We start from the raw sequence: 113,050 nt of genomic DNA, 5'->3' as shown, positions 1-113,050 counted from the left end.
GGCCGGTTCCGTGCAGGTGCCGCCTCGGCCGACCCGGAACTGGCAGCCTGCCACCTCAGTACTCCGCTTCCGCGCCGGTCACAGCGCCCGCAGGCCGTTGATCACGTCGCGCAGAATACTCTCGTCCGGCAGCTCGGCCGGGGGCACCGGCCGGGTGACATGGACGAGTTCCGCGTGCACGAGATCGCCGACGAGGACCCGGACGACACCGATGGGCAGGTCGAGTTCCGCGGCCAGTTCGGCGACCGACTGCGGGGTGCCGCGGCACAGGTCCACGATGTCCACGTGCTCGGGCGAGAGCGTCGGGTCCGTCTCCGGGTCCCCGGCGGCGGGCTCCGTGACGACCACCGCGATCAGATCGAGGCGGTGCTGGGCCGTACTGGTGGTACGGCCGCGCGTCATGGCGTAGGGGCGGACGACCGGTCCGGCGTCGTCGTCGAACCAGTGGCTGCTCACCTGACCGTCTTCGCTCATGTCATCCCACTACCCGCCCGTGGGCAGGCCCGTGCGCGGGGCGGTGCCCAGGTGCACACCGACCCGCTTGACCAGGAGCGTCATCTCGTAGGCGACCTGGCCGACGTCGGAGTCGGCGTCGGACAGGACGGCCAGGCAACTGCCGTCGCCCGCGGCGGTGACGAACAGGAAGGCGTCGTCCAGCTCGACGACGGTCTGGCGGACGCCGCCCGCGTCGAAGTGGCGGCCCACACCCTTGGCGAGGCTGTGGAAACCGGATGCCACGGCGGCCAGGTGCTCGCCGTCCTCCCTGGTCAGGTCCTTGGACACGCCGGTGGGCAGCCCGTCGCCGGAGAGAATGACGGCCTTGCGGATGCTGGCGACGCGGTCGACGAGGTCGTTCAGGAGCCAGTCGAGCTCCCCGTTGCCCGTCGCCGTGTGGTCGGTCGCCTTCGGTGCGGTCATCGACCGTCCCCCTTAGTGGTTCCTTGTGCTGTGCCGGTGTGGGCGGTCTCGCCCGTGGCATTCTCCTCCCGGCCGCGCTGCCAGCCGCGCTGGAGCGAGGCCATCCGGCTGCGGACCTCGTCGGCGTCCCGGTCGGCGGGCGCTTCGGTGCGCCCGGAACCGCGTTCGGGGTCCTGCCTGAGCTGGGGGGCGAGGCTGGCCTGCCGCACGCGGCGGGGCAGGGCTCCATCGCCGGGTCCGGCGGCGGGGTCGCCGTCGCGGGGGGTGCGGGTGGGGCCGCCGTCGCGAGGGATGTCGGCGGAGCCACCGGGGGCGTCCGGGCCGTCGGGGGCGCTCGCGGCGGGACGGGTGCGCCGGGGAAGTGCGGGGATGCCCGGCCGGTTGGGGCCGGTGGCCGGAGTCGGGCCGGGCGTGGCGGAGTTGGTGGGCGGAGGCGCCGCCTCGCCCGCACCGGCCCGGTCGGCCGGTTCCGCCGGGCGCGGGGCGGCCGTCGTGCGGCGCGGCAGGGGGGCCGGCGCATCCCGGCGCGGCTCGCGGTCGGCGCGCTGCGGCTCGCGGTCGGAGCCGTACGCGTCCCGGTCGGGGCCGTACGCGTCGCCGTCGTGCCCGTTCCCGCCGGGGCCGTGCCCCTCTCCGGCGGCGGGGTCCGAGTCCGCCGGGTCGCGGCGGTGGGGGCGCTGGTCGGTGACCGGCCGGCCGTGCGAGCTGACCAGCTTGGGCGGCTGGCGGCGCGGCAGCGGTACGAGCCCGTGCTCGCCGGTCCCCTTCCCCGCCGGGCGCTCGGTCCCCGGTTCCCGCGCGGGGCCGTCGCCCCGGTTCAGGGCGCGGCGGTGGCGGAAGATCCCGCCGCGCTCGCTGTCCTCGTCCGGCAGGGCGCCGGGGAAGTCGGCCAGGGCGTCGAGGTCGACGGGTGCCTCCAGTTCCACCGGGCCGTCCAGGACGGTGGTGGGCAGGCCGGGCAGCGCCGCGCGGGAACGGCCCGAGGCACGCCCGGAGTTCCTCGCCGAGCGCTCTCGGTCGAGGCGGAAGCCGATGCCGTTGGTGTCCGGGACCTCGTCGCTGAGCAGCGCGTCCGGGATGAAGACGATCGCGGTGGTGCCGCCGTAGGGCGAGGGCTGGAGGGAGACGCGGACGTTCTGGCGCTGGGCGAGGCGGCTGACCACGAACAGGCCGAGCCGGTCGGTGTCGGAGAGCTCGAACTCCGGGGTCTCGGCGAGGCGCAGGTTGTTGTCCAGCAGCGCCTCGGGGGTCATGCCGAGTCCCCGGTCGTGTATCTCCAGGGTGAAGCCGTTGGCGACCCGCTCGCCGATGACCTGGACGGCGGTGTGCGGGGGCGAGAACACCGTGGCGTTCTCCAGGAGTTCGGCCACGAGGTGGGTGAGGTCGGCGACGGCCGGGCCGGTCACGGCGACCCTGGGCAGGCGCCGTACCTCGACCCGCTCGTAGTCCTCGACCTCGGCAACGGCGGCGCGGACCACGTCCATCAGCTGCACCGGGCGGCGCCACTGCCGGGAGGGCGCCGCGCCGGAGAGGATCACCAGGCCCTCGGCGTGCCGGCGCATCCGGGTGGTGAGGTGGTCCAGGCGGAAGAGGTCGGCGAGTTCGTCGGTGTCCTCGGTGCGGCGTTCCATGGTGTCGAGCAGGGTGAGCTGCTTGTGCAGCAGCACCTGGCTGCGGCGGGCGAGGTTGACGAAGACCTCGGAGACGCCGGCGCGCAGTTCGGACTGCTTGACGGCGGCCTCGACGGCGGCGCGCTGAAGGGTGTTGAGGGCCTGCCCGACCTCGCCTATCTCATTCTTGTCGTACTCCAGGCGCGGCACCTCGGTCTCCACGTCGACCTGCTCGCCGGCCGACAGGCGGCGCATCACGCCGGGCAGCCGGACGCCGGCGGCCTCGTGCGCCTCCAGGCGCAGCCGGCGCAGGTCGCGGATGAGGCCGCGGCCGATCCGGACGGACAGCACGAGGGAGAAGACCACGGCGATCAGCCCGAGCAGGCCCGCGACGACGGCCTGCGCGATGACCCGCATGGCGACGGGATGCATACGGTGCTGGAACCGGTCGCCCGCCTGGTCGTCCAGGGTGCCGAGGTCGGCCAGGGCGCTTCCCGCGGCGGAGTCCCAGCTCTCGGCGGTGACCCCGCCGGGGGTGCCGGAGCCGTGCTCGATGACGGACGCCTCGGCCGAACGCAGCGGGGCGGTAGCGGCGTTGTCCCAGAACCGTTCGTAGCGCTCGCGTTCGGCCGCGGGCAGCAGCGGCAGGCTGATGTCGTACAGCAGGGTGCGCTGGGCGACGAGGTCGGAGATCTGCCGGATCTCCTCGCGGGTGAGCCGGCCCACCAGGAGGGAGGAGCCGAGCAGGGCGTCCTCACGGGAGAGCAGTTCACGGGCTCGGGTGAGGTTGACCAGGGCGTGCGCCTGCTGGTCCATCCCGACGTCGTCGATGCCGTCGAGCCCGGCGAGCAGCGCGTAACAGGGGTCGATCAGGCGGTCGTAGAGGTCGAGGGCACGGGCGCGGCTGATGGTGCCGTCCTCGACGCTGTGGCGCAGCGAGTCCAGGCCGCCGAAGGCGTCCAGGACGGCCGTGAGGTGTTCGCCGCCCTGGCTGCCGAGGGCGTGGCGCAGATGGCGCCGCTGCGCGTTCTCGCGGACCTTCGCGATCGCACGGTCGCTGGCGGTGCGGGTGCGCTGCAGCGCCGACAGGGAGTCGGAGGCGCGTGGGTCGGCGAGGTAGACGAGGGTCTGGCGGCGCTCCTGTTCGAGGACGCGGACGGTGTCCTCGGTGGGATAGCCGATGTTCCGCATGACATCGGACACCCGAAAGAGCTGGGCCACGTCACGGCCGGTGACCACCGTGGCGAAACCCCAGATGGCGGTCAGCGACAGCAGCGGCACGAGAAGCAGCGCCACGATCTTCCGGCGGATCGACTTCCCGCGAAAGCGCATGGCCTCCCCCAGCTCGACCCCCGCGGGCCGGGGGTGCGCATGTGCGTCAACAAACAAACGGCGCGAGCCTACTACCGCCTTACAGGTAACTCGAAGGCGTGTCCGGAAGGTGAACTCCCTTAGCGGCGGCGGCACGGGGCGAGTTGTCCGGGCATTGCGGGAGATTGCCACCGTGATCCGGCGGGTACTCCGTAGCCGGACGGCAGGGCGGGGGTCGGCGGTTGGCTGGAATCTTTCCCAGGACGGGAATCTTCGCGGGGTGTTGTTCGTCCTTCTCCACGGGAGTTGGGGGCGGATTGGGCCAGGGGAGCCCCGCCTCGCACCCCGGCCGCGTAAATCCGCGCAAGCCGGGCAGCTACTGGGGAGTCGGGGCTCCGGATACCGGGGCGAGGGGTCCTCGGGCGGTGGGGAGTGAGTGACACGGTGAAGGGCACTGCGCAGCGGTACGGGATACAGCAGGACCGCCGGCCGTTGTGGGTCGAGGAGCCCGCGCGGCGGCATCCGCTGCCCGATCCGGTGCGGACGGCGGCGGTGCGTGCACTGATCATCATCTCGGTCACGCTGATAGAGGCGATGGTGGCGTTCCTGTGCACCATGGCCGAGTCCTGGCCGGCGTTCCCCATGGTGATCAGCAGTGTGCTGAGCACCGTGGTGGCCACCTGGGCCGTGGTCGACGTCTGGGTCACCCGCCAGGTGTGGAACCAGCGGTACGGCGTGGTCTCCGAGCCCAGCAGCACGGCCCGCGCGCTGCGCCGCGAACGCCGGGCGCGCCGGCGCGCGGAGCGGCGGGCGCTGCGGGAGCAGGAGCGGATAAGGCGGCGGGGCGGCGCGGGGCAGCTCTCGCACCCCTGAGCCGAACCGCGGGCCGCACCGTCCGGTGGGCCTGCCGGGCGCACCGTCCGGTGGGCCGGCCCACCAGCTTGATTCGGCCACTTCGGTACGATGACGTCGCGTAGGGCGCGGGCACGGGCGCTGTGCGCGACAGATTCCGGACCGGCCGACAGGTGGTGGGAGCCGAGCCATGGCCCACGCGCGCAAGCAGCAGACGGCCGGGGCGGTGCAGTCGGTGGACCGCGCCGTGAGCGTGCTGGAGATCCTCGCCCGCGACGGCGAGGCGGGCGTCACCGAGATCGCCACCGAGCTGGAGGTGCACAAGTCCACGGCGTTCCGGCTGCTCGGTGTCCTGGAGAACCGGGGCCTGGTCGCGCAGGAGAAGGAGCGCGGCAAGTACTACCTCGGGGCCGGTGTACTGCGCCTGGCCGGGGCGGCGGCGGTGCGGCTGGACATCTCCCGGGAGGGCGTCCCGGTCTGCCGGGACGTCGCCGACGAGCTGGGCGAGACGGTGAACATCGCGGTGCCGGACGAAGACGCCGCCGTCAACATCATGCAGGCCCGTGGCACGGCCTCGGTGGCCGCGCAGAACTGGCTGGGCCGGCGCACCCCGCTGCACGCCACCTCCAGCGGCAAGGTGCTGCTCGCGCATCTGCCGCCCGCCGCGCGCGAGAGCCTGCTCGCACGGCCCCTGCACCGGTTCACCGAACACACCGTCACCGACGCCGCGAGGCTGCGGGACGAGCTGGCCACCGTGGTGGAGCGGGGCTACGGCGTGACGGTCGAGGAGCTGGAGCCGGGCCTCGCCGCGGTGGCCGCGCCGGTGCGGGCGCACGACGGCGAGGTGATCGCGGCGATCAGCGTCTCCGGACCGGTGTACCGGCTGAACTCCGGCCGGCTGGCGGAGACGGCCCGGCGCACGGTCGCGGCGGCCACGGAGCTGTCCCGCCGCATGGGCTACGGCTTCTGAACCGCGACCCCCGGAAAACGGCGCGCGTGCGGCAGGACCGTACGCCGACGGCGGGACCGCGCGGCGCCGGTGCGGCCGTACCCGCCGGTGAGGCCGCAGGCCATCGGTAGGACCGCGCGCCGCCGCTGGGATCGGCGAGCGGCCCCCGCGCCCCCTAGGCGTTCACCGTCGGCTTCTTGAACATCCGTGTCGCGGTGATCTCGCTGTGCACCGCCTCCTCCGTCCCCGTCTGCTGGGGGAGGCCGGGGCGCAGGTGTTCCTCGACGCTGATGTACTTCAGTCCCGCCCTGAGGTCCGCGTCGTTGCGCAGCCGGATGACCAGCGGGAACTCGGCCAGGGCCGTGGTGTCGAACAGACCCGTGGTGTAGAGGAGCTGGACGCCGAGGGCGTCGGAGACGGCGCGCTGGAGTTCCAGGAGGTACGTCGCGTTGGCGCGGCCGATGGGGTTGTCCAGGAACAGTGTGCCCGCGTGCCGGTGCTTGTCGCGGCCCCGGTCGTTCGAACGGAGCGCGGCCATCGTGCAGTACAGCGCGATGGCGGCGGTGAGCAGCTGGCCGCCGGAGAAGACGTCGCCCATCTGCCCGACCGGGACCCGCTCGGCGCGCAGCACGGCGTCGGGCTTGAGGATCTCCACGGCCACGCCCTTGGGCTCCAGGGCCGCGGCGACACCGCGCAGCAGCAGGGACATGCCGTCGCGCCGCAGGTCGGAGTTCTTCCTGACGGCGGCGCGGGTGGCGTCGTCGATGACCTCGCCGAGCCGTTCGGTGAGCGTGGCCTGGTCGGGCTCCTCGAAGCGGATGCGCAGGAACTCCTGGCCGGACCACTCGCCGAGCCCCTCGGGCAGCCGGGACAGGCGCTGGGCGGAGCGCAGGGTGGCGAGGGCCGACTCCACGAGGCCGCGCAGCCGGTCCACGATCGAGTCGCGGTTGCGCTCCAGCTGGGCCAGCTCGTCGGTGAGGACCCGCAGCCGGGGTGCGAAGGCGTCCGCCCACTTCTGCGCGTGCTCGGGCAGCGCGGCGGCGGGCAGCTCGCGGATCTGCTGCCGGGCGGGGGTGCGGACCTGTTCGTAGCGCGTGGAGTTGGCGTGCCGGACCAGTACGTCGCTCGCCTCGCGCACCCCGGCCTCGGCGGCGGACAGATCGGCGGCGCAGCCGCGCAGCGAGCGGCGGGCCTCGGCGGCGGACTGCCGCGCCTCCTCCAGGCCGCCCGGATAGGGCTCGGTCTCCTCCTGCTCCTCCTCGCCCGCCTGTTCGCGCAGCAGGTCGCGGAGCATCGCGGCGATCTCGTCGAAGCCGCCGGCCGCGTCCTCGGCGGCGCGGTGGGCGGCCAGCAGCTCGCCGTGCGCATCACGAGCCCGGGCCAGTGCCTCGGTGCGGGCGGCGAGTTCGGTGGTCGCGGTGCGCAGCAGCGCCTGGGCGTGCTCGGCGTCGCGCGGCAGCAGTTCCTCGGGCAGCTCGGTGTGCGCCTCGCCGTCCTCGGGGGCGTGCCGCTCGGCCTCGCCGCGCAGCCGGCCGAGCTGCTCGCTCGCAGTGGACATGCGGGTCTCCAGCAGCTGCACCAGCTCCTCGGCGCGGGCGGCGGCCGCCTGCCGGGACGGCCCGTCGGAGCCGTCGGGCGACTGGAGGAGCTGCTCGGCGCGGGTGCGGACCTTGTTGCTGAGCCGGTCCAGTTCGGCGCGGGCGGCACTCTCGTCGCTCTCGGCGCGGGCCTGCTCGGCGCGCAGGTCGGCACCGACGCCGACCTTCTCGTACACCTGGGACGCGGCCCGGTACGCCTCGCGCAGGGCGGGCAGTGACGCCTCGGGCGCACCGGTCTCCTCGACCGGTACGTCGTCGGGGGCGCCGGCGATCTCGGCGCGCTCGGCGCGCAGGGCGCGGGCGGTGCGGCGGGCGTCGTCGGCGGCGCGCTGGGCGGCGCGGCGGTCCTCGTCGGCGGCGCGGGCCCGCTCCAGGCAGGTCTGGGCGCGGGCCTCGGACTCGGCGGCCTCGTCGGCGAGTTCGCGCAGCCGGGCCTGCCAGCCGGCGCGTTCGCGCAGCCGGAAGGCGAGTCCGGCGAGGGCGTCGGCGGCGCGCCGGGCCTTCTGGGCGGCCTCCTGGCGTTCGTCGCGGATCCGGACGGCCTCGGCGGCGCTCTCCTCGGCCTCCGCGCGCAGGGCGCGGGCCTCGGCGAGTTCGGCCTCGGCCTCCTCGGCGAAGGCGCGGGCCTCCTCGGCGGCGCGGGCGAGTTCGGCCAGCCGGCCGGCGGGGCAGCCGGTGCGCCAGGAGGCGAGGCGGGCGGCGAGTTCGCGGTCCTTGCCGAGCCGGGCGGCCAGCGCCCGGATCTCCTCGTCGCGCTCGGTGGCGCGGGCGCGCAGGGCCTGGCGCTCCTCGTCGGCGGCGTGCTCGTCGTGCATGGCCGGGTTCGGCGGCACGAGGAACACGCCGTCCGTGGCGGTGCCTTCGGCGGGGGTCGGGGCAAGCAGGGCGGCGGCGGTGCCGACGGCGACGGCGGAGCGGGGCAGCAGGGCGGCGTCGGCCAGCGCCTCGCGGGCCCGTGCGTGGGTGTCGGGGTCGGTGATGATGACACCGTCGACCAGCTCGGGCCGGGCGGCGAGCACCCGTGCGTGGTCGGCGGGGTCGACGGCCTGGGCGAGATAGCGCCAGCCGGGCAGGGCGGGGATGCCGTGCTCGCCGAGGAATTCGACGGCGGCGAGGACATCGGGGCCGGGCGGCAGCAGGCCGCCGTCGCCGAGCGCGCCGAGGATGCGGGCGTCGTCGGCGGCGGCCGTGCGCAGGTCGAAAAGCTGGCGTTCGGCGGTGGCGACCGCGTCGTCGAGGAGTTCGCGCAGTTCGTCGGCGCACCGGTCGAGTTCGGCGGCGGTGAGCGGGCCGGCGGGCAGGCCGTCCTGGCCGGTGCGCGGGGCGCCGGTGCTCTCCTCGGTGCGCTGGGCGGGCAGGCCGGCGCGGGGTGCCGTGCCGGGCAGGCCGAGGAGTTCGGCGAGGCGTTCCTCGGCGGCCAGCGCGTCCGCGAGGCGGCGTTCGGCGTCGTGGGCGCGTTCGGCGGCGGTCGCGGCGTCGGCGGCGCGGGCCGCGGTCAGCTCGGCGCGGGACTCGGCGGCGGCCGCCTCGCGGGCGTGCTCGGTGGCCGCGCGGGCGGCCTCGCGGGCGGTGTCCCAGGCGGCGACGGTGGTCTTCTCGGCGTCGGCTGCGGCGAGCGCGGCGCGGGCCGGGTCGGCGTCGGGGGCGCTGTCGTCGAGCCAGCCGGCGCGGACCGCCTCGGCGGTCTCCTGCTCGACCTCGGTGAGCCGCTGGCGCAGGTGTCCGGCCTCGCTGCGGGCGCGCTGGGCCTCGGTGGCGGCGGTGGTGGAGTCGCGGTAGGCGGCGTCGCCGGTCTCCTGGAGGGCGGCGGAGCGCTCCTCCTCCTCGTTGGCCAGGTCCTCGGCGCTCCCGGCGGCCGCGTGCAGGGCCCGTACGAGGTCCACGGCGGCCTTGGCGCGGGCGGCGAGGGCGGGGGCCGCGTCCCGTTCGGCCTCCTGGATGGCCGCGGAGACACGGGCGACGCGGTCGGCGGCGGCGCGGTGGCGCAGCACGGCCTCGGCGGCCTGCCAGGCGGAGTGCAGGGTGCGGGCGTCGGCCAGCTCGCGCTTCTGCGCGGCGGCCGCCTTCTCGGCGGCAGCGAGGGCCAGCGAGGCGTGCCGGTAGGCGAGTTCGGCGGCGATCAGGGAGCTGCGCTCGCGGGCGCCCTCGGAGTGGGTGACGGCGTACGCGGCGGCGGTGACCCGCTGGGCGAGGTCGGCGGCCCGGACCCGCTCCCGCACGGCGCGCGCGGACAGCCGCCGGGCGAGGGTACGGGTGCGGCGCTCGGCGCCGGCGTGGATGTCGCGGGCGCGGGCGCGGGCGTCGGCGGCCTCCACGATCCGGCCGAGCAGGTCGACCGAGCCGGCCGTGAAGTCGCGTTCGGCGATCAGCTCGGCGCGCCGGCCGAGCTTGTTGCCGAAGCCGCTGACCAGGTCGGCGAGGCCGTCGGTGTCGCGGGTGTCGGTGACCGCGCGCAGCAGCAGGTCGGTGAAGTCGGAGTCCTTCTTGACCGCGAACAGGCCGGCCGCCTCGCCCTCGTCGGCGTTCATCTCCCGCTGGTAGCGGAAGAGTTCGGGGTCGAGACCGAGTTCGCCGAGGTGTTCGGTCCAGCGTTCGTGGATCTCCTCCCAGTGCACCTCCAGGTGCGGGTACGCCTTGCCGGCTTCCATGAGGGCGTCGCGGAAGCCCTTCATGGTGCGGCGGCGGCCCCGGGCGCCGGACACGCCCTCGGCGGCGGCCCGCACCGCGGTGGACTCGGCCACCGGGAGGTTGTCCAGGCTGAGTCCGGGGCCGGGCCGGAAGGAGTACCAGGCCTCGGCGAACTTGCGCGGGTCGTTGGAGACCTGGCGGCCGCGCCATTCGCTGGCCTTGCCGACGACCACGCACTCGCCGGTCAGCACGTGCTGCCACTCCAGGGCGACGTGGCCGCAGTCGTCGGCGAGCAGGAACTTGCGCAGCACGCCGGAGCTGGCGCCACCGAGGGTGTTGCGGTGGCCGGGGAGCATCACCGAGAAGATCAGCTTGAGCAGTACGGACTTGCCGCCGCCGTTCTCCAGGAACAGCACGCCCGCGGGCGCGGGACGGCGCGGCGGACCGGACGGCTCCTCCGCGAAGAACTCCGCCTGCGTGGGCACCGGGTCGGGCACGGGCTCGCCGACGCCCCGCAGGTCGAGCACGGTGTCGGCATAGCGCGCACCGGCGGGCCCGATGGAGTAGAGGCGGACGCGGGACAGCTCGTACATGGCGGACTCTCGTAAGTCTGGTGACAGGTGCGGTCGTTCGGGGGCGCGGGGCCGGTCAGGAGTGGAAGGGCAGGCCCGCGTCGGCCACCAGGTCCAGGTCGTCGGTGTCCTCGGCGGGCAGCAGGCTGGCAGTGCCGTCGGTCACCGGGACCACGCCCAGCTCGATCAGTTCGGCCATGGCGGCGGTGCCGGCCAGGTCGCGGACCTGGAGCTGGTAGCGGGCGGTGGTGCGATAGGTGCCGCCGCCCTCGTCGCCGGTGCGCTGGAGAAAGCCGGAGTCGGTGAGGAAGGCGAGGGCCTTGGCGACGATGCCGGTGGTGGAGGAGGCGGGCCGGCGGGCGTCCTTGGTGGCGCCGGTGGCGCTGCGTCTGGCCCAGATCCGCCAGGCGGCCTCCAGGCCGGGCGCGTCGGTGGCCGGGTCGGTGTTCTCGCCCTGTTCCTCGGCGCGCTCCTCCAGTCGGCGGCAGGCCTGGCGGACGAACGCGTCGACGCCGTTGACCGTGACCCGGCCGATGTAGCCGTCGTCGGCGAGGTCCTCGGGACGCGGGAAGGCGAGGGCGGCGACGGCGAGATGGGCCAGGCCGTGCAGGAAGCGGTCGCCGGAGTCGGCGGTGGTGCGGCGCGCGTAGTCGCCCATGCGGACGGCGAACACCGAGTCCTCGGCGGCGGTCACGGCCATGCCGGCGCGCGGGGACACCTCCAGGACGACGAGCCCCAGGCCGGTGGCGACGGCGTCCGCGAGCCGGGCGAACGCCGGGTCCTCGCGATAGCGGCGCAGCAGCTCGGTGTAGTCCTGGTCGCGGGCGGCCTGGAGCTTGGGCTGGAGCCCGTAGGCGACGAGCCGCGCCGCGTCGGCGGCGTCGGCGGGGGTGACGGCGGCGGTGGCCGGCGGGGCCGGGGCCTCGGTGTCACTCCACTCGACGTGCTCGCTCACGGCTTTGACTCCTTGTCGCTCTCTGTCTTGTTCATGCTGTGCGCGGACCTCTCACGCCGGTCTCGGGACGCTCATGCGGCCCGGTCCGCCGCCATGCCGGCCGCGTCCAGCAGCGCCATGCCGACGATCAGGTCGGCGCCGCCGAACTCGGGGTCGTCCAGCTCGGTGCCGTCGTCCACCGCGAACAGCAGCTTCTCCTCGCCCTGCCGGTAGGCGGTGCCGACGGCGGGGCTGGCCGCGTGCACCGCCAGCAGGGCGACGAGGTACGCCAGATCGGGGTCGCCGGTGCGCCGGGCCTCGGCGAGCAGCCCGGAGAGCCGGCGCGGGGCGTCGGCTGGCAGGTCGAGCAGCTCCATGGCGGCGGCCAGCTGCTCCTCGCTGAACCGGCTGTCGTCCGGCGTCGCGATCAGGTCCGGCTCGGGCATCTCCGCGCCCAGGTGCTCGCGCTCCACGGGCGGGGTCAGCAGGATGTCCACGAGGTCGGCGATCCGCACCGAGACGGGGGTGCGGAGACCGGTGCCGCGGGCGAAGAAGGCGTCGGTGACCCGGCTCGCCCGCTCGACGGGGAGGGTCAGCACCGGGGCGACCAGATGGCCGTACAGGTCTATCCCGGCAGTGCTCGCGGGCGTGGCGAAGGCCTGCCGGTCCTGTTCGGCGCGGAAGAGCGGGCCCGCCTCCAGCAGCCGGGACTGGAGCTGGGTGTGCCGGCGGATGCAGTCCTTGACGATGTCGACCAGCTCGGCGGCGCGCCGCTTGTGCTCGGGCTCCTCGGTCTCGTCGCGGGCCTTGCGGATGTTGGTGAGGATCGCGTTCTCGTGGCGGTACCGGTCGGCCACGTGGTCCAGGGCCTCGGCGATCATGTCGGGTACGGCGTTGAGCCAGTCGACCGCGCGGACGTTGCGCCGGGTGGCGTCCAGGGCGCGGCGCAGGGTCTCGGAGTACTGCACCGTGCGGTAGCGGGCCTGCTCGGCGGCGAGCTGGGCGTCGGCGAGCCGGCCCCGGTTGATCAGCACCTCCAGCTTGACCTCGGCGGCGATCTGGGCGCTGGTGACGTCGGTGTCGAGGGCGCCGACCAGGACGTTGACCGCTTCGTCGGTGGTGCGCAGGTACACGGTGCCGCCGGGGCCCGGAACCTCTTCGATCAGCTTGAAGTCGTAGTCGCGGCGGACATACGTGCCGTCCGCCGTGAAGGTGCCGTAGACGGCGCGGAAGCCGCGGTCCACGCTGCCGACGTTGATCAAGTTCTCCAGGACCCAGCGGGCCACCCGTTCGTGCTCGGCCGTGGGGCGGTGCGGGGCCTGGGCGGCGATGCGGGGGATCAGGCGGGCGACGATCTGCTCGTGGTCGGCGCCGGTGTCGAAGTCCATGTTCAGTGTGACGAGGTCGATGGCGGCGAGGGCCACCTCGGCCATTCCGTAGACCGAGTACTCGCCCGCGAGGCTGCCCTTGCGGGCGTCCAGGTCGTGCAGCGGCGCGGTGCACGCGAGTGCGCGCAGCCGGCGGGCGAGGCCCTCGTCGGCGGCGGGTCCCGGCGCGGGACGCTGCGCCGTGCTGAGCTGCGGCTTGGCGGGGTCGGAAGTCACGGTGCACAGAGTAGGTCCTTGGTCTGACATCTACCCAAACGGCCGGCGCCGCCGAATCGACCGGCAGCGGGGCAGGTCGCTTCTCGGGTGCGGTGCCGTTGTGCCTGGTCACGCCCCGCGGCGCGGCCGGGGACCGGTGCCGCCCCTTCGGGGGTGCGTCTCAGGGGGCGGTGTGGTCGCCCACCCGGCTCCGGTACGCCTCCACCACCCGCTCCAGCGAATCCGCCAGGTAGGTCTTCAGCAACTCCTCCGCCGTACCCCGCTCCCCCGCCTCCAGCGCGTCCAGGATCTCCCTGTTGCGCGTCAGGTACGGCTCGTGCAGCCGACGCGGGTCGTCCACGAGGTGGAAGGCCAGGCGGAGTTCGGCGAAGACGCTGCGCATCAGCTCGTCCGTGCGGGCGCTGCGGGCGAGGGCGACCAGTTCCTGGTGGAAGTGGATGTTGGCCGTACCCACCGTTTTCCAGTCATCCTCGGCGGCCGCCGTCTCGCCCTCGGTGACCGCGTCGGACAGTCCGCGCAGGGGGTACGGCGGCTCGCCGAGGCCGCGGACGACGGCGCACTCGACGAGGGTGCGGGTGCGGTAGATGTCCTCGACGTCCTCGGCGGTCAGGACCCGCACGAACACGCCCCGGTTGAGCTCGTGGACCAGCAGGCGTTCGTGCGTGAGCAGCCGGAACGCCTCGCGCAGGGTGTTGCGGGAGACGCCGAGCGCCCCGCCGACGCTGTCTTCGGACAGCCGGGTGCCGGGCGGGAAGTACCCGTCCGCGACACGGCTCCTGAGGATGTCCGAAACCCGCTCCGCCGTGCTCGTACGGCCCAGGAGGGCACGGTCTTCGGCCAGTCCCGCCAACTGCTCTGCCATGCCCGGAATTCAACCGCAGCCGGCGGAACGAAACAACATGGGTATTGAGGGATCGTTGAACGATCCTCTACGGTGCTCGCCACGGCTCACTCCACGCACCCTCCGTCCCCTTCTGCGAGGTGCCCATGAGCACGACCCCTCCTCCCTCCGCGACCGCCTCCGCGCCCGAACAGACCGCCCAGGACGGCGCGTTCGGCTGGCTGCGCGACCTCGGCCTGCACGGGCGACGTGCGTTCGCCGGGGCTTTCGGTGGATACGCCCTGGATTCCTACGACTACTTCACGCTGCCGCTGAGCATGGTGGCGCTCTCCGCGTACTTCGGCCTGGACAGCGGCCAGACCGGTCTGTTCACCACCGTCACGCTGGTGGTCTCGGCGGTCGGCGGTGCCCTGGCGGGCGTGTTCGCCGACCGGGTGGGCCGGGTCCGGGCGCTGGTGATCACGGTGCTCACCTACGCGGTCTTCACCGTGGCCTGCGGTTTCGCGCCGAACTTCGAGACGCTGCTGGTCCTCCGGGCGCTCCAGGGCCTCGGCTTCGGCGGCGAGTGGGCGGTCGGCGCGATCCTGGTCGCCGAGTACGCCTCCGCCCGCCACCGGGGCCGTACCCTCGGCGCGGTCCAGAGCTCCTGGGCGGTCGGCTGGGCGCTGGCCGCCGTCGTCTACACGCTGGTCTTCTCCCTCGCGGGCGGCGACCTGGCCTGGCGGGTGATGTTCTGGACCGGCGCGCTGCCCGCGCTGCTGGTGCTCTGGCTGCGCCGCCGGGTGCACGACGCGCCGGCGGCCCTCGCCGCCCGTGAGCAGGACCCGCGCCGGGGCTCGTTCACCGCGATCTTCCGGCCGGGCCGGGCCGGCGCCCCCGGACTGCTGCGCACCACGCTGCTGGCGAGCCTGCTGTCCACGGGCGTGCAGGGCGGCTACTACACGCTGGCCACCTGGGTGCCGACGTACCTGAAGTCCGACCGGGGCCTGTCGGTCGTCGGCACCGGCGGCTACCTCGCCTTTCTCGTCTCGGGCGCGTTCCTCGGCTATCTGACCGGCGGCCACCTCACCGACCGGCTCGGCCGGCGCGCCACCATCTGGCTGTTCGCGCTGCTGTCGGCGGTGTGCGTGCTGGCGTACGCGCACATCCCGCACGGGGCGAACACGGTGCTCCTGGTCCTCGGCTTCCCGCTCGGGTTCTGCATGTCGGCCATCTTCAGCGGCTTCGGCTCCTACCTCAGCGAGCTGTATCCGACGGCGGTGCGCGGTACCGGACAGGGCTTCACCTACAACACGGGCCGCGCGGTGGGCGCGGTCTTCCCCACCCTGGTCGGCTTCCTGGCCGACGGCTGGGGCGTCGGCGGCGCGCTGGTCTTCGGCACGGTCGGCTACGGCATCGCGGCACTGGCGCTGCTCGGACTGCCCGAGACGCGCGGAAAGGAACTGGCATGACAAGGATGTGGCGCACCGGGGACCGTCCCGTCACCACGGTCGACGAGCGGGCGCCCGGCTGGAGTCCGCGGACCGCGCGGGCCCGGTTCCGCGCGGGTCTGGCCGGTCCCACGGCCGGGGTCGCGGCCGGGCACACCCAGGCCAACCTGATCGCGGTGCCCGCCGACTGGGCCTACGACATGCTGCTGTTCTGCCAGCGCAACCCGTTGCCCTGCCCGGTGCTCGACGTCACCGACGCCGGTTCCCCGACGACCGTGCTCGCCGAGGGCGCCGATCTGCGCACCGATCTGCCCCGCTACCGGGTGTGGCGGGACGGCGAGCTGGTCGCGGAACCGACCGACGCGCGGCCGTACTGGCACGGGGATCTGGTGGCGTTCCTGCTCGGCTGCAGTTTCACCTTCGAATGGGCGCTGAGCCGGGCGGGCGTGCCGATCCGCCATGTCGAACAGGGCCGCAATGTGCCGATGTACGTCACCGGGCGCCCGTGCCGCCCGGCGGGCCGGCTGAGCGGGCCGATGGTGGTGTCCATGCGCCCGGTGCCGCCCGAGCGGCTCGGGGCGGCGATCCGGGAGAGCAGTCTGCTGCCGGCCGTGCACGGCGGGCCCGTGCACTGCGGGGACCCGGCGGCGCTCGGCATCGCGGACCTCGACCGGCCGGACTTCGGCGACCCGGTGGTCCTCCAGGACGGCGACATCCCGGTGTTCTGGGCCTGCGGGGTGACCCCGCAGGCGGCGGTGATGGCCTCCCGGCCGCCGTTCGCCATCACCCACGCGCCGGGCCAGATGTTCCTGACGGACGCCCGCGACGAGCAGTACCGGCTGGCCGGCGTGGACTGACAGACAGAAGGACCGACGAGCCGAGGGGCTGAAGAACCGAGGATCTGACGGAAGGACTGACCGACCAGCCCACCAATCGACAGACCGATGAACGGGGGGCGGGCCCCGGCCCCCACGCCTCCCGGCTGCCGGGGCCGGGGCCGGGGTCAGCCGATACCGACCTCCAGGTCGAGCGGGTCGGACGCGGGCGGCGCGGAGCGCGGCGGGAGGCCCGTCAGAGCGGGTGCCGCGGCCGGGGCCGGGCGCCGCTCGGCAAGCGCGGCCAGGGCGGCGGCGACCGCGGCCGACGCGGCCGCGTCGAGTTCGGCGCCGGTGCCACGGGCGCGGTGGCGCAGTTCCCGGACGGCGAGGGCCAGGAGCTGGGGCAGCAGGTCCCGGCAGCGGCGGGCGACCCACGCGGTGCCCGCGGTGGCCAGCCACAGCAGGCTCGCCGCACGCGTGGGTGCCGGGAACTCCGGTTCGGGGCAGGGGGGCCGGCCGTCGGCATGACCGGCTTCGGCGAGCAGGGCGTGGAAGCGGGCGGCCAGCCGGCGGTGGCCGCGTTCGCCGGGGTGCAGCCGGTCCGCGCTCCACAGGGCCCGGTCGGCGATCCAGCCGCCGTCGGACGCGTGCAGATGGACCGCCCCGTACCGGTCGGACAGCGCGTGCACCACCGCGTTGACCGCCCGCTGGCGGCGGGCCAGCGGAGCGGCCAGCGCGCCCGGCAGGCCGAGCATCGCGCCGGGGTCGGGCAGGCAGGCGGTGAGCAGGGTGGCGCCCACGCCGGTGCAGGCCGCGTAGACCTGGTCGAGGCGGGCGGCCACCGCGTGGATGTCGAAGGTGTGGCGCAGGGTGTCGTTGACGCCGACGACCACTGCCACCAGATCGGGGCGCAGCGCGAGGGCGGCCGGGGTCTGCCGCTCCAGCACGTCACGGGTCCCGGCGCCGCTGACCGCGAGGTTGGTGAACCGCGTGCCCGCGCCGAGCGAAGGCGCGAGCAGCGCGGCCCAGCCCCGCGGACCGTCCCCGGTGAAGTCGCCCACGCCCGCGGTCAGCGAGTCCCCGAGGGCGACGAAGCGGACGGGCCTCATGCCACGCCCTCCGGGACACCCCGCCTGGTGCCGCCCCGGCCGTCCGGGCTCTCGGGGGCGCGGGCCGGCACCTGCGCGTCGTGGGCGGCGAGGAACGCCTCCACCGCCGCGCCCCAGCCGAAGCACTCGGCCCGCGCGCGTGCCGCCTCCCGGCGCCCGGCCTCGGGCCGGTCCAGGAGCAGTTCGACGGCGTCGGCGAACGCCTCCCCGTGGTCGGCCGCGCTCACCCCGGCGGACCCGATGACCTCGGGCAGCGCGGAGGAGGCGCTGGCCACCACGGGCGTGCCGCAGGCCATCGCCTCCAGTGCGGCGAGCCCGAAGGTCTCGGCGGGTCCGGGGGCGAGCGCCAGATCGGCACCCGCCTGGAGCGCGCCGAGCGCGGCCCGGTCGCAGACGTGCCCGAGGAAGGTCACCGGCACGTCCCGTTCGCGGGCGCGCTGCTCCAGGCGGCCCCGCAGCGGGCCGTCCCCCGCGACCACCAGCACCGCGCGCCGCCCGCGCCGCAGCAGCGCCTCCAGGGCGTCGAGTGCGGTGCCGGGACGCTTCTCCACGGACAGCCGGGAGCACATCAGCAGCAGCGCCTCTCCCCCGCGCGCGTGCCGGGCGCGCACGCCGGGGTCGCGCAGCGAGGGATGCCGCTCCAGCAGGTCGACGCCCAGGGGGGCGCGCACGACATTGCGTGCGCCGAGGCGGACGAACTCGCGCTCGGCGTACTCGGTGGTGCACACGACACGCGAATAGACGTGTGCGGTACGGGTGTTGAGGGCGTCCGCGGCCCGTCGGGACAGCTGCTCGGGCAGGCCCCAGGTGCGCAGCACGCCGTCGGTGGTCTCGTGGGAGACCATCACGGCGGGCACCCGCGCCCGGCGCGCCCAGCGGCCGGTCCAGCGCAGGGTGGTCCGGTCGGAGACCTCCAGCCGGTCGGGGGCGAGATGCTCCAGGAGGGCGGTGAGGCGGCGCTTGTCGCTCAGCACGCGGTAGCCGCCGGTGCCGGGGAGCAGCGGTCCGGGCAGGGTGATGACGCGGCCCTGCTCGGTGTCGGTGTCGGTGTGCCGGGCTCCGGGCACGATCAGCACCGGCTCGTGGCCCGCCGCCAGGTAGCCCTTGCCCAGCTCGCGCAGGGCGGTGCGCAGACCACCGGAGGCGGGCGCGACGAAATTGGCGAGCCGGACGATGCGCAGCGGCCGGACGGTGGCACCAGCCGCACCGTTCGCCCCCGTCACCCCACTTGCCCCGGTCATGCCACTCGCCTCGGTCGTCCCGGTCACGCCGGTCGTGCCGCTCATGCCGCGACCGCCATCCGGCGCCCGGCGAGCACGTCCTCGTAGTGTCCGATCAGCCGGTCGCCGACCGAGGCCCAGGTGCGGTCCCGGACCAGGGCGCGGGCGGCGGCGCCGAACGCGGCGCGGCGCGCGGGGTCCCCGGCCAGGGCGCACACGGCGTCCCGGACCGCCTCGGCGTCGCCCGGCGGCACCAGCAGGCCGGTACGGCCGTGGTCGACCAGGTCAAGCGGCCCGCCGGCGGCGGGCGCGACGACGGGAACGCCGCTGGCCATGGCCTCCTGCACGGTCTGGCAGAAGGTCTCGAACGGGCCGGTGTGCGCGAACACGTCCAGCGAGGCGAAGATCCGCGCCAGGTCGTCACCGGTACGGCGGCCCAGGAAGGCGGCGCCGGGCAGCGCCTCGGCCAGGTGGGCGCGGCTGGGCCCGTCGCCGGTGACGACGAGCCTGACACCGTCCAGCGCGCAGACACCGGCGAGCAGTTCGACGTGCTTCTCGGGGGCGAGCCGGCCGACGTAGCCGACGATCAGCTCCCCGTCCGGGGCGAGTTCCCGGCGCAGCTCCTCGTCCCGGCGGTCCGGCCGGAAACGTACGGTGTCCACGCCCCGCGGCCACAGCCGCACCCGAGGCACGCCATGCGTCTCCAGATCGCCCAGGGCGGCGCTGGAGGGGGCAAGGGTGCGATCGGCGGCGCCGTGCACGGAGCGGATACGGCGCCAGGCGGCGGCCTCTCCGGCGCCCATGTACGTGCGGGCGTACCCGGCGAGGTCGGTCTGGTAGACGGCCACGGCGGGCAGGCCGAGCCGGGCGGCCGCCGCCATCCCGCGGGCGCCGAGGACGAAGGGACTGGCGAGGTGCACCACATCGGGGCGGTGCGTGACGAGGGCCGCGGCCAGGCGCCGGCTGGGGAGGGCGACGCGGACCTGGGGATAGCCGGGGAGCGGGAGGGAGGGGATCCGGACGACCGGACAGGGGGCGTCCGTGTCCGGCCCGGTGTCGGCGCCGGCGGGGGCACCGCCCTGTCCGAGCGGAGCCGAGGACAGGGGGGCGGGGGCGACGACGAGCGGCTGGTGACCGCGGTCTGCGAGGTGCCGGGCGGTCTGGTGCGCGCAGTGGGCCACGCCGTTCACATCGGGGGGAAAGGACTCGGTCACGATGACGACACGCATACGGGTGTTGTCGCCACGCCGGACGTGCCCGCGTCAACGTCGATCTTTCCGCACGGGGAACGTCCCATGAGCGTTGCGCTCCGCGGCTGCGCGGGCCCCTCCCGGCACCCTTCCTCGGCCCGATTCGACAGGCGGGCGCGGCAGGCGGGCGCGACAGCCAGGCTCGTCGGCCCGCCTCTCGTGTCAGCCCGCCGTCATGTCCGGTCCGAAGCGGCTGCGGACCGCGGTCTGGACCTCGTCCTCCTCGGCCGGGTCGGCGGCGAGGCGGCGGAGGCGTTCGACGACCCGGTTGTCGCCGGTCTCGGCGTGCCGGGCGGCGAGTTCGCGGGTGGTCTCCTCGCAGTCCCAGAGGCATTCGACGGCGAAGCCGGTGGCGAAGGAGGGGTCGGTGGCGGCGAGGGCGCGGGCGGCGCGGCCGCGGAGGTGGGAGGAGGCGGTCTCCCGGTAGACGTGGCGCAGCACGGGGGCCGCGCAGGCGATGCCGAGGCGGCCGGCGCCGTCGACCAGGGTCCACAGCGTGGGCGCGTCGGGGCCCTCCCCGCGCACGGCCTCGCGCAGGGCGCCGAGCACGAGCGGGCCGTCCTGGGCCCCGCCGCGGCAGGCGAGGACACGGCCGGCGGCGGCGCCGAGCACGTCGGGGCGCTGCGCCCAGCGGCGCGCGCGGTCCACGGCCGCGATACTGCGCATCCGTTCGAAGGCGTCGACGGCGGCCTCCACGACGACCGCGGTGCCGTCGGCGACCGCGGCCTCCAGGAGATCGAGCGCCTCGGGATCGTTGCCGTCGGCGAGATAGCGCAGGGCGGTGCAGCGGGCGCCGTCGGTGCCGGCGCGGGCGGCCAGGAGGATCTCCGGCCGGTCCTCGGGCCCGGCCACGGCGACCAGGCAGCGGGCGGCGGGCACATGGCGGGCGGCACCCCGGTCGAGGCCCTGCTGCGCCCAGTCGAAGACGGCGCCCACGCTCCAGCCGGGACGGGGCCCGGCCGGCCGCATCTGCCGTTGCCAGCGGTCGAAGCTCCCGGTCTCGTGGGCGGCGCGCACCCGGCCGCCGATGCCGTCGCGCGGGTCCTCGGCCCACAGCCGCCAGGGCCGGGGCTCGAAGGCGTCGCGCACGGTGGCGGCCAGCTCGGCCTCGCCCTCGGAGTCGGCGGGGAAACGGGCGAGCACCGGGGCGGCGAGGGCGCGCAGTCCCGCGTCGTCGTCGCGCAGGGCCAGTTCGTCCAGGGCCCAGGCCCAGTTGGCGCCCCGGGCGGCGTACCGGCGCAGCAGAACGAGGGCGTCCCGGCGGCCGTAGGAGGCGAGGTGGCCGAGGACCGCGAGGGCCAGGCCGGTGCGGGACTCGTCCGTGTCGAGGTGGTCCTCGGGGTCGAAGAGGTGCGCCTCGACGGCGTCCAGTTCGCCGTTGAGGTCGAGAAAGAGCCGGGCGTAATAGAGGGAGCGGTTCTCCACCTGCCAGTCGTGGCGGGGATCGCGCAGCACACAGTGGTTCAGGGCCGCGAGCGCTTCCGCGCGGGGGGCGGTGAGCGCGTGCAGCGTGCCGTCGCCGCGGCCCCGCTGGAGCAGGCCGAGCAGCGTACCGCTGGGCGCTATGACCGGATCGAACATGGGAAACAGCCTCACATCAAGCGTCGACGCAACCGGGGAACACGCACTACCTGGCCGCGTGACACAACGTCGGAGCGCCCGCCGTCTCTTGCTTGCTGCAACCCATTTCTCTCTGCCTCTCGTCGGTGGCCCATGCGGACCGCATCACGGCCCGCGCGGTGCGGCAACACTTGCCCAGCCATCGCGACCGTGAATCACGTCGTCATGATGACCCGCGGTGTGTGCTGCCGCGACCGTATTTCCGGCGGCCCTGTACCGCCTCCCCCGTTTTCCGTGTCTTAGCTGGTCAGAAGCCCTGCGTCAGCTGGTGCCGAACAGTTCGAGGACCTCGGTCCGATCGAACATGCGAGCGGTGTCGACGGCCGACGGCGTGCCCTCGGCGGGGTCGGCGCCGCCCTCCAGGAGAGCCTTGACGACCTCGGTCTCCCCCTTGAAGACCGCACCCGCGAGCGGGGTCTGACCCCGGTCGTTGACGCGGTTCGCCTCGGCGCCGCGGGCGAGCAGCGCGCGCACCGCGTCCGCGTGGCCGTGGTACGCGGCGAGCATCACCAGGGAGTCCCCGCGGTCGTTGGTGAGGTTGGCCGGAACGCCCGCGTCGACGTACGCCACGAGTGCCTCGGTCTGCCCCTGCCGGGCCAGATCGAAGATCTTGGTCGCCAGCTCCACGACCTCGGGGTCGGGGGCTTCGCTCATCGGCCGGACCGCCTCTCATTACAACCGTTCAGGTGAACCGCAAGGGTACTGGCTCGCGCCTCACATGACCCGTTGTGCCCGACGTAAAGATCGCTACGGGCGGCCTCGGACGCAAGTGCCCTGCTCGCGGGCACCGTACCGGCTCCACCGCTCGGGCGAATAGTCACGGTATTCACCCGGTTGCGCTCTTTGTCGTATAGGCACATTCTGTGATCCTGGAAGCACTGATGGTGACTGTCCCCCTCGACACCAGGAGGCACCCCAATGATCCTCTCCATGTCAGGCGTCGTCCTGCTCGGCACCGTCATGTTCCTCTACTTCCGCAAGGACGGCCTCAAGGGCTCGCACGCCTGCGTGTCCACGCTGTTCGGGTTCTACCTGTCGAGCACGGCCATCGCGCCGAGCATCAAGGCGGGCGGGGAGAGCCTGGCCAGCCTCCTGGGCGGCATCAAGTTCTGACGCCGGACCCGCACGACGCCCCGCCCGTACGCACCACCAGGAGACAGCAGTGGCCCGGCGCCCCCTCCCCCGCATTCTGAGCAAGGACGGCGCGCAGCTCGCCCGGACGCAGCTGGCCAGGAGCCGGGAGCTGGCCCGGACGGCGGCCGACAGCGCCACCGACGTCCTGCATCCGCTGATCACCCTCTCCCGCGGGCTGCGCCTGCTCGCCGTGGCGGGGCGGCAGAGATGGGCCGCCACCCCCAAGGACCGGCGCGGGCCCCTGCTGTTCCTGGTGGCCTGCGTGGTCCTCGCCGTGGCGCTGGCGCCGTACGGGCCGCTGCTCGCCGTCGTCACCGTGATGGCGGCGGCGGCCTGGCTGGGCCGCGACCGCACCCCGCCCGCGCCCGAGGGCCCCGACGAGTCCCAGGCCGAGCGGCTCCAGGCGCTGTACGAGGCGCTGGTGCCGTACTTCTCCGTCCCCGAGGACCCCGCGCCGCTGTACGCGCCGGGCGGCGACTGGGACAAGGCCTTCCCCGCGCACGAGTTCGACGGCGCGGGGCGCGTCGGGCAGCTGGTGCTGCGCTACCCCGCCTACTTCCCGGACGGCGAGCCCGAGGCCCGCGCCCGGATCGAGCGGGTGCTCAGCGCGAAGGCGGGGCGCGGGCGGGAGTACCGCTTCGGATGGGACGAGGAGGGCAACCAGCTCACCGTGACCGCCCTGCCACCGCTGCCCGCCGACATCGTGGCCCAGCGGTTCGTGACCGCGCCCGGCGAGAGCGTGCTCGGCTTCACCGATCCCGGCGAGGTGCAGCGCACCCTCCCCCTCTCCTTCGGGGACTACGGGGACTCGTACGAGGAACCCCGCGACGTCCCGCCGGTCGTCTGGCGCACCGGCACCCGCTCCACGGAGCCGCATCTGCTGGCGGTCGGCCAGCCCGGCAGCGGCACGTCCACGCTGCTGCGCTCCCTCGCCCTCCAGGCGCTCCCGTACGGCGACGTCCTCATCGTGGACGGCGGGGGCACCGGCGAGTACGCGTGTCTGACCGGCCGGGACGGGGTGCTGGCCGTGGAGTGCGCGCTGCCGGGGGCGCTGACCAGCCTGGAGTGGGCCGCGCGGGAGACCGAGCGGCGGCTCGTCGCTATCAACCTCGCCCGGCAGGCGGGCGACCCGCCGCCCGGCGACACCCGGCGCCCCCTGTGGCTGCTCCTCGACCGGCCGAGCGTCTTCGCGCACCTCGCCGAGGTGGACGGCCGCGAGGATCCGCAGGCCCTGCTCCAGGTGCCGCTGCGGCACGGCCGGGCGGCGAACGTGACCGTCGTCGTCGCCGAGCAGTACGACGGCCTCGACGCGCTGAGCGACGCGGTACGGCAGCACACGCGGGCCCGCGTCGCCCTCGGGCCCGCGACGGTGGGACAGCTGGAGGCGGTGCTGGGGGCCGCGCCGCGCACGACGCCGCCGGCGCAGGTGCCGCCGGGGCGGGGGTACGCCCGGCTGGGCCACGGCCCGGTGCACCGGCTCCAGGTGCCGCGGACGCCGGATCCGTACGACGACGCGACGAGCGAGGGTGACCGGCGGGCGGTGCTCGATCTCCTGCCCCCTCGCCAGGAACCGGCCCGCCCCGACCTGATCGACCTGACCAAACCGGAGCCGGTACCGGCCGAGTAAGGGACCGGCGGGTTCACCCGAGAGCGGGCAGGTCCGATGCGCCGACCGCACCACCCGCGGCGTGAGCGAAGCCGGGCGCGGGGTCGCACGCTCGGGGATCACTCCTCACCCGGCGTTCACGCCACGAACGTCCGCGGTGATTCCGCCGCCGCGCCCGTCCCCCCGGTCTCCACCAGTCGCGCCGCCGCGGCCAGTCGTACCGCCGCCTCCTCCGCGACCGCTCCCCCCACGGTGAACGGCAGCCGGACGTACCCCTCGAACGCGCCGTCCACGCCGAAACGCGGGCCGGAGGGGACCCGGACGCCCGTGCGTTCGCCCATCTCCGCGAGGCGGGAGCCGGAGAGGCCGCCCGCACGGACCCAGAGAGTCAGACCGCCCCGCGGGACGGAGAACTCCCAGTCCGGCAGCTCGCGGCGGAGCGCGGCGACGAGCGCGTCCCGGTTCTCCCGCGCCTGCGCCCGCCGCAGCGCCACCGCCTGCTCCCAACCTCCGGTGCTGAACAGCCAGTTGACGGCGAGCTGCTCCAGCACCGGCGTCCCCAGATCCGCGTACGCCCGCGCCGCGACCAGACTGCGCACGATGTCCGGCGCCGCCCGCACCCACCCGATCCGCATCCCGGCCCAGAACGCCTTGCTGGCCGAGCCCACCGTGATCACCGTGGAGCCCGCGGGGTCGAACGCGCACACCCGGCGCGGCATCCGCCCCTGCGCCAGCTCGTCCTCCAGCCACAGCTCGCTCATGGTCTCGTCGGCGACGAGCACCGTGCCGGCCGCGCGCGCCGCGTCCACCAGGCGGCGCCGCTGGTCCTCGTCGGCCAGCGCTCCGGTGGGATTGTGGAAGTCGGCGACCACATAGGCGAGTCGCGGCGCCGCCTCCCGCAGGACCTGGCGCCAGCGGTCCATGTCCCAGCCCGCGAGCCCCTCGGCCATGGAGACCGGCACCAGCCGCGCGCCCGCCTCCCGCATCAGCTGGAGGATGTTGGCGTAGGAGGGGGACTCCACGGCGATGCGCTCGCCGCGGGGCGCGAAGAGATGGCAGATCGCGTCGATGGCCCCCATCGCGCCGGTCGTCACCATGATCTGCTCCGGCATGGTGGGGATCCCGCGCGCGGTGTAGCGCTCGGCGATCATCGCGCGCAGGGCGGGCAGCCCGGCCGGGTAGTCGCCGTGCGTGTGCGCGTACGGCGGCAGTTCCTCCAGCGCGCCCTGCACCGCGCGGGTCAGCCAGGGCTCGGGCGCCGGCAGGGAGGCGCAGCCCAGGTCGATCATCGAGCCGAGGGCCTCCGGGGGCAGCGGTTCCAGACCGCGCGCGGGCACCGGGTTCCCGGCGGGTACCGCGGTCCAGCTGCCCGCGCCCCGCCGGGACTCCAGGAAGCCCTCGCCGCGCAGCGCCTCGTAGGCGGCCGCGACGGTGGTGCGGCTGACCGAGAGGGAGAGGGCGAGTTCGCGTTCGGCGGGCAGCCGGGCGGCGACCGGGACGCGCCCCTCCAGCACCAGCAGCCGGATGCCGTCGGCCAGCGCCCGGTAGGCGGGCGGGCGGCGGCTGCCGGGTCCGGCGGGGCGATCCTGCTGAGAGGTGAGCAGCCGGGCGAGCTGCGCGGCCCCCACCGCCGAGGTCCACTGCGCCATAAGATCAGTCCACCTTCCCCGGATTGGCCATGGATGGAGCTTCCCTCCACGCCACAGAGTGTCATGCGTCAGGCCACTATCACTACCCAGGGGGGTATGTTGTGTCCACTTCCGGACATATAGGACGCCGATTGGTCCAGCTCTACGCCGGACTCACGCTGTACGGCGTCAGTTCCGCGCTGCTCGTCGCCTCCGGCCTGGGTCTGGAGCCCTGGGGGGTGCTGCACCAGGGGCTCGCGCGGCGGACCGGGCTGAGCATCGGGGAGGTGTCGATCATCGTCGGGGCGGCGGTGCTGCTGCTGTGGATCCCGCTGCGGCTGCGCCCCGGCCTCGGCACCGTCTCCAATGTCTTTCTCATCGGCCTGGCCCTGGACGGGACGCTCGCGCTGCTGCCGCCGGCGCACTCGCTCGCCGTCCGCGTCCCGCTGATGCTCGCCGGGGTCCTGCTCAACGGCGCGGCGACCGGCCTGTACATCGCGGCGCGCTTCGGGCCGGGCCCGCGCGACGGGCTGATGACCGGCCTGCACCAGCGCACCGGACGCTCGATCCGGCTGATGCGCACGGTGATCGAGGTGACGGTGGTGGCCACCGGGTTCGCGCTGGGCGGCACCATCGGCGTGGGCACCGTGCTGTACGCCCTGTCCATCGGCCCGCTGGCCCAGTTCTTCCTGCGGGTGTTCGCCCTGCCGGCGCCATCGGGCGGCAGCACGGTCGTTGCCGGAAGGGCGCCCCGCGGGGCGATACTGCGTCGGTGACCACCGCGATACGCCACCCCTACCTCGACCATCCGGGCCCCCTCGCCTTCGCCCACCGCGGCGGAGCCGCCGACGGGGTGGAGAACACCGTGGCGCAGTTCCGCCGCGCCGTGGAACTGGGCTACCGCTACATCGAGACCGATGTGCACGCCACGGCGGACGGGCGGCTCGTGGCCTTCCACGACTCGACCCTGGACCGGGTGACCGACGGCGCCGGCCGCATCGCCGAGCTGCCCTGGTCCGAGGTCCGGCGGGCGCGGGTGGGCGGCCGCGAACCGGTGCCGCTGTTCGAGGAGTTGCTGGAGACCTTCCCCGAGGTGCGCTGGAACGTCGACGTCAAGGCGGAGCCGGCGCTGCGGCCCCTGCTGGAACTGCTGGAGCGCGCGGACGCCTGGGACCGGGTCTGCGTGGGCTCCTTCTCCGAGGCACGGGTGCTGCGCGCCCAGCGGCTGGCCGGGCCACGCCTGGCCACCTCCTTCGGCACCCGCGGGGTGCTGGGCCTGCGGCTGCGCTCCTGGGGGCTGCCGGCGGCGCTGCGCCGCTCGGCGGTGGCGGCGCAGGTGCCACAGGCCCAGTCGGGCGTCCCGGTGGTCGACCGCCGTTTCGTCCACGCCGCCCACGCGCGCGGGCTGCACGTCCACGTCTGGACGATCAACGAACCGGAGCACATGCACCGGCTGCTGGACCTGGGTGTGGATGGCATCATGACCGATCACATCGACACGTTGCGCAAGGTCATGGAGGAGCGCGGGGTCTGGGTCTGAGCCGACCGGTCACCGCCCGCTCTTGCCTTCGCAGGGGAGCGGAAGCGAGGGCACGATGGGGACCGACACCGTGCGCGCGGGGGCGGCGGACGAGACCGCCGGCCTCCGGCGCCAGCAAAGAGGCTGGTACTTCTACGACTGGGCGTACTCCGTCTATTCGGCGAGCGTCCTGACCGTTTTCATCGGCCCCTATCTCACCTCGGTCGCCGAGCACGCGGCGGACTCCGGCGGCTATGTGCACCCGCTGGGCATACCGGTGCGGGCGGGGTCGTACTTCGCGTACGCAGTGTCCCTGTCGGTGGTCCTGGCCGTGGTGGCGATGCCGCTGGTGGGCAGCGCGGCCGACCGTACGGGCCGTAAGAAGCCGCTGCTCGCGGCGGCGGCGTACACCGGTGCGGCGGCGACCACGGGCATGTTCTTCCTGGACGGCGACCGGTATCTCCTGGGCGGGGCGCTGCTCGTCGTGGCCAACGCCTCGGCGGCCGTCGGCGGGATGCTCTACAACTCCTATCTGCCGCAGATCGCCCCGCCCGAGGAGCGCGACGCGGTCTCCTCCCGCGGCTGGGCGTTCGGCTACGGCGCGGGCGCCATGGTCCTCGTCGCCGACCTGGTGCTGTACTCGGCCCACGACTCCTTCGGCCTGAGCCAGGGTCAGGCGGTGCGCATCTGCCTGGCCTCGGCGGGGCTGTGGTGGGGCGCCTTCACCGTCGTACCGCTGCGGCTGCTGCGTGACCGGCGGGCGCGGGCGGCGGGGGTGCCGGACGCCGCGCCGGAGGGGGTCCCGTCGACGGGGCTGCGGCAGCTCGCGGCCACGGTGCGGGACATGCGCCGGCATCCGCTGACGCTGTCCTTCCTGCTGGCGTACCTGATCTACAACGACGGCATCCAGACCGTCATCTCGCAGGCGTCCGTCTACGGCTCCCAGGAGCTGGGGCTCGGGCAGTCCACGCTGATCGTGGCGGTGCTGCTGGTGCAGGTGCTGGCCGTGGGGGGAGCCTTGGCGATGGGGCGCCTCGCGCGCACGTACGGCGCCCAGCGCACCATCCTCGGCTCGCTGGTGGCCTGGACGGTCACGCTCGCCGCCGGGTACTTCCTGCCCGCGAAGGCACCGGTGTTCTTCTTCCTGCTGGCCGCCGGCATCGGCATGGTCCTCGGCGGCAGCCAGGCACTGTCCCGGTCGCTGTTCTCGCATCTGGTGCCGCCGGGCAAGGAGGCCGAGTACTTCTCGGCGTACGAGCTCAGCGACCGCGGGATGAGCTGGCTCGGTCCGATGCTGTTCGGCGTGACGTACCAGCTGACCGGCAGCTACCGCTCGGCGATCATCTCCCTGGTGGCCTTCTTCGTCATCGGGTTCGCGCTGCTCGCACGGGTTCCGGTGCGGCGTGCGATCGCCGCGGCGGGGAACCCGGTACCGGAGAAGATCTAGCGCCGATTTAGCGCTCGGCACGAAAGGGCGGTAGTGTACGCGTTTGGCCTGCCAGGCGTACCGTTACTGCGCGTCAAAGATGCCGAAACGCTGGGTGACATCTGCTAGCAGATGTGACAAACCGGGCGCCTGTGGGTAGAACAAGGGGCGGCTACGACGGCGACGCATGACCCGGAACGGGACTCGGAACGGGAATCTTTACCGCCGACCGGACGTTGACCGGATGACGACGACAGCGACACCTGTCCTGTGGGCGACAAGCCCGGGAGGCACGATTCATGAGTGAGCGAGCTCTTCGCGGTACGCGCCTCGTGGTGACCAGCTACGAGACGGACCGCGGCATCGACCTGGCCCCGCGCCAGGCCGTGGAGTACGCATGTGAGAAGGGTCATCGCTTCGAGATGCCCTTCTCGGTCGAGGCGGAGATCCCGCCGGAGTGGGAGTGCAAGGTCTGCGGGGCCCAGGCACTCCTGGTGGACGGCGACGGCCCGGAGGAGAAGAAGGCCAAGCCCGCGCGCACCCATTGGGACATGCTGATGGAGCGGCGCACCCGCGAGGAACTCGAAGAGGTCCTCGAGGAGCGCCTGGCGGTGCTGCGTTCGGGGGCGATGAACATCGCCGTTCACCCCCGTGACAGCCGCAAGTCGGCATAGCGGGCACGCCGCACAGCGCACAGACACGAGACCGCGGGCGCCGTACGTTCTTCAGGGACGTACGGCGCCCGCGGTCTCGTGTGTTCCGGGGTCCCGCGGGGGTCTCGGCGGCGGGGCGTCTCAGCGGGTCAGCGGCGGGCGCCGCTCGTCCGGGTCCGGGCGGTCGGCGCGCTCCTCGCGGATGACCTCGCCCTGCACCACCTTGCCGTCGGGCCGGTGCATCCGAGCCTGCTGGAAGGCGTCGCCCAGGCTGCCCGGCGCGGCGGCCCGCAGCCGCTTCCCGAGGGTGTTCTCCGCGCGCCGGCTCACCGCCTTCTGCACCGGCGGCAGCAGCAGGAGCAGGCCGAGGGCGTCGGAGATCATGCCCGGAATGATCAGCAGCAGGCCGCCGAGCATCGTCAGTCCGTTGCCCCCGCCGCGCTTGGGGGAACCGCCCTGCTGGAGCGCCTCGTTCAGGTTCTGGAAGGCGCGTCGGCCCGCCCGCTTGATCACCACCGAACCGGCGACCACTCCGGCCACGAGCAGCAGGAAGACGGTCTCGCCGCCCGCCGCGCCCGCGACCAGGGTCAGCAGCCAGATCTCCAGCACCAGCCACGCGGCGACACCCAGCGGCAGATACCTGCGCAGCCGGGAGCGCCGGGGCCGGGCGGTGTACGGGGAGGTCGGAGCGCCAGTCGTCATACACCCAGTGTGCCTGGCGCCGGCTCAGCGCCGGATAAGGGGCTAGGAGGTGCGCTTGTCCTTGCCGGTGAGCTTGGCGATGCGGTCCCCCGCGCCCCAGGCGGTGACCCGCCACAGCGCCTCGACCAGGATGTTCTTGCTCATCTTGGAGTCGCCCAGCTCGCGCTCCACGAAGGTGATCGGCACCTCGATCACGTGGTAGCCGGCCCTGACCGCGCGGCGGGCGAGGTCGACCTGGAAGCAGTAGCCCTGCGAGGCGACCTCGTCCAGGCCCAGGCCCTTGAGGGTCTCGGCGCGGAAGGCGCGGTAGCCGCCGGTGATGTCGCGCAGCGGCAGATCGAGGGCGAGCCGGGAGTAGAGGCTGCCGCCGCGGGAGATGAACTCGCGGGACTTGGGCCAGTTGACCACCCGGCCGCCGGGCACCCAGCGGGAGCCGAGCACCAGGTCGGCGCTCTTGAGGGCGGTGAGCAGCCGTGGCAGCTCCTCGGGCTGGTGGGAGCCGTCGGCGTCCATCTCGACCAGCACGCCGTAGTCGCGCTCCAGGCCCCAGCGGAAGCCCGCGAGGTAGGCGGCGCCCAGGCCCTCCTTGCCCTTGCGGTGCATGACCTGGACGTGGTCGTCCGCGGCGGCCAGCTCGTCGGCGAGCTTGCCGGTGCCGTCGGGGCTGTTGTCGTCCGCGATCAGCACGTGGGCCTCGGGGACGGCCTTGCGCACCCGGCCGACGATGGTCTTGATGTTCTCCGCCTCGTTGTAGGTCGGGATGATCACCAAGGCCGTGCCAAGCGGACCGAACTGCCTCCCCTGGGCCTTGGCCGCGAGGGTCCCGTCGCCGTCGTTCACTGCTGCCCCTTCTGGTCGTACGCAGGCGTCCACCATAGTGGCCGCCGCCTGGGTAGACGTGACAGCTCGTCCCTATGGTGGTGTCGATTGCACAAGAGTGGGGTAAGAACGCGTGTTTCGGGATGTTCCCGGCCCGTTCGCGCCACGTTCTTTTCCTCTTCCGACTGTTCGGATGCTTCCGAACCCGGATGGGTTGCCTCCACCGTGCTGCGGATGGGGGCCCGGCGCCCTTCGGGCCGACCTGGGACCCGCTGGCTGCGGATCGACCGAGAGCCGTTGTCTACTGAGGCCGGGCCCCATCCGGGGTCACACCTGGCCGACCGGCTGGAACGCTCTCCCGCCGGCGCGGGCGCTGAGCCTGGCTGCCAGTGGCGGCACCCCGGTGCGGGGCGCCGTCCCCTGACCCAGCGGCGCGGCGGAAAGATGCGCGAACGCTTCCCGGTCGGGCGTCCGGTGGTGGACTCGGACGAACCTACCGGCCTTCCGCGTCCGACTGTCAACAGCGCTCTGACCTGTGTGTTCTCAGCGCCGCTCGGGAAGCGGTACGGAGGATGCGCAGGTCGCGCGCCAAGGCACGGTCACGGGGCGGCCCTCGCGCCGCCCCCGGAGATCACTCGCCCGGCCGTACGAAGACCGTCCGGCCGCCCACCACGGTGCGCAGGCAGCGGGGCAGCGCGGCACCCGGAGTGAGGTCGGGCAGTCCGGGGGTGCCGGAGCGGGGGTCGGTCGACCAGCGGGCCACCCGGTCGTCGGGGGCCTGCACGACCAGCTCGCCGGTGCGCCACACGGCGAAGTCGGCGGGGGCGCCGGGCACCAGGATGCCCGCGTCGTCCCGGCCGATCGCCCGCCACCCGCCGCGGGTGTGCGCGGTGAAGGCGGCACGCACGGAGACACGGTGCTCGGGGGTGTGGTGGAAGGCGGCGGCGCGGACCGTGCCCCAGGGGTCGAGCGGGGTGACGGGGCTGTCGGAGCCGAAGGCCAGCGGGACGCCGGAGCGCAGCAGGGCGGCGTACGGGTTGAGGGTGCGGGCCCGCTCGGCGCCGAGACGGCGGGCGTACATGCCGTCCTCGCCGCCCCACAGCGCGTCGAAGGCGGGCTGCACGGAGGCGATCAGACCCAGCTCGGCGAAGCCGGCCACGGTCTCGGGGGTGAGCATCTCGGCGTGCTCGACGCGGTGCCGGGCGGCCCGGACGCGGGCGAGGCCGACCTTCTCGGCGGCGGCGCGCACCCCGTCGACCACGGAGGTCACGGCGGCGTCCCCGATCGCGTGGAAGCCCGCCTGGAGGCCCGCCTCGGTGCAGGCGATCACATGGGCGGCGATGGCGTCGGCGTCCAGGTAGGCGGTGCCGCTGTGGTCGGCGTCGGCGTACGGCGCGTGCAGGCAGGCGGTGTGCGAGCCGAGGGCGCCGTCGGCGAAGAGGTCGCCCGCGGCGCCGATCGCGCCCAGCTCGCGGGCCTTGTCGACGTCCTGCTCGGCCCAGTAGCCGAGGACGCGGGGGCCGGGCAGGGTGGCGGCGAGCGCCAGCAGGCCGGTGAAGTCGTCCTCGGAGGAGATCTGCGGTCCGCCGCACTCGTGCACCGAGCCGATGCCGAGGGAGGCGGCGTGGGCCAACGCGGCGCGCTGGGCCTCCTCGCGCTGGGCGGGGGTGATGGCGGCGAAGGCGGCCGCGCGGACGGCGTGGTGGGCGTCCCTGGTCAGGGGGGCGTCGGCACGGGGCAGGTCGCCGCCGACCATGTCCAGCAGGGCGGTGGTGACGACGGCCGAGTGCGCGTCGATGCGGGAGAGGTACAGCGGGCGTCCGCCGGTGGCCTCGTCCAGCTCCGCGCGCGCCGGCGGCCGGCCACCGGGCCAGCGGGCGGCGTCCCAGCCGTGGCCCAGCAGCACGCGGTCCGCCGGGCGGGCGGCGGCGAACTCCCGGACCAGGGCGAGGGCGGCGTCCAGGGAGGGGGCGGCGGACAGATCCAGGCCGGTCAGGGCGAGGCCGGTGGCCGTGGTGTGCACATGGGAGTCGGTGAAGGCCGGCGTGACCAGGGCCCCGTCGAGATCGATCACCTCGCCCACCCCGTCGGCGAAGGCATCCGCCGCGCCCTCGGACCCGACCCAGGCGATATGGCCGGCCTCCACGACCATCGCGGTGGCGAAGGGATCGGCGGGGCTGTGTACATCGCCGTTGCGCAGGAGGAGGGTGCGGTCGCTCATAGGCGACAGTTTCCCCCGGATGGCGGGAGGCGCTGCATCGGGGGCGTGCGGCGGTGCCGTCAGACCTGTGGGGGTCGGGCCTCGTACGGGGTGGAGAGGACGACCGTCGTACGGGTCGAGACCCCGGCCAGGCTGCGCAGCCTGGCCAGGAGTTCCTCCAGTTCGTGGGGGGTGGCCACGCGGACCTTGAGGATGTAGTTCTCGTCGCCCGCGACGCTGTGGCAGGCCTCGATCTCGGGGACGCCGGCGAGGCGGTCGGCGATGTCGTCGGGGGCGCTGGGGTCGAACGGCTTCACCGAGATGAACGCGGTGAGGGGCAGCCCGACGGCCTCCGGGTCGACCACCGCGGCGTAGCCGCGGATGACGCCACGCTGTTCGAGCCGGCGCACCCGCTGGTGCACGGCCGACGTGGACAGGCCCGTGGCCTTGCCCAGGTCTGTGTAGCTCATCCGCCCGTCCTTGACGAGCAGCTGCACGATCTGACGGTCCAGCTCCTCCATGGCGCCAAAACCTACAGGGCGTTCGATCTTCTCGGACAGCCGACGGCCCTCCATGGACGGCAGTATGGTCATCTGCACGCGGCATGTGACGAACGCCACACCGTTCGAACAGGCTCCGTGATGTTCTCGTGATTACCGCCGAGAGCGGGCGGGAAGTGCTTGCTGTGGTCGTGGCCGCCGAGCCTTTCACGGCCCAGCCTTAGGGGGAGAATCCCATGCAGAGTGTCAAGCGCCCTGGTCGATCCGCGTCCAAGCGCCAGCAGCCGGTCGTCGAGCCCGAGCCGGAGGGCGTCGAACCCGACGCCTTCGAGGAGGAGCTGGACGCCTACGACACCTTGGAGATATACCGGGTGATCTGCCCGGACTGCGCCCAGCCGATCGCGCTGCTGGCGGACGAGGAAGTGCTGCCGGAGCACGCGCTGTGCGCCTCGCCGTGGAACCCGTTCGGGCTCACGGTGTGCGCGGGCACGGGCCGTTCGGCCGCCGACGCCCGCCCCGCGGACGAAACCGTCACCCCGCAGGAGCAGGACACCGCGCTGCTGCTGACGCTCCCCCAGGGTCTCGACTGGCGGACGCAGCCCTTCTCGCACGTCGGCGGGCCGGGTTCGCGCCCGATGCGGGTGCCGGAGATGCGTCGCCGGGCCGCCTGAGCCCCGCGCCCCGGACCCGGCGCCCGGCCGGACGTCGCTGGACTGACGCTCGATTCGGGCGGGCGGTGACCTGCCCGCCCGGTGCCGCGTTCTCACGGGTATGACACCCCTGCACTCGGCCACCGGGCGCCAGCTGCGCATCCTCGTCCCGCACCCCGCGGTGCCGGACCGGTCCGCCGCCGTGCAGGACCCACCCATCTACCGCGAGCTGCTGCGCGCCTGGGCCGACCGCGGCCGCACCCTGCCGGGCCACCAGGACCCGGAGTGGGTGCGGCTGGCGGCGCCGACGGTGCGTACGGGCCAATTCAGCGCGGGCCAGTTCGGTCCGGGCCAGTTAGGTCCGGGCCTGCTCAGCGGGCTTCGGGTCCCGCCACATGACGGGCGATGACCATCCGCTGGATCTGGTTGGTGCCCTCCACGATCTGGAGCACCTTGGCCTCGCGCATATAGCGCTCGGCCGGGAAGTCCGCGGTGTAGCCGTACCCGCCGAGGATCTGCACGGCGTCCGTGGTGACCTTCATGGCGGTGTCGGTGCAGTGCAGCTTGGCCATGGCCGCCTGCTTGGCGAACGGCTTGCCCGCGTCGCGCAGCCGCGCCGCGGCGAGGTACAGGGCGCGGCCCGCCTCGATCTGCGTGGCCATGTCGGCGATCATGAAGCGCAGGCCCTGGAAGTCGGCGATGGGCCGGCCGAACTGCTGTCGCCCGGTGGCGTAGCCGACCGCCTCGTCCAGTGCGGCCTGGGCGACGCCGATGGCGCAGGCGGCGATGCCGAGCCGGCCGGAGTCGAGGGCGGACAGGGCGATGGCGAAGCCCTGGCCCTCCTCCCCGATGCGGCGGTCGTCGCCGACCCGGACGCCGTCGAAGTGGACCTGGGCGGTGGGCGAGCCCTTCATGCCCATCTTCTTCTCGGGCGCGGCGGCGCCGAGGCCCGGCGCGTCGCCGGGCACGAGGAAGGCGGTGATGCCGTGCGGGCCGTCCTCGCCGGTGCGGGCCATCACGGTGTAGAAGTCGGCGATGCCGCCGTGGGTGATCCAGGCCTTGGTACCGGTGATCAGCCAGTCGTCGCCGTCCCGCACGGCCCTGGTGCGCAGGGACGCCGCATCGGAACCGGAGGAGGGCTCGGACAGGCAGTAGGCGCCGAGGAGCCCGCCGCCGAGCATCGCGGGCAGATGCTCGACCCGCTGCTGCTTGGTGCCGTAGGCGGCGAGCGCGTAGGAGGCGAGGGTGTGCACGCTGAGGCCGAGACCGACGGTGAGACGGGCCGCGGCGAGTTCCTCCAGTACCTGGAGGTAGACCTCGTACGGCTGATCGCCGCCGCCGTGCTCCGCGTCGTACGGCAGGCCGAGCAGGCCCGACTCCGAGAGCAGGGTGAAGACCTCGCGCGGGAAGCGGCCCGCGTCCTCCTCCTCGGCGGCCTTCGGGGCGATCTCACGCCGGGCTATCTCCCGGACGAGGGTGAGCAGGTCCCTCGCCTCGTCCGTCGGCAGTTGACGCTCCACCGGCTGCGGGTCGCGGTCGGACATGGCGTCGGTCTCCTCCCTGGTGGGGAACCGGCGGCACGGCCCGCGGGTCAGGGCGGCTCCGCCTGATCGTTCCGTTGCGGCCACGGTGCGCGCCCCCGGATCACGGAAGCCCGCTGACCAGCGGCTGCGCTGAGTATGCCCGAACATCGGACTCCCGTCACCAGTTAACGACCGCTCACTCCAACATTCCAGCCGGGCGCTCGCCGGGGGTGTCGTGGAGGGGTCCGCGGGGCGGGTGGGAACGCGGCCGGCACACCGTCCGCGCGGCCGGAAACCGTTCCCCCGCCGTTGACCTACTGGTCTAGTCCTCCTACGGTCCATGACCGACGCGTCAGCGCGTGCGGGTGATTCGCTCACGGATGCGAGGAGGCACGATGCGGCATTCTCAGCGGTTTCGGGTGCGGACGCTGGTCTCGGCGGTGTGTGCGGCCGTGATCGGTGCCGGGTTGCTGGTGGGGGCGGGGGCCGTCAGCGGTGGGGACGGGAGCGTCCAGCACGGCAATGCACCGGGATTGATCAAGTCCCTGGAGTAGGAGCCCGGTTCAGAGCAGGCCGAGCTGGGTGACCAGCATCGCGGTGACCACGACGAGCACCCAGCCCACCAGGTGTTCGAGGATCTTGGGCCCGTCGTCGCGGGGGCCGCCCGTGCGGACGCGGGCGGCGGTGGCGGAGTGTGCGGTCATGCGGGTACTCACAGAGGTCGGACGTGCAGAGCGGTCTCCCCCACCCGTCCGTCCACCTTGCCACCCGCGCCGGCCCGCGCGGCGATGAGCTTGCTCACATGGTCAGCGCACACCCACCGCGGCCAGGGCCTTCATCTGGTGGGCGCTCGGATGCGCCGGGAAGTAGAGGTAGCAGACCCCGCCGCTGCCGGAGACGACCGCGCCGGAGGCGTTGTGGCGCTTCGTCCGCAGCCAGATGTTCTCGAACTCCCGGCGCCGGTACACCCGTCGTACCGCGTCGTCGTCGGGCGAGGCCGGGTCGTTGGCGATCACATCGCCGTCCGCGGTGAAGCCGATCACGGTCATGAGATGCCCGGAGGTGCCGTAGCCCGCCCCGGTCAGCTCGGTGCTCAGGAACGACTGGGACGTTATGGCGGGGATGCCGGCCGCGATCAGCGTCTCCAGGTCCGTCAGCGAGGCGAGCCGGGTGACGACGCCCTGGAGGCCGTCGAAGGTCGCCGCGTAGGCCGCGTTGAACGGCCAGTTGCCGCAGCCCTGGTACTGGTAGTCGTACGTGAAGCGGGCGGCCGCGTCGACCTGCGGGTCGGCGTAGGACGGGTCGATCCAGGACAGTTGCCCGGCCGTGAGCCGGCCGCCCCAGTACTCGACGATCATCTGCGAGGAGGTCGGGCTGCACCACGCCTCGCCGCCGTTGTCGTACTGCGGGTACTGGCCCTTGTGGATCTCCTGCGAGTAGCGCGGCACCACCAGTTCCTGCGCGAGGCCGGGCGTGGAGGCCGGGACGGTGAAGCGGTCGGGGATGTCGGAGCCCATCGCGCCGAGCCGCCACACGGTCGGGGTGAGCCGCGTGCCCGGCTTGCGGTAGAGGGTGAGGCGCAGCCGGTACGAGACGAGGCGCAGCCCGGTGGAGGCGTCGTCGATGGCGAAGGTGTCGGTCCAGACGCTGCTCTTGCCGTCGCTCTGGCCGTCCACCGAGGTCCGCTTGATGTCCTGGTCCCCGGCCGCCCAGCGGCCCATCACGTACCAGGGCGTGTCGCCGCCGTCCGAGTACGTGCCGCTCAACTCCACCTGGATCCACGTGCCGTCGGGGGTGTGTGCGTTCCAGGAGGCGACGACCTCGGTGGCCGGGACGGTGAGCCGGTGGCGCGGGGCGGTCCAGGTGGCGTATTCCCAGGTCGAGGTGGTGCCGGTGTGCGGGTCGGTGTAGTCGACGGAGCCCGCGGGGGCGCCGATGACCACGCCGGGGCGGGCGCCGGAGACCGGGCGGGCGCCCCGGACGGTGCCGGTGCGCCACTCGCTGTACGTGGTCCAGGCGTGGTAGTCGATGGGGCGGGCCCCCGCCAGGCCGGTCTCCCCGGTGGCGAGGGGTGCCCGCGCGGTGGCGGTGCCCCGCCGGGCGGCGGCCGCGGCGGGCGTGGCGGTGGCGGCCACGGCGGCGGCGACCGCGACGGTCAGGACGGTTCTGCGGGACGGCTGTTGGGCTCTGCTCATGGGCGCGACTACCCCCAGGTGTCCGGTGTCGTGGCTGGATCATGTGCACGTCGTGCGCCAACTATGGGGCAGCCGCGGGGCCCCTGCCAGCACTTGGGGCGATGCCGCGCCATGAATATTGGTCTGATCCGGTGACGGCGCCGGCACAGGGCGGACAAAGGCCCCGGCCCCGGTACCGCGGAGGCGGTGCCGGGGCCGGGGCCTTTCGTGCGAGGTTCAGACGAGGTCCATGGCCGCGATCTCGTCGGGGCGGCCGTAGCTGATCGGACCCTGGAAGCGGCGGCGGGCGGTGGCGAACCACCAGACGGTGGCCACCAGCAGCACGACCACGAGGGCGATCGGCGCGTAGTTGAAGGAGTCCACGGTGATCGGGGACGCCTGCGGCAGCATGAACAGGATGCTGCTGAGCACGATCCAGACCACGGCGAGCCAGCCGACCGGCTTGCTCCAGCGGCCCAGGTTCCACGGACCGGACTCGAAGGCGTCACCGAGCCGCAGCCGCAGGAAGATCGGGACGGCATAGGCGAGGAACAGGCCGACCACGTTGACGCTGACGATCGCGGTGAAGGCCGTGTGCGACCACCAGCCGGGCACGATGAGGGCGAGCGAGCAGGCCACCGCGAGCCAGACCGCCTTGACGGGGGTACGGGTGCGCGGCGAGACCGAGTGCCACAGGCGGGAGCCGGGCATGGCGCCGTCGCGGGAGAAGGCGAAGATCTGCCGGGTGTTGCTGGTGAGGTTGGCGAGACCGCAGAAAAGCATCGCGCCGATGACGATGAGGAGCATGACCTTGGCGGTGGTCAGGCCGAGGCCGTCGATCAGGATCTGCACAGGCGGCGCGCCGTTGGCGGCCTCCTTGGCGTAGTCCTTAATGCTGTAGACCAGTGCAAGCATGAGGATGAGCCCGGTGATCGCCGAATAGCCGATGGCGCGGGTGATCCCCTTGGGCGCGTTGACCGTGGCTTGCACCGTTTCCTCGGACATGTGGAAGCTGCCGTCGAAGCCGGTGAACGTCCAGCTGGTGACCAGCAGCCCGAGCATGCCGCCGTAAAGCCCGTTCGTGAAGCCGGTGTTGTTCTCGAAATGCGTGACGAAGGACACCGACTGGTGGTGATCCGGTATCACTATGAGTGCGCCCACGATCACCACGAGTCCGATCAGCAGCCACCACACGGAAATGCGGTTGAGGACGGCGACAAGCTGGACCGTGTAGGTGTTGGCGAGCCCCTGGAGCACGATGATCAGGGCCGTGATCAGCACCGTCTGGTGGACGGTCGGCTGGTAGGAGGGCCACTGGAGCTGCACGAAGGCCTGGATGAAGGTGGCCGCCGCATAGCCGGTCGCGGCGGTGCCACCGATCTGTCCGACGAAATTCAACCAGCCCGTGTACCAGGACCAGGCGCCCTTGTGGCGCTTGGCGAGTTTACCGGCGGAGAAATAGAGGGCACCGCTCGTCGGATAGGCGGAGGCGACCTCGCCCATGGCCGCGCCGATGAGCAGCACCATGAGCGAGACACCGATCCAGCCGAACACGAGAATGCGCGGACCACCCGCGTTCATACCGAATCCGAAGGACGAGAAGATGCCCGACAGGATATTGATGATGGTGAAGGAGATCGCGAAATTGTCGAACGCCTGGAAACGGCGGGTGAGTTTCCGCGGATAACCCATCGCGTGCAGGGTCGCGTCGTCGTCGAGCACGACCGCGTCTTCTCCGCCGCGGGACTTGGCGCGGGGAGCGGACATCCGTTCTGACACAGATCGGCCTTTCTCTCGTGCCTCTCGAACGCTCGGGGGCGCTCGACGAGGGGGGACGGTTGACGAGCAAAGGGTGCTCACGCGGGTCCGGGGACGGGCAGCCCGCAGGCCCGGCGTGCTCGGGAGAGCTGTTCGGCGGGGTCGCCGAAGGCGCTCCAGGGCATGCGCGAGGCATACGGGCCCATCGCCGCGAAGACCGCGCGGGCCTCGAACTCGCGCTGGCCCATGACCAGCGCGTGCGCGAGGTAGGCCAGGTCGAGCACCGGTGTGAAGCGGTAATCGGGCACCGTGGGAAGCCAGTTGTGGTAGATCGCGAGCGCGGTGGCGCGCCACTGGGGCTGCTCCCAGACGCGGTCGGCGAGCAGTTGGGTCGGGTTGTAGCTCTCCACCAAAGCGACCAGCGGCAGCAGGCGCAGCGCCGAGTCGGCGGGCGCGCGCTGGCTGAGGAAGGCGGCCACGTCCCAGGCGGCGTTGACCGAGCCGCCGTGCCGGGCGAAGAAGGCGGAGAGGAAGCGGTGGTGGGCCTCCCGGTGCCAGGGGTCCAGGGTGAGGATGTGCGCGAACAGCCGCCAGGGGCCGGGCGGCGAGGTGAGCAGCCCCTGCGGGGCGGGGTCGCGCAGCCGGTGCAGCCGGGCCATGGCGAGCTTGGCCACCCACGGGGTGGGGTCCCGCGGGGCCAGCGCGGCGGCCCGCTCGCAGGCGGTGAGCGCTATGCGCTCCAGGGCCTCGGCGCGGTCGTCGTGCCCGTCGGCGGCGCGCAGGGCGCGCTGGACGGCGACACGGGCCCACATGAGGGCCGCCTCGGGCGAGGGCTCCTCGGCCAGCCAGCGTTCGACCAGGTCGGTGCCGGCCGCCTCGGAGGCGAGGACCAGGGAGCGGTGGGCGCGCAGGGCGAAGTCGTCGCGCGTCTCGGCCAGCGCCTCGCACGCGTGCCGATATCGCCCGGCGCGGACATCGACGCAAACGCCGGCCAGGACTCGGTCGTCGGCCGCCGGGTGCCACACATACTGCCCTTCGAATAACTCCGCGGCCATGTCCCCTGCCTTGTTCCGCACCGTGTCCCCGGCCACCGCTTCCCGCGGTAGCACAGGAGGCACCTTACTCAGCGCGGAGGAGACCCGGAACGCCGAATTCGACATATCGGTCAGGGATTCGAGAATGTTTATCGAAGGTGCGCGAAGGGACCCGGCCTGCGGTAGTCCAAGGGGTGACTTCCTTTCGTGGGGGGCCTCGGCGGGCCGCCCGCTATGCGCCGCTACTAGACTCTTTCCGGAAAACCCCCCACACCGCATCACACCTTCGGGAATCACCATTCAGCACCTCGCCGCCCGGCTGCGCGCCCTGCCGCCCTCCCTCGGACCGGTCCGGCTGATCGCCGTCGACGGGCATGCCGGCTCCGGGAAGTCCACCTTCGCCGGGCGGCTGGCAGCCGCGCTGGGCGGGGCGCCGGTGCTCCATCTCGACGACATCGCCAGCCATGACCGGCTGTTCGCCTGGACCGACCGGTTGCGGGCGCAGGTGATCGAGCCGCTGTCCCGCGGCGAGACCGCCGCCTACCTCCCCTACGACTGGGAGGCGCGCGCGTTCGGCCCCGCGCGCCCGCTGCCGCCCGCGCCGGTGGTCCTGCTGGAGGGCGTGGGCGCGGGCCGGCGTGCGCTGCGGCCGTTTCTGGCCGAACTGCTGTGGATGGAACTGCCCCGCGAGGAGGCGTGGGCGCGCGGCCGGCGGCGGGACGGGGCGGCGCAGCGGGAGTTCTGGGACGGCTGGGTCGAGGCCGAGCGCGCGCACTTCGCGGAGGACCCCACCCGCCCCCATGCCGGGCTGCTGGTGCGCCAGAGGGATCAGGGGTACGAGGTGCTGCCGGGGCCCGTGCGACCCCAGGGATCGGGCCAAGGAGTGACCCTGAGTGACGACTCCACCCCCATGTGGTGAAATGGTGAAGACTCTTGTCGGCCAACTTCCCGAAGTGCCCCAACTTCGCTTGACCGGGGGGCCGTACAGGTCTTACGTTCTCAATGTGCGGCGATGTGAAGCCGCCCGAAGACGCGAAGCCCCCGGTTGTTCCCCCGTGATCGGGGGCTTCGTTCTGCCCGCGTACCACTTTCCGGGCCGTTTGCACACCCTTGCGATCACCCTCGGTCACTGAAGCGACCGGATTCCGTCCGCTCCCACCTCGCCGAACGGCCTGTGCCGCACCCTTCGGCACGCGGTACCCGCGCGGGTACGATGCCCTTGGTGCGACCTTCGGCATCAGCCTCGCGCACCTGCAACTCCGGTCCGCGGCACGGCGGTTCGGCCGCGGCGGCCGCCGGGCGACCGTCCGGCGGTGAACCACGGGGCACGGTCTGTGGGGGACGGGATGGACTTCGGCACGCAGGGCCCCGAGGCCCCGGCCGACCTCGCCTGGCTGCGCGGGGTCGACGCCTACACCATGGGCGCGTATCCGCAGGCGGAGGAGGAGTTCCGGGCCGCGGTACGGATGGATCCGGGCATGGCCGACGGCTGGCTCGGGCTGCACGCGCTCCGGGTCGACACCACCACCGCGCTGCTGCGGATGTTCCGGCACCGCGAGCGCTTCGGCGAACAGCGCGCCCGGCACCGCCGTACGATCAACTCCTGGTACTGGCTGGGCTGGTGGGTGCAGCCGGTGCTGGAGAGCCCGCGCGATCTGCTGCTCGCGCACGCTTCGCACTGGCTGGACGGCCGGCACGTGCCCGAGCTGGACCGGGCGCTCGCCGGGCTGCCCCCCGTCGACACCGATCCCCAGGTCCGCTTCCTGCACGCCTGCCGCTCCTACCTGGTCAAGGACTGGGACCAGTTGGTACGGCACACCGACCCGCTGCTGGACGACCCCCTGCTCGGCATAGAGGCGGGGCTGTTCGGCGGCATGGCCCGTGTGCGCCTGGAGATGTACGGGCAGGCCGAGCCGCTGCTGTCGGCGGCGCTGATGCGGTGCCGCAGCGAGCAGCCGCAGCGCAAGGAGCTGCGCTACTGGCTGGCGCGGGCGCACGAGGGCACCGGCCGCTCCGCCGCCGCGCTCCCCCTGTACCGGGCCGTGCACCGGGTGGACCCCGCCTTCATGGACACCTCGGCACGGCTCGCGGCGATCGCCGAGGGGGACGGCTACGACGACGCGGCCGGCCTCGCCGCGATCACACTGACCGGCGCCGGGCAGGACACGGTGGACGGTCCGGACGGCTTCGATCCGTTCTTCGGCACCGAGGGGCGCGATCTGCGGCTGCCGGAGCCGGAGCTGCCGGCCGGGCCGCCGCCGGGCGTCGCCGAGCCAGGGGTCCGCGACCGGGGCGGGGCGCCCGGCTCGCCCCTGCCCACCGGGCCGACCGATCCCGCGCTGCTCGAACAGGCGCTCGCCGAGCTAGAGCGGATGGTCGGGCTCGAACCGGTCAAGCGCCAGGTGAAGGCGCTGTCCGCGCAGTTGAACATGGCGCGCTTGCGGGCCGGGCAGGGGCTGCCCGTGCAGCCGCCGAAGCGGCACTTCGTCTTCTCCGGGCCCTCCGGGACCGGCAAGACGACGGTGGCGCGCATCCTCGGGCGGGTGTTCTACGCCCTCGGGCTGCTCGGCGGGGACCATCTCGTCGAGGCGCAGCGGGCCGATCTGGTCGGCGAGTACCTCGGGCAGACCGCGGTGAAGGCCAACGAGCTGATCGACTCCGCGATCGGCGGGGTGCTGTTCGTGGACGAGGCGTACTCCCTCTCCAACTCCGGGTACGGCAAGGGGGACGCGTACGGGGACGAGGCGCTCCAGGTGCTGCTGAAGCGGGCCGAGGACAACCGGGACCACCTCGTGGTGATCCTCGCGGGGTATCCCGAGGGGATGGACCGGCTGCTCGCGGCGAACCCCGGTCTGTCGTCCCGCTTCACCAGCCGGGTCGACTTCCCCTCGTACCGGCCCGGTGAACTCACCGAGATCGGGAAGGTGCTGGCCGCCGAGAACGGGGACCAGTGGGACGAGGAGGCGCTGGAGGAGCTGCGGTCGATCGCCGGGCACGTGGTCGACCAGGGGTGGATCGACGAGCTGGGCAACGGGCGGTTCCTGCGCACGCTGTACGAGAAAAGCTGCGCGTACCGGGACCTGCGGCTGTCGGCATACGCGGGGTCGCTGTCCCGCGAGGACCTGGCGACACTGCGGCTGGCCGACCTGATGCAGGCGTACGGGGAGGTCCTGTCGGGCCGGGGACCGCAGGACCCGTCCCCCGCGTAGGCGCCCGGAGGGGCGCGGGGAACCGCGCGGGCGACCCGCCACCGGGCCGCGGCCGCACAGCTCCCCGCACCACTCTGGCGCGGCGAGCGCCCGTCCTACGTGGCGAGCGCCTGTTCCGACTCGCCGCTCGCCCTCGGCTCCGTCAGGCGCATGTCGGCGATCTCCCGGTGCGCCGGGTCGCGTACCTCGCCCACCAGCATCTCCAGGACGTCCTCCAGCGCCACCAGCCCCAGCACCTTCCCGGACGCGTCCGCCACCTGGGCCAGGTGCGTCGCGGCGCGGCGCATGACCGTGAGGGCGTCGTCCAGCGGCAGCTCGGCCCGCAGGGTCGTCATCGGCCGCCAGATGTTCTGCGGCACCGCCCGCTCGGAGTCCTCCAGGTCGAGTACGTCCTTGACGTGCACGTACCCCATGAAGGCGCCCTGCTCGGTGGCCGCGACCGGGAAGCGGGAGTACCCCGTGCGCGCGGTGAGCCGGACGATCTCGCCCGCAGTGACCGCGGGCGTCACCGTGACCAGCGACTCACGGCGCAGCAGGACGTCGGTGACCGGGCGGGAGCCCAGTTCCAGGGCGTCCTCCAGGCGCTCCCTCTCCTCCGGGTCGAGCAGACCCGCCTGCCCGGAGTCCTCCAGGAGCCGGTTGAGCTGCTCGCTGGTGACGACGGCCTCCACCTCGTCCTTGGGCTCGACGCGGAACAGCCGCAGCACGGCCTGGGCGACGGCGCCGAGGGACACGGTGATCGGCTTGCACACGCGGGCGAACCAGACCAGGCCCGGACTGAGCCACAGCGCCGCCTTCTCGGGCGCCGCCATCGCGAGGTTCTTCGGCACCATCTCGCCGATGACCAGGTGGAAGAAGACCACCGCGGCCAGCGCGATGACATAGCCGAGCGGATGGATCACGCCGTCCGGGAGGTGCAGCGCCCCGAACACCGGCTCCAGCAGGTGCGCCACGGTCGGTTCGGCGACCGCACCGAGCGTCAGGGAGCACACGGTGATCCCGAACTGCGCGGCGGCCATCATCTGCGGCAGCCGCTCCAGGCCGTACAGCACCTGCCGGGCGCGGGAGGTGCCGAGCGGTTCGATCTGGCTGCGGCGCACGGAGACGAGCGCGAACTCGGCGCCCACGAAGAAGCCGTTGGCCAGCACCAGCAGCGCGGCGAGGACCAGTTGGAGCACGCTCATCGCGCGGCCTCCGCGAGGTTCGCCGCCGGGGCCGTCCGGACCAGGCGGACCCGTTCGGCGCGGTAGTGGCCGACCTGGCGGACCGCGAGCCGCCAGCCGGGCAGCTCGGCCCGGTCGCCGGGGGCCGGGATCCGGCCGAGCAGGTCGGCGACGAGTCCGGCGACCGTCTCGTACGGCCCCTCGGGCACCTCCAGGCCTATGCGCTGGAGGATGTCGACCCGGCAGCTGCCGGCCACGTCCCAGGCGGGCCTGCCGTCCTCGGGCGGGGCGGCGACCAGCTCGGGCACGTCCTTGGCGTCGTGCTCGTCGCGGACCTCGCCGACCAGTTCCTCGACGATGTCCTCCAGGGTGACCACGCCGGCCGTGCCGCCGTACTCGTCCACCACGACCGCGATGGGCTGTTCGCTGCGCAGCCGGGCCAGCAGGGGCTGGACGGGCAGGGTCTCGGGGACCAGCAGCGCGCGGCGGGCGATGCGGCCGACCGGGGTACGCAGCCGGTCGTGCGCCGGGACGGCGAGAGCGTCCTTGAGGTGGACCATGCCGACGATCTCGTCGATCTTCTCCCGGTAGACGGGGAAGCGGGACAGACCGGTGGCGCGGGTGAGGTTGACCACGTCCTCGGCCGTGGCCGAGTCCTGGAGCGCGCTGACCTTCACGCGCGGGGTCATGACGTGCTGGGCGGTCAGCTCGCCCAGCGACAGGGTGCGTACGAACAGGTCGGCGGTGTCCTGCTCCAGGGCGCCGGCCAGTGCGGAGTGCCGGGCCAGGGAGACCAGTTCGCCGGGGGTGCGGGCGGAGGCCAGTTCGTCGGCGGGTTCGACGCCGAGGGCGCGGACCAGCCGGTTGGCGACCGTGTTGAGCGCGGCGATCACCGGCCGGAACAGCCGGGAGAAGTGGTGCTGGGGGCCCGCGACGAAGCGTGCGACCTGGAGCGGCCGGGAGACCGCCCAGTTCTTGGGCACCAGTTCGCCGATCACCATCTGGATCGCGGAGGCCAGCAGCATGCCGACGAGCACGGCGGCGCCGGAGGCGACACCGGACGGCAGGCCCAGCGCGGCGAACGGGGCGCCGAGCAGCCGGCCCAGGGCGGGTTCGGCGAGCATGCCGACGACCAGGGAGGTGATGGTGATGCCGAGCTGGGTGCCGGAGAGCTGGAAGGAGAGCTCCTTCAGCGACTCCACGACCGTACGGGCGCGCCTGTCGCCGTCGGCGGCGGCCTTCTCGGCCTCGGGGCGCTCGACCGTCACCAGGCCGAACTCGGCGGCCACGAAGAATCCGTTGGCCAGGATCAGCAGGAACGCGGCTGCGAGGAGCAGCAGGGGGGTGGTCACGATGCCGCCGCCTCCCCGGTATGTCGGGTGGGGGCGGCGCAGGTACTACAGGACGATCCGTCCATCGCCGGAGGGATTCACTCCTCGGGTCGCAGGAACCCCTGGCGCCGGGGCGGCACACAGGGGCGGAGGTGCGATCGGCGCGACCTCCGCCCACCCAGATTAATCAAGACGGGGCCGGACGGGCAGGGTGGGCGACCCGCAGTCGGCCCCGAGTCAGCCCTGATCTTCCCCCAGGCGGACGGCCGAGTGGGCCTCGGCGAGCGCCCGCAGCGCCCTGGCGTCGGCGATCGCGCGCTGCTTGGCCATGCCCGGCTGGATGCCGAGCGCGGGCAGGCTGGTGCCGTCGCTGAGGTTGAGGAACACCCAGGGATCGCCCGGACGGAGGTTCACCTGAAGGATCTCCGCCCAGTCCAGGCGCCGCTTGCTGGCGATGTTCACCACGGTGACGCCGCTCTCGTCGGCGACGACCTTGATCCGGGCCAGCTGGGCGAGCACCCAGAAGATCAGCGCCCCGGTGAGCACGAAGCTCAGCCGCTCCCCCGGACCGAGGCCGTCGAGGAACAGGGCGACCCCGGAGATGGTGAGGAAGATCGCCACGGCGGCGGTGAGCAGGATCACGCGGGTGTGGCCCGGCCGGAAAGTGACCGGCAGGGTGGGCAGGTCGGACATCACGTACCCCTCAGAGGCGGCAGGCGTGGATGGCCGTGGTCAGGATGGCGCGGGCGCCGATGGCGTAGAGGTCGTCCATGATCCGCTGCGCGTCCTTGGCGGGGACCATGGCGCGGACGGCGACCCAGCCCTCGTTGTGCAGCGGGGAGACGGTCGGGGACTCCAGGCCGGGGGTGAGGGCGACGGCCTTCTCCAGCTGCTCGACCCGGCAGTCGTAGTCCATCATCACGTACGTCCGGGCGACCAGGACGCCCTGGAGGCGGCGCAGGAACTGCTGCACCTTGGGTTCCCCGGCGTCCGCGCCGGTGCGGCGGATCACGATCGCCTCGGACTTCATGATGGGCTCGCCGAAGACCTCCAGGCCCGCGTTGCGCAGGCTGGTGCCGGTCTCCACGACGTCGGCGATGACCTCGGCGACACCCAGTTCGATCGCGGTCTCCACGGCGCCGTCCAGGTGCACGACGGAGGCGTCGACGCCGCTGTCGGCGAGGTGCCGGCCGACGATGCCCTCGTACGAGGTGGCGACCGTACGGCCCTTCAGGTCCTCGACGCCGTTCGCGGTGCCCGGCCTTCCGGCGAAGCGGAAGGTGGAGCGGGCGAAGCCCAGCGGGAGGATCTCCTCGGCGTCCGCGCCGGAGTCGACCAGCAGGTCGCGGCCCGTGATGCCGATGTCGAGGCGGCCGGAGGAGACGTAGATCGCGATGTCGCGGGGGCGGAGGTAGAAGAACTCGACCTCGTTGCCCGGATCGACGATCCGCAGCTCCTTGGACTCGCGGCGCTGGCGGTAGCCGGCCTCATGCAGCATGTCCGCCGCAGGGCCGGACAGGGAACCCTTGTTGGGGACGGCGATGCGCAGCATGAGGACGGCTTCCTTTGCGGTGAAGGGGGTTGGTGCGGTGTGCCGCGGCAGGGCGCGGCGGTGCGGCGGGTCGGTCAGAGGTGGGCGTAGACGTCGTCCAGGGAGATCCCGCGGGCGACCATCATCACCTGGACGTGGTACAGCAGCTGGGAGATCTCCTCGGCTGCCGCCTCCTTGCCCTCGTACTCGGCGGCCATCCAGACCTCGGCGGCCTCTTCGACGACCTTCTTGCCGATGGCATGGACCCCCTTCCCGACCAGTTCGGCGGTGCGGGAGGTGGCGGGATCGCCGTGGGCGGCCTTGTGCTGGAGCTCGGTGAAAAGCTCCTCGAACGTCTTCTTGGACATGGTGGTCCTCACCCTACGCGCTCCGGCCGGTGCCTCAGTGCCAGGGTTCGGATACCGAACGCAGCGTCGCGGCCGTGGCGACCGCCGCGATCACCGCCTCGTGGCCCTTGTCCTCGCTGGAGCCCTCGATGCCGGCCCGGTCCAGGGCCTGCTCCTCGGTGTCGCAGGTGAGCACGCCGAAGCCGACCGGCACGCCGGTCTCCACCGAGACCTGGGTGAGGCCCTGGGTGACGCCCTGGCACACGTAGTCGAAGTGGGGGGTGCCGCCGCGGATGACGACGCCGAGGGCGACCACCGCGTCGTAACCGCGCGCGGCCAGCACCTTGGCGGCGACCGGCAGCTCGAAGCTGCCCGGCACCCGGATCAGGGTCGGCTCGTCGATCCCCAGGTCGCCGAGGGCGCGCAGGGCGCCGTTCACCAGACCGTCCATCACCTTCTCGTGCCACTGCGCCGCGATGACGGCGACCCTGAGGTCGCCCGCGTTGCGTACGGACAGTTCCGGTGCACCCTTGCCGCTCACGTCTCTCCTAAGTGCCTTCTGATTCGACTGGTGTTGCTTGCCCGCTGGTTTTGGCGCTACTGGTTCGGGCAGGTGGCCGGGGTGTCCAGCCAGGGCAGGTCGTGGCCCATGCGGTCCCGCTTGGTGCGCAGGTAGCGCAGGTTGTGCTCGCCCGCCCGGACCGGCATCGGTTCGCGCGCGGCGACCTCGACCCCGTGCCGCTCCAGCGCGTCGGCCTTGTCGGGGTTGTTGGTCATCAGGCGGACGCTGTGCACGCCGAGGTCGGCGAGGATCTGGGCGCCGGCCCCGTAGTCGCGGGCGTCGGCGGGCAGACCGAGCTCCAGGTTGGCGTCGAGCGTGTCGCGGCCCTGCTCCTGGAGCTCGTAGGCGCGCAGCTTGGACAGCAGGCCGATGCCGCGGCCCTCGTGTCCGCGCAGGTAGACCACGACGCCGCGGCCCTCCTCCTGGATGCGGGCCAGCGAGTCGTCCAGCTGGGGGCCGCAGTCGCAGCGCAGCGAGCCGAAGACGTCGCCGGTGAGGCATTCGGAGTGCACCCGGACCAGGACGTCCGCGCCGGTGCCGAGGTCGCCGTGGACGAGGGCGACGTGTTCGACGCCGTCGACGGTGGAGCGGTAGCCGTACGCCGTGAAGGTGCCGTGCCGGGTGGGCAGCAGGGTCTCGGCCTCGCGGCGGACGGTGGGCTCGGTGCCGCGGCGGTAGGCGATCAGGTCCTCGATGGAGATGATCGTCAGGCCGTGCTTGCGGGCGAACGGGATCAGCTCGGGCAGCCGCAGCATCCGGCCGTCCTCGCCGGCGATCTCCACGATGGCGCCGGCCGGGCGCAGGCCCGCGAGCCGGGCGAGGTCGACGGCGGCCTCGGTGTGCCCGTTGCGCTCCAGGACGCCGCCGGGCCGGGCGCGCAGCGGGAAGACATGGCCGGGGCGCACGAAGTCGGCGGGCCCGGCGGTGCCGCTGGCGAGCAGCTGGAGCGTGGTGGCGCGGTCGGCGGCGGAGATGCCGGTGGTCACGCCGTGCGCGCCGGAGGCGTCCACGGAGACGGTGAAGGCGGTCTTCATCGACTCGGTGTTGTCCTCGACCATCTGCGGCAGCCGCAGCCGGTCGAGTTCCGCGGCCTCCATCGGGGCGCAGACCAGGCCCCGGCATTCGCTCATCATGAAGGCGACGATCTCGGGGGTCACCTTCTCGGCGGCGATGACGAGGTCGCCCTCGTTCTCCCGGTCCTCGTCGTCGACGACGATCACGGGACGCCCGGCGGCGATGTCGGCGACGGCCTGCTCGACGGGGTCGAGAGTGAACTCCTCGATGCCGTCACCGTCGTAGGAGTAGGAGTAGGGGTCGTAGAGCGGGGTGGCCGAGGTCATGCCGGTGCTCCTTCCAGAACGGGCCGCGGGCTCTTGCGGGAGCGCAGCCACCAGTCGCGCATGCCCCACAGGACGAGTGCGCCGTAGATGACGTAGACGAAGCCGGAGAAGGCGTAGCCGTTGGCGAAGTTGAGGGGGACGCCGACGAGGTCGACCAGCAGCCAGGCGAACCAGAACTCGACCATGCCCTTGGCCTGGGCGTACATCGCGACGACGGTGCCGACGAATATGTAGGCGTCCGGCCAGGGGTCCCAGGACAGCTCCGGGAACGCGGTGAACAGCAGGGCCACGGCGACGGTGCCAATCGCGGCGGCGCCGAGCAGCGCGGCGCGCTCGCGCCAGGTGGCGAAGCGGGGGGAGATGTGGCCGTCGCCGGCCTGGCCCCGGCCGCGGTTCCACTGCCAGAAGCCGTAGAGGGCGACCACCATGACGACGGCCTGCTTGCCGGCGCTGCCGGTGAGATGGCCGTAGAAGGCGGCGAAGAGGACCAGACCGGAGACGAACTGCACCGGCCAGCTCCACAGGGAGCGGCGCCAGCCGAGGACGAGGCCGATCAGGCCGAGGATGTTGCCCGTCATGTCGGACCACAGGATGTGCTGCCCGAAGAGGGTGAACGCCACGGTGTTGAGGGAGTTCACCGGCCGGCCCCCTGACCGGCCGCGAGCAGCCGCTCGACGTACTTGGCGATGACGTCCACCTCGAGGTTGACCGGGTCGCCGGGCTGTTTCACGCCGAGCGTGGTCAGGGCGAGGGTGGTGGGGATGAGGCTGACGGTGAAGGAGTCGGGGCCCGCGTCCACGACGGTGAGGCTGATGCCGTCGACGGTGATGGACCCCTTCTCGACCACGTAGCGGGCGAGGTGGGCGGGCAGGGAGATCTTCACGATCTCCCAGTGCTCGGAGGGCTTGCGCTCCAGGATCTCGCCGGTGCCGTCGACATGGCCCTGCACGATGTGGCCGCCGAGGCGGGCGCCGACGGCGGTGGGGCGTTCGAGGTTGACGCGGGAGCCGGTGGTGAGCGCGCCCAGGCTGGAGCGGTTCAGGGTCTCGGCCATGACGTCGGCGGTGAACTCGTCGCCCTCGTGGTCGACGACGGTGAGACAGACCCCGTTCACGGCGATGGAGTCGCCGTGCCGGGCGCCGTCGGTGACGACGGGGCCGCGGAGCCGGAAGCGGGAGGCATCGCCGAGGTTCTCGACGGCGGTGACTTCACCCAGTTCTTCGACGATTCCGGTGAACACTTCCCGGGTCCTCCTGCCTCATGGGGCACGGACTCCGGGGCCTGTCGATGACGACAGAGTCTACGGATGAGCACACGAGCCGGGACGTCGCCGAAGAGGCCCGTCCGGATGCGGACGAGACCGGAAACGGCGGCGCGCACACGGAACGCATGCCCGCCCGCCGCGCACTGCCTCCCATCCGGACTTTAACCGTCGGTCCAGGAATTTCACCTGGTCAACCGGTCGCTGGAGGCGACCGGGTCGCGGACTGTAACCGCCGGTTCGGACTTTCACCGACCCCGGAGTGCGCTGCTTCTGGTACAGGGCCAGTGTGCCACGCCGGGTGGCCGCGCCGACAGGGGGTCCGTGTGGGCTCGCTCACAGCGCGTGTCCCCGCGCCCGGACCCCAGGACAGCCGCGGCCAACTCCCCCTACCCACCGCGCACGTTGCCCCCTCCACTCCCATTGACCTTATTGGTCTAGTCCTTTTAGGGTGCCGATCGGGCCCGGCGGCGGTGACGACGGCCCTTGCCCGCCGCCGGGTCGCCAGCGGTCCAGACCGGGGCGGTGTCCCGGGGTCCGGACGGCCGGCCGGTCCTCTCGGGTGAGGGCGTCCCGGCCCGGAGGCACGGAAACGCCTGGCCACGATCCTGGTCACCGGCGGCGCGGGGGCCTGATCGGGGCGCGCGCGGCGTGCGCCGGGTGCCGGTCCTCGGAGTCCTCGCCGGGTCGCCCGTGATGCCGCTGCCGGCGCGGATGTACGACCAGCCGGCGGAGGTGGCCGAAGTCGCCCGCCGCCTGGCCGGGTTGGACGACGGGCGGGAACACCGGCGGCTACGACGGGACGGGCGTCCGGAGCGGGGCGGACCACAGCTCGTCCTGGGCCCGGTCGCGGGCCGTCAGCAGGGCGCCCCGCAGCACGGCGGAGCCGCCGAGGCCGCTGGCGCGCACCTCGGTGGGCAGCGGCGACATCCGGCGCAGCCGCTCCGCCACCAGCCCGGCGAGGACGTCGCCCCCGGCCCGGCCGACCTCTCCGCCGAGGACCACGCAGCCGGGGTCCAGCACGGCGACGACGGAGGCGGCACCGATGGCGAGACGGTCGGCGAGGGCGGAGAGGAAGCGGCCTTCGGCACCGGCTCCCGCCGTCTCCGACTCGAACTCCGGCCCGGCCGTCTCCGACTCGAACTCCGGCCCCGCGGTCTCCGACTCGGACCCCGGCCCCGCCATCTCCGGCTCGACCCCCCGACCCGGCTCCCCCGGCTCGACCCTCCGCCCCGACCCCTCCGGCCCGAACCCCCGACCCCGTACCTCCGACCCGAATTCCCGCGCCACCGCCCCCGGCTCAGCCCCACGGACCAGTTCCCCCGGCTCAACCCCCCGCCCCCGCACCTCCACACCAACCTCCCGCGCCAGCACCCCCGGCTCGGCCCCACGGACCAGACCCTCCGCCTCAACCCCTCGCCCCGGCCCCTCCGGCCCGAACCCCCGACCCCGTACCTCCGGCCCGAGTTCCCGCGCCGGCACCCCCGGCTCGGCCGCACGGACCAGCTCCCCCGGCTCAACCCCCCGCCCCCGCACCTCCACACCAACCTCCCTCGCCAGCGCCCCCGGCTCGGCCCCACGGACCAGACCCTCCGCCTCAACCCCCGGCCCCGGCTCCTCCGGCCTGAACTCCCGATCCCGCGCCTCCGGCCCAACCTCCCGCGCCAGCACCCCCGGCTCGGCCCCACGACCCAGCTCCCCCGAGTCAATCCCCCGCTCCCGCGCCTCCGGCCCGAACTCCCCGCCCCGTACCCCTGCCTCGTACTCCCCGCCCCGCGCCTCCTGACCGAACCCCCGCCCCCGCGTCTCCCGCCCGGATTCCCGCCCCGGCACTTCCACCCGGAGCTCCCGCCCCGGCTGCTCCACCCCGAACACCCGCCCCCGCGCCTCCGGCCCCGGTCCCCGGCCCGGCGCCTGCCGTCCACCGACCTCCGCCCGTACCCGTTCCACCGCTGCCCGCACCACCCCCGCCGCCCCCGGTCCGTCCGCCGCCGGGGGTACCGGCAGGCCGTGCTCCGCCGCCAGGGACACGATCGCCGCCGCGCCCGCCAGGGCGTGGAAGCCGCCCGCGCAGTCCGTGGCCGAGGGCAGGGTGCCCGTGCCCGGCACCGGGAGGAAACCGATCTCGCCGGTGCCGCCGGAGGCACCGCGGCGCAGGGTGCCGTCGAGGACGACCGCCGCACCGGTGCCGTGGCCGAGCCAGAGGAGGACGAAGGTGTCGCGGTCGCGGGCGGCACCCTCCCGCTGTTCGGCGAGGGCGGCGAGGTTGGTCTCGTTCTCCACGGTGACGCGGGCACCGGGCAGCCGTGTCTGGAGGGCGGCGGCCAGGCTGCGGTGCCAGGCGGGCAGGCCCGCGCTGTCGCGCAGGTCACCGGTGGCCGGGTCGATGAGGCCCGGCGCGCCGATGCCGACCGTGTGCGGACCGGCCACGCCGGCCCTCCCCATGGCGTCGGCCACCGCCGCCACCACCCGCTGCACCGCGGGCCCGGTCCCGGTGCCCCCCTCGATCGGCACGGACGCCTCGGCGAGCACCCGCCCCAGCAGGTCGGCGACGAGCACGGCGACCCCCTCGGTGCGCACATCCAGCGCCGCCAGATGGGCCCGGTCGGCGGCGATGCCGTAGAGCCGGGCGTTCGGTCCCCGGCGGGCCGCGCCGGACTCCCCCACGACGGTGATCAGTCCGGCGGCGCCGAGCCGCTCGACGAGGTCGGCGACCGTCGGCCGGGACAGCCCGGTCAACTGCTTCAACTGCCCCGCCGTCAGCGGCCCTTGGTCCTGGAGGAGCCCCAGCGCCAGGCGGTCGTTGATGGCCCGGGCGGTGCTCGGTGATGCGGGCATGGCGGGGATCCTTCCACATCGGCCACCCAGCCCACGCAGTCGGCCACCCGACCCCGCAGCCGGCGGACCAGCCCCCGCAGTCGGCGGGCCAGGCCCCGCGCTCGGCGGGTCGGCCCCCGGCAGTCGGCGGACCGGCACCAGAAGCCGACGCGAGCCAGCCGCCACGGCTGACGGGCGGCCAGCGCGTAGGCGGCGGCCGTCGCGGCTTCGCGGCTCATTTCGGCGCTGTCTATCAGGCAGGGTCCCTGATAGTTTACGGCGCACCAACGGGCGGGGAGGAGCGCGGACATGGAGGACCTGAGCGAGGTGCGGCGCGCGCGGAGCGCCGTCGCGGCCGTGTTCGCCGTCCACGGCGCCGTGACCGGATCCTTCGCGACCCGCGTGCCCTGGATCCAGGACCACGCCTCGCTCGGCGCGGGACGGCTGGGCTTCGCGCTCGCCTTCACCGCGCTCGGCGCCTCCTGCGCGATGCCGCTCGCGGGGCGGATCAGCCACCGCTTCGGCAGCCGCAACGCCCTGCGCGGGCTGATCGCGCTGTGGACCCTCTCCCTCGTACTGCCCTCCCTCGCGCCGAACCTGCCGGCCCTGTGCCTGGCGATGTTCACCTACGGCGCCTGCGCGGGCATGGCGGACGTGGCGATGAACGCGCTCGGCGTCGAGGTCGAGCGGCGGCTCGGCAGGTCGGTGATGTCCGGGCTGCACGGGATGTGGAGCGCGGGTGCCCTGGCCGGCTCGGCCGTCGGCACGCTCGCCGCCCATCTCGGCGCCGACGCGCGCACCCACTTCCTGCTGGCCTCGGCCGTCCTGACCGTGCTCGGTGTGCTCTCTTGCACTCGGGTGCCGGACATACAGCCCGCCGAGGACGAGGAGCCGCCGCCCCGGTTCGCGCTGCCGCCCCGCTCCGCGCTGCTGATCGGCATGGTCGGCTTCTGCGCGGTGTTCGCGGAGGGCGCGAGTCTCGACTGGTCGGCGGTGTTCCTGCGGGACCGGCTGGACAGCTCGGCCGGCCTCGCGGCGGCGTCGACCACCGCCTTCATGCTGACGATGGCCGTGGCCCGGATCGCCGGGGACGCGGTGGTGAACCGGTTCGGCGCGGTGCGCACGGTCCGGGCCGGCGGTGTCCTGGCCGTCGTCGGCGGTCTGCTGGTCGTCCTCGCCGGGCAGCCGCTGGTGGCGATGGGCGGCTTCGCCCTGATGGGGCTCGGCATCGCGGTCGTCGTACCGCTGTGCTTCGCCGCCGCCGGGCACGCCGGGCCCAACCCCAGTCAGGCCATCGCGGGCGTGGCGACCATCACCTACACCTCGGGGCTGATCGCGCCGAGCCTGATCGGCGGGGTGGCGCAGGCGACCAGCCTGGTGGTCTCCTTCGGCGTGGTGACGGCGCTGGCGTGCGGGCTCGCGGGGTGCGCGGGCGTGCTGCGCTCCGCCGAGCGCGGGGCCGGCCGGGAGGTCAGTCCGCGGGCCGCAGCAGTTCCCGGGCCGCGGCCCTGAAGCCGTCGCTCCAGGGGGCCGGGCGCAGGGTGGTCGCGTCGAGGCGCACCAGCACCCGCGCGCCCCGCGCGTAGGTCGTGGAGCCGTCGGCCGAGCAGAAGCGGAAACCGTAGGTCAGCCCGGTGGTGCCGAGCCGGTCCAGCCACAGGTGGACGGCGTAGGGGCCGGGGCTCGTGACGGGCGCCTCGTAGCCGATGCGCAGTTCGCGCACCGCGTTGCAGGCGTCCCCGGCCGCCGCCCAGTCGCCGTCGAAGCGGATGCCGTGCTCGTGCCACAGCTCGGTCCAGGCGCGCTCGACCAGCAGCGGATAGCGGGCGTTGTGCAGCAGGCCGAGCGCGTCGAGGTCGTCGAAGTGGACGGTGACGGGGATCAGCCGGCCGTGGGCGAGGGCGGGCGCGGAGGGGGCTTCGGCGGTCACGGCGGGGCTCCTGGGCAGGGGGCCGGGGACGGTCCCCGGCAGGTACGGCACTCCATACTAAGCGACCGCTCAGCACGCCCTCGGGGACACCCCCCGCGCGGGCGGTGTGCGCGGACCGCGCCGACGACCAGCGACAATGGTGCGGATACCCCCCTGTCCCCCGGCTCCCTCGGCTGCCCGGACGCAACACAGAAAGCGAAACCCCACCATGGACCTCGGCGTGCGCTGGAAACTGCACGGTGACGGGAAGACCCCCGCGCCCGGAGCAGTGGTACGGCCCGACGAACGGCTGACCTGGCCCCGGACGGTGGGCCTCGGCGCCCAGCACGTGGTCGCGATGTTCGGCGCCTCCTTCGTGGCGCCGGTACTGATGGGCCTCGACCCCAACCTGGCGATCATGATGTCCGGCGTCGCCACGGTCATCTTCCTGCTCGCCACCCGCGGCCGGGTGCCCAGCTATCTCGGCTGCTCGCTGTCCTTCGTGGGCGTCGCCGCGGTCATCCGGGCGCAGGGCGGTACGAGTGCCACGGTGACCGGCGCCACCCTGTGCGTCGGTGTCGTGCTGTTCCTGGTGGGCCTCGCGGTGCAGCGGTTCGGGGCGCGGATCATCCACGCGGCCATGCCGCCCATCGTGACCGGCGCGGTCGTGATGCTGATCGGCTTCAACCTGGCCCCGGTGACCGCCTCCACCTACTGGCCGCAGGACCAGTGGACGGCGCTGCTCGTCATGCTGTTCACCGGGCTCGCGGTGGTGTGTCTGCGCGGCTTCTGGTCCCGGATCGCGATCTTCCTCGGGCTGGTCTTCGGCTACGGCATCTCCTGGGTCTTCGACCGGATCTTCGGCAAGATCCACTCCGTGGGCGGCGACGGCAAGCTGACCGACCACTGGCGCCTGGACCTCTCGGGCGTGGCCAAGGCCGACTGGATCGGTCTGCCGCACTTCCACGGCCCGTCCTTCCAGTGGTCGGCGATCCTGGTCGCGCTGCCGGTCGTCATCGCGCTGGTCGCGGAGAACGCGGGCCACGTCAAGGCGGTCGGCGAGATGACCGGCGACCCGCTGGACGACAGGCTGGGCACGGCGATCTCGGCCGACGGCGTCGCCTCCGTGCTGTCCACCGCGGTGGGCGGTCCGCCGAACACCACCTACTCCGAGAACATCGGCGTGATGGCCGCGACCCGCGTCTACTCCACCGCCGCGTACTGGGCGGCGGCCGGCTTCGCGCTGCTGTTCGGCCTGTGCCCGAAGTTCGGCGCGATCGTGGCCGCCATTCCGGGCGGAGTCCTCGGCGGCATCACGGTCATCCTCTACGGCATGATCGGCCTGCTCGGCGCGCAGATCTGGCTCAACGCCAAGGTGGACCTGCGCAATCCGCTCAACCTGGTGCCGGCCGCCGCGGGCATCATCATCGGCGTGGGCAACGTCAGCATGAAGTTCACCAGCAACTTCTCGCTCAGCGGTATCGCGCTGGGCACCCTGGTCGTCATCACTGGCTACCACGCGCTGCGCGCCTTCGCCCCGGCCCACCTCAAGAAGCAGCAGCCGCTGCTGGACGAGGGCACCTCCAGCTACGACCCGGACTCCCCGCCCGCGCAGCCGTAACCCCCCCTTGCCGACCGGGTCGTGCGGACCCGTTCCCCCGTTCCGGCGACGCACCGGGCCGGTCGGCACCCCGGCCGGTTCCGGGCTGCGACCCTTCCCCCATGTCGCAGTCGTCCTCCGTCGTCGGCCCCGCCGGCACCACCGGCCCCGTCGACACCGTGGTCGCCCGGATGCGGGCCCTGGACGCCGTCCTGCCCGCGCGGGACGGCGTCGCCGTGTTCAACCGCGTGTACCTCACCGTCACCGAGGAGATCGACCGCCGCCTGAGCGCCGGGGTGTTCCCCGATCCGCGGGCGGCCGGGGCGCTCGACGTTCGCTTCGCCGAGCGGTACCTCTCCGCGGTCGACGCCGCCGCGGCGGAGCTGAGACCGCCCGCCTGCTGGCGGCCGCTGTTCCAGCTGCGCCGCCATCCCCATGTACGGCCGCTCCAGTTCGCGCTGGCCGGGGTCAACGCCCATATCGGGCACGACCTCGCGCTCGCCGTGGTGGACGCCTGCCGCACCGTCGGCTGCGAACCCGCCGACCTGGCCGACGAGTTCGACCAGGTCGGCGAGATCCTCACGGCCCTGGAGGAACGGGTCCGCGAGGATCTGATGCCGGGCCCCGACCTGCTCCAGCTCGCCGACCCGCTCACCCATCTGCTGAGCGCCTGGAGCCTGGAGCGCGCCCGCGACGCGGCCTGGGCGGCGGCGCGGGCCCTGTGGGCGCTGCGGCACAGCCCGGACATCGCCGGGGAATTCGCCGTACGGCTGGACGCGGCGGTGGGATTCGCGGGCAGGATGCTGCTGACGCCGCTCACGCGCTGAAAGAACCCGGCTACGAAGGAGCTACGGCATGGCGACCCGCCTCGGACTCGGTCTTCCCCAGATGCGGCAGTTCTCGATCGGCAAGGACGTCCCGGCGGTGGCCCGCGCCGCCGAGCGGATCGGCTACGACAGCCTGTGGGTCTTCGAACGGGCCCTGTTCCCGGAGCCCGCCACCCAGGGCCTGTACGGCATCGACGGCCTGCCCTGGCCCGACCAGTACCGGTCGGTGGCGGAGCCGCTGGTCACCCTCACCCTGGCCGCGGCGGCCACCGAGCGCGCGGAGCTGGGCACCAGCGTGCTGGTGGCGCCGCTGCATCTGCCGTTCCAGCTGGCCAGGGCGCTGGCCTCGCTCGACGCGGCGAGCGGCGGCCGGGTGCTGGCGGGCCTCGGCACCGGCTGGTCGCTGGACGAGTACGCGGCCTCGGGCGTGCGTCCCTTCGCTGAGCGCGGGGCGGTGCTGGACGAGATCATCGACGTGTGCCGGGCGGTGTGGGGCCCGGACCCGGTCGTCCACGACGGCCCCCTGGCCAGGATCGCCCCGGCCGTGGTCGGGCCCAAGCCGGCCCGCCCGATCCCGATCCTGCTGGCCGCGGGCAACCGGCGCTCCTGGGAGCGTCTGATCGACAAGGCCGACGGCTGGCTGCCGGTGGCCATGGGCGGCGCTCGGGTGGCCGAGCAGTGGCAGCGGCTGCGCGAGCTGGCCGAGGAGCGGGGCCGTACGGCGCCGATCCGCACGGTGCTGCGGGTGAACGCCGAGCTGTGCCGCACGCCGTACGAGGGCGGCGACCGCCGCCCCTTCCAGGGCAGCACCGACCAGATCGTGCGGGACCTGGTGGAGTACGCGGAGATCGGCCTGCCGGAGATCCTGCTCGACCTCCAGGGCACCGCGCGGGACGCGGCGGAGCTGACGGACGTCGCCGCCGAGGTGTTCGAGAAGGCGCGGGCGGCCCGCGTCTGACCGGCCGCCCGCGCCCCGCCGCCTCGGGCTCCTGCCCGGTCAGTCCTCCGGCAGCTCCACCGGGGCGATCTCGTCGTAGACGTCGCCCGGACCGGGATTGGTCGGGTCGGTCTCGCCGCCGAAGTGACGCATGACGCCCCAGACCGCGTTCAGCGCGGTCTGGACGGCGCCCTCGGCCCAGCCGGCCGTCCAGGAGATGTCGTCGCCGGCGAGGAAGATGCCCCGCTTGTCGGCGGGCAGCCGGTCCTGCATGAAGTGCGTGAACAGGCGCCGCTGGTAGCGGTAGTGGCCGGGCAGGTTGGCCTTGAACGCGCCCATGAAGTAGGGCTCGTTCTCCCAGGAGACGGTCACCGGGTTGCCGATGATGTGCTTGCGGATGTCGACGTTCGGGTAGATCTCGCCGAGCGAGTTCAGCATGACCTCCATCCGCTCGTGCGCGGACAGCGGCAGCCACTTCAGGCTGTCGTCGCACCAGGTGTACGACAGGCAGATCACGGCGGGCTTGTCCGGACCGTCGTCGAGCAGGTAGGTCCCGCGTGTCATCCGGTCGGTGAGGGTCATCGACATGACGTCCCGGCCGGTCCGCTCGTCCTTGTCCAGCCAGAACGGCCGGTCCACGGGGACGAACAGCTTGCTGGACTCCATGTAGTGGGTGCGCTCGATCGCGGTCCAGTGGTCGATCGGGAACAGCGAGTCATCGCAGGCGATCTTGGACAGCAGCATCCAGGACTGGGCGGTGAAGATCGCCGCCTTGTAGGTGCGGATGTCGCCGTCCGCATCCGTCACGGTGATCTGGTTGCCGGCGGTGCGGTGCAGCCGGGTCACGGCCGGGCGCGGCTCGCCGTTCGCGTGCAGGGAGCCGAGCGAGGTGCCGTAGGGCCAGTGGACGATCTTCTCCGGCTCGCGCTCCCACAGGCGCAGCGGCAGCTGCTGGGAGCCGCCGACGATGCCGCGGTGGTGGTCGTCGGCCTCGGTGTAGACGACGCGCAGGATCTCCAGGATGGAGTTCGGGAAGTCGGTGTCCCAGCCGCCGGTGCCGAAGCCGACCTGGCCGAAGATCTCGCGGTGCCGGAAGGACTTGAATGCCTCGGAGTCGCAGAGGAAGCCGTAGAAGGTCTGGTTGTCGAGCTTCTCGACCAGCTTCGCCCAGATCTCGCGGATGCGCGGCACGTCCCGCTCGCGCATGGCGCGGTTCATGTCGGAGAAGTCGGCGCCCTCTTCGAGGCACCTGTTCCAGGCGTCGGCGACGTCCCGGTACACCTGGGGCAGGTCGTCGACGGTGACGGCGTAGTGCGACTCGCCCTTGAGGTCCACGACGGTCGACGGGGTCGCCTCGGCCAGCGGGTTGGGGAACGGCCGGGTGGTGAGGCCGACCAGGTCGATGTAGTGCTGGAGGGCGGTGGAGGAGGGCGGGAAGCGCATCGCGCCCAGCTCGCAGTTCAGTTCCTCGTCGCAGCCCTCGAAGCCGACGGTGCGCAGCCGGCCGCCGAGCTGGTCGGCCTCGTAGACGACGGGCTTGAGGCCCATCTTCATCAGTTCGTAGGCGGCGACGACACCGGAGAGACCGCCGCCGATGACGGCGACCTCGGTGCCGTGCTCGGTCGCCGGGATCTGGCCGAGGCCCGCCGGGTGGGCGAGGTAGTCGTCGTAGGCGTAGGGGAAGTCCGGGCCGAACATGGTGATCGGCGGCTGCTGCCCGTCGGTGTGCTCGACGGCGGTGGGCACCGTGGACGTCATGGGGTACGGACTCCTTGCACGGAAGAACTGAAGGTGAAGTCAGGCAAGTTGACGGAGCGTCAGGTCAACGGGCCGTACAGGCCCGGACGGCGGTCCGCCAGGTAGGGGTTGGCCGCGCGGGAGGCCGCCAGGAAGGCCGGGTCGGCGTCGGCGAACACCAGCTGCTCGGCGCGGCCCGCACGGGTCCGGGCGACGCCGTCGGGGCCGGCGAGGACGGAGAGGCCGACGAACTCGAACTCACCTTCCTGTCCGACCCGGTTGACGTACGCGACGTACATCTGGTTCTCGAAGGCGCGCACCGGGATCATCGACTCGGCGACGAACTGGTACGGGTGCATCTGCGCGGTCGGGACCAGCAGCAGGTCGGTGCCGGCCAGCGCGTGGGCCCGGACGTTCTCCGGGAACTCGACGTCGTAGCAGATCAGCAGGCCGATGGTGAGGCCGTTCAGCTCGGCCTGGACGACCTGGTGCTCGCCCGGCGTGAAGTGGTCGCGCTCGAAGCAGCCGAAGAGATGGGTCTTGCGGTAGTTCGCGAGCCGGGTGCCGTCGGCGGAGATCAGCTGAGCGGAGTTGTAGACGGTGCCGCCGTCGCGCTCGGGGTAGCCGTAGGCGATGGCGAGGCCGTGCCGGACGGCGGTCTCGGCGATCGCGGCGGCGCAGGCGCCGTCGGCGGGCTCGGCGAGGCGGCCGATGTCGTCGCCGACCGCGTAGCCGGTGAGGAACATCTCGGGCGCGGTCAGCAGCGCGGCGCCCGCGGCCGCGGCCCGGCCCGCGGCCTCGTCCAGAACCCGGAGGTTCTCGGCGACGGAGCCGGGGCGGCCGGAGCTCTGGAGCAGGGCGGTGCGCATGCGTCTACCTCACCGGTCACGGAAGGGGTTCGGGGTCAGATAGACGGTACGGTCGGCGCGCGCGGCGGGACAAGGAGCAGCCGTTGCGCGCCGGTGCGCGGTTCGTTGCGTGCGCGGGGCGTTCGGCGGCGATTCGTTGCGTGCCCGCGGCGGGGTGCGGTCCGGGGGCGCTGTGCGGGCGCCCCCCGGTGCGTGTCGGGGCCCGCGCTACTTGCCGGTGCCGACCGGGTCGACGGTGATGCCGGGGCCGCCGCTCTCGGTGACGGGGACGTTGATGCCGGCGTTCAGGGTCGTGGAGTGGGTCTCGTTCGGCGGGGTGACGACGAGCTGGGTGAAGGTCTCGCCGGAGCCGCCGGAGTTGTTCGGCGGATAGTGCAGGGTGAAGCGGGTCTCGGCACCCGGCTGGAGGGTGACGGTGGGGGCGGCGAGCTTGCTGCGGGAGGCGCTGACCGTGCCGTCCTTGCCCTTCAGGTCGACACCTGGAAAGCCGTGCAGGGTGCAGTCGGCCGATCCGGTGTTCTTCATGTTGACGATCAGCTCGCCCTCGCCCATGCCGCCGGAGGTGCTGAAGGAGAGGTGGGCGGTGGTGCAGCCGGCGCCGGACGCGCGGCCGGAGCCGGTGGGGCCGTGCGGGGAGCCGGACTGGCCGCCGTTGCGGCCGGTGGAGCCGGAGCCCGTGGAGCCCGTCGCGCCGGTGGAGCCCGTCGAGCCGCCGCTGCCGCCGGAGCCCTGGGTGCCCGAGGTGTCCGAGGCGGTGCTGCCCGGCGAGGAGGAGCCGCTGCCGCCGGAGTTGCCGCCGCTGCTCCCGCACGCGGTGAGCGAGAGGCCCGCGGCGACTGCGACGGCGAGCAGCGAGATCTTCTGGACGCGCATGTTTCCCCTTAGGAGGTACGGCTGACGTGCTGTTCTCTGAGACAGGCGGGGTGGAGCGGGGGTTCCGGCCCGCACCGGTCCCCTACATGGCTGTGACAAAGACCCTAGAGGTCGCGCAGCCGGTCGACGATCTCCCGCAGTAGTCCGGGATCGGCGGTGGGCCCGCCGTCCGGGTCGCGGCGGGGCGCGGTGATGCGGACGAGGCCCGCCTCGGCCAGGTCGCCGAGCAGCACCCGCACCACGGTCAGGGGCAGGTCTGCGTCGGCGGCCAGCTCGGCGACCGGGCGCGGGCCGCGCCGTACCAGGTCCAGCAGGGCGGCGCTCGCGTGATCGACGCCGGCCGCCGCGGCGTCCGCCGCCTCCAGGGCGCCGACCCGCGACATCAGGTCGATGGAATACCGGTCCGAGGGCCGGGTACGGCCTCGGGTCACGGTGTACGGCCGCACCATCGACCCGGTCTCGTCCTCGTACCAGTGCTCGTCGCTCACGGCGGGATCATGGGGTGGCACGGGCTGCCGCGTCCAGGTGGCTGCCGAGGCGGCGGACCAGCAGGGCCATCTCGTGGGCGAGTTGGCCGACGTCGGTGCCGGCCTCGCTGAGCACGGCGAGCCGGCTGCCGTGCCCGGCCGGGGTGATGAACAGGTAGGCGTCGTCCAGCATCACCATGGTCTGGCGCACCCGGCCGGCGGCGAACCGCTCCCCCGCGGAGCGGGCGAGGCCGTGGAAGGCGGAGCAGACGGCGGCCAGGTGCTCGATGTCCTGCCGGGGCATGCCCTCGGAGCTGCTCAGCGCGAGGCCGTCGGCGGTGAGCAGCACGGCCTGGCGGACGTGGTCGGTGCGCGCCACGAGGTCGTCCAGCAGCCAGCCGAGGTCCGTGCCGGGGGTTCCGGGGGGTGCGGCGGGCCGGTCACGCATCTGGTCGTCACCGCGCATCGTCGGTGTCCGTCCCTTCGTCGACATGGGTGTTCACGGTGTTCACGGTGTCGTCGGCGCCGGCGCCGGGCCGCGCGGGCATCCCCTTGCGCCCCTGCTCCAGCCCCCGCTGGAAGGCCCCGAAGATCGCCCGCATCTCCTCGGCGTCCACCTCCCGCCGCCCGCTCTCCGCCTGCTCCGGCGGCTCCGCCCGCAACTGCCGGGCGAGGGAGGCCTGACGGACGCGGGTGGGGAGGGCGGGGACGGGGACGTCGTGCGGGGCGCCGCTCTCGTCCGGGGCGTCGGCCTCGTGCGGCGCGTCGGCCTCGTGGGTGGTGGGGCGCCTCGCGGGCAGGGGTGGGAGCTGGGCGGGTGCGGGGGCGTCGGCGGGCGGGGGTCCGGATGCCGCCGCGACGCTCCTTGCAGGATCGTTCCTGCGCCGGGTCGGCAGCGGTCGTATCCCGCCGTGCTCTCCGGGCGGCAGCGGTCGTACCTGGCCGTGCTCCCTGGGCGGCAGCGGGACGCGGACTCCGCCGGGCCCGGACAGTGCCCCCGTCGGCTCGGGCGCCGGTGGCGTGTCCGTCCCCCCGGTCGCCGCCAGGATCGTGTCCGGCAGCAGCACCACCGCCGTCATACCCCCGTACGGGGAATCCCGGAGGCTGACGTCGATGCCGTGGCGGGCGGCGAGGCGGCCGACGACGTAGAGGCCGAGGCGGTCGTGGCGGGTGGGGTCGAAGGCGTCCGGGTCGGTGAGGGTGCGCTCGGCGTGGGCACGGGCCTCGGCGTCCAGGCCGAGCCCGCGGTCGTCGATCTCCAGGACGAAGCCGCCGCCGGCCCGCCCGGTGCGCAGCGTCACCTCGGTGTGCGGCGGCGAGAACACCGTCGCGTTCTCCAGGAGTTCGGCGACGAGGTGGACGACGTCGGCGACCGCGTCCGCCGCGATCCCGGTGTCCGGCATCGGCGGCACCACCACCCGCGCGTAGTCCTCGATCTCGCCGACCGCCGAGGCGACGACCTGCGCGATGGGCACCGGCCGGCGCCAACGGCGGCCGGGCGCCGAGCCGGAGAGGATGATCAGGCTCTCCGCGTGCCGCCGCATCCGGGTGGTGAGATGGTCGATGCGGAACAGCTCGCGCAGGATGTCGGGGTCCTCGGTGCGCCGCTCCAGCGTGTCCACGAGCTTCAACTGCCGGTGCACCAGCGCCTGGTTGCGGCGCGCGATGTTGAGCAGCACCGCGAACAGCCCCCGGCGCAGCGTCGCCTGCCGCACCGCGGCCTCCACCGCGGCCAGCCGCGCGGTGTTGAAGGACCGCCCCACCTGCCCGATCTCGTCGTCGCGGCCCCCGGCGGCGGCGAGCGGCGGCGCCTCGGCCGCCGCGTCCACCTCCTCACCGGCGCTCAGGCGGCGCATCACGTCCGGGAGCTGGCGGGCGGCCAGCACATCGGCGGCGTCCCGCAGGGCCTCCAGGCGGCGCGAGATGCGCCGGGCGCCGCGCACCGCGAACCACAGCGACAGCCCCGCGACGACCAGTCCCGCGCCACCGGCGACCGCCGCGCGGGTCAGCTCCCGGTAGGCGAACGCCCGGCCGCGCGCGGCGGAGTCGCCGGCCGCCGCGGCGCACAGGTCGCGGTACTGCCGGACGATCCGGTCCACGGTCGAGCGCCAGCTGTCCGCCGCGACCGCCTGCGCCGCCCCGCCCGCCCCGGCCCGCAGCAGCGCTTCCTCGCTCTGGTTCAGGGAGCGGTACAGGGCGCCCTTCTGGAACGTCTCGAACAGGGCCCGCGAGTCGGCCGGCAGGTCGGGCACATAGGTCCGCTGGAAGACGCGCCGGTCCTCGATGGTCTGGGCGAGCGCGGTGTACTGGCCGGGAGTCAGCGCGGTGCCCGCCGCCCGCGCCCCGGCGACCAGCGCGTCCTCGCGGGAGACGAACTCGCGCACCCGGACCAGCTCGACGACGGTCCCGGACTCGCGGGCGAGCTGGCCGGCCTGGAGCGCGGTCAGTGTGCTCTGCACATCGAAGGCGGGCTCCACCAGCGCGCTGTACTGCTCGACCGCCTGGTCCCAGCCGATCCGCCGGGTGAGCACGCGCTGGCGCAGCCCGTCCAGCTTGCCGGTGGCCGTGACCATGGCGTCCAGCGCCTGCCGCTGGCGCGCCGTGAGCCGGCTCCGGTCGCCGCCGCGGATCGCCCGCCGCATGGCGTCGACCACCTGGTCGGTACGGCGCTGCTGGCCGAGCAGCCGGCCCGCCCCCGCGGCGTCCCGGCCGCCGGCACCCAGGTAGGCGGCGGACAGCCGGCGTTCGATCTGGATCTGCCCGACCGCGGTGTCCACGGGGCTGCCGAAGTCGTGGTACACCCCCTGGACCCGGATCAGCGCGCGCAGCTCCGCGGTGTCGGACACCATGGCGAAGCCCCACAGGGCCATCAGGGCGACGGCCGGTGCGAGCGCGAGCGCCACGATCCGGGTGCGGACGGTGGTGGGACGGCCAAGGGGCCAGCGCATGGGAGGACCTACCGGTATTACCAGTCAGTAGAGAGCCCGCACAACCTACGGGACGGTCACCTCGAACCGCAACGGCGACCACCGGTAACCCCAGGTCAGCTCAGAGGAAACGCACAGCGGACGAGGACCGCCGCATGGTCGGAGGGCCACTCGTTTCCGGCCACGTCCGGCCAGGGGCGAGGGTTCCCGGTGACGAGGGTGCGCGCGTCCCGGACGGTCAGTCCCCGGTGCAGCACATAGTCGATCCGGTCCTGCGGCTCGGCCCGGCCGCTGCCGTCCTCGTGCACCGGGTGGATCGGCGACCAGGTGTGTCCGGGGGCCGCGACCGGGTCGGGATGGGCCTGCCGGTAGGCGTCGGCGAGCCCCGCCTCCTCGGCGGCCCTGGTCACCGGCCAGGCCACGTCGGGCCAGTCCAGGTGGGAGGGGCAGTTGAAGTCGCCGGTGAGGACGACCGGGACGCCCGCCTCGGACGCCTGTTCGATCCGCTCCAGCGTGTCCCGCAGCTGGGCGAGCCGCAGTTCCTCGTGCGCGATCAGCCCGGCCGCCGGCAGCCCGTCGAAGGCGGACTCGTAGGGCCCGTACGGCGTGTAGTGCAGATGCGCGGTCCATACGTCGACCGCGCGGCCGGGGGCGACCTGGACGCGGACGCCCGCGGCGCCGTAGAAGCCGACGTCCGGGTCGCCGAAGCGGGCGGTGATGGGGTGGCGGCTGATGATGCCGAGATTCTCGCCGGCCCGGTGGTGGTGCCAGCCGAGTGCGTCGGCCAGTTCGCGGGCGGCGGTGCCCGCGGTCTCCTGGAGCCCGACGACGTCGGCGCCGCTGTCCCGGATCACCCTGATCTGCTTGGCCCGGTGATCGTCGACCTTCGCGCCGCCGAGCCACAGGTTCCAGCTCAGGACGGTCAGCGCGGGCGCGGTCATGGCGGTCAGCTCCCCGACGGTGACCCCGGCGAGGCTGTCCCGCACGGTGCGGCCCGGCGCGGCGCCGATCGGGGCGAGGGAGGGCACGGCGAGCACGGCGCACCCGGCGGCCTCGGCGGAGGCCACGCCGGTCGCGGTGTCCTCGACGGCCACGCAGGCGGCCGGCTCGACGCCGAGGGCGCGGCAGGCGGCGAGGTAGGGCTCGGGGTCGGGCTTGGTGCGGGCGGTGTCGTCGGCCGTGACGGAGAGGGCGAACCGGTGTGCGCCGAGGGCCTCGATGACGAGGTCGGCGACCGCGCGCGGGGACGCGGTGACCAGCGCGGCCGGGACGCCCTCGGCGGCGAGCGCGTCCAGCAGGGCGAGGGCGCCGGGGCGGGGCACGATCTCGGTGCGGACCCGGTCGGCGAACGCGCGGTGGAGTCCGGCGGCGAGGTCCGCGGCGGGCCGCCCGGTGGTGCGGGCGAGCCAGTCGGCGGTGTGTTCCACCGGACGGCCGAGGACGTCCGGCTGGTCGGCCTCGGTCAGCGGCCGGCCGGCGACCGCCGCGACCGCCTCCCACCACAGGTGCTCGGTGTCCACGAGCGTGCCGTCCATGTCGAACAGGACCGCCTGGAGCGGGAGTCGGGAGTTGTGGGGGGTGGTCACGGGGATGTCTGTCCTCGGTTCTCGGTGCGGGGGGCCACGAGCACGGGGCGTTCCGGCAGCGAGGCGCTGACGGCGGCTCCGGCGCCCAGGCCCGCGGCCTCGTGCGCGGGCAGGTCTGCCTTGGCCTCGGTGCCGTCGGCGAGCCGGACGGTGAGCCGGACGACCGCGCCGAGGAAGGCGGTGGCGACGACCCGGCCGCCGCCCTGCCCGTCGGCGCGTACCCGCAGGTTCTCGGGCCGCACCAGGACGTCCACCGGGCCGTGCGGCGCGTCGCCGTCGGCGGGCAGGCGCTGCCCGAGCACCTCGACGGTGCCGTCCTTCAGCTCGCCGGGGATCCGGCTCATGGTGCCGACGAACTCGGCGACGAAGGCGGTGGCGGGGCGGCCGTACAACTCGGCGGGCTCCGCGCACTGTTCGAGCCGCCCGGCGCGCATCACGGCGACCCGGTCGGCGATCGACAGGGCCTCCTCCTGGTCGTGGGTGACGAAGAGGGTGGTGATGCCGAGTTCCTGCTGGAGCCGGCGGATCTCCTCGCGCAGGCTCAGCCGGACCTTGGCGTCCAGCGCGGACAGCGGCTCGTCGAGCAGCAGTACGCGGGGGCGCAGGGCGAGGGCGCGGGCGAGCGCGATGCGCTGCTGCTGGCCGCCGGAGAGCTGGTGCGGAAAGCGTTCCCCCTTGTCGCCGAGGCCGACCAGTTCCAGCAACTCGGCGGCCCTCGCCCGGCGTTCTGCCGCCCGGACGCCCCGCATCCGCAGTCCGAAGGCCACGTTGTCCACGGCGTTCAGATGCGGGAAGAGGCTGTACGACTGGAAGACCATCCCGGCGTCGCGGCGGTGGGCCGGCATCCCGGTGATGTCCCGGCCGTCGACCAGTACCGCGCCGGAGTCGGGGTGTTCGAACCCGGCGAGCATGCGCAGGGCGGTGGTCTTGCCGCAGCCGGAGGGGCCGAGCAGGGCCAGGAATTCGCCGGGGCGGACGGCGAGGTCGAGCCCGTCGAGGGCGACGGTGGCTCCGAACTCGCGGCGCAGGCCCCGGAATTCGACGGTCGCGGCCTGCTCGGTGGCGGGCTTCTCAAGTGTGGTGACGGTCATGGTGTGTTGGTCATCCCCGTGAAGGAGCGGTTCGGTCGCGTCCGCCGCCGACGCCGGCGAGCGCGAGGAGCAGGGCCCAGGTGACGAGCAGGCTGAGCACGGACACGGCCACGGACATCTGGGCCTGGTCGCCGCCGACGTTGTAGATCCACACGGCGAAGGGCTGGTAGCCGAGCAGCTGGGCGACGGTGAACTCGCCGAGGACCAGCGCCAGCGTGAGGAAGGCCGCGTTCAGCAGCGCCCCGCGCAGATTGGGCAGTACGGCCCGCACCAGCGCCTTGGGCCAGGAGGCGCCGCAGCTGCGGGCGGCCTCCACCAGGGTGCGTACGTCGATGGCGCGCAGGCCCGCGTCCAGCGCCCGGTACACGAAGGGCAGTGCCATCACGACGTAGGCGAGGACCAGGACGACCGGGAAACCGGGGTTCTGGATCGCCACGAAGGTCTGGAACAGGGGGGTCCGGGACAAATGGTCCGGGCCCCACTTGAGCACGGTGACGATGCCGGCGACGAACGCGATGGGCGGCACCACCAGCGGCAGCGAGCAGACCACCTCCACCACCGGTCGCAGCCGGGGGGCGCCGAGCCGCAGGGCGACCACGGCGGGCACCATCAGCAGCAGCACGACCACGATGGTGGCCCCGGCCAGCTCCAGCGACAGCAGCAGGCTGGAGGCGAAGCCGCCGGTGGACAGGATCCTGGTGTAGGCGTCGAAGCCGATGCCGTCGGGCTCGTCCACCGTGAAGACCACGGAGGCGGCGAGCGGGACCAGGAAGTACAGGGCGGCGAGGCCGAGGACGGCCCACCGCCAGGGGGTCAGGCGTCGAGCCATCGGGCGCTCCGGCGTTGCAGGGGGAGGTACACGGCCATCACCAGGCCGGCCACCAGGACCATGTCGAGGCTGAGGGCGAGGGCGACGTTCTCCTGCCCGACCAGGACGTTGCCGGACAGGGCGTCGGCGATCTGGAGGGTGACCAGCGGGACCGCGCTGCCGACCATCGCGGCGGCGGTGGCGTAGGCGGCGAAGGCGCTGCCGAACAGCAGCACGAATCCGCCGAGCAGGGAGGGCGCGAGCACGGGCAGGGCCACGTGCCGCCAGTACTGCACACCGGTGGCGCCGTTGTTCAGCGCGGCCTCCCGCCACTGGGCGCGCAGCCCGTCGAGGGCGGGGGTGATGGTGAGGACCATCAGCGGGATGAGGAAGTACAGGTACACGAGGACCAGGCCCCAGAAGCTGTACAGGTCCCAGCCGCTGTCCTTGAGACCGAGGTGCAGGGTGAGCACGCCCGCGTTGCCGAGGGTGGCGACGAAGGCGAAGGCGAGCGGGACGCCGCCGAAGTTGGCGAGCACCCCGGAGGCGGTCAGCACGGCCTCGCGCAGCGCGCGGGAGCGGGAGCTCGCCACGGCCTGGGCGAGGGGCAGCCCGAACAGGGCGCCGAGCACGGCGGAAACCGCGGACAGCTTGACGCTGCCGAGCAGCGCGGTGAGGTACGCGCCGTGCAGCGAGGCCGTCAGGTTGGCGACGGTGTAGGAAGTGGCGCCGGTGGCGGGGTCCTTCGCGGTGAAGGCGCCGTCGAGGATCGCGAGGGCGGGCAGGCCGAAGGCGATGGCGGTGAAGACCAGCAGCGGCAGCACGGCCGCCCAGCCGGGGGCGCGGCGCCGCCGCTTCGCCGAAGCGGCGGGCACCACGTCCGTACGGGTGAGGGTGGTGGTCATCCGGAGACGGCCTTGCCCCAGCCCTGGGCGATGGCCGTCTTGGCCTTGCCCTGCTCGGCCTCGGTCGGGAAGGACGCCGTCCCTGTGACCTTGGGCAGCTTGGCGGCGGCCGCCTTGTCGAGGGTGCCGGCCGACTCCATGGAGGTCATCAGGGCCGGGCGGGCGTATCCCCTGAGCCACAGGTTCTGGCCTTCGGCGCTGTACAGGAACTCCTGCCACAGGCGGGCGGCCGCGGGGTGCGGGGCGTCCTTGGTGATGGCCTGGGAGTAGTACTGGGCGTACTGGCCGTCGCTCGGGACGGCGACCTTCCAGTCGAGGCCCTTGGACCTGAACTCGTCGGCGTACCCGGCGTTCAGGTAGTCCCAGTCGATGGAGATCGGGGTCTCGCCCTTCTCCACGGTGGCCGGGGTGGACTCGACCGGCGTGTAGTTGCCGTTCTTCCTCAGCTCGGCGAAGAAATCCAGGCCGGGCTGGATGTCGTCGAAGGAGCCGCCGTTCGCGAGCGCCGCCGCGTAGACGCCGCCGAAGGCCGAGCCGGACTTGGTGGGGTTGCCGTTCAGCGCGACCTGGCCCTTGTACCGGGGCTTGAGCAGGTCCTTGAAGGTGGTCGGGCACTCCTTGACGCGCCGCGCGTCGCAGCCGATGGAGATGTAGCCGCCGTAGTCGTTGTACCAGCGGGCCTGCGGGTCCTTCTGGCCGGCCGGGATGTCGCCGAAGGCGGTCACCTTGTAGGGGGCGAGCAGGCCCTGCTGGGCGGCGCTGAGCGCGAAGGAGCTGCCGAGGTCGAGGACGTCGGGGGCGCGGTCCTGGCCCTTGCGGGAGGTGACGGCGTTGATCTCGTCCTGGCTGGAGCCGTCGGGGCTCTCGTCCTGGATCTTGATGCCGTACTTCTTCTGGAAGGCGTCGATGATCGCGCCGTAGTCGGCCCAGTCGCGGGGCACCGCGATGATGTGCAGCGACCCTTCCTTCCTGGCCGCCTTGACCAGGGCGTCCATGCCACCGAAGTCGGCCGCGGAGGTGGCGGTGGCGGCGCTCTTGCCGTCCTTGGTGGTCGACGCGTTGTCGGGGGCGGCGCTGCAGGCGCTCAGCGCGAGCGCGGCGACGACGGCGAGGGAGCCGCCGGACACGGCGTTTCTCGGCAGGGACAACTTCACGGTCTCTCCAGGGGAAGCACAGGGGCGGGGTGCTACGGGGGTTTGTGGACCCGCTCGACAAACTTGTCTGAACAAGTCGGCCTCAGTACGCCCGTCTCCGGTGTCCCGTCCATGAACGCGGAGGGAACGGAAGCCGCCGTTTCCCTGCACAGTTGCGGCTCGTCCGGAAGACTGTGAAACGTCGATTAGGCTGGTCACGCTGTGCACAGCCGCCTACGCAGAGGGGAAGCATGACGGCGCGACACGAGGAGATCGCCGACGAGCTGCGCCGCGCGATCGACCGCGAGCAGTACACGGTCGGCAGCCGGCTGCCCTCGGAGTCGGAACTGGCCGCCCACTACGGCGTCTCGCGCGGCACGGTCCGCCAGGCCGTCGCCGCGCTCACCGCCGAGGGGCTGATCGGCTCCCGCCAGGGCGCCCGCCGCGTCGTCCTCGCGAGCCGCCGCAGCCAGAGCTTCGAGGAGCTGCGCAGCTTCGCCCAGTGGGCCCGCGCGATGGGCCGCGAGGCGACCGGGCACGTGGTCGAGCAGACCTACCGACCGGCCACCCACGAGGACGCCGTCCGCCTGCAACTCCCCTTGCACACACCGGTGTTGCACGTGCTGCGGCTGCGCGGCCTGGACGGTGACCCGGTGCTGCTCGAACGCACCGTCTACGCCGACTGGATCTCCCCCGCCGTCGAGTCCATCGAGCCCGACTGCCCCTCCGTCACCCAGCGCCTGTACGACGACACCGGCCTGGTCTTCGCCTACGGCGAGCACCTCATCGACGCGGTCGCCTGCGGTGCGCGCGACGCCGGACTGCTGCGCGTGCGCCGGACCAGCCCGCTGCTGCGGGTGCGCCGCGTGACGACGACGCGGGAGGGGCGGCCGGTGGAGTGGTCGGACGACCGGTACCGGCCGGACGCGGTGACGTTCAGCGTGCACAACTCGATCGGCAACAACGCTCTGGCGCGGAAGGCCGCGGGGTAGGTCCGGGACGCGGTCCGGGTGCCGCGCGCGGGTTCGCCGTGGTTTCCCGCGCAGCCGGACCGGGCCCCGAGCCGGGATCCGCCTCTATCCCGGCGCGCCCGAGGAAAACCTCCGCAGCAGCGGCGACAGCACCAGCACGGACTTCGTCCGTTCCACGAACGGCTCCCCCGCGATCCGTTCCAGCACCCGCTCGAAGTGCCGCATGTCCGACGCGAAGACCTGCACGATGGCGTCCGCGTCCCCGGTGACCGTAGAGGCCGACACGACCTCCTGGTACCGCTCCAGACCCCGCAGGATCGTCTCCGGTGACGTGTTGCTGCGGCAGTAGATCTCGATGTACCCCTCGGTCTCCCAGCCGAGGGCCGCGGGATCCACCCGCACGGTGAAGCCGGTGATCGCCCCGGTGGCCCGCAACCGGTCGACGCGGCGTTTCACCGCGGGCGCGGACAGTCCGACCAGTTGCCCGATGTCCGCGAAGGAGCGGCGGGCGTCCTCGGCGAGGGCGTGCACGATGCGTTCGTCGAGATCGTTCAGCACAGCAGGTGGTTCACTTACTTCTTTGCGAGTACTTCTTCAGCGAGACGGGACCGGCGAAAGCCGTATACGAAGTAGAACACGAGCCCGACCGCCAGCCAGACACCGAACACCGTCCAGGTCACGGCGGACAGGCTGCCCATGAGCCACACGCAGAAGAAGAAGCCGAGCGCGGGCAGCAGCGGCGACAGCGGCACCCGGAACGTGCGCCGCATCCCCGGCCGTGTCCGGCGCAGCACCACCACCGCCACATTGACGAGCGCGAAGGCGAACAGCGTGCCGATGCTGGTGGCGTCGGCCAGCTGCCCCAGCGGCACCGCCGCCGCGAGGACGCCGCAGAACAGGGACACGATCACGGTGTTGGCCCGCGGGGTTCCGCTCCTCGGGTGCACCCGCTCGAAGATCCTCGGCATCAGACCGTCGCGGGACATGGCGAACAGGATGCGCGTCTGGCCGTAGAGCACGGTCAGCACCACGCTCGCGATGGCGACGACCGCGCAGAAGGCCAGCAGGGTCGCCCAGAAGCGCTGCCCGGTGACGTCCCGCATGATCTGGGAGAGCGCGGCCTCGGAGCCGCTGAAGGAGCGCCACGGCCGGGCCCCGACCGCGACGGCCGCGACCAGGACGTACAGGGCGGTCACGATGGCCAGCGACAGCATGATCGCGCGCGGCAGGTCGCGCGGCGCGTCCTTCGCCTCCTCCCCCGCGGTGGAGGCGGCGTCGAAGCCGATGTAGGAGAAGAACAGCGTGCCGCCCGCCGCGCTGACCCCGGCCATGCCGAGCGGCATGAAGGGCGTGTAGTCACCGGCCCTGACGCCCATGAGGCCGACCGCGCAGAACAGGATCAGCGCGGCGATCTTCACGCACACCATCACGGTGTTGACCCGCGCGGACTCCCTGGCCCCGCCGAGCAGGAACACCATGGCGAGAAGTACGACGATCAGGGCGGGCAGGTTGAAGGCGCCGCCGTGGCCCGGCGGGGCGGACAGGGCGGCCGGAAAGGCGAAGCCGACGGTGCCGTCCAGCAGCTCGTTCAGGTACTGGCCCCAGCCGACCGCCACGGCGGCGACCGAGACGCCGTACTCCAGCAGCAGGCACCAGCCGCAGACCCAGGCGATCAGCTCGCCCATCGTGGCGTAGGCGTACGAGTAGGAGGAGCCGGCGACCGGGATGGTGCCCGCGAGTTCCGCGTAGGACAGGGCCGAGAACAGCGCGGTGACTCCGGCCAGCACGAAGGACAGGATGACGGCGGGGCCCGCCTTGGGGACGGCCTCGCCGAGGACCACGAAGATGCCGGTGCCGAGCGTGGCCCCGATGCTGATCATGGTCAGCTGCCACAGCCCGAGGGAGCGCCGCAGCGTGCCACCCTCGCCCTGGCCGCCCTCGGCGACCAGCAGTTCCACGGGCTTGCGGCGCATCAGGCGGGCACCGAGGCCCGCGGGCGGCTGCCGACGCGTGATCATCGCCCTCCACGGTACGACACCTGGCGGAAGGCCGCGCTCCGGTCATCGGACGCCTTCGGCCCCCGCCGTCGCGGCGGGGGCCGAAGGGCGCGCGGGATCAGCTCCAGCTGGCGTGCAGCGGCTTGCCCTCGGCGTATCCGGCCGCGCTCTGGACGCCGACGATGGCACGCTCGGCGAACTCCTCCAGCGAACCGGCGCCGGCGTAGGTGCAGGAGGAGCGGACGCCCGCGATGATCGAGTCGATCAGGTCCTCGACGCCCGGACGGGCCGGGTCGAGGAACATCCGCGAGGTGGAGATGCCCTCCTCGAACAGCGCCTTGCGGGCGCGGTCGTAGGCCGACTCCTCCGACGTGCGGTTGCGCACGGCGCGGGCGGAGGCCATGCCGAACGACTCCTTGTACGGGCGGCCGTTCGCGTCGTTCTGGAGGTCGCCCGGAGACTCGTACGTACCGGCGAACCAGGAGCCCACCATGACGTTCGAGGCGCCGGCGGCGAGCGCCATGGCGACGTCGCGCGGGTGGCGGACACCGCCGTCGGCCCACACGTGCTTGCCGTACTTCTTCGCCTCGGCGGCGCACTCCAGCACGGCGGAGAACTGCGGGCGGCCCACGCCGGTCATCATGCGGGTGGTGCACATGGCGCCGGGACCGACCCCGACCTTGATGATGTCCGCGCCCGCGTCGATCAGGTCCTTGACGCCCTCGGCGGAGACGATGTTGCCCGCGACGATGGGCACCTGCGGGTCGAGCGCGCGCACCACCTTGATCGCGCTGATCATCGACTCCTGGTGGCCGTGCGCGGTGTCGATGACGAGGGTGTCCACGCCCGCGTCGAGCAGTTCCTTGGCCTTGCCCGCCACATCGCCGTTGATGCCGACGGCGGCGGCGATGCGCAGCCTGCCCTTCGCGTCCACGGCCGGGGTGTACAGCGTGGCGCGCAGGGCGCCCTTGCGGGTGAGGATGCCGGCCAGCCTGCCGTCCTTGTCGACGGCGGGGGCGTAACGGCGGTTGTGCGCGTCGAGGGTGTTGAAGGCCTCGCGCGGGTCGATGTCCGCGTCCAGCAGGAGCAGGTCCTTGGACATGACCACTTCGAGCTGCGTGAAGCGGTCGACGCCGGTGAGGTCCGTGTCGGTGACGACACCGATGGGCCGCTGGTTCTCGTCCACGACCACACCCGCGTTGTGCGCCCGCTTGGGCAGCAGCGCGAGGGCGTCGGCGACGGTCTGGTGCGGAGCCAGCACGATGGGGGTGTCCAGCACCAGGTGGCGGCTCTTGACCCAGGAGACCACGTCGATGATCACATCGTTCGGGATGTCCTGCGGGATGACCACGAGGCCGCCGCGGCGGGCCACGGTCTCGGCCATGCGGCGCCCGGCGATGGCGGTCATGTTGGCGACGACGAGCGGGATGGTCGTTCCCGTGCCGTCCGGCGAGCTGAGGTCCACACCCTGCCGCGAGCCCACGGCGGAGCGGCTCGGCACCATGAACACGTCGTCGTACGTCAGGTCGTACGTGGGCCGGATGTCATTGAGGAAACGCACGTGCCGCACATCCCAGTCGTTCAGAGGTGACCCCCCGACGGGTGCGCCAGGGGGAAAAGAGCACGTACTTCATTCTCCCATGCCCCGCCCCCGGCCGTCTCCGGGCGGAACCTCCAGCGCGGCCGTCCCGCCTTCGGACGATCCACCGAAAGCGCTGGTCACCAGGGGGCGGGCGAGGGACGTCAGGCCAGGGCGAGGGCCACCGTGAGCGGGTCGGTGCGCTCGCTCGCCTCGGTGAAGACCTCGCGGGCCACCCGCCACTCGTCGGGGCGTGCCTGCCCGTACGGCTCCCACCCCGTGACGACGAGCAGCAGCCCCCGCCCGGCCGCCTCGGCCGGCCAGACCGAGGGGTCGCAGAGGCTGTCGAGGAGCGCGTCCCAGTTCCGGCCGAACCAGTCGGGCAGGGCGAGCGCCCGCGCCACGGCGTCCATCAGGCCGGACTTGTCCGCCACCCCGGTGAGGTCCAGGGTGACGATCCGGCGGTCCGCGAGGTTTCCGGTCATCTCAGCACCGCCCGGAACGAGTTGTAGTGATCATCGGTGTAGTAGAACTCCCCGCCCTGTCCGGTGATGATGCGCCGGGCCCCGCGGTCGCGTGCACCCGGTGTCGGCACGGTGTACTCGTGGTAGTAGCCGCGCTGGTGCCCCGGCAGATGCCGCTCGAAGTTCCCGAAGACGATCCCGTCCCGTGCGTAGGGGTAGGGGCCGCCCCGGTCGATGAGCGCCAGCGTCCGCCGCGCCTCGGCCGGCAACCGCGACGCGGGTACGGTCGCCATGCCCCTGGCCCAGCCGGGCGTGGCGGCAGGGCTGGTCGCCGAGCCGGTACGCGTCCCCGTCGTGCCGCCGCCCGTCGTCGCCTTCGGTGCGCACCCGGCGAGCAGCACGGCGAGGACGACGAGCAGCCCCGCGAGCAGCCGGGACAGGGGGCGGGACAGCGGCCGGCCGGGCGGCCCGGCAGGGGGCCGTTCGGACGCCGGGGGCGAGGGGCGGAACAAGGACGGCATGCGGACGATGCTGCCACGGCGGTCGCGGGTACGTCGCGGGTATGTCGGTAGGAGGACGCCGCGAACCGCCGGGAGGGCCGGCGCGCGGAGCCCGAGCGGCGGCGGGCCCCGGACGGGGGCTCCGGACCCGGACTCCGCTCCGCGCCGCGTGGCCGGCGGCCGGCGGACGATCCGTGGACTCCGGTCCGGCAGCCCTTCAGCCGCCCGGCCGGCGGACCGTCGTCGTCACCCCGGCGGCGCCGCGGCCGTGCCGCCGACGGCACGCCCCGCCGCGCACGGCCTCGCCCTCCGGCCCCCTCACTGCCCGTCGGGGTCCTGGCGGCTCAGGGCGGCCTTCGGCGTCGGGCCCGCCGTCATCAGGTAGTCCGCGGCCGAGGTGTCCGTGACCAGGCTGGTGACCAGTCCGGAGCGGAGCACCGCGTCGATCGCGGCCGCCTTGCGCTGGCCGCCGGCGATCGCGACGACCTCCGGGATACGGCGCAACTGGTCGGCCTTGACGGTGATGCACCGCTCCCCGAGGTCCCGCCCGATCCGGCGCCCCTCGGCGTCGAAGAGGTGCGCGGCCATCTCGGCGGCGACGCCGAGCGAGGCGTAGTGCGCCCGCTCCTCGTCGCTGAGCATGTCGTGCACCGTCGAGATGCCCGGCTCCCAGGAACCGATGGAGACGCAGGCGACCGTGACCTTGTCGAAGTACTCGAAGGCGCGGGCGATCCCCGTCTGGTTGCGCAGGGCCGCCGCGGTGGCGACGTCCGGCAGCAGCATCGGCGCGTAGATCGGGTGGGCGTCGCCGCCCGAGACCTGGGCCGCACGGCGCACGGCCTCGACCGAGCCGCGCTCGGAGGTACCGGCGTCGTACACACCCGTCAGCTGCACCACGGTGCACGGTGGCAGCCGGTCCAGCGCCGCCGCCATGTGGATGGTGGAGCGGCCCCAGGCGAGGCCGAGCACATCCCCCTCGTTGACCAGTTCGCCGAGCAGGTCCGCGGCGACCTCGCCGAGGTTCTCCGGGTCGGGGGTCTCCTCGGCCTCGGCCGGGGACTCGACCACGACGGCGTGCCGCAGGCCGTAGCGGGCGCGGAGCGCGTCGGAGCGCTCGGCGTCCAGCTCGGCCGGTACGCGGATCTCGATACGCACGAGATCCCGTTCGAGAGCGGTCTCCAGGACCCGTGCCACCTTGAAGCGGCTGACGCCGAACTCCTCCGCGATCTGGATCTTGGACTTGCCCTCGAGGTAGAAGCGGCGGGCCATGGCCGCCGCCTGGACCAGCTCAGCGGGTCCCATCCGCATGGCTGACCGGCCCGCCGACATACCCGACACGGCGATCTCCTCACTGCTGTTCACACTCTGGATTCGCCGTTCATCCTTGCAGATCCGGCGCGACTGATCCGCCCTGATGGGCGGCGTTCTCTCAACCGTTCACGTAGCCGTGGCTCAGTGGTCGCATGCCCAGGAGGCGCGGGCCGTGGCCGCCTCCGCCCGAGCGCGCAGGGCACGCACCGCCTCTGCCGGGTCCTTGGCCCCGTAGACCGCCGAGCCGGCCACGAACACGTCGGCGCCCGCCTCCGCGCACCGCTCGATCGTGGCCTCCGAGACGCCGCCGTCGACCTGGAGCCAGAGCTGAAGGCCATGCTTGGCGATCAGCTCACGGGTGCGGCGGATCTTCGGCAGCATGATGTCGAGGAAGGCCTGGCCGCCGAAGCCCGGCTCGACGGTCATGATCAGCAGCATGTCGAGTTCCGGCAGCAGGTCCTCGTACGGCTCGATCGGCGTCGCGGGCTTGAGCGCCATCGCGGCGCGCGCACCCTTGGCGCGGATCTCGCGGGCGAGGCGCACCGGGGCGGCGGCCGCCTCCACGTGGAAGGTGACGGACGAGGCGCCCGCCTCCACGTACTGAGGAGCCCAGCGGTCGGGGTCCTCGATCATCAGGTGGCAGTCCAGCGGGGTGTCCGTCGCGCGGGCCAGGGACTCCACCACCGGCACGCCGAGCGTGAGGTTGGGGACGAAGTGGTTGTCCATGACGTCGACGTGAAGGAAGTCGGCGCCCTGGACAGCCTTGGCCTCCTCCGCCAGGCGGGCGAAGTCGGCGGACAGGATGCTGGGGTTGATCTGCGCTGCCATGCCCCAAGACTGCCATGTCCGAGGCACTGATGTTCCCGTCCGTCCACAGGTGAGACCGCTCATCATACCGATGCGTTGTTTGTCGGATGGTGTTTCCGTGTCTGTGGACAACCGACGGCGACGAGGCGGGCGCATGCGGTGAACTGAGAGCCGCGCGGCCGGTCCGCGTCCGTCAGCCGGCGGTCCTGCGGATCAGCGCGAGGTACATCGCGTCGGTGCCGTGCACATGCGGCCACAGCTGGATGTCCGGGCCGTCCCCGAGCGCGGGGACGCCGGGCAGCAGCGGCCGGGCGTCGACGAGTTCGGCGTCCGGGTACTGCTTGAGCACATCGGCGACGACCACGCGCGTCTCGGCGAGGTGCGGAGAGCAGGTGGCATAGCCGACCACACCGCCGACGCGCACCGAGTCGAGCGCAGTGCGCAGCAGAGCGCGCTGGAGAGGAGCGAAATTGTCCAGGTCCTCGGGGCGCCGGCGCCAGCGTGCCTCGGGCCGTCGGCGCAGCGCGCCGAGCCCGGTGCAGGGCACGTCCACCAGCACCCGGTCGAAGCTGCCAGGCCGCCACGGCGGCCGCGTGCCGTCCGCCGCGATGACCTGGTACGGCCCCGGATTGCCGGCCAGCGCCTTGGCCACCAGACCGGCCCGGTGCGGCTGCTTCTCCGACGCGAGGAGTACGGCACCCCGCTCGGCCGCGAGCGCTCCCAGCAGGGCCGCCTTGCCGCCGGGTCCGGCGCAGCCGTCGAGCCACTTGGTGTCCGGCCCCTCCAGGGGCGCGTTGGCCAGCGCGAGGGCGACCAGCTGGCTTCCCTCGTCCTGCACTCCGGCGCGGCCCTCGCGCACCGCCTCGACCGCGCCCGGCTCCCCGCCCTCGGCCAGCCGCACGGCGTACGGCGACCAGCGACCGGCCTCCGCGGCGTCCTCGCGCAGCAGCTCCTCGGTGGTGGCCCGGCCCGGCCGCGCGACCAGGGTCACCCGCGGCCGCTCGTTGTCGGCCGCGAGCAGTTCCTCGATCCCGGCGCGCCCGCCGCCCAGGGAGTCCCACAGCGCGGAGACGACCCAGCGGGGGTGGGAGTGCACGACGGCGAGGTGGTCCTCGGGGTCCTCGTCGTAGGGCGGCGCGACCTTGCCGATCCAGCCGTCCAGGTCGTCCTGGGCGATCTTGCGCAGCACCGCGTTGACGAACTTGGCGCGCCCGTCGCCGAGCACGACGCGGGCCAGCTCCACGGTGGCGGACACGGCGGCGTGCGTCGGGATCCGGGTGCCGAGCAGCTGGTGCGCGCCGAGGCTCAGCACGTCCAGCACCGGCGGGTCGACCTCGCGCAGCGGGCGGTCCACGCAGGCGGCGATGACGGCGTCGTACGTGCCCTGGCGGCGCAGCGTCCCGTACACCAGCTCGGTCGCGAGCGCGGCGTCCCGCGCGTCGAAGTCGTCCTTCTCCCGCGCCTTGCGCAGCAGCGGGGGCAGCACCAGGTTGGCGTACGCGTCCCGCTCGTCCACCGCCCGCAGCGCCTCGAAGGCCAGGATGCGGACGGGGTCCTTCTTGGGACGCCGGTAGGGCTTGGCGGGCTTACGACCCCGCCGCGACTGCTCGCTCACGAAAAAGGTGCTCCGGTGGTGAAAAGGGGTATGCGGGCAAGCGTACGTCGAGGAGGGTGGGCGGGGGCGTGCGGGTGGGGAGGATCGCGCTCACCGGGCCGGCCACGGTCTCGGGCGCCGTCCGTACTCGGTGTCCGCGTCCCTGCCCCTTCTCCCACCGGCGTCCGCTCCCCGGACCGTTCTCACACCGGCATCCGCTCCCCCGGATCGGCCGCGCGTGCCCGTCCGGACCGGCCGGACAGGCACCCGGCCCCCTCGGGCTCATCCGCCCAGCGTCTCCCCCTCGCCGATCCGGGCCCCGCGGGCCCAGTCCGCGGCGCGCATCGGCTTCTTGCCCTGGGCCTGGACCCAGAGGAGTTCGACGGCGTGGGAGCCGGTGCCCACATGGACGCTGTTCTTGCCGACGGCGAGGTGGCCCGGCGCGAGGTCGGTGCGCTCGGGCACCGGGGCGACCTGGATGAGCTTGAGCCGTTCGCCTCGGAAGGTGGTCCAGGCGCCGGGCGCCGGGGTGCAGCCGCGCACGACCCGGTCGACGCGGAGCGCGGGCGCCGCCCAGTCCACCTCCGCGTCCTCGACGTTGATCTTCGGCGCGAGGGTGATGCCCTCGGCGGGCTGCGGTACGGCCTTCAGGGTGCCGTCCTCGATGCCGTCCATGGTGGCCGCGAGCAGCCCGGCCCCGGCGAAGGCCAGCCGGGTCAGCAGGTCGCCGCTGGTGTCGGTGGGCCGGATCTCCTCGGTCACCGTGCCGTACACCGGCCCGGAGTCCAGGCCCTCCTCGATGAGGAAGGTGCTCGCGCCCGTGATCTCGTCGCCCGCCATCAGCGCGTGCTGCACGGGCGCCGCGCCGCGCCAGGCGGGCAGCAGCGAGAAGTGCAGGTTGACCCAGCCGTGGGCCGGGATGTCGAGGGCGGCGCGGGGCAGCAGGGCGCCGTAGGCGACGACCGGGCAGCAGTCCGGAGCGATCTCCGTGAGCCGCGCCAGGAACTCGGGGTCCCGCGGCTTGGCCGGCTTGAGCACCTCGATGCCGGCCTCCTCCGCGCGCTCGGCCACGGGTGACGCGACCAGCCTGCGGCCCCGGCCCGCGGGGGCGTCGGGCCGGGTGACGACGGCGGCCACTTCGTGCCGCCCGGAGGCGAGCAGGGCGTCCAGGGCGGGTACGGCGACCTCGGGGGTACCGGCGAAGACGAGCTTCATGGGCGGGATCGGGCCTCTCGGGCGGGGATCGGACGGGCAGCACACCAGTCTATGGCCGCCCGGCATCCGGCACCGCGCGATGCACGGCCGCGGTCAACTCGCCCGGCGCGCGGGCCCACTGGAAACGGGCGGCGCGCGGGTGGTGCGACGGCGTACGCATATGCCCGTACGCCCCCACCCCGTGACCAGCGGACCGCAGACGCGTTGGTCAAGAGAGAGTTGACCACATAGGGCCGCTTCGGCCGCCCGATTCCTTTCAACGCCGGTTCGAGAGGCTTGTTCATGGCCGACCATGCAACCCACGACGCCCAGGCTCGGGCCAGCCTGCACTTGCTGGTGCGGGACATCGAGCGGGTCCGCCGGCAGGTGGACGCACTGCGCACGCTCACCGCCCAGTTGGGCAACGTCTACCGTCCGCGCCGCACCGGGCCGTCCACGGGCTTCGTCGTCTACGGACGCGCCCCCGCCCCGACCGTCCGCCTCGCCCAGGAGCTCCGGGACAGCGTCGAGACCCTGGTCACGGCCGCCGTGGACTTCGACCGCTCGCTGGGCTTCTCCTGGGACGCGGTGGGCTCGGCGCTCGGCGTCACCAAGCAGGCGGTGCACCGCCGTTACGGCGCCCGCCGCGCCGCCGCCCAGGCGGCGGCCGAGGCCGAGCGGAGCCCGGAGCCGTCGGGCACCCGCACGCTCAATGTGAACTCCGGTCTGCCCGCGATGCCGGTGCCGACGGTCCCCGCGGCCCGCTCCATGCCCACCCAGCCGACCGCGGGCAGCCCGACGCTGCGGGAGGACGCCCGCCCGACGGCCTTTCCCGGCCCGCGCAACGGCTGACCGCCCCCGCCCTCCCGGAAGCCTCGGGGAAGCTCCGGGAGGTTGCCGGTCGTCCGGCACTACCGGTTTTCCCGGCCTCAGCCGAGGTCCGGCGGATCGATCCGCACCCGCACCGCCTCACCGCTCCCGCGCGCCATCCGCGCGGCCTGCGCGGTCTTCAGCGCGGAGGCCAATGCCGAGCCGCTGCCCGGCGGGACCCGCACCAGGGCCCGCTCCCAGTGCTCGCCGGGCGGTGGCGCCCCTGGCCTGCGGGCCCCGCCGGGCGGCGCGGGCGGCAGCGGCACGGGTCCCAACACCTCGGCATCCGGCGGGAGTTCGACCGCGGCGAGGAATTCGGCGACCGCCGCCGGTGTCCCGGACACGGCCGCCATCCGGGACACCGGCGGGAAGCCCAGCTCGGCCCGCTCGGACAGCTCCCGCAGCGCATGTCCGACGGGGTCCCAGCGCACCAGCGCCTGTACGGGCCGCAGGGTCGGCTCGGCCACCACGACCACCGTGCCGCCCTCGCCCTGCGGCCGGACCAGCGCCCCCGCCGCGATCCACCGACGCAGCGCGTCCTCCCCGGCCCGCAGATCGGGTCGGACGAGCATGGCCCAGCCGTCGAGCAGCAGCGCCGCCGCGTAGCCGCCCTCGGCGACCGGTTCGGCGCCCGGAGTGCTCACCACCAGCGCGGGGGTGTCCGGCACGGTGTCCAGTACGTGTTCGCGCCCCGAGGTGCGCACCGGTACGGCGGGAAAGGCCCGGCCCAGTTCCTCGGCGGTGCGCCGGGCGCCCACCACCTGGGCGCGCAGCCGGAAACCGCCGCACTCGGGGCAGTGCCAGGCACCCTCCGCGCGCCCGCACCAGCCGCAGCGCAGCACCCCCGCGTCCTGACCCTGGAGCGGCCCGGAGCAGTGCACACAGCGCGCCGGGGCCCGGCACCGGTCGCAGGCCATGCGCGGGGCGTACCCGCGGCGCGGCACCTGGACCAGCACCGGTCCGTGCCGCAGCCCCTCGCGGGCCGTCTGCCAGGCGAGGGTGGGCAGCCGGGCGGCGCGGGCGGCCTCGTCGCGGGCGAGGTCCTGGTCCCCGACGGTGCGGACGAGGGGCGCGGAGCGCCGGATCTGCTCCCGGCCGGCGACCAGGGGGCGCGCCCAGCCGGTCTCGACCAGTTGGGCCGCCTCGACGGTGCAGGAGAAGCCGCCCAGCAGGAAGGCGCACTTGTCGAGGGTGGCACGCAGCAGCAGGACGTCGCGGGCGTGCGGCTGGGGGGCGTGCTGTTCGCTGTGGCTGTCGTCGCCGTCGTCCCAGATCGCGACCAGGCCGAGGTTCTGCACCGGCGCGAACATGGCGGCGCGGGTGCCGACGACCGCGCGCACGGATCCGCGCCGCACCGCGAGCCACTGCGCGTACCGCTTCTCGGGCCCGGCGTCGGCGGTGAGCAGGGCGTGGTGCCCCTGGCCGAGCAGGGCGGTGAGGGCGGCGTCGACGCGTGCGGCGGCGCGTCCGTCGGGTACGACGACGAGCGCGCCGCGTCCCGAGGCGAGCGTGGCGGCGACGGCGCGGGCCAGTTCCTCGCTCCATCGCGGGCCCGGCAGCGCGTGCCACACGGCGCGGGGGGCGCCGCCGCCGGCCAGGGTCCGCAGGAAGGCGCCGCCCTGTTCGTACCGCGTCCAGGGGCCGGGGTCGGGGGCCTTCGGGGGTGGCAGGGGTGCGGGCGAGGTGCGCTGTTCGGCGCGGGCGTTGCGGGGCGGTACGGCGAGCTGGAGGACGTCGGCGAGGCTGCCCGCGTACCGGTCGGCGACGGCGCGGGCGAGGCCGAGCAGTTCCCCGCCGAGCACGGGTTCGGGCGACACGACCTGGGCGAGCGCGGCGAGGGGGCCGGAGTAGTCGGACTCGGCCCGCCGTTCGATGAGGAAGCCGTCGATGAGGCCGCCGCCCTCGCGGCGGCCCTCGCGCACCCGGTGCCGTCCGGCGCCGAAGCGCACGCGCACCCTCACACCGGGCTGTGCCTGCTCGTCCAGCTCGGCGGGGACCGCGTAGTCGAAGTACCGGTCGAGGTGCAGGACGCCCTTGTCGACCAGCACCCGTGCGACCGGCAGGTGCTCGGCGAGCGCGGCGCCCCGCCAGGTCCGCGGCTTGGCGCGGGGCGTTTTGGCCTCGCGCACGCTCTCCCGGATGAGCGCGAGCTGCTCCGGCGGCGCCCCTTCGGCGCCGCGCTCCCCGTCCGCTCGGGGTCCCCCGTTCTCGCTGCTCACGCCTGCATTCTTACCAAACCCGACTGACAACGGCCCGAGCCACCGGGGTCCGTCCGAGACCCTCCCGCCCACGGGGCGGAGTGCCGAGACGGGGGCAGGAGCGGCCAGGAAGACGTCGAGGCCCGGCCCCCCGAAGGGAAACCGGGCCTCGACGTGCCGTGGGGGGGGTCAGACGCCCGCGGCCTTGCGCAGGGCGTCCACGCGGTCCGTGCGCTCCCAGGTGAAGTCGGGGAGTTCGCGGCCGAAGTGGCCGTAGGCAGCCGTCTGGGCGTAGATCGGGCGGAGCAGGTCGAGGTCGCGGATGATCGCGGCCGGGCGGAGGTCGAAGACCTCGTCGATGGCCTTCTCGATCCGGTCGGTGTCGACCTTGTGGGTGCCGAAGGTCTCCACGAACAGGCCCACCGGCTCGGCCTTGCCGATCGCGTACGCCACCTGCACCTCGCAGCGCGAGGCGAGCCCCGCGGCCACGACGTTCTTCGCGACCCAGCGCATCGCGTACGCGGCCGAGCGGTCCACCTTGGACGGGTCCTTGCCCGAGAACGCGCCGCCGCCGTGCCGGGCCATACCGCCGTACGTGTCGATGATGATCTTGCGGCCGGTCAGGCCCGCGTCACCCATCGGGCCACCGATCTCGAACCGGCCCGTCGGGTTGACCAGGAGGCGGTAGTTCTCGGTGTCGAGCTTGATGCCGTCCTCCAGCAGCGCCTTCAGCTCCGGCTCCACCACGAACTCGCGGATGTCGGGGGCCAGCAGCGACTCGAGGTCGATGTCGGAGGCGTGCTGCGAGGAGACGACGACGGTGTCGAGGCGGACGGCCTTGTCGCCGTCGTACTCGATGGTGACCTGCGTCTTGCCGTCGGGGCGCAGGTACGGGATGGTGCCGTTCTTGCGCACGTCCGACAGCCGCTTCGACAGGCGGTGCGCCAGGAAGACCGGCAGCGGCATCAGGGTCGGCGTCTCGTCGGACGCGTAGCCGAACATCAGGCCCTGGTCGCCCGCGCCCTGCTTGTCCAGCTCGTCCTCATCGCCCTCGACACGGGACTCGTAGGCCGTGTCGACGCCCTGCGCGATGTCCGGGGACTGCGCGCCGATGGACACCGACACGCCGCAGGAGGCGCCGTCGAAGCCCTTCTTCGAGGAGTCGTAGCCGATCTCCAGGATCTTTCCGCGGACCAGGGTCGCGATGTCCGCGTACGCCTTGGTGGTCACCTCGCCGGCCACGTGCACCAGGCCGGTGGTGATGAGCGTCTCCACGGCGACCCGTGAGGACGGGTCCTCGCGCAGAAGCGCGTCGAGAATGGTGTCGCTGATCTGGTCAGCGATCTTGTCGGGGTGACCCTCGGTCACGGACTCCGAGGTGAACAGGCGACGGGACACAACGCTCCCTGGGGTTGCAGCGGCTGCTGGCTGATCATTTGCAGTCGACGCGGGGCTGCGCCCGGTCGACCTTCAACAGTTTATCGGTCGCGCTCGGCCGATGGACCACTGTCTCGCCTCTCGGGAGCGCTGTGACCTGCGGCACGGGCATTGTGCACAATGCCCGGCGACCTTGGCCAGGGTATCGGTCCCCGATCCGGGCATGGCCCGAACCGGTCACCGGATTCGCCCGGCCGGCCGCGCCGGGGTCAGTCGAGGCGGTCCACGACCAGGTCCCAGACGATGTCGGCGAGAGCCTCCTTGGGCCCGTGCGGCACGGGAGTCTCGCTGCCGTCGGCGCCCAGTACGACGGCTTCGTTCTCCTCGGAGCCGAAGGTCTTGCGCTCCCCCACCTCGTTGACCACGAGCAGGTCGCAGCCCTTGCGGGCGAGCTTGGCGCGGCCGTTGGCGAGCACGTCGTCGGTCTCGGCGGCGAAGCCCACGATCACCTGTCCGGCCCTGGCCCGTTCGGCCGAGACCTCGGCCAGGATGTCCGGATTGCGCACCAGAACGATGGGGTCGGGCTCCTTGCCGTCCTTCTTCTTGATCTTGCCGGTGGCGTAGGCCGCGGGCCGGAAGTCGGCGACGGCCGCGGCCATGACGACGGCGTCGGCGTCCGCCGCGGCCTTCAGTACGGCCTCGCGCAGCTGGACCGCGGTGCCGACCTGTACGACGTCCACGCCGGCGGGGTCGGGCAGCTGGGTGTTGGCCGCGATCAGCGTCACCCGCGCGCCGCGGGCGGCCGCGGTACGGGCGAGGGCGTAGCCCTGCTTGCCGGAGGAGCGGTTGCCGAGGAAGCGCACCGGGTCCAGGGGCTCGCGGGTGCCGCCCGCGGAGACCACCACATGGCGGCCGCGCAGGTCGGGCTCCTGGACGCCGCGGGCGAGCACCCGGCGGCAGACCTCGAAGATCTCGCCCGGATCGGGCAGCCGGCCCTTGCCGGTGTCGACACCGGTGAGGCGGCCGACGGCGGGCTCGATGACGACGGCGCCCCGGCGGCGCAGCGTGGCCACGTTCTCCCGAGTGGCGGGGTGCTCCCACATCTCGGTGTGCATGGCCGGGGCGAAGACCACCGGGCAGCGGGCCGTCAGGAGGGTGTTGGTGAGCAGGTCGTCGGCGAGTCCGTGGGCGGCCTTGGCGAGCATGTCGGCGGTGGCGGGGGCGACCACGACGAGGTCGGCGTGCTGCCCGATGCGGACGTGCGGCACCTCGTGCACGGAGTCCCAGACATCCGTGGCGACGGGGTTGCCGGACAGCGCGGAGAAGGTGGCGGCGCCGACGAAGCGCAGCGCGGAGGCGGTCGGCACCACTCGCACGTCATGGCCCGACTCGGTGAACCTTCTCAGCAGCTCACAGGCCTTGTAGGCGGCGATGCCACCGCTGACGCCCAGTACCACCCTCGGCTTGTCCACCATGTCTCCTCGGTCCGGAAAACGTGCAACACCCATGACACACCACAGGCCCGGCAGCGTGCTGCCGGGCCTGTGGATAAACCCATCTGCGGTCTGAAAAGTACTACTGGGCCGGGCCCTCGATGGCCTCGGAGGTCAGCAGACCGGCATTGATCTCGCGCAGGGCGATCGAGAGCGGCTTCTCGTGGACGTGGGTGTCGACGAGCGGACCCACGTACTCGAGGAGGCCCTCGCCGAGCTGCGAGTAGTACGCGTTGATCTGGCGAGCACGCTTGGCCGCGTAGATCACGAGGCTGTACTTCGAGTCGGTTGCCTCGAGGAGCTCGTCGATCGGCGGGTTGATGATGCCCTCGGGCGCGGTGATGGAAGAGGACACGCTCTACCTTCCGATGGATGGAAAAGAATCAATGATCGTGATCACAGTCACGATTACACAACGTCCATCAAGGCTAGCAGCTCGCGGGCCACGTCCTCGACGGAGGTGTTGACCAGGGTCTCGTCGAACTCCGGCTCGGCCGCCAGCTCGGTCCTGGCCGCCTCCAGGCGGCGCTCGATGACCTCGGGCGACTCGGTGCCGCGGCCGGTGAGCCTGCGCACCAGCTCCTCCCAGGAGGGCGGAGCCAGGAACACCAGCCGTGCGTCGGACATGGACTCACGGACCTGGCGGGCGCCCTGGAGGTCGATCTCCAGCAGGACGGGCTCGCCCTTCTCCAGCCGCTCCAGGACGGCCGCGCGGGGCGTGCCGTACCGGTTGCCGGCGAACTCGGCCCATTCCAGCAGCTCGCCGTTGGCGATCAGCTTGTCCATCTCGTCGTCGGTGACGAAGAAGTAGTGGACTCCGTGCTGCTCACCGGGGCGCGGCTTGCGGGTCGTCGCCGACACCGAGAGCCAGACCTCGGGGTGTTCCTTGCGCATATGGGCGACGACCGTGCTCTTGCCGACCCCCGAGGGGCCGGAGAGCACGGTCAGCCGCGGACGTTCACTCATGCAGCGATTATTCCAGCAATCCCGGAGTGTCCGGGACTCCGGTCCGGTGCGGGGCCGGACTCAGGCGCCGGTGCTGCCGAACTCACGCTCCAGGGAGGCGATCTGGTTGGAGCCGAGGCCCCGCACACGGCGGCTCTCGGAGATGCCCAGACGCTCCATGATCTGCTTGGCGCGGACCTTGCCCACGCCCGGCATGGACTCCAGCAGCGCGGAGACCTTCATCTTGCCGATGACGTCGTTCTCCTGGCCCTGCTTGATCACCTCGTGCAGGGAGGCGCCGGAGTGCTTGAGTCGATTCTTGACCTCGGCCCGCTCCCGGCGAGCCGCGGCGGCCTTTTCGAGCGCGGCTGCGCGCTGTTCAGGGGTAAGGGGCGGTAGAGCCACGCCTACGTCACCTCGGATGTCGAACTGTCGGATACGGACCGGTGAGGAACCTAGTCGCCCCACACCTGGGGAGCCACGAGCAACACGCTTGCCCGTTCACCCTCGCTCGGAGACTAGCGGCCAACTCCGCCAGAGTCAGCGAGAACAGCGGAAAAGTCCTGGTCAGCCTCCGTCAGGCCGGACATTTCAGACATACTGCCCTCGATTTGAAGATGTATTCACACTCAATTCGGCGCCGGTCCGCTCAGGCGAGCGTCCGGCGGGCGGGTCTCAGCCCCCGGCGACGGCCGCCCCGATCTCCTCCGCGAAGCGCCCGGCCGCCGCGCGCAGCGCCCCGACGTCGGGTCCGTGCCGCAGCACGCCCCGGCTGACGTTCGGCACGACATTGCGAACGGCCGCCCCGAAGACCCCCGGAAGGTCGGCCGGGGTCGCGCCCTGGGCGCCGATGCCGGGCGCGAGCAGCGGGCCGTTGATGTCCAGGTCGTACGAGGACAGGTCGCCGAGCGTGGCGCCGACGACCGCCCCGAAGGAGCCCAGCGGCTGCGCCCCCGCGTTCTCGGCCGCCAGGTGGGCCAGCATGGTCGCGCCCACGCCCCGGCCGTCGGCGCGCACCGCGTGCTGCACCTCGCCGCCCTCCGGGTTGGAGGTGAGCGCCAGCACGAACAGCCCGGCGCCGTGCTGCCCGGCCAGCTCCACGGCCGGCTTCAACGAGCCGTAGCCGAGGTACGGCGAGACGGTCAGCGCGTCGGAGAACAGCGGCGCGTCCGGGTGCAGGAAGGCCTCCGCGTAGGCGGCCATGGTGGAGCCGATGTCGCCGCGCTTGGCATCCATCACGACCAGGGCGCCGGCTGCGCGCGCCTCCTGGACCGACTTCTCCAGGACGGCGACGCCGCGCGAGCCGAACCGCTCGAAGAACGCGCTCTGCGGCTTCAGCACGGCCACCCGGTCGGCCATGGCCTCGACCACGGTGCGGCTGAACCGCTCCAGGCCCGCCACGTCGTCGTTCAGGCCCCACTCGGCGAGCAGGGAGGCGTGCGGGTCGATGCCGACGCACAGCGGGCCGCGCTCGTCCATGGCGCGGCGCAGCCGGGCGCCGAAGGGCTCGGGCGAAGTCATGCGGGCTTCCTCACATCGGCGCCGACAGCGTCGGCGAGGGTGGCGTAGGGGCTGGTGCGCAGGCGGGCGGCGAGACCCTTGTGGATCGCGCGGCTCCAGAAGGGGCCCTCGTAGATGAAGGCGCTGTAGCCCTGGACCAGCGTGGCACCGGCCAGGATGCGCTGCCAGGCGTCCTCGGCGGTCTCGATGCCGCCGACGCCCACCAGGGTGATCCGGTCGCCCACGCGCGCGTACAGGCGGCGCAGGACCTCCAGGGAGCGGGCCTTGAGGGGCGCGCCGGACAGGCCCCCGGTCTCCCCGGTCAGCGCGGCCGGGGACTTCAGGCCCAGGCCGTCGCGGGCGATGGTGGTGTTGGTGGCGATGATGCCGTCCAGGCCGAGTTCCACGGCCAGGTCGGCGACGGCGTCCACGTCCTCGTCCGCGAGGTCCGGCGCGATCTTCACCAGGAGCGGGACGCGGCGGGCGGCGACCACGCGGTCGGCGGCCTCGCGGACCGCGGTCAGCAGCGGGCGCAGGTGGTCGACGGCCTGGAGGTTGCGCAGTCCGGGCGTGTTCGGCGAGGAGACGTTGACGACCAGGTAGTCGGCGTACGGCGCGAGGCGCTCGGCGGACTTCACGTAGTCGGCGACGGCCTCCGCCTCCGGGACGACCTTGGTCTTTCCGATGTTGACGCCGACCACGGTCCTGAAGACGGGCTCGCGGGTGGCCAGGCGGGCCGCCACGGCCAGCGAGCCGTCGTTGTTGAAGCCCATGCGGTTGATCAGCGCGCGGTCCGCGACGAGCCGGAACAGCCGCTTGCGGGGGTTGCCGGGCTGCGGTTCGCCGGTGACCGTGCCGATCTCGACGTGGTCGAAGCCCAGCATCGACATGCCGTCGATCGCGACGGCGTTCTTGTCGAATCCGGCGGCGAGCCCGAACGGGCCGTGCATCCGCAGCCCGAACGCCTCGGTGCGCAGCTCCTTGTACCGGGGCGCGAGGGCCGCCGCGGCGAAGGTGCGCAGCACGGGCACGCGCACGGCGAGCCGGATCCAGCGGAAGGCGAGGTGGTGGGCCTTCTCGGGGTCCATCCGTTTGAAGACCAGACGGAAGAAGAGGTGATACATCACGTGTCCTCACACCGAGGGGGGACGCCGTTTCCGGAGTCCCCCCTCTTGGGCGGCTGGGGTTGCGCGTTCCGCTAGTCGCGGGCTGCGGTCAGGTGTTCCGCGTGCTCCTGGAGGGAGCGCACGCCCACGTCGCCGTGGTTGAGGGCGTCGATGCCCTGGACGGCCGCGGCGAGCGCCTGGACGGTCGTCAGGCACGGCACGGAGCGGGCGACGGCGGCCGTACGGATGTCGTAGCCGTCGAGGCGGCCGCCGGTGCCGTACGGCGTGTTGACGATGAGGTCGACCTCGCCGTCGTGGATGAGCTGGACGATGGTCTTCTCGCCGTTCGGGCCGGTGCCCTCGGACTGCTTGCGGACCACGGTGGCGTTGATGCCGTTGCGCTTGAGGACCTCGGCGGTGCCGGAGGTGGCCAGCAGCTCGAAGCCGTGGGCGACCAGCTCGCGGGCCGGGAAGATCATCGAACGCTTGTCGCGGTTGGCGACCGAGATGAACGCGCGGCCCTTGGTGGGCAGCGGCCCGTAGGCGCCCGCCTGCGACTTGGCGTAGGCCGTGCCGAAGACGGAGTCGATGCCCATGACCTCGCCGGTGGAGCGCATCTCCGGGCCGAGGACGGTGTCCACGCCGCGGCCCTGGATGTCGCGGAAGCGCGACCAGGGCATCACGGCCTCCTTGACGGAGATCGGCGCGTCCAGCGGCAGCTCGCCGCCGTCGCCGTTCTTCGGCAGCAGCCCCTCGGCGCGCAGCTCGGCGATGGTCGCGCCCAGGGAGATCCGGGCGGCGGCCTTGGCGAGCGGCACCGCGGTCGCCTTCGAGGTGAAGGGGACCGTACGGGAGGCGCGCGGGTTGGCCTCCAGGACGTAGAGGATGTCGCCGGCCATCGCGAACTGGATGTTGATCAGACCGCGCACGCCGACGCCCTTGGCGATGGCCTCGGTGGAGGCGCGCAGCCGCTTGATGTCGAAGCCGCCGAGGGTGATCGGGGGCAGCGCGCACGCCGAGTCGCCGGAGTGGATGCCGGCCTCCTCGATGTGCTCCATGACGCCGCCGAGGTACAGCTCCTCGCCGTCGTAGAGCGCGTCGACGTCGATCTCGATGGCGTCGTCCAGGAAGCGGTCGACGAGGACCGGGCGGGAGGGGCTGATCTCGGTGGACTCGGCGATGTAGGCGGCGAGGCGGGTCTCGTCGTAGACGATCTCCATGCCGCGCCCGCCGAGCACGTACGAGGGCCGCACCAGGACCGGGTAGCCGATCTCGTCGGCGATGGCCTTGGCCCCCGCGAAGGTGGTGGCGGTGCCGTGCTTGGGCGCGGGCAGGCCGGCCTCCGCGAGGACCTGGCCGAAGGCGCCGCGGTCCTCGGCGGCGTGGATCGCCTCAGGGGAGGTGCCCACGACCGGCACGCCGTTGTCCTTGAGTGCCTGCGAGAGGCCCAGCGGGGTCTGGCCGCCGAGCTGGACGATCACACCGGCGACCGGGCCCGCCTGCTGCTCGGCGTGCACGATCTCCAGGACGTCCTCCAGAGTGAGCGGCTCGAAGTACAGCCGGTCGGAGGTGTCGTAGTCGGTGGAGACGGTCTCCGGGTTGCAGTTGACCATCACGGTCTCGTACCCGGCGTCGGACAGCGCGAAGGAGGCGTGGACGCAGGAGTAGTCGAACTCGATGCCCTGGCCGATGCGGTTGGGGCCGGAGCCGAGGATGATGACGGCCGGCTTCTCGCGCGGGGCGACCTCGGACTCCTCGTCGTAGGAGGAGTAGAAGTACGGCGTGCGGGCGGCGAACTCGGCGGCGCAGGTGTCGACCGTCTTGTAGACCGGGCGGACGCCGAGGGCGTGCCGCACCTCGCGGACGACGTCCTCGCGCAGGCCGCGGATCTCGGCGATCTGCTGGTCGGAGAAGCCGTGCCGCTTGGCCTCGCCGAGCAGTTCGCCGGTCAGCTCGGGGGCCTCGGCCAGCTCGTCCGCGATCTCCTTGATGAGGAACAGCTGGTCCACGAACCAGGGGTCGATCTTCGTGTACTCGAAGACCTCCTCGGGGGTGGCGCCGGCGCGGATGGCCTGCATGACGGTGTTGATCCGGCCGTCGGTGGGCCGCACCGCCTCGCGCAGCAGCGCCTCCTTGTCGCCGGGTTCGCCGGTGAAGGCGAACTGGCTGCCCTTCTTCTCCAGCGAGCGCAGCGCCTTCTGGAACGCCTCCGGGAAGTTGCGGCCGATGGCCATGGCCTCACCGACCGACTTCATCGTGGTGGTCAGCGTGGAGTCGGCCTGCGGGAACTTCTCGAACGCGAACCGGGGCGCCTTGACGACCACGTAGTCGAGCGTGGGCTCGAAGGAGGCCGGGGTCTCCTGCGTGATGTCGTTCGGGATCTCGTCCAGGGTGTAGCCGACGGCCAGCTTCGCGGCGATCTTCGCGATCGGGAAGCCGGTCGCCTTGGAGGCGAGCGCCGAGGAACGCGACACGCGCGGGTTCATCTCGATGACGATCACCCGGCCGTCCACCGGGTCGACCGCGAACTGGATGTTGCAGCCGCCGGTGTCGACGCCGACCTCGCGGATCACGGCGATGCCGACGTCGCGCAGGACCTGGTACTCGCGGTCGGTGAGCGTCATCGCGGGCGCGACGGTGATGGAGTCACCGGTGTGCACGCCCATGGGGTCGAAGTTCTCGATGGAGCAGACGACCACGACGTTGTCGTTCTTGTCGCGCATCAGCTCCAGCTCGTACTCCTTCCAGCCGAGGATGGACTCCTCCAGGAGTACCTCGGTGGTCGGCGAGAGAGTGAGGCCCTGGCCGGCGATGCGGCGCAGCTCCTCCTCGTCGTGGGCGAAGCCGGAGCCGGCGCCGCCCATGGTGAAGGAGGGGCGCACGACGACCGGGTAGCCGCCGAGCGTCTCGACGCCCCTGAGGACGTCGTCCATGGAGTGGCAGATCACGGAGCGGGCGGACTCGCCGTACCCGATCTTGCGGCGGACCTCCTCCACCACGTCCTTGAACAGGTCGCGGTCCTCGCCCTTGTGGATGGCCTCGGGCTTGGCGCCGATCAGCTCGACGCCGTACTTGGCCAGGACGCCGTTGTCGTGCAGCGAGATGGCGGTGTTCAGGGCCGTCTGGCCGCCCAGGGTGGGCAGCAGGGCGTCGGGGCGCTCCTTGGCGATGATCTTCTCGACGAACTCGGGCGTGATCGGCTCGACGTACGTGGCGTCGGCGATCTCCGGGTCGGTCATGATCGTCGCCGGGTTGGAGTTGACGAGGATGACGCGCAGGCCCTCGGCCTTGAGCACGCGGCACGCCTGGGTGCCGGAGTAGTCGAACTCCGCGGCCTGGCCGATGACGATCGGGCCGGAGCCGATGACCAGGACGGACTGGATATCGGTGCGCTTAGGCACGCTGGCCCTCCATCAGGGAAACGAAGCGGTCGAACAGGTAGGCGGCGTCGTGCGGACCGGCCGCCGCTTCGGGGTGGTACTGGACGGAGAAGGCGGGCTGGTCGAGCAGCTGGAGCCCCTCCACGACGTCGTCGTTCAGACAGACGTGCGAAACCTCGGCGCGGCCGAACTTGGTGTCGCTGACCTTGTCCAGCGGCGCGTCGACGGCGAAACCGTGGTTGTGCGCGGTGACCTCGACCTTGCCGGTCGTACGGTCCTGGACCGGCTGGTTGATGCCCCGGTGGCCGTACTTCAGCTTGTAGGTGCCGAAGCCGAGGGCGCGTCCGAGGATCTGGTTGCCGAAGCAGATGCCGAACAGCGGCGTCCGGCGCTCCAGGACGGCGGTCATCAGGGCGACCGGGCCGTCGGCGGTGGCGGGGTCGCCGGGGCCGTTGGAGAAGAACACGCCGTCCGGCTCGACGGCGTAGACCTCGTCGGCGGTGGCGGTGGCGGGCAGGACGTGCACCTCGATGCCGCGCTCGGCCATGCGGTGCGGGGTCATGCCCTTGATGCCGAGGTCGATGGCGGCGACGGTGAACTTCTTCTCGCCGACCGCGGGGACGACGTACGCCTCCTTGGTCGCGACCTCCTCGTAGAGGCTCGCGCCCTTCATGTGCGGCTGCGCCTGCACACGGGCCAGGAGTTCGGCGTCCCCGGCGATGGCCGCGCCGGAGAAGATGCCGGCGCGCATGGAGCCGCGCTCGCGCAGATGACGGGTGAGGGCGCGGGTGTCGATGCCGGAGATCCCGACGACGCCCTGGCGCTCCAGCTCGTCGTCCAGGGAGCGCTTGGCCCGCCAGTTGGACGGCACGCGCGCGGGGTCGCGGACCACGTAGCCGGAGACCCAGATGCGGCCCGACTCGTCGTCCTCGTCGTTCCAGCCGGTGTTGCCGATCTGCGGGGCGGTGGCGACGACGATCTGGCGGTCGTACGACGGGTCGGTCAGGGTCTCCTGGTAGCCGGTCATGCCGGTGGAGAACACGGCCTCGCCGAAGGTCTCCCCCACGGCCCCGTAGGCGCGGCCGCGGAAGGTGCGGCCGTCCTCCAGTACGAGTACGGCGGGAGTCTTCGCGGCTCCCCTGGTGGAGGTCGTCATCGTACGCCTTCCGTGTCGTTGATCATGTGGTTGAGCGTGTCGACCCATTCGGGGTGCTCGGCCGCGTGGTCGGAGCGGAAGCCGGAGTCGATCAGCTTGTCGCCGTGCGCCCAGGTCACCACGAGCAGTCCGCCCTCGGTGAGGACCTTGCCCGCGATGCCCTTGTCGAGCCGGGCCTCGCGCAGCGCGGCGGCGGGGATGAAGAAGTCGTCCGCGCCGGGGCGCTCGACCTGGAGACCCGCGTCGGTGAGGGTGAGCCGGGCCAGGCTGCGGGTGCCCAGGCCGTGCGCCACGATGCGGTCCAGCCACTGTCCCGCCGTGGTGGAGCCGTGGTAGCGGCCGCTCATGCTCAGTCTCACCGGGCCGGTCTCCTCGGGCACGCCGGGGAGTTCCGGGATGTCGCTCTGGAGCGTGGCGCGCCATTTCCAGCCCTCGCGCATCAGCCAGTAGACGAGCGCGATGAACAGCAGGAGTCCGGCGAGCCAGCCGATGCGGGCCGGCCAGTCGGTGACCGGGGCCGACTTCTCGGCCGCGGCCAGGAGGATTGCAGGTGTCACGTGAGCTTCCCGTCGACGAGCGTGGCCTTGCCCCGCAGCCAGGTGTGCGTCACACGGCCCGGCAGCTCGCGCCCCTCGTAGGGGGTGTTGCGGCTGCGCGAGGCGAAGCCCGCGGGGTCCACCCGGCCACGGTATGCCGTGTCGACCAGGGTGAGGTTGGCAGGCTCACCGGCCGAGACGGGACGGCCGTGTCCGGGGGCCTGTCCGATCCGCGCGGGCTTGACGGACATGCGGTCGGCGACGCCGGCCCAGTCCAGCAGGCCCGTGTCGACCATGGTCTCCTGCACCACCGACAGCGCGGTCTCCAGGCCCACCATGCCCATGGCGGCCGCGGCCCACTCGCAGTCCTTGTCCTCGTGCGGGTGCGGGGCGTGGTCGGTGGCGACGATGTCGATCGTGCCGTCGGCGAGGGCCTCGCGCAGCGCCATGACGTCGCGCTCGGTGCGCAGCGGCGGGTTCACCTTGTAGACGGGGTCGTAGGTGCGCACCAGCTCGTCGGTGAGCAGCAGGTGGTGCGGGGTGACCTCGGCGGTCACCTGGATGCCGCGGGACTTGGCCCAGCGGACGATCTCGACGGAGCCGGCGGTCGACAGGTGGCAGATGTGGACGCGGGAGCCGACGTGCTCGGCGAGCAGGACGTCGCGGGCGATGATCGACTCCTCGGCGACCGCCGGCCAGCCGCCGAGCCCCAGTTCGGCCGAGACGACACCCTCGTTCATCTGGGCGCCCTCGGTCAGCCGGGGCTCCTGGGCGTGCTGGGCGACGACGCCGCCGAACGCCTTCACGTACTCCAGGGCGCGGCGCATGATCACCGCGTCGTCCACGCACTTGCCGTCGTCGGAGAAGACGGTGACCCCGGCGGCGGACTCGTGCATGGCGCCGAGTTCGGCGAGCTTCCTGCCCTCCAGGCCGACGGTGACGGCGCCGATGGGCTGGACGTCGCAGTAGCCGTGCTCCTTGCCGAGCCGCCAGACCTGCTCGACCACGCCGGCGGTGTCGGCCACGGGGAAGGTGTTGGCCATGGCGAACACGGCGGTGTAGCCGCCGCTCGCGGCCGCGCGGGTGCCGGTGAGGACGGTCTCGGAGTCCTCGCGGCCGGGCTCGCGCAGATGGGTGTGCAGGTCCACCAGGCCCGGCAGCAGCACCTTGCCCCCGGCCTCGATCACCTCGGCGCCCTCGGCGTCGAGGCCGGTGCCCACCTCGGCGATGGTCTCGCCGTCGATCAGCACGTCCCGCTGCTCGCCGCCGAGCACCTTCGCACCGCGGATCAGGATCTTGCTCATGTTCTTACTTCTCCTCAGTGCGCAGGGGGGCGGCGGCGGGCTCGTTGCCGCCGAGCAGCAGGTACAGGACGGCCATCCGGATGGACACGCCGTTGGCGACCTGCTCGACGGCGGTGCAGCGGCCGGAGTCGGCGACCTCGGCGGTGATCTCCATGCCGCGCACCATCGGGCCGGGGTGCATCACGATGGCGTGCTCGGGCAGCCTGGCCATGCGGTCGCCGTCGAGGCCGTAGCGCCGGGAGTACTCGCGCTCGGTCGGGAAGAAGGCGGCGTTCATCCGCTCGCGCTGCACGCGCAGCATCATCACCGCGTCGCACTTGGGCAGGGTGCTGTCGAGGTCGTACGACACCTCGCAGGGCCAGGACTCGACGCCGACCGGCAGCAGGGTGGGCGGGGCGACCAGGGTGACCTCGGCGCCGAGGGTGTGCAGCAGGTCGACGTTGGAGCGGGCGACCCGGCTGTGCAGGACGTCACCGACGAGGGTGATGCGCTTGCCGGCCAGGTCCCGGCCGATTCCGGCGTCGCGCCCGACCAGGCGGCGGCGCATGGTGAAGGCGTCCAGGAGGGCCTGGGTGGGGTGCTGGTGGGTGCCGTCGCCGGCGTTGATCACGGCGGCGTCGATCCAGCCGGAGGTGGCGAGCCGGTAGGGCGCGCCGGAGGCGCCGTGCCGGATGACGACGGCGTCGACGCCCATCGCCTCCAGGGTCTGGGCGGTGTCTTTCAGGGACTCGCCCTTGGACACGCTCGATCCCTTGGCGGTGAAGTTGATGACGTCCGCGGACAGGCGCTTCTCGGCGGCCTCGAAGGAGATCCGGGTGCGCGTGGAGTCCTCGAAGAAGAGGTTCACGACGGTACGGCCGCGCAGGGTCGGGAGTTTCTTGATCGGCCGGTCGGCGACCCGTGCCATCTCCTCGGCGGTGTCGAGGATCAGGACGGCGTCGTCGCGGGAGAGGTCGGCGGCCGAGATGAGATGGCGCTGCATCTGTCAGGCTCCGTAGGGCAGTTCGGGAGGATCGGGGCAAACTCGGGCGCGGGCGGGTACGCCGAAGCGACCTTTGTGCGCCTGGTTCGCTACTGGCCGGCCGGCTTCACACCGAGCAGTACGGTGTCGCGACCGTCCTCCTCGGCGAGCTGGACCTTGACCGTCTCCCGCAGCGACGTGGGGAGGTTCTTGCCGACGTAGTCGGCGCGGATCGGCAGTTCCCGGTGGCCGCGGTCGACCAGGACCGCGAGCTGGACCGCGCGCGGGCGCCCGAGGTCGTTCAGGGCGTCGAGGGCGGCGCGGATGGTGCGGCCGGAGAACAGCACGTCGTCCACGAGGACGACCAGCTTGCCGTCGAGGCCGTCGCCGGGGATCTCGGTGCGGGCCAGCGCACGCGGCGGATGCATGCGCAGGTCGTCGCGGTACATGGTGATGTCGAGGGAGCCGACCGGAACGGCGCGGTCGGTGATCTGCTCGAGCTTGTCGGCCAGCCGGCGGGCGAGGAAGACGCCCCGCGTGGGAATGCCGAGCAGCACCACGTCGTCGGCGCCCTTGGCGCGCTCGACGATCTCGTGGGCGATACGGGTCAGCACCCGCGCGATGTCGGGGCCCTCGAGAACGGGCCGGGCATCGGCTGCCTGCGGATGGGCGTGCGTGTCCATAGAAAACGGACCTCCTTCTCCGCCTCACGGGACGGACCTTAAAGGACGTCGGATTTGCGCCAACCACGGTAGCAGGTCGCGGGGACCGCTCGGGTTCACCCCCTTGGCTCAACGCGTCGGCACTACCACGGAAGCGTCGGGGTGGCCCATTCGGCTTGACGCAGAAGAATCACGCTGCGTAACCTCACAGTGAGTTACCAAAGCGCGCGGCGGGAAGACAGCCGGCCGCGTCGACACAGTGTCCGGGGAGCTATATGTCCAGCGAATACGCCAAACAGCTCGGGGCCAAGCTCCGGGCCATCCGCACCCAGCAGGGCCTTTCCCTCCACGGTGTCGAGGAGAAGTCCCAGGGTCGCTGGAAGGCCGTGGTGGTGGGTTCGTACGAACGCGGCGACCGTGCCGTGACCGTACAGCGCCTTGCCGAGCTGGCCGATTTCTATGGCGTCCCGGTGCAGGAGCTTCTGCCGGGCACCACTCCGGGTGGCGCCGCCGAGCCGCCGCCGAAGCTGGTCCTCGACCTGGAGCGGCTGGCCACGGTGCCGGCCGAGAAGGCGGGCCCCCTCCAGCGCTACGCGGCGACGATCCAGTCCCAGCGCGGCGATTACAACGGCAAGGTGCTGTCCATCCGCCAGGACGACCTGCGCACACTCGCCGTCATCTACGACCAGTCCCCCTCGGTCCTCACCGAGCAGCTGATCAGCTGGGGCGTCCTGGACGCGGACGCGCGCCGCGCGGTGGCCACGCACGAAGAGGCGTGACCGCGTAGGGATTTTGCAGAAACGTGACGCCGGGGTGGCCCGAACCAGACGGTTCGGGCCACCCCGGCGGCGTTTCGATGTGACTGTTCCGACCGGCTGCTCGACGCGGAGGGCGTGAACGCCTCAGGAGCGCGGGGCACCGCGCGACCGGCCGCGGGAAACCCGCAGCCGCCGCGTCACGGTCGCCCGGCGCCCCCTCGCGGCCTTGGGGGCCGAGCCGGCGTAGCCGGTGGAGCCGGCTAGGCCCGGCGGAGCGACGGCTTCAGCTCCTTGAGCCGCCCCAGCAGGCCATTGACGAACGAGGGCGACTCGTCGGTCGAGAACTCCTTCGCCAGCTGCACCATCTCGTCCAGCACGACGGCGTCCGGGGTCTCGTCCACCCAGATCAGCTCGTACGCGCCCAGCCGCAGGATGTTGCGGTCCACGACCGGCATCCGGTCGAGCGTCCAGCCGACCGCGTACTGGGCGATCAGCTCGTCGATGCGCCGCGCGTGCTCCGCGTAGCCCTCGACCAGCTGCATCGTGTACTCGCTGACCGGCGGCTGCCGGGTGTCGGACCGGGACAGCCGGACCCAGTCGGCGAGGACCGTCAGGACGTCGGCGCCACGCTGGTCGCCCTCGAAGAGGATCTGGAAAGCGCGCTTGCGGGCCGTGTTGCGGGCAGCCACGGTTAGCTGTTCACCCGGCCGAGGTAGTCGCTCGTACGGGTGTCGACCTTGATCTTCTCACCGGTGGTGATGAAAAGCGGGACCTGGATCTGGTGGCCGGTCTCCAGGGTGGCGGGCTTGGTGCCACCGGTGGAGCGGTCGCCCTGGACGCCGGGCTCGGTCTCCTGGATGGTCAGCTCGACGGCGGCGGGCAGCTCGACGAACAGCACCTCGCCCTCGTGCGTGGCGACGGTGGCGGTGAAGCCCTCGACGAGGAAGTTGGCGGCGTCGCCGACGGACTTGCGGTCGACCATCAGCTGGTCGTAGGTCTCCATGTCCATGAAGACGAAGTAGTCGCCGTCCATGTACGAGAACTGCATGTCGCGCTTGTCGACAGTGGCGGTCTCGACCTTGACACCGGCGTTGAAGGTCTTGTCGACGACCTTGCCGGAGAGCACGTTCTTCAGCTTGGTGCGCACGAAGGCCGGGCCCTTGCCGGGCTTGACGTGCTGGAACTCGACGACGGACCAGAGCTGGCCGCCTTCGAGCTTGAGCACCAGGCCGTTCTTGAGGTCGTTCGTGGAAGCCACGGTTGCGGAATCTCCTGGACTGACGTACGACCCCGGATCACGCGCTACAGCGCGAGCAGCTCCTTGGTCGTGATGGTGAGTAGCTCGGGTCCGCCGTCCGCCTCGGGGCGCACGACGAGCGTGTCATCGATCCGGACACCGCCCCGGCCCGGAAGGTGGACTCCCGGTTCGACGGTGACCGGCACGCAAGCGTCCAGTTTACCCATGGCTGAAGGGGCGAGCTGCGGGTCCTCGTCGATTTCGAGTCCGACGCCGTGCCCGGTGAGCGGCGGCAGGGCCTCCGCGTAGCCCGCGGAGTCCAGCACCTGGCGTGCCGCGCGGTCCACGTCACGGCAGGCGGCGCCGGGGGCGAGGGCCTCGCGTCCGGCGCGCTGAGCGGAGAAGACCAGGTCGTACAGCTGGATCTGCCAGTCCGCCGGGGAGGTGCCGATGACGAACGTACGGCCGATCTCGCAGCGGTAGCCGCGGTAGGTCGCGCCGAGGCAGACGGAGAGGAAGTCGCCCTCCTCCACCCGCCGGTCGGTGGGCCGGTGGCCGCGGCGGCCGGAGTTCGGGCCGGTGGCGACGGAAGTGGGGAAGGCCGGGCCGTCGGCGCCGTGGTCGACCAGGCGGCGCTCCAGCTCCAGGGCGAGGTGCCGTTCGGTGCGGCCGACGAGGATGGACTCCAGCAGCTCGCCCAGGGCCTGGTCGGCGATCTCGGCGCCGATGCGCAGGCAGGAGATCTCCTCCTCGTCCTTGACGACCCGGAGCTGTTCCACGGCGCAGCCGACGTCGGCGAGGCGCAGGGCCGGGGCCGCGGCGGCGATGGCCCGGTGCCGGGCGACCGTCAGATGGTGTTCCTCGACGGCGAGGGAGTCCGCACCCTGGTTCCGGGCGAGGTCGGCGGCGGTGACGGCGGTGTCGCCGCCCCGCGCGGGCAGGACGTGCACCCGCAGGGCGTCGTCCGGGCGGCCCTCGAAGGGGCGCTCGTCGGGCGGGACGGCGCAGACCAGGTGGTCCTCGCGGCTGCCGAGGAGCAGCACGGCGCCGTGCGGGGCGGCGGCCGCGAGGTAGCGCACGTTGGCGGGGCGGGTGACGAGCGCTGCCGCGGTGCCGGCCGCGTTGAAGTGGTCCCGGAGGCGGGATCGGCGGTTCGCGTACACCTCTGACATGAGATGAGCGTAGGAGTTTTATGCCGTTTGTGCCGATTCAGGGGGGCCGAGTGGGGATCGCGGGGGGTGGTTCACCCGGCTACCAGTTCGGGGGGCTCGCTATGGATCGCGCCAGGACCTCGTCCAGGACCCGCGCCGTGGCCGGTACGTCCAGTTGCGAGTTGTCGATGATCGGCAGGCCCGAGCCGTACCAGCCGGCCATGCGGCCGTGGATGCGGGCGACCTCCTCGTCGGTGAGGCGGCGGTTGCCGGTGCGTTGCGCGTTGCGCTCCAGGACGATGTCCAGGCCGGGCAGCAGGACGACCGGGAGCAGGCCGGGGCCGACATGGCGCTTCCAGCCGCCGAGGCCGACGACGGGGCGGTCCGGGAAGACCGCGTCGTCCAGGATGCAGGAGATGCCGTTGGCCAGGAAGTTGCGCGCGGCGAAGCCGCAGGTGCGGCGGGCCAGGCGGTACTGGGCCTCGGAATGGTCGTTCCAGCCGGACTGGGGGTCGGCGAAGCCGGAGCGGACCCACTCGCGGACGTCGTCCAGGCTGATGTGGGCCGTGGGCACGCGGCGGTGGTCCGCCCAGTACTTCGCCACGCTGGTCTTGCCCGCACCGGCGGGACCGATCAGCAGGACGGCCAGCGTGGTGGTCGTCGGATCGGGCACCGCGGTGGCGGTGGGCGCCGGCGTCGGCACACCGAAGGGGGCGCCCGGTGGCAGGTGCACATGACCGGTGCTGTCGGGGGCCGGGGGCGGCGGCGCCGGTGCGGCGGGAGGGGCGGGTACCGGGGGCTGGGCGGGAGCCGGGGGCTGCGGGTGCGGGCGGCCCGACGGCGCCGGCGGAACCGGCGGCTGCTGGCCCGGAGGAACCGGCGGCTGCTGGCCCGCAGGGGCCCGTGGTGAGGGGGGCGGGAAGGCCGGGGGCGGGGCGGCGGAGCCCTGCGCGGGGCGTCCGCCGGGCGGGTACGCGGCCGATGGCCAGCCGGTGTCCGGCCGGTGCCCCGGCTGGTGGGGCGGCGGCAGCGGAGATCCCACTGCGTGCTGCATCCGTTGCCACTCCGTCTCGTACAGGCAGTTGGGGGTGCAGGCGGCGGGGGGCGGGCCCCGCTCCTGCGCGAACGGTACCGTCCCCGGCCGTCGTTCGGTGAAACGGCCGGGGGCGGCCCGAAGTGCCCGGTGCGCCGAGAAAGACGGCGCGGTCCCCGAGAACGGCGGGGCTACTCGCCGACTTCCCCGTAGGCGGCCAGCAGGACGGCCGGATCGGGGCCCTCCAGGACGGTCGGCTTGGCCAGCCCGTCCAGGACGATGAAGCGCAGCAGATCGCCGCGGGACTTCTTGTCGACCTTCATGTTCTCGACCAGCTTGGGCCACTGGTCGTAGCGGTAGTGCAGCGGCAGGCCGACGGATTCGAGGATCGCGCGATGGCGGTCGGCCGTCGCGTCGTCCAACCGGCCCGCGAGACGGCCGAGTTCGGCGGCGAAGTGCATGCCTACCGCGACCGCGGCGCCGTGCCGCCACTTGTAGCGCTCGTTCTTCTCGATGGCGTGGCCGAGCGTGTGGCCGTAGTTCAGGATCTCGCGGCGGCCGGACTCCTTCAGGTCCGAGGAGACGACCTCGGCCTTCACCCGGATCGAGCGTTGGATCAGCTCGGCGGTGTGCGGGCCCTGCGGGCCGCGCGCGGCCTCGGGGTCGGCCTCGATCAGGTCGAGGATCACCGGGTCGGCGATGAAGCCGGCCTTGATGATCTCGGCGAGTCCGGAGACGTAGTCGTTGACCGGCAGGGAGTCCAGTGCGGCCAGGTCGCACAGCACCCCGGCCGGCGGGTGGAAGGCGCCCACCAGGTTCTTGCCCTCGGCGGTGTTGATGCCGGTCTTGCCGCCGACCGCCGCGTCCACCATGGCGAGCACGGTGGTCGGTACGGCGATCCAGCGCACCCCGCGCAGCCAGGTCGCGGCCACGAACCCGGCGAGGTCGGTGGTCGCGCCGCCGCCCACGCCGACGATGACATCGGTGCGGGTGAAGTTGGACTGGCCGAGCGCCTTCCAGCAGTAGGCGGCGACCTCGGCGGTCTTGGCCTCCTCGGCGTTGGGGACCTGGATGGCGATCGCCTCGTAGCCCTGCTCGGCCAGGTCGGCGCGGAGCGCGTCCCCGGTCTCGGCCAGCGCCTCGGGGTGGACCACGGCCACCCGCTTGGCCTTGGAGCCGATCAACCCGGCCAGCTCGCCGAGGAGTTGACGGCCGACCAGCACCTCGTACGGGTCGGTGCCCGCGGTGCCCGCGACCTGGATCCGGGTGACTGCCTCGCTCATGCCTTCTTCAACTCCAGTGCGTCCAGCGCCGCTTGCGCGACCTCTTCGGGGGTGCGGCCGTCCGTCGGTACGACGGCGGTGGCGACCTCCTCGTACAAGTGGCGCCGTGCCTCCATCAGCTCGCGCCACTGCTTGCGGGGGTTGACCGCGAGCAGCGGGCGGGCCGCGTTCAGACCGGTGCGCCGCACCGCCTCCTCCACATCCATGGAGAGGTAGACCACCGGGTGCCCGGCGAGCAGGGCGCGGGTGTCCGCATCGAGGATCGCGCCGCCGCCGAGCGCGAGGACGCCCGCGTGCCCGGCGAGCGCGGCGGCCACGGCCGCCTTCTCCAGCGCCCGGAAGTGCTCCTCGCCCTCGTCCACGAAGATCTCGGAGATCTCCCGGCCCTCGGCGGCCACGATGTCGTCGTCGGTGTCCCGGTAGCCGGCGCCCAGCCGCTCGGCCAGCAGCCGGCCCACGGTGGACTTGCCGACGCCCATCGGGCCGACGAGGACGAGACGCGGCCCGCTCATCGGATCCGCAGGTTGTCGAGGTACGACCGCACGTTCCGGCGCGTCTCGGCCACCGAGTCGCCGCCGAACTTCTCCGCGACCGCGTCGGCCAGCACCAGCGCGACCATCGCCTCGGCCACGATGCCCGCGGCCGGCACCGCGGAGACGTCGGAGCGCTGGTGGTGGGCCTGCGCGGCCTCGCCGGTGGTCACGTCCACGGTGCGCAGCGCGCGCGGCACCGTCGCGATCGGCTTCATCGCGGCCCGCACCCGCAGCAGCTCGCCCGTGGACAGACCGCCCTCGGTGCCGCCCGCGCGGCCGGAGACCCGCCGGATGCCCTCCGGGGTGCCCACGATCTCGTCGTGCGCCTGCGAGCCCGGCACCCGCGCCAGCTCGAAGCCGTCACCGATCTCCACGCCCTTGATCGCCTGGATGCCCATCAGGGCACCGGCGAGCCGCGCGTCCAGCTTGCGGTCCCAGTGCACATGCGAGCCCAGACCGACCGGCACGCCGTACGCGAGCACCTCGACCACACCGCCCAGCGTGTCGCCGTCCTTGTGGGCCTGGTCGACCTCCTCGACCATCGCCCTCGACGCGTCCGCGTCCAGGCAGCGCAGCGGGTCCGCGTCCAGCTTCTCCACATCGGCCGGCGTCGGGTACACCCCGGCCGGGGCCTTCACCGAGCACAGCTCGACCACGTGGGAGACGATCTCGATCCCGGCCGTCTCCTTCAGGTACGACCGGGCCACCGCGCCCAGCGCCACCCGCGCGGCCGTCTCGCGGGCGGAGGCGCGCTCCAGGATCGGGCGGGCCTCCTCGAAGCCGTACTTCTGCATGCCGGCCAGGTCGGCGTGGCCGGGCCGGGGCCGGGTCAGCGGGGCGTTGCGGGCGAGCCCGTCGAGGATCTCGGCGTCGACCGGGTCGGCCGACATGACCTGCTCCCACTTCGGCCACTCGGTGTTGCCGACCATGATCGCGACCGGCGAGCCGAGGGTCAGTCCGTGCCGGACGCCACCCAGAAAGGTGACCTCGTCCCGCTCGAACTTCATCCGCGCACCGCGGCCATAGCCGAGCCGCCGCCGCGCGAGGTGGTCCGCCACCATCTCCGTGGTGATCGGTACGCCGGCGGGAAGGCCCTCCAGCGTCGCCACAAGTGCGGGACCGTGGGACTCCCCCGCGGTCAGCCAACGCAGCCTGCTCAACGGTGCTCCTCAGTGTTCGCGCCCGGTACTGCCCGGCCCACGCGTTCGTGCGGGCGCCGACGGCGTGACCGGATGCGCGACCCCGGCCCGCCATGTCCGATCCTCCCACGTCCGGGGCGGGTGTCCGGCTCCCGGTCCAGCAAGCGGACGGGTCCGTGGACGGCCGGCGGACGCGGGCGGGCTCGGCCGACGGGCGCGGTACGGCGGCTCAGCGGGCGGCGAGCGCCGCCTCCCCGGCCCGGCGCATGGCCTCCAGCGGTGCGGGGGCGCGTCCCGTCATCTGCTCGACCTGGAGGACGGCCTGGTGGACCAGCAGATCGAGCCCGCCGACCACGGCCCCGCCGTACATGGACCAGCGGGCCGCCAGTTCGGTGGGCCAGGGCTCGTAGAGCACGTCGAAGAGGGTGGCGGGGCGCTCGGGCACGGCGGCGGCGAGGGCGTCGGTGGTGCCGGCCGGGGTGGTGGCGATCACCAGCGGGGCGCGCAGGGCCTCGGCGGCGTCCGACCAGTCCGCCGTACGGACGTCCACGTCCAGGCGGCGGCCCCACTGGCGCATCTCGGCGGCGCGGGGCTCGCTGCGCACATAGGCGACGACCTCGCCGGTGCAGACGCGGGACAGGGCGGCGAGCGCGGAGGAGGCGGTGGCGCCGGCACCGAGGATGGCGGCGGACTCGACCTGTTCGATGCCGTGTTCGCGCAGCGCGGCCACCATGCCGGGGATGTCGGTGTTGTCCCCGCGTGCACGGCCGTCCGCGTCGAACACGACGGTGTTGACCGCGTCCACCGAGGCGGCCGTCTCGCTGACCTCGTCCAGCAGCTCGATGACCGCCCGCTTCAGCGGCATCGTCAGCGACAGCCCCGCCCACTCGGGCCCGAGCTTCCCGAAGAAGCCCGGCAGGGCCGCCTCGTCGACCTCGAACCGGTCGTAGGACCAGCCGGTGAGACCGAGTTCGGCGTAGGCGGCCCGGTGCAGCACCGGGGAGAGCGAGTGGGCGATGGGCTTCCCGAGCACGGCGGCCCGGCGGGCGTCAGTTGCCCGAGGTGGCATTGAATTTGTCCTTGAGCTGCTTGAATTCTTCGTAGGTCTTGGCGAATTCGGTATTCGTCGTACCGTCGGTCGCCACGAAATAGATCCAGCCGTCGTGGGTCGGATTCAGCGCCGCCTTGAGCGCGTCCTCGCCGGGGTTTCCGATCGGACCGGGCGGCAGGCCCTTGTGGGTGTACGTGTTGTACGGGCTCTGGTTGCTGTTGATCTCCTTCTCGGAGATATGGATATTGCTGGTGCCCTTGGCGTAGTTGTACGTCGAGTCGAACTGGAGCAGCTGGTTCGTCTCGGTGTTGGTGGGCTTCAGGCGGTTGTAGACCACCTCGGCCATCTTGCGGAAGTCCTCGTGTGTCTTGCCCTCGGCCTGGACCAGGCTCGCGACCGTGACCAGCTCGAACGCGTCGTGCAGGCCGAGAGACCTGGCCTTCGCGTCCAGGCCGTAGGCGGCGTACCGCTCCTTGGCCTGGGCCACCATCTGCTTGAGGATCGCGTCCGGCTTCATGCCCTTGGCGGCCGGGTAAGTACCTGGGAAGAGGAAACCCTCCAGCGGGTCCTTCATCTCGGGACTGTTCTGCACCCAGGTCGGCATACCGAGAGTCCGATAATCCTTCTTCGCGGCCTTCTCGGTGGTTCCTGCGGCAATTTCGAGCTTCTTGTCGATGGCCTGATAAACGGCCACATTGCGCTCGCCCGGCGTCACGATGACATTGTTCTGACTCTTCGGGTCCAGCATCATCCGCACCGCGCTCGCGGCGGACATCTCCTTCTTCAGGAGATAGGCGCCGGCCTGGATCGAGTCGCCGCCCGGTGTGGTGCCCTGGGCGTGCACGAAGGCCTCGGCGCTCTTGACGACACCGGCTTCCTTCAGCCGCCGCCCGATGTCCCAGCCGCCGGCTCCCTTGGGGATCTCGACGGTCACCGCCTGGCCGGTGCCGTCGCCCGCGTAGTCCGGGGCCGGGGCGAAACGATTTTGGTAGAACTTGTAGCCGTAGTAGCCGACTCCGCCGAGGCCGCCGCCGAAGACCAGGACGACGACCATGCAGGCGCAGCCGGTGCGCCGTTTCTTGCTCTTGACGGGTTTTCGGCCCTTGCCGCCGCGCCGCTCCCGGCGGCCGGCCCGCTCGTGCTCCTCGCCGTCCTCGTCGTCATCGGCGCCGCCCGCGAAGAAGGCGTGCTCCTCCTCGCCGTCGGCGGGGGCGTCCGGCTCGGGTTCGGCCTCGGGGCGTCTGCGGCCGGGGGGCTCCGGCGGCGGGTAGGCGTCCTCGGTGCCGTAGAGGTCGGGTTGCTCGGCGCCGTACGCCACGGGCTGCTGCCCGTAGGGATCGCCGGGGTCGGCCGCGTAGGGCACCTGGCCGTGGGTGCCGGTCGCGTCCCAGCCACCCTGGTGGCCGGAGCCCTGATGGCCGGAGCCCTGGTGACCGGGGAACTCCGGCTGCTGCGGGTACTGCTGCTGGCCCTGGTACTGGGGGTCGTACTGGGGATGACCCTGGTCGCCGTGGTGCGGGTACTGCTGACCGTCGTACCCGTGCTGGTCCTGCGACCAGTCGCCGTACTGCTGCGGCTGCTGCGGGTACTGCTGCTGCGACAGGCCGCCGTAGGCAGCCTGGTGCGCGGCGTACGCCTGCTGCCCTTCCCATCCGCCGTCCCCGTACAACGGGTCCTGCGGATGCCACGGTTCGGAGCCGGGGCCCCGGCCATACTCGGTCATCGATCCCCTAGAGCCGCGAGGCCGACGGTCACGCGGCCGGGGGCCGGCTTCCGCTCCGCCTCTTGCTGTGCGGCGGCTGTTCGAACGCCGCCGCATCGCGCGGAACGTTACCGTATCGCGATCAGATGACCACTTCGACGCCCTCACCGGGTGGCTTACCTGACACCCGTTCGGATTCGAGGGCCTGCTGGAGGATGATCACAGCGGCGGCCTGATCGATGACGGCCCGGCCCTTCTTGGCCTTCACGCCCGAGGCCCGCAGCCCCTGGGTGGCCGTCACCGTCGTCATCCGCTCGTCCACCAGACGGACCGGCACCGGCTTGATGCCCTTGGCGAGTTCCTGGGTGAACGCGCGGACCTTGGCGGCGGCCGGGCCCTCGCCCCCCTTGAGGGAGCGAGGGAGACCGACGACTACCTCGATCGGCTCATACTCCGCCACCAGTTGACGCAACCGGCGGTGGGCGGCGGGGATGTCCCGGCCGGGGACCGTCTCCACCGGTGTGGCGAGGATCCCATCGGGGTCGCACGAGGCGACCCCGATCCGGGCGTCCCCGACGTCGATCGAAAGCCGACGTCCTCTGCGCATTTCCGACCGTTTCCTTACTCGGATATCACTTGGCGGCCTCGGCCGCTGTCACTTGGCGGTCTCGGCGACAAGTCGCTCGACGGCCTCGGCGGCCTCGCCGACGGCAGCCGGGTTCTGACCGCCGCCCTGGGCCACGTCCGGCTTGCCGCCACCGCCGCCACCGAGGGTCTTGGCGGCCGTGCGCACCAGGTCACCGGCCTTCAGACCACGCTCACGGGCGGCCTCGTTGGTGGCGATGACCGTCAGCGGCTTGCCGTTGTTCACCGTGAACAGGGCGACCACGGCGGCCCGGCCGCCCTGGATGCGGCCGCGCACGTCGAGGACCAGCTTGCGCAGGTCGTCCGGCGTGGTGCCGTCCGGCACCTGCCCGGTGACCAGGGCGATGCCCCGCACGTCCTTGGCCGAGTCGGCGAGACCGCCGGCGGCCTGGAGCACCTTCTCCGCGCGGAACTTCTCGATCTCCTTCTCGGCGTCCTTCAGCTTGCCGAGCATCGCGGAGACCTTCTCCGGCAGTTCCTCGGAGCGGCCCTTGAGCAGTTCGGTCAGCTGGTTGACGACCGTGTGCTCACGGGCGAGGAAGTGGTAGGCGTCCACGCCGACCAGGGCCTCGATACGGCGCACACCGGAGCCGATGGAGGACTCGCCGAGCAGCTTCACCAGGCCCAGCTGGGCGGTGTTGTGCACATGGGTGCCGCCGCACAGCTCCTTGGAGAAGTCGCCGATGGTCACCACACGGACCCGCTCGCCGTACTTCTCGCCGAACTCGGCGATGGCGCCCTGCTTCTTGGCCTCGTCGATGCCCATGACCTCGGCGTGCACGTCGAGGTCGCGGGCGAGAACCTCGTTGATCTTCTGCTCGACGTCGGTCATCACGGCCGTCGGCACCGCGGACGGCGAGCCGAAGTCGAAGCGGAAACGGCCGGGCTGGTTCTCGGAACCGGCCTGGGCGGCCGTCGGGCCGAGGGCGTCGCGCAGGGCCTGGTGGGTGAGGTGGGTGGCCGAGTGGGCGCGGGCGATGGCCTTGCGGCGGCGGTTGTCGATGGCGGCGTGGGCCTTGGCACCGACCGTCACCTCGCCGACCTGGACGACGCCCTTGTGCACATAGACACCGGGAACCGGCTTCTGGCAGTCGCGGACCTCGATCACGGCACCGGAGTCGACCCTGATCCGGCCGGTGTCGCCGATCTGGCCGCCGCCCTCGGCGTAGAACGGGGTGCGGTCCAGGACGACCTCGACCTCGTCGCCCTCGGAGGCGGCCGGGGAGGAGACGCCGTCGACCAGCAGGCCCACGATGGTGGACTCGCCCTCGGTGTCGCTGTAGCCGATGAAGTCGGTGGCACCGGCGCTGTCGGCGATCTCCCGGTAGGCACCGAGGTCGGCGTGGCCGGTCTTCTTGGCCTGGGCGTCGGCCTTGGCGCGCTCCCGCTGCTCCTTCATCAGGCGGCGGAAGCCCTCCTCGTCCACGGACAGGCCCTGCTCGGCGGCCATCTCCAGGGTGAGGTCGATCGGGAAGCCCCAGGTGTCGTGGAGCAGGAAGGCCTTCTCACCGGACAGGACGCGGCCACCGGACTGCTTGGTCTCGGTGACGGCGGTGTCCAGGATGTTGGTGCCGGCCTTCAGCGTCTTCAGGAAGGCGTTCTCCTCGGCGAGGGCGACCTTCTCGATGCGCTCGCGGTCGGTGATCAGCTCCGGGTACTGCTGGCCCATCATGGCGATCACGGTGTCGATCAGGTCCTTGACGACCGGACCCGTGGCGCCCAGGAGCCGCATGTTGCGGATGGCGCGGCGCATGATGCGGCGCAGCACGTAGCCGCGGCCCTCGTTGCCCGGAGTGACGCCGTCGCCGATGAGCATCACGGAGGTGCGCATGTGGTCGGTGACCACGCGCAGGGAGACGTCCGAGTCGTGGGCGTCGCCGTAGCGGACGCCGGTCAGCTCGGTGGCCTTCTCGATGACGGCCATCGAGGTGTCGATCTCGTACATGTTCTGCACGCCCTGCAGGATCATGGCGAGACGTTCGAGGCCGAGGCCGGTGTCGATGTTCTTGCTGGGCAGGTCGCCGAGGATCTCGAAGTCGTCCTTGCCGGTGCCCTCGCCCCGCTCGTACTGCATGAAGACGAGGTTCCAGATCTCCACGTACCGCTCGTCGTTGACGGCCGGGCCGCCCTCGGCGCCGAACTCGGGGCCGCGGTCGTAGTTGATCTCGGAGCAGGGTCCGCAGGGGCCGGGGACGCCCATGGACCAGAAGTTGTCCTTCTTGCCCAGGCGCTGGATGCGCTCCTTGGGCACGCCGACGACCTCGTGCCAGATCTGCTCGGCCTCGTCGTCGTCCTGGTAGACGGTGATCCACAGGCGCTCGGGGTCGAGGCCGTAACCGCCCTTGTCCCGGTCGCTGGTGAGCAGCTCCCAGGCGTACTTGATGGCGCCTTCCTTGAAGTAGTCGCCGAAGGAGAAGTTGCCGCACATCTGGAAGAACGTGCCGTGGCGGGTGGTCTTGCCGACCTCTTCGATGTCGGGGGTGCGCACGCACTTCTGCACGCTGGTGGCGCGCTGGAAGGGCGGCTTGACCTCACCCAGGAAGTAGGGCTTGAAGGGCACCATGCCGGCGGGGACGAGGAGCAGAGTCGGGTCGTCCGCGATGAGCGACGCCGAAGGGACGACGGTGTGCCCGCGCTCCTCGAAGAAGCTCAGCCAGCGGCGGCGAATCTCGGCCGACTCCATCAGTGGTCCTCATTCCGGTCGTACGAGTGCATCGGGGATTCGATGTACTTCGGGTTGGTGCGGTTGGTGTTCGGGGCGTACTCGATGGCGGTGAGCCGCCGGGGGGCCGG

98 protein-coding genes, 2 pseudogenes and 1 riboswitch (1 of these 101 cut by a window edge) are annotated in these 113,050 nt (G+C 72.9%); of the genes and pseudogenes, 20 read left to right on the top strand and 80 right to left on the bottom strand.

Going from position 1 to position 113,050, the window contains the following annotated elements:
• Positions 1 to 78: 78 nt before the first annotated feature.
• Genes ACZ7EC_RS26030 through ACZ7EC_RS26020 form a run of 3 tightly spaced genes read right to left on the bottom strand, consistent with a single transcriptional unit; the run spans position 79 to position 3,860 of the window.
• The gene (locus ACZ7EC_RS26030; protein WP_397987004.1) at positions 79 to 474 is read right to left on the bottom strand and encodes a DUF742 domain-containing protein; all 396 of its coding nucleotides are present in this window, start codon (positions 472 to 474) and stop codon (positions 79 to 81) included.
• 9 nt (positions 475 to 483) lie between these two features.
• On the bottom strand, positions 484 to 918 hold the full coding sequence (locus tag ACZ7EC_RS26025; RefSeq protein WP_471066172.1) for a roadblock/LC7 domain-containing protein: 435 nt from the start codon (positions 916 to 918) through the stop codon (positions 484 to 486).
• Positions 915 to 3,860, bottom strand: a complete 2,946-nt coding sequence (locus tag ACZ7EC_RS26020) for a sensor histidine kinase (RefSeq protein ID WP_471066170.1) — start codon at positions 3,858 to 3,860, stop codon at positions 915 to 917. The genes ACZ7EC_RS26025 and ACZ7EC_RS26020 overlap by 4 nt, the downstream gene beginning before the upstream one ends.
• A 336-nt stretch (positions 3,861 to 4,196) precedes the next feature.
• On the opposite strand from ACZ7EC_RS26020, the gene ACZ7EC_RS26015 reads away from it, so the two are divergent.
• Positions 4,197 to 4,712, top strand: a complete 516-nt coding sequence (locus tag ACZ7EC_RS26015; RefSeq protein WP_471066217.1) for a hypothetical protein — start codon at positions 4,197 to 4,199, stop codon at positions 4,710 to 4,712.
• 169 nt (positions 4,713 to 4,881) lie between these two features.
• On the top strand, positions 4,882 to 5,661 hold the full coding sequence (locus tag ACZ7EC_RS26010; RefSeq protein ID WP_471066168.1) for an IclR family transcriptional regulator: 780 nt from the start codon (positions 4,882 to 4,884) through the stop codon (positions 5,659 to 5,661).
• Positions 5,662 to 5,815: 154 nt separating this feature from the next.
• Here the strand turns inward: ACZ7EC_RS26010 and ACZ7EC_RS26005 are convergent, their stop codons facing one another.
• The 4 genes from ACZ7EC_RS26005 to ACZ7EC_RS25990 all read right to left on the bottom strand — a co-directional run bounded on the left by ACZ7EC_RS26005 (position 5,816) and on the right by ACZ7EC_RS25990 (position 13,838).
• A complete protein-coding gene (locus ACZ7EC_RS26005; protein ID WP_471066166.1) occupies positions 5,816 to 10,459 on the bottom strand; it encodes a hypothetical protein in 4,644 nt (1,547 codons plus the stop codon).
• A 55-nt stretch (positions 10,460 to 10,514) separates the two neighbouring features.
• Positions 10,515 to 11,393: a hypothetical protein gene (locus ACZ7EC_RS26000; RefSeq protein ID WP_471066164.1), complete on the bottom strand. Its 879-nt coding sequence runs from the start codon at positions 11,391 to 11,393 to the stop codon at positions 10,515 to 10,517.
• Positions 11,394 to 11,464: 71 nt separating this feature from the next.
• Complete coding sequence (locus ACZ7EC_RS25995; RefSeq protein WP_471066162.1) at positions 11,465 to 13,006, bottom strand: hypothetical protein; 1,542 nt, start codon at positions 13,004 to 13,006, stop codon at positions 11,465 to 11,467.
• A gap of 130 nt (positions 13,007 to 13,136) precedes the next feature.
• Complete coding sequence (locus ACZ7EC_RS25990; RefSeq protein ID WP_471066160.1) at positions 13,137 to 13,838, bottom strand: GntR family transcriptional regulator; 702 nt, start codon at positions 13,836 to 13,838, stop codon at positions 13,137 to 13,139.
• 125 nt (positions 13,839 to 13,963) lie between these two features.
• On the opposite strand from ACZ7EC_RS25990, the gene ACZ7EC_RS25985 reads away from it, so the two are divergent.
• Together ACZ7EC_RS25985 and ACZ7EC_RS25980 are read left to right on the top strand one after the other, a co-directional pair.
• On the top strand, positions 13,964 to 15,268 hold the full coding sequence (locus ACZ7EC_RS25985) for an MFS transporter (protein WP_471066158.1): 1,305 nt from the start codon (positions 13,964 to 13,966) through the stop codon (positions 15,266 to 15,268).
• Positions 15,269 to 15,273: 5 nt separating this feature from the next.
• The gene (locus ACZ7EC_RS25980) at positions 15,274 to 16,104 is read left to right on the top strand and encodes a putative hydro-lyase (RefSeq protein ID WP_471066215.1); all 831 of its coding nucleotides are present in this window, start codon (positions 15,274 to 15,276) and stop codon (positions 16,102 to 16,104) included.
• Between the two features lie 146 nt (positions 16,105 to 16,250).
• Here ACZ7EC_RS25980 and ACZ7EC_RS25975 read toward each other — a convergent pair whose 3' ends face one another.
• The 5 genes from ACZ7EC_RS25975 to ACZ7EC_RS25955 all read right to left on the bottom strand — a co-directional run bounded on the left by ACZ7EC_RS25975 (position 16,251) and on the right by ACZ7EC_RS25955 (position 21,918).
• Positions 16,251 to 17,174: an SGNH/GDSL hydrolase family protein gene (locus ACZ7EC_RS25975; RefSeq protein ID WP_471066156.1), complete on the bottom strand. Its 924-nt coding sequence runs from the start codon at positions 17,172 to 17,174 to the stop codon at positions 16,251 to 16,253.
• A complete protein-coding gene (locus ACZ7EC_RS25970; RefSeq protein WP_471066213.1) occupies positions 17,171 to 18,415 on the bottom strand; it encodes a glycosyltransferase in 1,245 nt (414 codons plus the stop codon). Before ACZ7EC_RS25970 ends, ACZ7EC_RS25975 begins: the two co-directional genes overlap by 4 nt.
• Before the next feature lie 41 nt (positions 18,416 to 18,456).
• The gene (locus ACZ7EC_RS25965) at positions 18,457 to 19,623 is read right to left on the bottom strand and encodes a glycosyltransferase family 4 protein (protein WP_471066154.1); all 1,167 of its coding nucleotides are present in this window, start codon (positions 19,621 to 19,623) and stop codon (positions 18,457 to 18,459) included.
• Positions 19,624 to 19,806: 183 nt separating this feature from the next.
• Positions 19,807 to 21,225, bottom strand: coding sequence for a HEAT repeat domain-containing protein (locus ACZ7EC_RS25960; RefSeq protein ID WP_471066152.1), 1,419 nt, complete (start codon positions 21,223 to 21,225; stop codon positions 19,807 to 19,809).
• A 300-nt stretch (positions 21,226 to 21,525) separates the two neighbouring features.
• On the bottom strand, positions 21,526 to 21,918 hold the full coding sequence (locus tag ACZ7EC_RS25955) for an ankyrin repeat domain-containing protein (RefSeq protein ID WP_471066151.1): 393 nt from the start codon (positions 21,916 to 21,918) through the stop codon (positions 21,526 to 21,528).
• Between the two features lie 264 nt (positions 21,919 to 22,182).
• Between ACZ7EC_RS25955 and ACZ7EC_RS25950 the strand changes: the two genes are divergently transcribed.
• Positions 22,183 to 22,377, top strand: a complete 195-nt coding sequence (locus tag ACZ7EC_RS25950) for a hypothetical protein (RefSeq protein WP_285560985.1) — start codon at positions 22,183 to 22,185, stop codon at positions 22,375 to 22,377.
• A gap of 49 nt (positions 22,378 to 22,426) precedes the next feature.
• Positions 22,427 to 24,025 (top strand): P-loop NTPase family protein, encoded by a 1,599-nt coding sequence (locus ACZ7EC_RS25945; RefSeq protein WP_471066149.1) that lies wholly within the window; start codon positions 22,427 to 22,429, stop codon positions 24,023 to 24,025.
• A 116-nt stretch (positions 24,026 to 24,141) separates the two neighbouring features.
• Here ACZ7EC_RS25945 and ACZ7EC_RS25940 read toward each other — a convergent pair whose 3' ends face one another.
• Positions 24,142 to 25,653 (bottom strand): SCO1417 family PLP biosynthesis transcription factor, encoded by a 1,512-nt coding sequence (locus tag ACZ7EC_RS25940; RefSeq protein WP_471066147.1) that lies wholly within the window; start codon positions 25,651 to 25,653, stop codon positions 24,142 to 24,144.
• 131 nt (positions 25,654 to 25,784) lie between these two features.
• On the opposite strand from ACZ7EC_RS25940, the gene yczE reads away from it, so the two are divergent.
• From yczE to ACZ7EC_RS25920, 4 genes are all read left to right on the top strand, one after another.
• The gene (gene yczE / locus ACZ7EC_RS25935; RefSeq protein WP_471066145.1) at positions 25,785 to 26,408 is read left to right on the top strand and encodes a membrane protein YczE; all 624 of its coding nucleotides are present in this window, start codon (positions 25,785 to 25,787) and stop codon (positions 26,406 to 26,408) included.
• Entirely contained in the window at positions 26,405 to 27,172 is a 768-nt protein-coding gene (locus ACZ7EC_RS25930; RefSeq protein WP_471066143.1) for a glycerophosphodiester phosphodiesterase, read from the top strand. The genes yczE and ACZ7EC_RS25930 overlap by 4 nt, the downstream gene beginning before the upstream one ends.
• Positions 27,173 to 27,227: 55 nt before the next feature.
• Positions 27,228 to 28,598, top strand: a complete 1,371-nt coding sequence (locus ACZ7EC_RS25925; RefSeq protein WP_471066141.1) for an MFS transporter — start codon at positions 27,228 to 27,230, stop codon at positions 28,596 to 28,598.
• 278 nt (positions 28,599 to 28,876) lie between these two features.
• Complete coding sequence (locus ACZ7EC_RS25920) at positions 28,877 to 29,251, top strand: RNA polymerase-binding protein RbpA (protein WP_003977404.1); 375 nt, start codon at positions 28,877 to 28,879, stop codon at positions 29,249 to 29,251.
• A gap of 120 nt (positions 29,252 to 29,371) precedes the next feature.
• On the opposite strand, the gene fxsA is transcribed toward ACZ7EC_RS25920, so the two are convergent.
• The 4 genes from fxsA to ACZ7EC_RS25900 all read right to left on the bottom strand — a co-directional run bounded on the left by fxsA (position 29,372) and on the right by ACZ7EC_RS25900 (position 33,472).
• Positions 29,372 to 29,932 carry an FxsA family membrane protein gene (gene fxsA, locus ACZ7EC_RS25915; RefSeq protein WP_471066140.1) on the bottom strand — a complete coding sequence of 187 codons (561 nt, stop codon included), beginning with the start codon at positions 29,930 to 29,932 and terminating at the stop codon, positions 29,372 to 29,374.
• Between the two features lie 42 nt (positions 29,933 to 29,974).
• Complete coding sequence (locus ACZ7EC_RS25910) at positions 29,975 to 30,772, bottom strand: polyprenol monophosphomannose synthase (RefSeq protein WP_471066138.1); 798 nt, start codon at positions 30,770 to 30,772, stop codon at positions 29,975 to 29,977.
• Between the two features lie 610 nt (positions 30,773 to 31,382).
• Complete coding sequence (locus ACZ7EC_RS25905; RefSeq protein WP_471066136.1) at positions 31,383 to 32,972, bottom strand: amidohydrolase; 1,590 nt, start codon at positions 32,970 to 32,972, stop codon at positions 31,383 to 31,385.
• Positions 32,973 to 33,031: 59 nt separating this feature from the next.
• Positions 33,032 to 33,472, bottom strand: coding sequence for an Lrp/AsnC family transcriptional regulator (locus ACZ7EC_RS25900; RefSeq protein WP_471066211.1), 441 nt, complete (start codon positions 33,470 to 33,472; stop codon positions 33,032 to 33,034).
• Between the two features lie 215 nt (positions 33,473 to 33,687).
• Between ACZ7EC_RS25900 and ACZ7EC_RS25895 the strand changes: the two genes are divergently transcribed.
• Positions 33,688 to 34,122 (top strand): hypothetical protein, encoded by a 435-nt coding sequence (locus tag ACZ7EC_RS25895; protein WP_471066134.1) that lies wholly within the window; start codon positions 33,688 to 33,690, stop codon positions 34,120 to 34,122.
• 350 nt (positions 34,123 to 34,472) lie between these two features.
• Here the strand turns inward: ACZ7EC_RS25895 and ACZ7EC_RS25890 are convergent, their stop codons facing one another.
• The 5 genes from ACZ7EC_RS25890 to ACZ7EC_RS25870 all read right to left on the bottom strand — a co-directional run bounded on the left by ACZ7EC_RS25890 (position 34,473) and on the right by ACZ7EC_RS25870 (position 40,611).
• Positions 34,473 to 35,645, bottom strand: a complete 1,173-nt coding sequence (locus ACZ7EC_RS25890) for an acyl-CoA dehydrogenase family protein (protein ID WP_471066132.1) — start codon at positions 35,643 to 35,645, stop codon at positions 34,473 to 34,475.
• A 542-nt stretch (positions 35,646 to 36,187) separates the two neighbouring features.
• Entirely contained in the window at positions 36,188 to 36,328 is a 141-nt protein-coding gene (locus ACZ7EC_RS25885) for an SCO1431 family membrane protein (protein ID WP_471066130.1), read from the bottom strand.
• 102 nt (positions 36,329 to 36,430) lie between these two features.
• Positions 36,431 to 37,819 carry a peptidase C39 family protein gene (locus ACZ7EC_RS25880; RefSeq protein WP_471066128.1) on the bottom strand — a complete coding sequence of 463 codons (1,389 nt, stop codon included), beginning with the start codon at positions 37,817 to 37,819 and terminating at the stop codon, positions 36,431 to 36,433.
• 216 nt (positions 37,820 to 38,035) lie between these two features.
• Positions 38,036 to 39,577, bottom strand: a complete 1,542-nt coding sequence (locus ACZ7EC_RS25875; protein ID WP_471066126.1) for an amino acid permease — start codon at positions 39,575 to 39,577, stop codon at positions 38,036 to 38,038.
• A gap of 77 nt (positions 39,578 to 39,654) precedes the next feature.
• A complete protein-coding gene (locus ACZ7EC_RS25870) occupies positions 39,655 to 40,611 on the bottom strand; it encodes a hypothetical protein (RefSeq protein ID WP_471066124.1) in 957 nt (318 codons plus the stop codon).
• Positions 40,612 to 40,888: 277 nt separating this feature from the next.
• On the opposite strand from ACZ7EC_RS25870, the gene ACZ7EC_RS25865 reads away from it, so the two are divergent.
• A complete protein-coding gene (locus ACZ7EC_RS25865) occupies positions 40,889 to 41,509 on the top strand; it encodes a uridine kinase family protein (protein WP_471066209.1) in 621 nt (206 codons plus the stop codon).
• Positions 41,510 to 41,936: 427 nt separating this feature from the next.
• Positions 41,937 to 43,799 carry an AAA family ATPase gene (locus ACZ7EC_RS25860; RefSeq protein WP_471066122.1) on the top strand — a complete coding sequence of 621 codons (1,863 nt, stop codon included), beginning with the start codon at positions 41,937 to 41,939 and terminating at the stop codon, positions 43,797 to 43,799.
• 95 nt (positions 43,800 to 43,894) lie between these two features.
• Here ACZ7EC_RS25860 and ACZ7EC_RS25855 read toward each other — a convergent pair whose 3' ends face one another.
• The 11 genes and pseudogenes from ACZ7EC_RS25855 to ACZ7EC_RS25805 all read right to left on the bottom strand — a co-directional run.
• On the bottom strand, positions 43,895 to 44,983 hold the full coding sequence (locus tag ACZ7EC_RS25855) for a hemolysin family protein (RefSeq protein ID WP_471066120.1): 1,089 nt from the start codon (positions 44,981 to 44,983) through the stop codon (positions 43,895 to 43,897).
• On the bottom strand, positions 44,980 to 46,314 hold the full coding sequence (locus tag ACZ7EC_RS25850; RefSeq protein ID WP_471066118.1) for a hemolysin family protein: 1,335 nt from the start codon (positions 46,312 to 46,314) through the stop codon (positions 44,980 to 44,982). The genes ACZ7EC_RS25855 and ACZ7EC_RS25850 overlap by 4 nt, the downstream gene beginning before the upstream one ends.
• Positions 46,315 to 46,530: 216 nt before the next feature.
• Positions 46,531 to 46,986: a PH domain-containing protein gene (locus tag ACZ7EC_RS25845; RefSeq protein ID WP_471066116.1), complete on the bottom strand. Its 456-nt coding sequence runs from the start codon at positions 46,984 to 46,986 to the stop codon at positions 46,531 to 46,533.
• Between the two features lie 10 nt (positions 46,987 to 46,996).
• A complete protein-coding gene (gene hisG / locus ACZ7EC_RS25840; protein WP_471066114.1) occupies positions 46,997 to 47,845 on the bottom strand; it encodes an ATP phosphoribosyltransferase in 849 nt (282 codons plus the stop codon).
• Between the two features lie 74 nt (positions 47,846 to 47,919).
• Positions 47,920 to 48,192 carry a phosphoribosyl-ATP diphosphatase gene (locus tag ACZ7EC_RS25835; protein ID WP_007491392.1) on the bottom strand — a complete coding sequence of 91 codons (273 nt, stop codon included), beginning with the start codon at positions 48,190 to 48,192 and terminating at the stop codon, positions 47,920 to 47,922.
• 34 nt (positions 48,193 to 48,226) lie between these two features.
• Positions 48,227 to 48,712 (bottom strand): 6,7-dimethyl-8-ribityllumazine synthase, encoded by a 486-nt coding sequence (ribH, locus tag ACZ7EC_RS25830; protein WP_397986959.1) that lies wholly within the window; start codon positions 48,710 to 48,712, stop codon positions 48,227 to 48,229.
• A gap of 56 nt (positions 48,713 to 48,768) precedes the next feature.
• Positions 48,769 to 50,073 carry a bifunctional 3,4-dihydroxy-2-butanone-4-phosphate synthase/GTP cyclohydrolase II gene (locus ACZ7EC_RS25825; RefSeq protein WP_471066111.1) on the bottom strand — a complete coding sequence of 435 codons (1,305 nt, stop codon included), beginning with the start codon at positions 50,071 to 50,073 and terminating at the stop codon, positions 48,769 to 48,771.
• A complete protein-coding gene (locus tag ACZ7EC_RS25820) occupies positions 50,070 to 50,711 on the bottom strand; it encodes a nicotinamide mononucleotide transporter family protein (RefSeq protein WP_471066110.1) in 642 nt (213 codons plus the stop codon). The genes ACZ7EC_RS25825 and ACZ7EC_RS25820 overlap by 4 nt, the downstream gene beginning before the upstream one ends.
• Positions 50,708 to 51,313, bottom strand: coding sequence for a riboflavin synthase (locus tag ACZ7EC_RS25815; RefSeq protein ID WP_471066108.1), 606 nt, complete (start codon positions 51,311 to 51,313; stop codon positions 50,708 to 50,710). Before ACZ7EC_RS25815 ends, ACZ7EC_RS25820 begins: the two co-directional genes overlap by 4 nt.
• Before the next feature lie 160 nt (positions 51,314 to 51,473).
• Positions 51,474 to 51,604, bottom strand: a riboswitch (FMN riboswitch).
• A 522-nt stretch (positions 51,605 to 52,126) separates the two neighbouring features.
• Positions 52,127 to 52,417, bottom strand: a pseudogene (locus ACZ7EC_RS25810) (ROK family protein); the annotation flags it as partial.
• An 834-nt stretch (positions 52,418 to 53,251) separates the two neighbouring features.
• Positions 53,252 to 54,172, bottom strand: a pseudogene (locus ACZ7EC_RS25805) (ROK family transcriptional regulator); the annotation flags it as partial.
• 288 nt (positions 54,173 to 54,460) lie between these two features.
• On the opposite strand from ACZ7EC_RS25805, the gene ACZ7EC_RS25800 reads away from it, so the two are divergent.
• Positions 54,461 to 55,663 carry an MFS transporter gene (locus ACZ7EC_RS25800; RefSeq protein WP_471066106.1) on the top strand — a complete coding sequence of 401 codons (1,203 nt, stop codon included), beginning with the start codon at positions 54,461 to 54,463 and terminating at the stop codon, positions 55,661 to 55,663.
• On the opposite strand, the gene ACZ7EC_RS25795 is transcribed toward ACZ7EC_RS25800, so the two are convergent.
• On the bottom strand, positions 55,623 to 56,081 hold the full coding sequence (locus ACZ7EC_RS25795) for an acyl-CoA thioesterase (protein ID WP_471066104.1): 459 nt from the start codon (positions 56,079 to 56,081) through the stop codon (positions 55,623 to 55,625). The two genes, ACZ7EC_RS25800 and ACZ7EC_RS25795, sit on opposite strands and share 41 nt — an antisense overlap.
• Positions 56,082 to 56,289: 208 nt before the next feature.
• On the opposite strand from ACZ7EC_RS25795, the gene ACZ7EC_RS25790 reads away from it, so the two are divergent.
• The 3 genes from ACZ7EC_RS25790 to ACZ7EC_RS25780 all read left to right on the top strand — a co-directional run bounded on the left by ACZ7EC_RS25790 (position 56,290) and on the right by ACZ7EC_RS25780 (position 59,445).
• A complete protein-coding gene (locus ACZ7EC_RS25790) occupies positions 56,290 to 57,681 on the top strand; it encodes a uracil-xanthine permease family protein (protein ID WP_471066102.1) in 1,392 nt (463 codons plus the stop codon).
• Positions 57,682 to 57,782: 101 nt separating this feature from the next.
• Positions 57,783 to 58,487 (top strand): DUF5995 family protein, encoded by a 705-nt coding sequence (locus tag ACZ7EC_RS25785; protein WP_471066100.1) that lies wholly within the window; start codon positions 57,783 to 57,785, stop codon positions 58,485 to 58,487.
• A gap of 28 nt (positions 58,488 to 58,515) precedes the next feature.
• A complete protein-coding gene (locus tag ACZ7EC_RS25780) occupies positions 58,516 to 59,445 on the top strand; it encodes an LLM class F420-dependent oxidoreductase (RefSeq protein ID WP_471066098.1) in 930 nt (309 codons plus the stop codon).
• Positions 59,446 to 59,484: 39 nt separating this feature from the next.
• Here the strand turns inward: ACZ7EC_RS25780 and ACZ7EC_RS25775 are convergent, their stop codons facing one another.
• The 11 genes from ACZ7EC_RS25775 to ACZ7EC_RS25725 all read right to left on the bottom strand — a co-directional run bounded on the left by ACZ7EC_RS25775 (position 59,485) and on the right by ACZ7EC_RS25725 (position 71,841).
• Positions 59,485 to 61,182 carry a flavin monoamine oxidase family protein gene (locus tag ACZ7EC_RS25775; protein WP_471066096.1) on the bottom strand — a complete coding sequence of 566 codons (1,698 nt, stop codon included), beginning with the start codon at positions 61,180 to 61,182 and terminating at the stop codon, positions 59,485 to 59,487.
• Between the two features lie 59 nt (positions 61,183 to 61,241).
• On the bottom strand, positions 61,242 to 62,030 hold the full coding sequence (locus ACZ7EC_RS25770) for a carbon-nitrogen hydrolase family protein (protein WP_471066094.1): 789 nt from the start codon (positions 62,028 to 62,030) through the stop codon (positions 61,242 to 61,244).
• Between the two features lie 207 nt (positions 62,031 to 62,237).
• Positions 62,238 to 62,903: a DUF4232 domain-containing protein gene (locus ACZ7EC_RS25765; RefSeq protein ID WP_471066092.1), complete on the bottom strand. Its 666-nt coding sequence runs from the start codon at positions 62,901 to 62,903 to the stop codon at positions 62,238 to 62,240.
• A gap of 104 nt (positions 62,904 to 63,007) precedes the next feature.
• Positions 63,008 to 63,391, bottom strand: a complete 384-nt coding sequence (locus ACZ7EC_RS25760) for a DUF742 domain-containing protein (protein ID WP_471066091.1) — start codon at positions 63,389 to 63,391, stop codon at positions 63,008 to 63,010.
• A 7-nt stretch (positions 63,392 to 63,398) separates the two neighbouring features.
• Complete coding sequence (locus ACZ7EC_RS25755) at positions 63,399 to 63,818, bottom strand: roadblock/LC7 domain-containing protein (protein ID WP_471066207.1); 420 nt, start codon at positions 63,816 to 63,818, stop codon at positions 63,399 to 63,401.
• A gap of 7 nt (positions 63,819 to 63,825) precedes the next feature.
• Positions 63,826 to 66,318, bottom strand: coding sequence for a sensor histidine kinase (locus ACZ7EC_RS25750; protein WP_471066089.1), 2,493 nt, complete (start codon positions 66,316 to 66,318; stop codon positions 63,826 to 63,828).
• A 95-nt stretch (positions 66,319 to 66,413) separates the two neighbouring features.
• Positions 66,414 to 67,883: an HAD-IA family hydrolase gene (locus tag ACZ7EC_RS25745; protein ID WP_471066087.1), complete on the bottom strand. Its 1,470-nt coding sequence runs from the start codon at positions 67,881 to 67,883 to the stop codon at positions 66,414 to 66,416.
• A complete protein-coding gene (locus ACZ7EC_RS25740; RefSeq protein WP_471066085.1) occupies positions 67,880 to 68,974 on the bottom strand; it encodes an ABC transporter ATP-binding protein in 1,095 nt (364 codons plus the stop codon). The genes ACZ7EC_RS25745 and ACZ7EC_RS25740 overlap by 4 nt, the downstream gene beginning before the upstream one ends.
• 10 nt (positions 68,975 to 68,984) lie before the next feature.
• Complete coding sequence (locus ACZ7EC_RS25735; RefSeq protein WP_471066083.1) at positions 68,985 to 69,803, bottom strand: ABC transporter permease; 819 nt, start codon at positions 69,801 to 69,803, stop codon at positions 68,985 to 68,987.
• Positions 69,788 to 70,687, bottom strand: a complete 900-nt coding sequence (locus ACZ7EC_RS25730; protein WP_471066081.1) for an ABC transporter permease — start codon at positions 70,685 to 70,687, stop codon at positions 69,788 to 69,790. Before ACZ7EC_RS25730 ends, ACZ7EC_RS25735 begins: the two co-directional genes overlap by 16 nt.
• Positions 70,684 to 71,841, bottom strand: coding sequence for an ABC transporter substrate-binding protein (locus ACZ7EC_RS25725; RefSeq protein WP_471066079.1), 1,158 nt, complete (start codon positions 71,839 to 71,841; stop codon positions 70,684 to 70,686). Before ACZ7EC_RS25725 ends, ACZ7EC_RS25730 begins: the two co-directional genes overlap by 4 nt.
• Positions 71,842 to 72,071: 230 nt before the next feature.
• Between ACZ7EC_RS25725 and ACZ7EC_RS25720 the strand changes: the two genes are divergently transcribed.
• Positions 72,072 to 72,812, top strand: coding sequence for a GntR family transcriptional regulator (locus ACZ7EC_RS25720; protein WP_471066077.1), 741 nt, complete (start codon positions 72,072 to 72,074; stop codon positions 72,810 to 72,812).
• Between the two features lie 84 nt (positions 72,813 to 72,896).
• Here ACZ7EC_RS25720 and ACZ7EC_RS25715 read toward each other — a convergent pair whose 3' ends face one another.
• From ACZ7EC_RS25715 to fmt, 9 genes are all read right to left on the bottom strand, one after another.
• On the bottom strand, positions 72,897 to 73,349 hold the full coding sequence (locus tag ACZ7EC_RS25715) for an Lrp/AsnC family transcriptional regulator (protein ID WP_471066075.1): 453 nt from the start codon (positions 73,347 to 73,349) through the stop codon (positions 72,897 to 72,899).
• Positions 73,350 to 73,363: 14 nt separating this feature from the next.
• Positions 73,364 to 74,809: an amino acid permease gene (locus ACZ7EC_RS25710; RefSeq protein WP_471066073.1), complete on the bottom strand. Its 1,446-nt coding sequence runs from the start codon at positions 74,807 to 74,809 to the stop codon at positions 73,364 to 73,366.
• Positions 74,810 to 74,906: 97 nt separating this feature from the next.
• Positions 74,907 to 76,349 (bottom strand): GuaB1 family IMP dehydrogenase-related protein, encoded by a 1,443-nt coding sequence (locus tag ACZ7EC_RS25705; protein WP_471066071.1) that lies wholly within the window; start codon positions 76,347 to 76,349, stop codon positions 74,907 to 74,909.
• A 182-nt stretch (positions 76,350 to 76,531) separates the two neighbouring features.
• Entirely contained in the window at positions 76,532 to 76,852 is a 321-nt protein-coding gene (locus ACZ7EC_RS25700) for a barstar family protein (RefSeq protein ID WP_471066070.1), read from the bottom strand.
• Entirely contained in the window at positions 76,849 to 77,352 is a 504-nt protein-coding gene (locus ACZ7EC_RS25695; RefSeq protein ID WP_471066068.1) for a guanyl-specific ribonuclease, read from the bottom strand. The genes ACZ7EC_RS25700 and ACZ7EC_RS25695 overlap by 4 nt, the downstream gene beginning before the upstream one ends.
• A gap of 297 nt (positions 77,353 to 77,649) precedes the next feature.
• The gene (locus ACZ7EC_RS25690) at positions 77,650 to 78,693 is read right to left on the bottom strand and encodes a sugar-binding transcriptional regulator (protein WP_397986932.1); all 1,044 of its coding nucleotides are present in this window, start codon (positions 78,691 to 78,693) and stop codon (positions 77,650 to 77,652) included.
• A 90-nt stretch (positions 78,694 to 78,783) separates the two neighbouring features.
• Positions 78,784 to 79,470: a ribulose-phosphate 3-epimerase gene (gene rpe, locus ACZ7EC_RS25685; RefSeq protein ID WP_471066066.1), complete on the bottom strand. Its 687-nt coding sequence runs from the start codon at positions 79,468 to 79,470 to the stop codon at positions 78,784 to 78,786.
• Positions 79,471 to 79,642: 172 nt separating this feature from the next.
• A complete protein-coding gene (locus ACZ7EC_RS25680; protein WP_471066064.1) occupies positions 79,643 to 81,064 on the bottom strand; it encodes an RsmB/NOP family class I SAM-dependent RNA methyltransferase in 1,422 nt (473 codons plus the stop codon).
• 261 nt (positions 81,065 to 81,325) lie between these two features.
• Positions 81,326 to 82,258 carry a methionyl-tRNA formyltransferase gene (gene fmt, locus ACZ7EC_RS25675; protein ID WP_471066062.1) on the bottom strand — a complete coding sequence of 311 codons (933 nt, stop codon included), beginning with the start codon at positions 82,256 to 82,258 and terminating at the stop codon, positions 81,326 to 81,328.
• A 282-nt stretch (positions 82,259 to 82,540) separates the two neighbouring features.
• On the opposite strand from fmt, the gene ACZ7EC_RS25670 reads away from it, so the two are divergent.
• Entirely contained in the window at positions 82,541 to 83,089 is a 549-nt protein-coding gene (locus ACZ7EC_RS25670; protein WP_471066060.1) for a hypothetical protein, read from the top strand.
• A gap of 77 nt (positions 83,090 to 83,166) precedes the next feature.
• On the opposite strand, the gene ACZ7EC_RS25665 is transcribed toward ACZ7EC_RS25670, so the two are convergent.
• The 14 genes from ACZ7EC_RS25665 to pyrR form a co-directional block, all read right to left on the bottom strand.
• Positions 83,167 to 85,326 carry a primosomal protein N' gene (locus ACZ7EC_RS25665; RefSeq protein ID WP_471066058.1) on the bottom strand — a complete coding sequence of 720 codons (2,160 nt, stop codon included), beginning with the start codon at positions 85,324 to 85,326 and terminating at the stop codon, positions 83,167 to 83,169.
• A 168-nt stretch (positions 85,327 to 85,494) separates the two neighbouring features.
• Entirely contained in the window at positions 85,495 to 86,703 is a 1,209-nt protein-coding gene (gene metK, locus ACZ7EC_RS25660; protein ID WP_037650999.1) for a methionine adenosyltransferase, read from the bottom strand.
• A gap of 248 nt (positions 86,704 to 86,951) precedes the next feature.
• Positions 86,952 to 88,154 (bottom strand): bifunctional phosphopantothenoylcysteine decarboxylase/phosphopantothenate--cysteine ligase CoaBC, encoded by a 1,203-nt coding sequence (gene coaBC, locus ACZ7EC_RS25655; RefSeq protein ID WP_471066205.1) that lies wholly within the window; start codon positions 88,152 to 88,154, stop codon positions 86,952 to 86,954.
• Positions 88,155 to 88,257: 103 nt separating this feature from the next.
• On the bottom strand, positions 88,258 to 88,530 hold the full coding sequence (gene rpoZ / locus ACZ7EC_RS25650; RefSeq protein WP_005319902.1) for a DNA-directed RNA polymerase subunit omega: 273 nt from the start codon (positions 88,528 to 88,530) through the stop codon (positions 88,258 to 88,260).
• A gap of 53 nt (positions 88,531 to 88,583) precedes the next feature.
• Positions 88,584 to 89,141 carry a guanylate kinase gene (gmk, locus tag ACZ7EC_RS25645; RefSeq protein ID WP_471066056.1) on the bottom strand — a complete coding sequence of 186 codons (558 nt, stop codon included), beginning with the start codon at positions 89,139 to 89,141 and terminating at the stop codon, positions 88,584 to 88,586.
• A 60-nt stretch (positions 89,142 to 89,201) separates the two neighbouring features.
• Positions 89,202 to 89,525, bottom strand: coding sequence for an integration host factor (locus tag ACZ7EC_RS25640; RefSeq protein ID WP_037651003.1), 324 nt, complete (start codon positions 89,523 to 89,525; stop codon positions 89,202 to 89,204).
• Positions 89,526 to 89,795: 270 nt separating this feature from the next.
• Positions 89,796 to 90,641 (bottom strand): orotidine-5'-phosphate decarboxylase, encoded by an 846-nt coding sequence (gene pyrF / locus ACZ7EC_RS25635; protein ID WP_471066054.1) that lies wholly within the window; start codon positions 90,639 to 90,641, stop codon positions 89,796 to 89,798.
• Positions 90,638 to 91,744, bottom strand: a complete 1,107-nt coding sequence (locus ACZ7EC_RS25630) for a quinone-dependent dihydroorotate dehydrogenase (RefSeq protein WP_471066052.1) — start codon at positions 91,742 to 91,744, stop codon at positions 90,638 to 90,640. Before ACZ7EC_RS25630 ends, pyrF begins: the two co-directional genes overlap by 4 nt.
• A gap of 74 nt (positions 91,745 to 91,818) precedes the next feature.
• Positions 91,819 to 95,127 (bottom strand): carbamoyl-phosphate synthase large subunit, encoded by a 3,309-nt coding sequence (carB, locus tag ACZ7EC_RS25625; RefSeq protein ID WP_471066051.1) that lies wholly within the window; start codon positions 95,125 to 95,127, stop codon positions 91,819 to 91,821.
• Positions 95,120 to 96,262, bottom strand: a complete 1,143-nt coding sequence (gene carA, locus ACZ7EC_RS25620; protein WP_471066049.1) for a glutamine-hydrolyzing carbamoyl-phosphate synthase small subunit — start codon at positions 96,260 to 96,262, stop codon at positions 95,120 to 95,122. The genes carB and carA overlap by 8 nt, the downstream gene beginning before the upstream one ends.
• The gene (locus tag ACZ7EC_RS25615) at positions 96,259 to 96,819 is read right to left on the bottom strand and encodes a PH-like domain-containing protein (protein ID WP_471066047.1); all 561 of its coding nucleotides are present in this window, start codon (positions 96,817 to 96,819) and stop codon (positions 96,259 to 96,261) included. Before ACZ7EC_RS25615 ends, carA begins: the two co-directional genes overlap by 4 nt.
• On the bottom strand, positions 96,816 to 98,102 hold the full coding sequence (locus tag ACZ7EC_RS25610; RefSeq protein ID WP_471066046.1) for a dihydroorotase: 1,287 nt from the start codon (positions 98,100 to 98,102) through the stop codon (positions 96,816 to 96,818). Before ACZ7EC_RS25610 ends, ACZ7EC_RS25615 begins: the two co-directional genes overlap by 4 nt.
• A 4-nt stretch (positions 98,103 to 98,106) precedes the next feature.
• Positions 98,107 to 99,084 carry an aspartate carbamoyltransferase catalytic subunit gene (locus tag ACZ7EC_RS25605; RefSeq protein WP_471066044.1) on the bottom strand — a complete coding sequence of 326 codons (978 nt, stop codon included), beginning with the start codon at positions 99,082 to 99,084 and terminating at the stop codon, positions 98,107 to 98,109.
• A gap of 89 nt (positions 99,085 to 99,173) precedes the next feature.
• Positions 99,174 to 99,746, bottom strand: coding sequence for a bifunctional pyr operon transcriptional regulator/uracil phosphoribosyltransferase PyrR (gene pyrR / locus ACZ7EC_RS25600; RefSeq protein WP_471066042.1), 573 nt, complete (start codon positions 99,744 to 99,746; stop codon positions 99,174 to 99,176).
• Between the two features lie 254 nt (positions 99,747 to 100,000).
• Between pyrR and bldD the strand changes: the two genes are divergently transcribed.
• A complete protein-coding gene (bldD, locus tag ACZ7EC_RS25595) occupies positions 100,001 to 100,504 on the top strand; it encodes a transcriptional regulator BldD (RefSeq protein ID WP_014671524.1) in 504 nt (167 codons plus the stop codon).
• Positions 100,505 to 100,743: 239 nt separating this feature from the next.
• On the opposite strand, the gene nusB is transcribed toward bldD, so the two are convergent.
• The 12 genes from nusB to ACZ7EC_RS25535 form a co-directional block, all read right to left on the bottom strand.
• Positions 100,744 to 101,172, bottom strand: a complete 429-nt coding sequence (gene nusB, locus ACZ7EC_RS25590; protein ID WP_046423695.1) for a transcription antitermination factor NusB — start codon at positions 101,170 to 101,172, stop codon at positions 100,744 to 100,746.
• 2 nt (positions 101,173 to 101,174) lie between these two features.
• Positions 101,175 to 101,741, bottom strand: coding sequence for an elongation factor P (efp, locus tag ACZ7EC_RS25585; RefSeq protein WP_471066039.1), 567 nt, complete (start codon positions 101,739 to 101,741; stop codon positions 101,175 to 101,177).
• A gap of 44 nt (positions 101,742 to 101,785) precedes the next feature.
• Entirely contained in the window at positions 101,786 to 102,892 is a 1,107-nt protein-coding gene (locus ACZ7EC_RS25580) for a M24 family metallopeptidase (RefSeq protein ID WP_471066037.1), read from the bottom strand.
• Between the two features lie 79 nt (positions 102,893 to 102,971).
• Positions 102,972 to 103,925 (bottom strand): AAA family ATPase, encoded by a 954-nt coding sequence (locus tag ACZ7EC_RS25575; RefSeq protein ID WP_471066035.1) that lies wholly within the window; start codon positions 103,923 to 103,925, stop codon positions 102,972 to 102,974.
• Between the two features lie 170 nt (positions 103,926 to 104,095).
• A complete protein-coding gene (gene aroB, locus ACZ7EC_RS25570) occupies positions 104,096 to 105,187 on the bottom strand; it encodes a 3-dehydroquinate synthase (RefSeq protein WP_471066033.1) in 1,092 nt (363 codons plus the stop codon).
• A complete protein-coding gene (locus ACZ7EC_RS25565; protein WP_471066032.1) occupies positions 105,184 to 105,699 on the bottom strand; it encodes a shikimate kinase in 516 nt (171 codons plus the stop codon). The genes aroB and ACZ7EC_RS25565 overlap by 4 nt, the downstream gene beginning before the upstream one ends.
• On the bottom strand, positions 105,696 to 106,880 hold the full coding sequence (aroC, locus tag ACZ7EC_RS25560) for a chorismate synthase (RefSeq protein ID WP_471066030.1): 1,185 nt from the start codon (positions 106,878 to 106,880) through the stop codon (positions 105,696 to 105,698). Before aroC ends, ACZ7EC_RS25565 begins: the two co-directional genes overlap by 4 nt.
• Before the next feature lie 208 nt (positions 106,881 to 107,088).
• Complete coding sequence (locus tag ACZ7EC_RS25555; protein WP_471066028.1) at positions 107,089 to 107,928, bottom strand: shikimate dehydrogenase; 840 nt, start codon at positions 107,926 to 107,928, stop codon at positions 107,089 to 107,091.
• Positions 107,909 to 109,633: an endolytic transglycosylase MltG gene (mltG, locus tag ACZ7EC_RS25550; protein WP_471066027.1), complete on the bottom strand. Its 1,725-nt coding sequence runs from the start codon at positions 109,631 to 109,633 to the stop codon at positions 107,909 to 107,911. Before mltG ends, ACZ7EC_RS25555 begins: the two co-directional genes overlap by 20 nt.
• A 121-nt stretch (positions 109,634 to 109,754) precedes the next feature.
• Complete coding sequence (ruvX, locus tag ACZ7EC_RS25545) at positions 109,755 to 110,219, bottom strand: Holliday junction resolvase RuvX (protein WP_471066025.1); 465 nt, start codon at positions 110,217 to 110,219, stop codon at positions 109,755 to 109,757.
• Between the two features lie 48 nt (positions 110,220 to 110,267).
• Positions 110,268 to 112,940: an alanine--tRNA ligase gene (gene alaS, locus ACZ7EC_RS25540; RefSeq protein WP_471066023.1), complete on the bottom strand. Its 2,673-nt coding sequence runs from the start codon at positions 112,938 to 112,940 to the stop codon at positions 110,268 to 110,270.
• Positions 112,940 to 113,050, bottom strand: partial view of a hypothetical protein gene (locus ACZ7EC_RS25535; protein ID WP_471066021.1) — the final stretch only. The gene runs 246 nt beyond the window's last position; the window shows 111 of its 357 coding nt (coding positions 247–357); its start codon lies off the right edge, out of view; it ends in the stop codon at positions 112,940 to 112,942. The genes alaS and ACZ7EC_RS25535 overlap by 1 nt, the downstream gene beginning before the upstream one ends.

The sequence above is a fragment of the Streptomyces sp. NPDC037203 genome, assembly GCF_055605065.1.
This window is presented reverse-complemented; position numbering and strand designations above follow the sequence as displayed.

Bases quoted from the DNA above. Each gene is read 5' to 3' on its own strand.
- ACZ7EC_RS26030 (WP_397987004.1), bottom strand. From the start codon at position 474: ATGAGCGAAGACGGTCAGGTGAGCAGCCACTGGTTCGACGACGACGCC.
- ACZ7EC_RS26025 (WP_471066172.1), bottom strand. From the start codon at position 918: ATGACCGCACCGAAGGCGACCGACCACACGGCGACGGGCAACGGGGAG.
- ACZ7EC_RS26020 (WP_471066170.1), bottom strand. From the start codon at position 3,860: ATGCGCTTTCGCGGGAAGTCGATCCGCCGGAAGATCGTGGCGCTGCTT.
- ACZ7EC_RS26010 (WP_471066168.1), top strand. From the start codon at position 4,882: ATGGCCCACGCGCGCAAGCAGCAGACGGCCGGGGCGGTGCAGTCGGTG.
- ACZ7EC_RS26005 (WP_471066166.1), bottom strand. From the start codon at position 10,459: ATGTACGAGCTGTCCCGCGTCCGCCTCTACTCCATCGGGCCCGCCGGT.
- ACZ7EC_RS25995 (WP_471066162.1), bottom strand. From the start codon at position 13,006: ATGTCAGACCAAGGACCTACTCTGTGCACCGTGACTTCCGACCCCGCC.
- ACZ7EC_RS25990 (WP_471066160.1), bottom strand. From the start codon at position 13,838: ATGGCAGAGCAGTTGGCGGGACTGGCCGAAGACCGTGCCCTCCTGGGC.
- ACZ7EC_RS25985 (WP_471066158.1), top strand. From the start codon at position 13,964: ATGAGCACGACCCCTCCTCCCTCCGCGACCGCCTCCGCGCCCGAACAG.
- ACZ7EC_RS25980 (WP_471066215.1), top strand. From the start codon at position 15,274: ATGTGGCGCACCGGGGACCGTCCCGTCACCACGGTCGACGAGCGGGCG.
- ACZ7EC_RS25975 (WP_471066156.1), bottom strand. From the start codon at position 17,174: ATGAGGCCCGTCCGCTTCGTCGCCCTCGGGGACTCGCTGACCGCGGGC.
- ACZ7EC_RS25970 (WP_471066213.1), bottom strand. From the start codon at position 18,415: ATGACCGGGGCAAGTGGGGTGACGGGGGCGAACGGTGCGGCTGGTGCC.
- ACZ7EC_RS25965 (WP_471066154.1), bottom strand. From the start codon at position 19,623: ATGCGTGTCGTCATCGTGACCGAGTCCTTTCCCCCCGATGTGAACGGC.
- ACZ7EC_RS25960 (WP_471066152.1), bottom strand. From the start codon at position 21,225: ATGTTCGATCCGGTCATAGCGCCCAGCGGTACGCTGCTCGGCCTGCTC.
- ACZ7EC_RS25955 (WP_471066151.1), bottom strand. From the start codon at position 21,918: ATGAGCGAAGCCCCCGACCCCGAGGTCGTGGAGCTGGCGACCAAGATC.
- ACZ7EC_RS25950 (WP_285560985.1), top strand. From the start codon at position 22,183: ATGATCCTCTCCATGTCAGGCGTCGTCCTGCTCGGCACCGTCATGTTC.
- ACZ7EC_RS25940 (WP_471066147.1), bottom strand. From the start codon at position 25,653: ATGGCGCAGTGGACCTCGGCGGTGGGGGCCGCGCAGCTCGCCCGGCTG.
- ACZ7EC_RS25925 (WP_471066141.1), top strand. From the start codon at position 27,228: ATGGGGACCGACACCGTGCGCGCGGGGGCGGCGGACGAGACCGCCGGC.
- ACZ7EC_RS25920 (WP_003977404.1), top strand. From the start codon at position 28,877: ATGAGTGAGCGAGCTCTTCGCGGTACGCGCCTCGTGGTGACCAGCTAC.
- fxsA (WP_471066140.1), bottom strand. From the start codon at position 29,932: ATGACGACTGGCGCTCCGACCTCCCCGTACACCGCCCGGCCCCGGCGC.
- ACZ7EC_RS25905 (WP_471066136.1), bottom strand. From the start codon at position 32,972: ATGAGCGACCGCACCCTCCTCCTGCGCAACGGCGATGTACACAGCCCC.
- ACZ7EC_RS25900 (WP_471066211.1), bottom strand. From the start codon at position 33,472: ATGGAGGAGCTGGACCGTCAGATCGTGCAGCTGCTCGTCAAGGACGGG.
- ACZ7EC_RS25895 (WP_471066134.1), top strand. From the start codon at position 33,688: ATGCAGAGTGTCAAGCGCCCTGGTCGATCCGCGTCCAAGCGCCAGCAG.
- ACZ7EC_RS25890 (WP_471066132.1), bottom strand. From the start codon at position 35,645: ATGTCCGACCGCGACCCGCAGCCGGTGGAGCGTCAACTGCCGACGGAC.
- ACZ7EC_RS25885 (WP_471066130.1), bottom strand. From the start codon at position 36,328: ATGACCGCACACTCCGCCACCGCCGCCCGCGTCCGCACGGGCGGCCCC.
- ACZ7EC_RS25880 (WP_471066128.1), bottom strand. From the start codon at position 37,819: ATGAGCAGAGCCCAACAGCCGTCCCGCAGAACCGTCCTGACCGTCGCG.
- ACZ7EC_RS25870 (WP_471066124.1), bottom strand. From the start codon at position 40,611: ATGGCCGCGGAGTTATTCGAAGGGCAGTATGTGTGGCACCCGGCGGCC.
- ACZ7EC_RS25860 (WP_471066122.1), top strand. From the start codon at position 41,937: ATGGACTTCGGCACGCAGGGCCCCGAGGCCCCGGCCGACCTCGCCTGG.
- ACZ7EC_RS25855 (WP_471066120.1), bottom strand. From the start codon at position 44,983: ATGAGCGTGCTCCAACTGGTCCTCGCCGCGCTGCTGGTGCTGGCCAAC.
- ACZ7EC_RS25845 (WP_471066116.1), bottom strand. From the start codon at position 46,986: ATGTCCGACCTGCCCACCCTGCCGGTCACTTTCCGGCCGGGCCACACC.
- hisG (WP_471066114.1), bottom strand. From the start codon at position 47,845: ATGCTGCGCATCGCCGTCCCCAACAAGGGTTCCCTGTCCGGCCCTGCG.
- ACZ7EC_RS25835 (WP_007491392.1), bottom strand. From the start codon at position 48,192: ATGTCCAAGAAGACGTTCGAGGAGCTTTTCACCGAGCTCCAGCACAAG.
- ACZ7EC_RS25825 (WP_471066111.1), bottom strand. From the start codon at position 50,073: ATGACCTCGGCCACCCCGCTCTACGACCCCTACTCCTACTCCTACGAC.
- ACZ7EC_RS25800 (WP_471066106.1), top strand. From the start codon at position 54,461: ATGGAGGACCTGAGCGAGGTGCGGCGCGCGCGGAGCGCCGTCGCGGCC.
- ACZ7EC_RS25790 (WP_471066102.1), top strand. From the start codon at position 56,290: ATGGACCTCGGCGTGCGCTGGAAACTGCACGGTGACGGGAAGACCCCC.
- ACZ7EC_RS25785 (WP_471066100.1), top strand. From the start codon at position 57,783: ATGTCGCAGTCGTCCTCCGTCGTCGGCCCCGCCGGCACCACCGGCCCC.
- ACZ7EC_RS25780 (WP_471066098.1), top strand. From the start codon at position 58,516: ATGGCGACCCGCCTCGGACTCGGTCTTCCCCAGATGCGGCAGTTCTCG.
- ACZ7EC_RS25775 (WP_471066096.1), bottom strand. From the start codon at position 61,182: ATGACGTCCACGGTGCCCACCGCCGTCGAGCACACCGACGGGCAGCAG.
- ACZ7EC_RS25770 (WP_471066094.1), bottom strand. From the start codon at position 62,030: ATGCGCACCGCCCTGCTCCAGAGCTCCGGCCGCCCCGGCTCCGTCGCC.
- ACZ7EC_RS25765 (WP_471066092.1), bottom strand. From the start codon at position 62,903: ATGCGCGTCCAGAAGATCTCGCTGCTCGCCGTCGCAGTCGCCGCGGGC.
- ACZ7EC_RS25755 (WP_471066207.1), bottom strand. From the start codon at position 63,818: ATGCGTGACCGGCCCGCCGCACCCCCCGGAACCCCCGGCACGGACCTC.
- ACZ7EC_RS25750 (WP_471066089.1), bottom strand. From the start codon at position 66,318: ATGCGCTGGCCCCTTGGCCGTCCCACCACCGTCCGCACCCGGATCGTG.
- ACZ7EC_RS25740 (WP_471066085.1), bottom strand. From the start codon at position 68,974: ATGACCGTCACCACACTTGAGAAGCCCGCCACCGAGCAGGCCGCGACC.
- ACZ7EC_RS25735 (WP_471066083.1), bottom strand. From the start codon at position 69,803: ATGGCTCGACGCCTGACCCCCTGGCGGTGGGCCGTCCTCGGCCTCGCC.
- ACZ7EC_RS25730 (WP_471066081.1), bottom strand. From the start codon at position 70,687: ATGACCACCACCCTCACCCGTACGGACGTGGTGCCCGCCGCTTCGGCG.
- ACZ7EC_RS25720 (WP_471066077.1), top strand. From the start codon at position 72,072: ATGACGGCGCGACACGAGGAGATCGCCGACGAGCTGCGCCGCGCGATC.
- ACZ7EC_RS25710 (WP_471066073.1), bottom strand. From the start codon at position 74,809: ATGATCACGCGTCGGCAGCCGCCCGCGGGCCTCGGTGCCCGCCTGATG.
- ACZ7EC_RS25700 (WP_471066070.1), bottom strand. From the start codon at position 76,852: ATGACCGGAAACCTCGCGGACCGCCGGATCGTCACCCTGGACCTCACC.
- ACZ7EC_RS25695 (WP_471066068.1), bottom strand. From the start codon at position 77,352: ATGCCGTCCTTGTTCCGCCCCTCGCCCCCGGCGTCCGAACGGCCCCCT.
- rpe (WP_471066066.1), bottom strand. From the start codon at position 79,470: ATGGCAGCGCAGATCAACCCCAGCATCCTGTCCGCCGACTTCGCCCGC.
- fmt (WP_471066062.1), bottom strand. From the start codon at position 82,258: ATGAAGCTCGTCTTCGCCGGTACCCCCGAGGTCGCCGTACCCGCCCTG.
- ACZ7EC_RS25670 (WP_471066060.1), top strand. From the start codon at position 82,541: ATGGCCGACCATGCAACCCACGACGCCCAGGCTCGGGCCAGCCTGCAC.
- gmk (WP_471066056.1), bottom strand. From the start codon at position 89,141: ATGAGTGAACGTCCGCGGCTGACCGTGCTCTCCGGCCCCTCGGGGGTC.
- pyrF (WP_471066054.1), bottom strand. From the start codon at position 90,641: ATGACTTCGCCCGAGCCCTTCGGCGCCCGGCTGCGCCGCGCCATGGAC.
- ACZ7EC_RS25630 (WP_471066052.1), bottom strand. From the start codon at position 91,744: ATGTATCACCTCTTCTTCCGTCTGGTCTTCAAACGGATGGACCCCGAG.
- carA (WP_471066049.1), bottom strand. From the start codon at position 96,262: ATGACGACCTCCACCAGGGGAGCCGCGAAGACTCCCGCCGTACTCGTA.
- ACZ7EC_RS25610 (WP_471066046.1), bottom strand. From the start codon at position 98,102: ATGAGCAAGATCCTGATCCGCGGTGCGAAGGTGCTCGGCGGCGAGCAG.
- ACZ7EC_RS25605 (WP_471066044.1), bottom strand. From the start codon at position 99,084: ATGCAGCGCCATCTCATCTCGGCCGCCGACCTCTCCCGCGACGACGCC.
- pyrR (WP_471066042.1), bottom strand. From the start codon at position 99,746: ATGGACACGCACGCCCATCCGCAGGCAGCCGATGCCCGGCCCGTTCTC.
- bldD (WP_014671524.1), top strand. From the start codon at position 100,001: ATGTCCAGCGAATACGCCAAACAGCTCGGGGCCAAGCTCCGGGCCATC.
- ACZ7EC_RS25580 (WP_471066037.1), bottom strand. From the start codon at position 102,892: ATGTCAGAGGTGTACGCGAACCGCCGATCCCGCCTCCGGGACCACTTC.
- ACZ7EC_RS25575 (WP_471066035.1), bottom strand. From the start codon at position 103,925: ATGCAGCACGCAGTGGGATCTCCGCTGCCGCCGCCCCACCAGCCGGGG.
- aroB (WP_471066033.1), bottom strand. From the start codon at position 105,187: ATGAGCGAGGCAGTCACCCGGATCCAGGTCGCGGGCACCGCGGGCACC.
- ACZ7EC_RS25565 (WP_471066032.1), bottom strand. From the start codon at position 105,699: ATGAGCGGGCCGCGTCTCGTCCTCGTCGGCCCGATGGGCGTCGGCAAG.
- ACZ7EC_RS25555 (WP_471066028.1), bottom strand. From the start codon at position 107,928: ATGCCACCTCGGGCAACTGACGCCCGCCGGGCCGCCGTGCTCGGGAAG.
- mltG (WP_471066027.1), bottom strand. From the start codon at position 109,633: ATGACCGAGTATGGCCGGGGCCCCGGCTCCGAACCGTGGCATCCGCAG.
- ruvX (WP_471066025.1), bottom strand. From the start codon at position 110,219: ATGCGCAGAGGACGTCGGCTTTCGATCGACGTCGGGGACGCCCGGATC.
- alaS (WP_471066023.1), bottom strand. From the start codon at position 112,940: ATGGAGTCGGCCGAGATTCGCCGCCGCTGGCTGAGCTTCTTCGAGGAG.